The sequence below is a fragment of the Agromyces sp. Marseille-P2726 genome, from assembly GCF_902809835.1.
In the GTDB taxonomy this organism is placed as follows: domain Bacteria; phylum Actinomycetota; class Actinomycetes; order Actinomycetales; family Microbacteriaceae; genus Agromyces.
This window is the reverse complement of sequence record NZ_CADDWM010000014.1, coordinates 56470-170438: the sequence shown is the minus strand read 5'-3', so window position 1 is coordinate 170438 and position 113969 is coordinate 56470. Positions and strand designations below refer to the sequence as shown.

Annotated in this window: 101 protein-coding genes and 2 pseudogenes (2 of these 103 only partly in view); 58 read left to right on the top strand and 45 right to left on the bottom strand. The window is 69.2% G+C overall.

Annotated features, from left to right (window positions below):
* From HUS56_RS10260 to HUS56_RS10250, 3 genes are all read right to left on the bottom strand, one after another.
* Positions 1 to 111 carry the 5' portion of a hypothetical protein gene (locus HUS56_RS10260; protein WP_173923345.1) on the bottom strand. The gene continues 405 nt to the left of window position 1, outside the view, so the window shows 111 of its 516 coding nt (coding positions 1–111); its start codon is at positions 109 to 111; the stop codon falls past the left edge of the window.
* 423 nt (positions 112 to 534) lie between these two features.
* Complete coding sequence (locus HUS56_RS10255) at positions 535 to 1791, bottom strand: hypothetical protein (RefSeq protein WP_173923344.1); 1257 nt, start codon at positions 1789 to 1791, stop codon at positions 535 to 537.
* A 315-nt stretch (positions 1792 to 2106) separates the two neighbouring features.
* Entirely contained in the window at positions 2107 to 2487 is a 381-nt protein-coding gene (locus HUS56_RS10250; protein WP_173923343.1) for a hypothetical protein, read from the bottom strand.
* A gap of 309 nt (positions 2488 to 2796) precedes the next feature.
* Between HUS56_RS10250 and HUS56_RS17305 the strand changes: the two are divergent.
* The 8 genes and pseudogenes from HUS56_RS17305 to HUS56_RS10210 form a co-directional block, all read left to right on the top strand.
* Positions 2797 to 3159, top strand: a pseudogene (locus tag HUS56_RS17305) (NINE protein); the annotation flags it as partial.
* A 134-nt stretch (positions 3160 to 3293) separates the two neighbouring features.
* Entirely contained in the window at positions 3294 to 4043 is a 750-nt protein-coding gene (locus HUS56_RS17300) for a hypothetical protein (RefSeq protein ID WP_254431440.1), read from the top strand.
* A 51-nt stretch (positions 4044 to 4094) separates the two neighbouring features.
* Positions 4095 to 4670 carry an HNH endonuclease gene (locus HUS56_RS10235; protein ID WP_217423993.1) on the top strand — a complete coding sequence of 192 codons (576 nt, stop codon included), beginning with the start codon at positions 4095 to 4097 and terminating at the stop codon, positions 4668 to 4670.
* A 264-nt stretch (positions 4671 to 4934) separates the two neighbouring features.
* Positions 4935 to 6344, top strand: a complete 1410-nt coding sequence (locus HUS56_RS10230) for a hypothetical protein (RefSeq protein ID WP_173923340.1) — start codon at positions 4935 to 4937, stop codon at positions 6342 to 6344.
* Positions 6341 to 6961: a hypothetical protein gene (locus HUS56_RS10225; protein WP_173923339.1), complete on the top strand. Its 621-nt coding sequence runs from the start codon at positions 6341 to 6343 to the stop codon at positions 6959 to 6961. Before HUS56_RS10230 ends, HUS56_RS10225 begins: the two co-directional genes overlap by 4 nt.
* Positions 6958 to 8094 carry a hypothetical protein gene (locus HUS56_RS10220; protein ID WP_173923338.1) on the top strand — a complete coding sequence of 379 codons (1137 nt, stop codon included), beginning with the start codon at positions 6958 to 6960 and terminating at the stop codon, positions 8092 to 8094. The genes HUS56_RS10225 and HUS56_RS10220 overlap by 4 nt, the downstream gene beginning before the upstream one ends.
* Positions 8095 to 8111: 17 nt before the next feature.
* Complete coding sequence (locus HUS56_RS10215) at positions 8112 to 11198, top strand: helicase-related protein (protein WP_173923337.1); 3087 nt, start codon at positions 8112 to 8114, stop codon at positions 11196 to 11198.
* On the top strand, positions 11195 to 14620 hold the full coding sequence (locus HUS56_RS10210; protein WP_173923336.1) for a type ISP restriction/modification enzyme: 3426 nt from the start codon (positions 11195 to 11197) through the stop codon (positions 14618 to 14620). The genes HUS56_RS10215 and HUS56_RS10210 overlap by 4 nt, the downstream gene beginning before the upstream one ends.
* Here the strand turns inward: HUS56_RS10210 and HUS56_RS10205 are convergent.
* Complete coding sequence (locus HUS56_RS10205) at positions 14600 to 15148, bottom strand: hypothetical protein (RefSeq protein ID WP_173923335.1); 549 nt, start codon at positions 15146 to 15148, stop codon at positions 14600 to 14602. The two genes, HUS56_RS10210 and HUS56_RS10205, sit on opposite strands and share 21 nt — an antisense overlap.
* A gap of 258 nt (positions 15149 to 15406) precedes the next feature.
* Here HUS56_RS10205 and HUS56_RS10200 point away from each other — a divergent pair, with 258 nt between their 5' ends.
* Entirely contained in the window at positions 15407 to 17188 is a 1782-nt protein-coding gene (locus HUS56_RS10200; RefSeq protein WP_173923334.1) for a DUF262 domain-containing protein, read from the top strand.
* A 25-nt stretch (positions 17189 to 17213) separates the two neighbouring features.
* Here the strand turns inward: HUS56_RS10200 and HUS56_RS10195 are convergent, their stop codons facing one another.
* Positions 17214 to 18299 (bottom strand): hypothetical protein, encoded by a 1086-nt coding sequence (locus HUS56_RS10195; RefSeq protein WP_173923333.1) that lies wholly within the window; start codon positions 18297 to 18299, stop codon positions 17214 to 17216.
* A complete protein-coding gene (locus tag HUS56_RS10190; protein WP_217423992.1) occupies positions 18296 to 19606 on the bottom strand; it encodes a DNA cytosine methyltransferase in 1311 nt (436 codons plus the stop codon). Before HUS56_RS10190 ends, HUS56_RS10195 begins: the two co-directional genes overlap by 4 nt.
* 367 nt (positions 19607 to 19973) lie before the next feature.
* Here HUS56_RS10190 and HUS56_RS10185 point away from each other — a divergent pair, with 367 nt between their 5' ends.
* Complete coding sequence (locus HUS56_RS10185) at positions 19974 to 20453, top strand: very short patch repair endonuclease (protein WP_371808304.1); 480 nt, start codon at positions 19974 to 19976, stop codon at positions 20451 to 20453.
* Positions 20454 to 20942: 489 nt separating this feature from the next.
* On the opposite strand, the gene HUS56_RS10180 is transcribed toward HUS56_RS10185, so the two are convergent.
* Positions 20943 to 22091 (bottom strand): hypothetical protein, encoded by a 1149-nt coding sequence (locus tag HUS56_RS10180; protein ID WP_254431395.1) that lies wholly within the window; start codon positions 22089 to 22091, stop codon positions 20943 to 20945.
* Here HUS56_RS10180 and HUS56_RS17295 point away from each other — a divergent pair.
* Positions 22080 to 22340 (top strand): hypothetical protein, encoded by a 261-nt coding sequence (locus HUS56_RS17295; protein WP_254431394.1) that lies wholly within the window; start codon positions 22080 to 22082, stop codon positions 22338 to 22340. The two genes, HUS56_RS10180 and HUS56_RS17295, sit on opposite strands and share 12 nt — an antisense overlap.
* Before the next feature lie 53 nt (positions 22341 to 22393).
* On the opposite strand, the gene HUS56_RS10175 is transcribed toward HUS56_RS17295, so the two are convergent.
* The 3 genes from HUS56_RS10175 to HUS56_RS10165 form a co-directional block, all read right to left on the bottom strand.
* A complete protein-coding gene (locus tag HUS56_RS10175; protein WP_173923331.1) occupies positions 22394 to 22873 on the bottom strand; it encodes a hypothetical protein in 480 nt (159 codons plus the stop codon).
* Complete coding sequence (locus tag HUS56_RS10170) at positions 22849 to 23676, bottom strand: hypothetical protein (protein WP_173923330.1); 828 nt, start codon at positions 23674 to 23676, stop codon at positions 22849 to 22851. Before HUS56_RS10170 ends, HUS56_RS10175 begins: the two co-directional genes overlap by 25 nt.
* 139 nt (positions 23677 to 23815) lie before the next feature.
* Positions 23816 to 24247, bottom strand: a complete 432-nt coding sequence (locus HUS56_RS10165) for a DUF1761 domain-containing protein (RefSeq protein ID WP_173923329.1) — start codon at positions 24245 to 24247, stop codon at positions 23816 to 23818.
* A gap of 203 nt (positions 24248 to 24450) precedes the next feature.
* Here HUS56_RS10165 and HUS56_RS10160 point away from each other — a divergent pair, with 203 nt between their 5' ends.
* Positions 24451 to 25701: a DUF2510 domain-containing protein gene (locus HUS56_RS10160; RefSeq protein WP_173923328.1), complete on the top strand. Its 1251-nt coding sequence runs from the start codon at positions 24451 to 24453 to the stop codon at positions 25699 to 25701.
* Positions 25702 to 25733: 32 nt separating this feature from the next.
* Here the strand turns inward: HUS56_RS10160 and HUS56_RS10155 are convergent, their stop codons facing one another.
* From HUS56_RS10155 to HUS56_RS10140, 4 genes are all read right to left on the bottom strand, one after another.
* Entirely contained in the window at positions 25734 to 27209 is a 1476-nt protein-coding gene (locus HUS56_RS10155) for a trypsin-like peptidase domain-containing protein (RefSeq protein ID WP_173923327.1), read from the bottom strand.
* A gap of 215 nt (positions 27210 to 27424) precedes the next feature.
* Positions 27425 to 28534, bottom strand: coding sequence for a LacI family DNA-binding transcriptional regulator (locus HUS56_RS10150; protein WP_173923326.1), 1110 nt, complete (start codon positions 28532 to 28534; stop codon positions 27425 to 27427).
* A gap of 35 nt (positions 28535 to 28569) precedes the next feature.
* On the bottom strand, positions 28570 to 29460 hold the full coding sequence (locus tag HUS56_RS10145; RefSeq protein ID WP_173923325.1) for a PfkB family carbohydrate kinase: 891 nt from the start codon (positions 29458 to 29460) through the stop codon (positions 28570 to 28572).
* Positions 29461 to 29532: 72 nt separating this feature from the next.
* A complete protein-coding gene (locus HUS56_RS10140) occupies positions 29533 to 30552 on the bottom strand; it encodes an SIS domain-containing protein (RefSeq protein WP_254431393.1) in 1020 nt (339 codons plus the stop codon).
* A 251-nt stretch (positions 30553 to 30803) separates the two neighbouring features.
* Here HUS56_RS10140 and HUS56_RS10135 point away from each other — a divergent pair, with 251 nt between their 5' ends.
* From HUS56_RS10135 to manA, 7 genes are all read left to right on the top strand, one after another.
* Positions 30804 to 32123, top strand: coding sequence for an ABC transporter substrate-binding protein (locus tag HUS56_RS10135; protein WP_173923324.1), 1320 nt, complete (start codon positions 30804 to 30806; stop codon positions 32121 to 32123).
* Positions 32101 to 33069, top strand: coding sequence for a carbohydrate ABC transporter permease (locus HUS56_RS10130; protein WP_173923323.1), 969 nt, complete (start codon positions 32101 to 32103; stop codon positions 33067 to 33069). Before HUS56_RS10135 ends, HUS56_RS10130 begins: the two co-directional genes overlap by 23 nt.
* Positions 33063 to 33899, top strand: a complete 837-nt coding sequence (locus HUS56_RS10125) for a carbohydrate ABC transporter permease (protein WP_173923322.1) — start codon at positions 33063 to 33065, stop codon at positions 33897 to 33899. The genes HUS56_RS10130 and HUS56_RS10125 overlap by 7 nt, the downstream gene beginning before the upstream one ends.
* A complete protein-coding gene (locus HUS56_RS10120) occupies positions 33896 to 34741 on the top strand; it encodes a sugar phosphate isomerase/epimerase (RefSeq protein WP_173923321.1) in 846 nt (281 codons plus the stop codon). The genes HUS56_RS10125 and HUS56_RS10120 overlap by 4 nt, the downstream gene beginning before the upstream one ends.
* Positions 34742 to 34825: 84 nt before the next feature.
* The gene (locus HUS56_RS10115; protein ID WP_173923320.1) at positions 34826 to 35839 is read left to right on the top strand and encodes an SIS domain-containing protein; all 1014 of its coding nucleotides are present in this window, start codon (positions 34826 to 34828) and stop codon (positions 35837 to 35839) included.
* A gap of 14 nt (positions 35840 to 35853) precedes the next feature.
* Positions 35854 to 36696, top strand: a complete 843-nt coding sequence (locus tag HUS56_RS10110) for a PfkB family carbohydrate kinase (RefSeq protein WP_173923319.1) — start codon at positions 35854 to 35856, stop codon at positions 36694 to 36696.
* Between the two features lie 68 nt (positions 36697 to 36764).
* Positions 36765 to 37976, top strand: coding sequence for a mannose-6-phosphate isomerase, class I (gene manA, locus HUS56_RS10105; protein WP_173923318.1), 1212 nt, complete (start codon positions 36765 to 36767; stop codon positions 37974 to 37976).
* Between the two features lie 93 nt (positions 37977 to 38069).
* Here manA and HUS56_RS10100 read toward each other — a convergent pair whose 3' ends face one another.
* From HUS56_RS10100 to HUS56_RS10080, 5 genes are all read right to left on the bottom strand, one after another.
* A complete protein-coding gene (locus HUS56_RS10100) occupies positions 38070 to 39245 on the bottom strand; it encodes an FAD-binding oxidoreductase (RefSeq protein WP_173923317.1) in 1176 nt (391 codons plus the stop codon).
* 61 nt (positions 39246 to 39306) lie between these two features.
* A complete protein-coding gene (locus HUS56_RS10095) occupies positions 39307 to 40383 on the bottom strand; it encodes a Gfo/Idh/MocA family oxidoreductase (RefSeq protein WP_173923315.1) in 1077 nt (358 codons plus the stop codon).
* On the bottom strand, positions 40383 to 41153 hold the full coding sequence (locus HUS56_RS10090) for an amino acid ABC transporter ATP-binding protein (RefSeq protein WP_173923313.1): 771 nt from the start codon (positions 41151 to 41153) through the stop codon (positions 40383 to 40385). Before HUS56_RS10090 ends, HUS56_RS10095 begins: the two co-directional genes overlap by 1 nt.
* Positions 41150 to 41938 (bottom strand): amino acid ABC transporter permease, encoded by a 789-nt coding sequence (locus HUS56_RS10085; RefSeq protein WP_173923311.1) that lies wholly within the window; start codon positions 41936 to 41938, stop codon positions 41150 to 41152. The genes HUS56_RS10090 and HUS56_RS10085 overlap by 4 nt, the downstream gene beginning before the upstream one ends.
* Before the next feature lie 71 nt (positions 41939 to 42009).
* Positions 42010 to 42900 (bottom strand): ABC transporter substrate-binding protein, encoded by an 891-nt coding sequence (locus HUS56_RS10080; RefSeq protein ID WP_173923310.1) that lies wholly within the window; start codon positions 42898 to 42900, stop codon positions 42010 to 42012.
* Between the two features lie 251 nt (positions 42901 to 43151).
* On the opposite strand from HUS56_RS10080, the gene HUS56_RS10075 reads away from it, so the two are divergent.
* The 3 genes from HUS56_RS10075 to HUS56_RS17155 all read left to right on the top strand — a co-directional run bounded on the left by HUS56_RS10075 (position 43152) and on the right by HUS56_RS17155 (position 46069).
* Complete coding sequence (locus HUS56_RS10075; RefSeq protein ID WP_254431392.1) at positions 43152 to 44183, top strand: LacI family DNA-binding transcriptional regulator; 1032 nt, start codon at positions 43152 to 43154, stop codon at positions 44181 to 44183.
* A 66-nt stretch (positions 44184 to 44249) separates the two neighbouring features.
* Positions 44250 to 44804, top strand: a complete 555-nt coding sequence (locus HUS56_RS10070; RefSeq protein ID WP_173923306.1) for an RNA polymerase sigma factor — start codon at positions 44250 to 44252, stop codon at positions 44802 to 44804.
* Complete coding sequence (locus HUS56_RS17155; RefSeq protein WP_217423991.1) at positions 44801 to 46069, top strand: hypothetical protein; 1269 nt, start codon at positions 44801 to 44803, stop codon at positions 46067 to 46069. Before HUS56_RS10070 ends, HUS56_RS17155 begins: the two co-directional genes overlap by 4 nt.
* 148 nt (positions 46070 to 46217) lie before the next feature.
* Here HUS56_RS17155 and HUS56_RS10060 read toward each other — a convergent pair whose 3' ends face one another.
* Positions 46218 to 47585 carry an MFS transporter gene (locus tag HUS56_RS10060; RefSeq protein WP_173923304.1) on the bottom strand — a complete coding sequence of 456 codons (1368 nt, stop codon included), beginning with the start codon at positions 47583 to 47585 and terminating at the stop codon, positions 46218 to 46220.
* A 388-nt stretch (positions 47586 to 47973) separates the two neighbouring features.
* Here HUS56_RS10060 and HUS56_RS10055 point away from each other — a divergent pair, with 388 nt between their 5' ends.
* Complete coding sequence (locus HUS56_RS10055; protein ID WP_173923302.1) at positions 47974 to 49044, top strand: pentapeptide repeat-containing protein; 1071 nt, start codon at positions 47974 to 47976, stop codon at positions 49042 to 49044.
* On the opposite strand, the gene HUS56_RS17490 is transcribed toward HUS56_RS10055, so the two are convergent.
* Positions 48971 to 49258, bottom strand: a complete 288-nt coding sequence (locus HUS56_RS17490) for a pyridoxamine 5'-phosphate oxidase family protein (RefSeq protein WP_371808308.1) — start codon at positions 49256 to 49258, stop codon at positions 48971 to 48973. The genes HUS56_RS10055 and HUS56_RS17490 overlap by 74 nt on opposite strands.
* Positions 49259 to 49528: 270 nt before the next feature.
* Here HUS56_RS17490 and HUS56_RS10045 point away from each other — a divergent pair, with 270 nt between their 5' ends.
* Positions 49529 to 49816 (top strand): hypothetical protein, encoded by a 288-nt coding sequence (locus tag HUS56_RS10045; protein ID WP_173923300.1) that lies wholly within the window; start codon positions 49529 to 49531, stop codon positions 49814 to 49816.
* A 29-nt stretch (positions 49817 to 49845) separates the two neighbouring features.
* Here HUS56_RS10045 and HUS56_RS10040 read toward each other — a convergent pair whose 3' ends face one another.
* A complete protein-coding gene (locus HUS56_RS10040; RefSeq protein ID WP_173923299.1) occupies positions 49846 to 50412 on the bottom strand; it encodes an alpha-ketoglutarate-dependent dioxygenase AlkB in 567 nt (188 codons plus the stop codon).
* 162 nt (positions 50413 to 50574) lie between these two features.
* On the opposite strand from HUS56_RS10040, the gene HUS56_RS10035 reads away from it, so the two are divergent.
* On the top strand, positions 50575 to 50787 hold the full coding sequence (locus HUS56_RS10035; protein ID WP_173923297.1) for a hypothetical protein: 213 nt from the start codon (positions 50575 to 50577) through the stop codon (positions 50785 to 50787).
* Between the two features lie 42 nt (positions 50788 to 50829).
* Here the strand turns inward: HUS56_RS10035 and HUS56_RS17150 are convergent, their stop codons facing one another.
* Entirely contained in the window at positions 50830 to 51963 is a 1134-nt protein-coding gene (locus tag HUS56_RS17150) for a hypothetical protein (RefSeq protein ID WP_217423990.1), read from the bottom strand.
* 239 nt (positions 51964 to 52202) lie between these two features.
* Between HUS56_RS17150 and HUS56_RS10025 the strand changes: the two genes are divergently transcribed.
* Positions 52203 to 52649 carry a hypothetical protein gene (locus tag HUS56_RS10025; protein WP_173923286.1) on the top strand — a complete coding sequence of 149 codons (447 nt, stop codon included), beginning with the start codon at positions 52203 to 52205 and terminating at the stop codon, positions 52647 to 52649.
* Between the two features lie 42 nt (positions 52650 to 52691).
* Here HUS56_RS10025 and HUS56_RS10020 read toward each other — a convergent pair whose 3' ends face one another.
* Positions 52692 to 54056 carry a hypothetical protein gene (locus tag HUS56_RS10020; protein ID WP_173923285.1) on the bottom strand — a complete coding sequence of 455 codons (1365 nt, stop codon included), beginning with the start codon at positions 54054 to 54056 and terminating at the stop codon, positions 52692 to 52694.
* Between the two features lie 228 nt (positions 54057 to 54284).
* On the bottom strand, positions 54285 to 55019 hold the full coding sequence (locus HUS56_RS10015) for a M23 family metallopeptidase (RefSeq protein ID WP_173923284.1): 735 nt from the start codon (positions 55017 to 55019) through the stop codon (positions 54285 to 54287).
* 206 nt (positions 55020 to 55225) lie between these two features.
* Here HUS56_RS10015 and HUS56_RS10010 point away from each other — a divergent pair, with 206 nt between their 5' ends.
* Positions 55226 to 56347 carry an epoxide hydrolase family protein gene (locus tag HUS56_RS10010; protein WP_173923282.1) on the top strand — a complete coding sequence of 374 codons (1122 nt, stop codon included), beginning with the start codon at positions 55226 to 55228 and terminating at the stop codon, positions 56345 to 56347.
* On the opposite strand, the gene HUS56_RS10005 is transcribed toward HUS56_RS10010, so the two are convergent.
* The 3 genes from HUS56_RS10005 to HUS56_RS09995 are packed head-to-tail and all read right to left on the bottom strand — an operon-like array spanning position 56344 to position 59801.
* Positions 56344 to 56853, bottom strand: coding sequence for a metallophosphoesterase (locus HUS56_RS10005; protein ID WP_173923280.1), 510 nt, complete (start codon positions 56851 to 56853; stop codon positions 56344 to 56346). The genes HUS56_RS10010 and HUS56_RS10005 overlap by 4 nt on opposite strands.
* A 10-nt stretch (positions 56854 to 56863) precedes the next feature.
* Complete coding sequence (locus HUS56_RS10000; RefSeq protein ID WP_173923279.1) at positions 56864 to 58489, bottom strand: cytochrome b N-terminal domain-containing protein; 1626 nt, start codon at positions 58487 to 58489, stop codon at positions 56864 to 56866.
* Positions 58479 to 59801, bottom strand: coding sequence for an NAD(P)/FAD-dependent oxidoreductase (locus tag HUS56_RS09995; protein WP_173923277.1), 1323 nt, complete (start codon positions 59799 to 59801; stop codon positions 58479 to 58481). Before HUS56_RS09995 ends, HUS56_RS10000 begins: the two co-directional genes overlap by 11 nt.
* A gap of 130 nt (positions 59802 to 59931) precedes the next feature.
* Here HUS56_RS09995 and HUS56_RS09990 point away from each other — a divergent pair, with 130 nt between their 5' ends.
* Genes HUS56_RS09990 through HUS56_RS09980 form a run of 3 tightly spaced genes read left to right on the top strand, consistent with a single transcriptional unit; the run spans position 59932 to position 62035 of the window.
* Positions 59932 to 60807, top strand: coding sequence for an RNA polymerase sigma-70 factor (locus HUS56_RS09990; protein ID WP_173923276.1), 876 nt, complete (start codon positions 59932 to 59934; stop codon positions 60805 to 60807).
* A complete protein-coding gene (locus HUS56_RS09985) occupies positions 60797 to 61222 on the top strand; it encodes a hypothetical protein (RefSeq protein ID WP_173923274.1) in 426 nt (141 codons plus the stop codon). The genes HUS56_RS09990 and HUS56_RS09985 overlap by 11 nt, the downstream gene beginning before the upstream one ends.
* Positions 61223 to 61273: 51 nt before the next feature.
* Positions 61274 to 62035: an SDR family oxidoreductase gene (locus HUS56_RS09980; protein WP_173923273.1), complete on the top strand. Its 762-nt coding sequence runs from the start codon at positions 61274 to 61276 to the stop codon at positions 62033 to 62035.
* A gap of 115 nt (positions 62036 to 62150) precedes the next feature.
* Here HUS56_RS09980 and HUS56_RS09975 read toward each other — a convergent pair whose 3' ends face one another.
* Together HUS56_RS09975 and HUS56_RS09970 are read right to left on the bottom strand one after the other, a co-directional pair.
* Positions 62151 to 63557, bottom strand: a complete 1407-nt coding sequence (locus tag HUS56_RS09975; protein WP_173923271.1) for an HNH endonuclease signature motif containing protein — start codon at positions 63555 to 63557, stop codon at positions 62151 to 62153.
* 112 nt (positions 63558 to 63669) lie between these two features.
* Positions 63670 to 64644, bottom strand: coding sequence for a DMT family transporter (locus HUS56_RS09970; protein ID WP_173923269.1), 975 nt, complete (start codon positions 64642 to 64644; stop codon positions 63670 to 63672).
* A gap of 85 nt (positions 64645 to 64729) precedes the next feature.
* Here HUS56_RS09970 and HUS56_RS09965 point away from each other — a divergent pair, with 85 nt between their 5' ends.
* Entirely contained in the window at positions 64730 to 65251 is a 522-nt protein-coding gene (locus HUS56_RS09965) for a GNAT family N-acetyltransferase (protein ID WP_173923268.1), read from the top strand.
* On the opposite strand, the gene HUS56_RS09960 is transcribed toward HUS56_RS09965, so the two are convergent.
* On the bottom strand, positions 65235 to 66491 hold the full coding sequence (locus HUS56_RS09960; protein WP_217423989.1) for an alpha/beta fold hydrolase: 1257 nt from the start codon (positions 66489 to 66491) through the stop codon (positions 65235 to 65237). The two genes, HUS56_RS09965 and HUS56_RS09960, sit on opposite strands and share 17 nt — an antisense overlap.
* Positions 66492 to 66726: 235 nt before the next feature.
* Here HUS56_RS09960 and HUS56_RS09955 point away from each other — a divergent pair, with 235 nt between their 5' ends.
* Positions 66727 to 68523 carry an acyl-CoA dehydrogenase gene (locus HUS56_RS09955; protein ID WP_173923265.1) on the top strand — a complete coding sequence of 599 codons (1797 nt, stop codon included), beginning with the start codon at positions 66727 to 66729 and terminating at the stop codon, positions 68521 to 68523.
* A gap of 86 nt (positions 68524 to 68609) precedes the next feature.
* On the opposite strand, the gene HUS56_RS09950 is transcribed toward HUS56_RS09955, so the two are convergent.
* Positions 68610 to 69164 (bottom strand): dihydrofolate reductase family protein, encoded by a 555-nt coding sequence (locus HUS56_RS09950; protein WP_173923264.1) that lies wholly within the window; start codon positions 69162 to 69164, stop codon positions 68610 to 68612.
* A gap of 165 nt (positions 69165 to 69329) precedes the next feature.
* Between HUS56_RS09950 and HUS56_RS09945 the strand changes: the two genes are divergently transcribed.
* The 5 genes from HUS56_RS09945 (at position 69330) to HUS56_RS09925 (ending at position 74181) form a co-directional block, all read left to right on the top strand.
* The gene (locus tag HUS56_RS09945) at positions 69330 to 70952 is read left to right on the top strand and encodes a LuxR C-terminal-related transcriptional regulator (protein WP_173923263.1); all 1623 of its coding nucleotides are present in this window, start codon (positions 69330 to 69332) and stop codon (positions 70950 to 70952) included.
* A 222-nt stretch (positions 70953 to 71174) separates the two neighbouring features.
* The gene (locus HUS56_RS09940; protein ID WP_173923262.1) at positions 71175 to 72284 is read left to right on the top strand and encodes an NAD(P)/FAD-dependent oxidoreductase; all 1110 of its coding nucleotides are present in this window, start codon (positions 71175 to 71177) and stop codon (positions 72282 to 72284) included.
* 48 nt (positions 72285 to 72332) lie between these two features.
* Positions 72333 to 73376 (top strand): aldehyde reductase, encoded by a 1044-nt coding sequence (locus tag HUS56_RS09935; protein WP_173923260.1) that lies wholly within the window; start codon positions 72333 to 72335, stop codon positions 73374 to 73376.
* A 94-nt stretch (positions 73377 to 73470) separates the two neighbouring features.
* Positions 73471 to 73728: a hypothetical protein gene (locus HUS56_RS09930; protein WP_173923259.1), complete on the top strand. Its 258-nt coding sequence runs from the start codon at positions 73471 to 73473 to the stop codon at positions 73726 to 73728.
* A gap of 48 nt (positions 73729 to 73776) precedes the next feature.
* Positions 73777 to 74181: a hypothetical protein gene (locus HUS56_RS09925; RefSeq protein ID WP_173923258.1), complete on the top strand. Its 405-nt coding sequence runs from the start codon at positions 73777 to 73779 to the stop codon at positions 74179 to 74181.
* Between the two features lie 70 nt (positions 74182 to 74251).
* Here the strand turns inward: HUS56_RS09925 and HUS56_RS09920 are convergent, their stop codons facing one another.
* Complete coding sequence (locus tag HUS56_RS09920) at positions 74252 to 74740, bottom strand: nucleoside deaminase (RefSeq protein ID WP_173923257.1); 489 nt, start codon at positions 74738 to 74740, stop codon at positions 74252 to 74254.
* Positions 74741 to 74997: 257 nt separating this feature from the next.
* On the opposite strand from HUS56_RS09920, the gene HUS56_RS09915 reads away from it, so the two are divergent.
* The 3 genes from HUS56_RS09915 (at position 74998) to HUS56_RS09905 (ending at position 77352) form a co-directional block, all read left to right on the top strand.
* Complete coding sequence (locus HUS56_RS09915) at positions 74998 to 75420, top strand: nuclear transport factor 2 family protein (RefSeq protein WP_173923256.1); 423 nt, start codon at positions 74998 to 75000, stop codon at positions 75418 to 75420.
* Positions 75421 to 75604: 184 nt separating this feature from the next.
* The gene (locus HUS56_RS09910; RefSeq protein WP_254431391.1) at positions 75605 to 76711 is read left to right on the top strand and encodes a nitronate monooxygenase family protein; all 1107 of its coding nucleotides are present in this window, start codon (positions 75605 to 75607) and stop codon (positions 76709 to 76711) included.
* A complete protein-coding gene (locus HUS56_RS09905) occupies positions 76708 to 77352 on the top strand; it encodes a flavin reductase family protein (protein WP_217423988.1) in 645 nt (214 codons plus the stop codon). The genes HUS56_RS09910 and HUS56_RS09905 overlap by 4 nt, the downstream gene beginning before the upstream one ends.
* A gap of 39 nt (positions 77353 to 77391) precedes the next feature.
* On the opposite strand, the gene HUS56_RS09900 is transcribed toward HUS56_RS09905, so the two are convergent.
* From HUS56_RS09900 to HUS56_RS09890, 3 genes are all read right to left on the bottom strand, one after another.
* A complete protein-coding gene (locus HUS56_RS09900; protein ID WP_173923255.1) occupies positions 77392 to 78333 on the bottom strand; it encodes a DUF885 family protein in 942 nt (313 codons plus the stop codon).
* Between the two features lie 45 nt (positions 78334 to 78378).
* On the bottom strand, positions 78379 to 79077 hold the full coding sequence (locus HUS56_RS09895) for a hypothetical protein (protein WP_173923254.1): 699 nt from the start codon (positions 79075 to 79077) through the stop codon (positions 78379 to 78381).
* Between the two features lie 249 nt (positions 79078 to 79326).
* Complete coding sequence (locus HUS56_RS09890; RefSeq protein ID WP_173923253.1) at positions 79327 to 79770, bottom strand: Hsp20/alpha crystallin family protein; 444 nt, start codon at positions 79768 to 79770, stop codon at positions 79327 to 79329.
* A gap of 164 nt (positions 79771 to 79934) precedes the next feature.
* Between HUS56_RS09890 and HUS56_RS09885 the strand changes: the two genes are divergently transcribed.
* The 6 genes from HUS56_RS09885 to HUS56_RS09860 all read left to right on the top strand — a co-directional run bounded on the left by HUS56_RS09885 (position 79935) and on the right by HUS56_RS09860 (position 88732).
* Positions 79935 to 80585: an NAD(P)H-binding protein gene (locus tag HUS56_RS09885; RefSeq protein WP_173923252.1), complete on the top strand. Its 651-nt coding sequence runs from the start codon at positions 79935 to 79937 to the stop codon at positions 80583 to 80585.
* A 91-nt stretch (positions 80586 to 80676) separates the two neighbouring features.
* A complete protein-coding gene (locus HUS56_RS09880) occupies positions 80677 to 81705 on the top strand; it encodes an aromatic acid exporter family protein (protein WP_173923251.1) in 1029 nt (342 codons plus the stop codon).
* Positions 81706 to 81756: 51 nt separating this feature from the next.
* Entirely contained in the window at positions 81757 to 85179 is a 3423-nt protein-coding gene (locus HUS56_RS09875; protein ID WP_173923250.1) for an aminotransferase class III-fold pyridoxal phosphate-dependent enzyme, read from the top strand.
* A 96-nt stretch (positions 85180 to 85275) separates the two neighbouring features.
* Positions 85276 to 86349 carry a DUF2207 domain-containing protein gene (locus HUS56_RS09870; RefSeq protein WP_173923249.1) on the top strand — a complete coding sequence of 358 codons (1074 nt, stop codon included), beginning with the start codon at positions 85276 to 85278 and terminating at the stop codon, positions 86347 to 86349.
* A complete protein-coding gene (locus HUS56_RS09865; protein WP_254431390.1) occupies positions 86346 to 87029 on the top strand; it encodes an alpha/beta family hydrolase in 684 nt (227 codons plus the stop codon). The genes HUS56_RS09870 and HUS56_RS09865 overlap by 4 nt, the downstream gene beginning before the upstream one ends.
* A gap of 41 nt (positions 87030 to 87070) precedes the next feature.
* Positions 87071 to 88732 (top strand): molybdopterin-dependent oxidoreductase, encoded by a 1662-nt coding sequence (locus HUS56_RS09860; RefSeq protein WP_173923248.1) that lies wholly within the window; start codon positions 87071 to 87073, stop codon positions 88730 to 88732.
* A gap of 63 nt (positions 88733 to 88795) precedes the next feature.
* On the opposite strand, the gene HUS56_RS09855 is transcribed toward HUS56_RS09860, so the two are convergent.
* Positions 88796 to 90778, bottom strand: coding sequence for an amidase (locus HUS56_RS09855; RefSeq protein ID WP_254431389.1), 1983 nt, complete (start codon positions 90776 to 90778; stop codon positions 88796 to 88798).
* The gene (locus HUS56_RS09850; protein WP_173923247.1) at positions 90775 to 91809 is read right to left on the bottom strand and encodes an agmatine/peptidylarginine deiminase; all 1035 of its coding nucleotides are present in this window, start codon (positions 91807 to 91809) and stop codon (positions 90775 to 90777) included. Before HUS56_RS09850 ends, HUS56_RS09855 begins: the two co-directional genes overlap by 4 nt.
* Positions 91810 to 91993: 184 nt before the next feature.
* Here HUS56_RS09850 and HUS56_RS09845 point away from each other — a divergent pair, with 184 nt between their 5' ends.
* Positions 91994 to 95557, top strand: coding sequence for a bifunctional RecB family nuclease/DEAD/DEAH box helicase (locus tag HUS56_RS09845; protein WP_173923246.1), 3564 nt, complete (start codon positions 91994 to 91996; stop codon positions 95555 to 95557).
* 185 nt (positions 95558 to 95742) lie between these two features.
* Here the strand turns inward: HUS56_RS09845 and HUS56_RS09840 are convergent, their stop codons facing one another.
* Positions 95743 to 96177 carry a YdeI/OmpD-associated family protein gene (locus HUS56_RS09840; protein WP_173923245.1) on the bottom strand — a complete coding sequence of 145 codons (435 nt, stop codon included), beginning with the start codon at positions 96175 to 96177 and terminating at the stop codon, positions 95743 to 95745.
* Between the two features lie 69 nt (positions 96178 to 96246).
* On the opposite strand from HUS56_RS09840, the gene HUS56_RS09835 reads away from it, so the two are divergent.
* Positions 96247 to 96525, top strand: coding sequence for a glutaredoxin family protein (locus tag HUS56_RS09835; protein ID WP_173923244.1), 279 nt, complete (start codon positions 96247 to 96249; stop codon positions 96523 to 96525).
* Positions 96526 to 96559: 34 nt separating this feature from the next.
* On the opposite strand, the gene HUS56_RS09830 is transcribed toward HUS56_RS09835, so the two are convergent.
* Positions 96560 to 97558 carry an LLM class F420-dependent oxidoreductase gene (locus HUS56_RS09830; protein WP_173923243.1) on the bottom strand — a complete coding sequence of 333 codons (999 nt, stop codon included), beginning with the start codon at positions 97556 to 97558 and terminating at the stop codon, positions 96560 to 96562.
* 68 nt (positions 97559 to 97626) lie between these two features.
* On the opposite strand from HUS56_RS09830, the gene HUS56_RS09825 reads away from it, so the two are divergent.
* Positions 97627 to 98031, top strand: a complete 405-nt coding sequence (locus HUS56_RS09825) for a hypothetical protein (RefSeq protein ID WP_173923242.1) — start codon at positions 97627 to 97629, stop codon at positions 98029 to 98031.
* A gap of 14 nt (positions 98032 to 98045) precedes the next feature.
* Here the strand turns inward: HUS56_RS09825 and HUS56_RS09820 are convergent, their stop codons facing one another.
* Positions 98046 to 99230 (bottom strand): hypothetical protein, encoded by a 1185-nt coding sequence (locus HUS56_RS09820; protein WP_173923241.1) that lies wholly within the window; start codon positions 99228 to 99230, stop codon positions 98046 to 98048.
* Positions 99231 to 99310: 80 nt separating this feature from the next.
* Entirely contained in the window at positions 99311 to 100786 is a 1476-nt protein-coding gene (locus HUS56_RS09815; RefSeq protein WP_254431388.1) for an FAD-binding oxidoreductase, read from the bottom strand.
* 223 nt (positions 100787 to 101009) lie between these two features.
* Here HUS56_RS09815 and HUS56_RS17290 point away from each other — a divergent pair.
* Both HUS56_RS17290 and HUS56_RS09805 read left to right on the top strand, forming a co-directional pair.
* Positions 101010 to 101759, top strand: a pseudogene (locus HUS56_RS17290) (MsnO8 family LLM class oxidoreductase); the annotation flags it as partial.
* Positions 101760 to 102138: 379 nt separating this feature from the next.
* Positions 102139 to 103086: an FKBP-type peptidyl-prolyl cis-trans isomerase gene (locus HUS56_RS09805; RefSeq protein WP_254431387.1), complete on the top strand. Its 948-nt coding sequence runs from the start codon at positions 102139 to 102141 to the stop codon at positions 103084 to 103086.
* An 80-nt stretch (positions 103087 to 103166) separates the two neighbouring features.
* On the opposite strand, the gene HUS56_RS09800 is transcribed toward HUS56_RS09805, so the two are convergent.
* Positions 103167 to 104021 (bottom strand): energy-coupling factor transporter transmembrane protein EcfT, encoded by an 855-nt coding sequence (locus HUS56_RS09800; protein WP_173923238.1) that lies wholly within the window; start codon positions 104019 to 104021, stop codon positions 103167 to 103169.
* A complete protein-coding gene (locus HUS56_RS09795) occupies positions 104018 to 105742 on the bottom strand; it encodes an ABC transporter ATP-binding protein (protein ID WP_173923237.1) in 1725 nt (574 codons plus the stop codon). The genes HUS56_RS09800 and HUS56_RS09795 overlap by 4 nt, the downstream gene beginning before the upstream one ends.
* A gap of 269 nt (positions 105743 to 106011) precedes the next feature.
* Here HUS56_RS09795 and HUS56_RS09790 point away from each other — a divergent pair, with 269 nt between their 5' ends.
* A complete protein-coding gene (locus HUS56_RS09790) occupies positions 106012 to 106428 on the top strand; it encodes a transferase (RefSeq protein WP_173923236.1) in 417 nt (138 codons plus the stop codon).
* A gap of 49 nt (positions 106429 to 106477) precedes the next feature.
* Here HUS56_RS09790 and HUS56_RS09785 read toward each other — a convergent pair whose 3' ends face one another.
* Positions 106478 to 106783 carry a hypothetical protein gene (locus tag HUS56_RS09785; RefSeq protein ID WP_217423987.1) on the bottom strand — a complete coding sequence of 102 codons (306 nt, stop codon included), beginning with the start codon at positions 106781 to 106783 and terminating at the stop codon, positions 106478 to 106480.
* A gap of 44 nt (positions 106784 to 106827) precedes the next feature.
* Here HUS56_RS09785 and HUS56_RS09780 point away from each other — a divergent pair, with 44 nt between their 5' ends.
* The 6 genes from HUS56_RS09780 to HUS56_RS09755 all read left to right on the top strand — a co-directional run.
* Positions 106828 to 107400 carry a hypothetical protein gene (locus tag HUS56_RS09780; protein WP_173923234.1) on the top strand — a complete coding sequence of 191 codons (573 nt, stop codon included), beginning with the start codon at positions 106828 to 106830 and terminating at the stop codon, positions 107398 to 107400.
* A gap of 175 nt (positions 107401 to 107575) precedes the next feature.
* Complete coding sequence (locus HUS56_RS09775; protein WP_173923233.1) at positions 107576 to 108772, top strand: ABC transporter substrate-binding protein; 1197 nt, start codon at positions 107576 to 107578, stop codon at positions 108770 to 108772.
* 10 nt (positions 108773 to 108782) lie between these two features.
* Complete coding sequence (locus tag HUS56_RS09770; RefSeq protein ID WP_173923232.1) at positions 108783 to 109652, top strand: branched-chain amino acid ABC transporter permease; 870 nt, start codon at positions 108783 to 108785, stop codon at positions 109650 to 109652.
* A 1-nt stretch (position 109653) separates the two neighbouring features.
* Entirely contained in the window at positions 109654 to 111696 is a 2043-nt protein-coding gene (locus HUS56_RS09765) for an ATP-binding cassette domain-containing protein (RefSeq protein ID WP_173923231.1), read from the top strand.
* Positions 111693 to 112397, top strand: coding sequence for an ABC transporter ATP-binding protein (locus HUS56_RS09760; RefSeq protein ID WP_173923230.1), 705 nt, complete (start codon positions 111693 to 111695; stop codon positions 112395 to 112397). The genes HUS56_RS09765 and HUS56_RS09760 overlap by 4 nt, the downstream gene beginning before the upstream one ends.
* Positions 112398 to 112513: 116 nt before the next feature.
* Positions 112514 to 113969: the 5' end (the start) of a Na+/H+ antiporter subunit A gene (locus HUS56_RS09755; RefSeq protein WP_173923229.1), read on the top strand. The gene runs 1622 nt beyond the window's last position; the window shows 1456 of its 3078 coding nt (coding positions 1–1456); its start codon is at positions 112514 to 112516; the stop codon falls past the right edge of the window.

Sequence of the window (113969 nt, the reverse complement as noted above, 5' to 3'; positions counted from 1 at the left end):
GGCCGCGCGGCTCGCCCACTCCCGGTCGGCGTCCGACCACAGCACGCGCTCGCGGTCAGCCGTCTCTACGGCGCGCCCCGCGGTCGTGTCGAGGGCGGCCGACTCGTCCATATGTTGGGGAGTATATGCCGCGGTGGTCATCCGCACAGCGTGCCTGCTAGCATCGCCACGAATCCACGCTTACAGCGTTCCGCGGGTCCGGACCATAAGGTCGCGGGCTCAGGTGACGGGCAGGCATAGAACTGCAGCGCACTCTCTTTCTCACGATCCGAGAGGGGTGCGCTGATGCGACCCGAATGCACGAAGGTCCGATTCCCAACCCGATGGGCCGCGCTGCGCGCCGGCAGCAAGCTCAACGCCTCGGGTCGGCATTTGCGGGCCGCATATCCGTGCGCAGTCTGCGGTGATCAGGTCTGGCACCTCACATCGCAGCGCCCGAGAGGTTTCGCAGTGCCCACCTGTTGAGGCTGGGCTCTCACGCGCGGGCATTCGATCGATCCGGCCGAGCGCCCGGCGTGCGGAGGACTTGAACTCTTACGCGGCGACCGCCGGGAACACCTTCAGCGATCCATCGCTGCTTCGCTCGATCTCGATCGCGACGTCGGTCAGAACGGTTCGGTTGTCGATCCCGTCTCCCAACGCGTGTAGGCCATAGACGGCCTTCAAGAGCTTGTCGACCTCGCGGGGCGTGAACGCGGGGCGAATACCGCCGTGCCGCTTCAGTTCGAGCGAAGACAGGCGAAGAAGGACGGTGCGGATCCGCGCTTCGAGCTCGTCGACCTGCCGCTCGTCGTCCCGCAGTGCCCCTACGAACCGCGTGAAGGGGTTGCCCGACTCGTCGAGTTGCGCGTGTTCGACCGCTTCCAGCACCAGCACGCGGCGCTTCAGGGCGATGGCCAGTCGCGCGAGTTCGACGTGCGCTCGGAATTCGCCTCCATCCTCGTTGACGCCCGGGAACGATTTTGTGAGAGCCGCGATCTCCACGGGGCCGTCGGGGAGCGACGCCAATCCTTCCTCCCACTTCGAAAGCCGGGTCTTCGTGTCCGAGATCGCCTTGCTGATGGCGAACGATGCCGAATCCAGTCCGAGCGAGTGTCCGATCTTGCCCTTATCGAGCAGAATCGACGTCGCCTTGTCGATTGCGTCGCGGCACGCGTCGAGTTCGCTACGCTCGCGCGCGAGGTTGTTGTCGTGCAGTTGTTCGAGCAGTCGGGTGATGTGCTCGATCGCCTTCTGTCGCTGCCGGTCGGCGTACGCGCTGACGCCGACTGCCACAGCCATCAGGACGAGCGGCGCGGCCACGGTGATCGCGCCCCCCGTCGCGACGGCCACGCCGGCTGTCGCGGCGGAGCCCGTTGCGGCGCCTGCGACGGCGGCCTTGCCGGCGACAGGAACGAAGGTTGCCTTCGCCACGATGCCAGTGGAATCGCGCAGAGCTGAGTACACCCCTCCCGCGACGGCCGTCGAAGTCATCGGCTTCACGAGTCCTTGGCCAACCTGAGCCGCGACTTTCGCCGGCACAACCATTCGGTACAGCACCTCACCGGTGGCGCCGAGGTTCAAGTTGGCCGGCGCCGTCCTCGCCGTCTGCGTGACGAGTTGCGACAACTGCTGGGCGAGCGGACTCGTCGCGTGGAGGACGATGCCACCGGCTCTGTCTCGCTTCGCCGGCATCGGATGCGCCTCCAGCGTGGCAAGCGGGATGTCGGCGAACGCGGCGAGCGCCGTGCGCAGCTCGTCTAGCCGCCCTGCGCTCATGCCTTCGTCGCCGATCAGGCTCGGCACGTTCATAGGCTCGGTGGCGATAGTCCACACTGGGACGGCTGGCTGGTGATCCAAGGGTTGGCTCCTGGCGGATAGGGGAGAGCACGTGGGCGCCCACCGTCGGGTTGTTCGGTGATTCAGTATGACCGCTCGAATCGACGGATAAAGCCGCGATTACCTTTCCCCGTGCCGCGGGATCTCATTGGTGTTCGAAAACGCCCTGAATGAACGGATCCTGGTCGAGCTGGGCCACCCATACCGGCCTGCGACGATGGTGCAGTATCCATGAGGATGCTCTCCTCACCTGGATGCAGTCATGCCCCCGTTCTGGGCGGATAGTCCTCACCGCACCAGGAACTCAGCCCCGCGAAAGAGCGGCCCATCCCGCCGTCGTACGCGCCGGTCGCGGAACTTGGCGTGAGCCTCATCAAGCCCATGAATACGACGCCGCAGCACCGTCAGCAGCGCGGCCACGCGGCGCCGCTGGGGCGCATCGAGAGCGCCGTGTGCTTCGAGCGATCCCGCACGGTCGGCGACCGACCGCAGTCGCGTCACGGTGTCCCGACGCCACGTCTGATAAGCATCATCCGGGCGCGCGGCGAGCCGCTCGAAGCGGTCGTCGATGATCGCGAGCCGAAGCTCGAGCGCTTGGACGTCGGCGAGGAACTGCGGGCGATCGATGTGGTCCACGGGGATGCCCGCCGCGCGAAGCTGCGCGTCCATCCGTGCACTGAGAGGCGAGTCCGAGCCCATGTCGGTGCTCCTTGCTGACTCCAGCCGTAGCCGAAGATTCCGACGGTATGGAGTGCCACTGACATCCGCTCGATCGAGCCGCCGAGTAGGCGTGTGCCCGGTTGTGGGGCGGATGCCGCGGCATCCGCTGATCAGAATCGATTTGCGCACCCCGGCAACACTGGCTCAGCGCGATCGCGACGGCGCTACGTCGGTCGCCTTCAGTAACGTCGGTCGGCTGTCGACCTGACGGCGGCGTCGCGCATTCGCGGCGCCCACCCACAGCGAACGGACGCGATCATGAGCGACACCACGAACACCCCAGAGGGCGGCAATCCGAACGCCGCCGCACCCGCCGGCTGGTACCCCGACGGCACCGGCGGACAGCGGTACTGGGACGGCAACGACTGGACCGAGCACAGGGCACCCGGAGCGGATGCCACGGGTGCCACTGGGCACGTCACCCACAACGCCGGCGACGCGGCATCCGTCACCACCACCGCGGCACCCACTGCGACCGCGACGCTCGCCGACCCGGCAGCCGTCGCCGCGCCCTCGACCGCTGATCCGACCCCGCGAAAGTCGTTCATCGCGACCTGGCTATTCGCGCTCCTCCTCGGCGTCTTCGGGGTCGACCGGTTCTACCTCGGCAAGATCGGCACGGCGCTCGCGAAGCTGTTCACCCTGGGCGGGCTCGGCGTGTGGGTGCTCGTCGACCTGGTCCTCGTGCTCGCCGGAGCGCAGCGTGACAAGCTCGGCCGCCCGCTCGAGGGCTACGCCAGGTACCGCACGATGGCGTGGATCGTCACCGGCGTCGTGCTCGTCGTCTCGCTCATCGTGAACGGTGTCGGAGCGGCGATCGAGCAGTCGAGTCCGCCACGACCGAGCCCGTCGCCGGCGCGGCATCCGCTGCTGACGACGAGAGCGAAGCGGACGCCGCATCCGCGCCGGAACCGGAAGAACCCGCCGCGCCCGCCATTCAGGAGCTCGCCGTCGTCGAGACGGCCTTCGGGAAGGACATCGACTCCGACACGTGGTGGTACGCCGTGGTGCTCGAGAACCCGAACGCCGACTACGTCTTCCCGTCAGCGGGCATCACCGTGGAGGCGGTGGACGCGAACGGCGTCATCCTCGACTCGGGAATCGACTACACGACGATCCTCCAGGGTCGCACCGTGGTGGTCGGCGACTTCTTCGGGATCGGCTCCGGCACGATCGCCAAGCTCGACGTCCGCGGTCCGACGAGCGCCGCGGCAACCTCCTCTCCGGCCGCGGAGACGGGGTCGTTCAGCGTCTCCGAGCTCGCGACCGCCGCGGAGTACGGATGGATGGATGTGACCGGCAAGGTCACCTCGACCTTCAGCGAGGACCAGGACCTTGTGACCGTCTCGGTGATCGCCCGGGATGCTGCGGGGAAGATCGTCGGCGGCGACTTCACGTTCATCGATCGCTTGCCGGCCGGCGGTACGGCGCAGTTCGAGTCGTCGTTGTGGAACGTCGAGAACCTGCCCGGGGATGTGCGTTTCGAGGCGTTCGCTTCGCTGTAGGGACCGCGGGGCGGGCGACCCCTTGGTGGTCGCCCGCCATATGCTCATCGAGTGACCCATCCCGTCGTGTTCCGATTCGCTATGCCCAAGCCGGTTCGCATTACCGGGCGCTCTTCGAGCATCACAAATTCATTCGTGAACGGGATCATTCCGGTCATTCCTCCGACGAACGAACAAGTCGATGAGGCGCTATTCATCCTCGGCATGGCGGACTCGGTGACGTGCGCATATTGTGGCGACACGGCCACCGAATGGGACCACCTTCGCCCTCTTGTGGTCGGGAAGAAGCCGACTGGTTACATCTCCGAGATACACAACCTCGTCCCGTCTTGCGGCAAATGCAATCAGAGCAAGGGCAACAAGCCATGGCGTGAGTGGATGTTCAGCTCGGCCCGGCTGTCGCCTGCAACGCGGGGGATCGCCCGCCTGCAGGATCGGGCAGACCGCCTTACCGCGTACGAGCAGTGGCAGACTCCCACACGAGTCGACTTCGCAGCGGTGGTCGGTGAGGAGCTGTGGGAGCAGCACTGGCGAAATCACGCGGGGATCCTCCTTGCAATGAGGGATGCGGAGGCGACCGTGGAGTTGATTCGCGAGCGTGTCGCGAACGCAAGTCTGCGCGCGTAGCCCGATATGCACCGAGGGGCCCGAGATGATCAGGCGCACGACCGCCAAGTGGTCGAGTGTGAGCACAATCCATGGCTCCTGAGGGTATGCCCCATTCGGGGGTATTGATGAACCACCCTCTCACTGAGATTCTGTTCTACTGCCTTCCGGACGGAACGCAGGAAATGGAATCCCGGAAGGGCTTCCGGTCGAAGTGGCGTCGCGTGCGGCAAGCATGTCTTCGCACATCCACCGGAGGTCCTCCTTGGCACAAAGGAGGATCTTATGGAACACACGCAGGCCGACGACTCGGTCATCATCAAGTTCGAACAGCCCGCAGAGCAGACGATCCGCGGGATCACTCGCATATCGGGTTTCGTCAAGGCGCGGAACTTTGTCCCGATCATCGACGCACTAGATCTCGAGGCGAATCCGCGGTCGTCCAAGGTCGGGCCTGTGACCGCTGCGATCCGCGAGTCGATCATCGACACGCCGGACGAGTTCCCGTTCAAGACCAAGGGAATCCTGCTCGGGGCCGCCGATTACGAACGGCTTGAACGCGGACGTTTCCGCGTCGTCTTCGCGGATACCGAAACCGAGGGAATCCTCGACGGCGGCCACAACACCCTGGCCATCGGTCTCCACGTTCTCGGCATGACCGGGATCCCGGAGGCGCAGCTCCGCAAGGTGAAGCTGTGGGCTGACTTCCGCGACCTGTGGAATGAGAACCGCGGTGTCGTAGCCTCCACTCGCAGCGCTGCCTCGGAGCCCCGGAAAGACCACGCCACCGACGACCTCGACTTCCTGATCCCGGTCGAGCTGATCGTGCCGGAGGATGTCGACGACCCTGGGATCGTTGAGGCGTTTTCGGCGTCGCTCCTCGAAATCTGCGCGGCTCGGAACAACAACGTCCAGCTGAAGGCCGAAGCGAAGGCGAATCAGCACGGCTACTACGACGACCTGAGGGCGCTGCTTCCCGCGGAACTTGCAGGCAGAGTGGAATGGAAGACGAACGACGGCGGCGCGATCAAGGTCGCGGACCTTCTGGCGCTTGCGTGGATCCCGCTCGGACTGCTCGATCCGATGCCGAGGGACGAAGACGGCCGCACAGTCGAACCACCGCTGCCGCAGAACATCTACCGCAGCAAGGGGGATTGCGTGACGAGGTTCGAGCGGCTCATGAGTTCCGCAGACGTCACCGGCGAGATCCCCGGGGTGTATCGACGGGAGCTCTCGAGTCGGCAGGTGAAGAGCGCCCTCGAGATCGCCTCGGAGATGCCCGCCCTCTACGACCACATCTACGCGACCTTCCCCAAGATCTATAACGAGCAGGGCGGTAAGTACGGCCGCATCATCGCCGTCGCCAAGCTCAACGCCGGCAAGCGCAGCAAGGTCACGAAGTACTTCGGCGCGAAGGTCGACTACAACAGTCCGGAGGGGTTCATCGTGCCCCTCGTGTACGGGCTCAAGGCCCTGATGGAGACGACCGACGAGGGTACTGTCCGCTGGCGGACGCCGCCCTATCCCTTCCTGGAACGGAGCCTTCCCGCCGTCGTGAAGCAGTTCAAGCTGCTACTCGCCCCCCTCCAGTACGACCCGCAGAAGGTCGGCAAGGCGCCGGAGACCTACGAACTGGCATACAACGCATTCGAGACCGAGTACCTTCGTCTCGTGTCCAAGGAGGCCCACCGATGACGAAGCCGGACACGGCGGGCGATGACCTCGACTTCAACGTCGGCCTCGTAGCGGTCACCCTCTTCGCGGAGGAGCTCGAGCACGAAGGAGTCCCGACGAGCGCGGGCCGCGGTGGAGAGCCGGCGGTCGGGAGGATGAGGTACGCGGAGTTCTCGACGCCCGACGGGCTCGCCATGCGTGCAGGATTCATCCGATGGCCCGACGGGTCGGCCGATGTGCAGCCGCTGGATTTCTTGGCGGGACCTGACGCCTACCGCCGCCTTGAGGGCGCGGGTCGCCTGACGCTGTCCGACTCGGGCGCGGGTTCACTCGTCGGTTTGCTTCGGGCGATGAAGTTCTCTGCCGGCCGCCAGTACCAGACCCTGGCTTCGGTCGGATGGCCCGAACTGGACGCGCTCGCCGGATCGGACGGTGCGGAGCTCCTGCGCTCGCATGGCGCGATGCGCGTCGGAAGCTACGTCGAGCTGAAGCCCGAAGCGAAGCGGTTCCGGGACGATCCGGCCTTCGAGATCGACGAAGACGGCGCCGAGGCCGTGTTCACGGCGTTCGCGATCACGCGCGTAGCCGCGATCCAGCAGTCGTTCGGCAAGCGTGGCGTGCAAGTGCTGCACGCATGACGCCGGTGATCATCGAGTACCCGGATCGCGACACGTACGGGGATGTCATGAAGGGCTACTTCTCGCTCATGCGCGGGTTCGGCCTCGAACTGGCACACCGGGCGGACGAGCAGCTGATCCCCGAGTTCGGCCCTGGCTGGTTCGGCCACTGGGTGAGGGTCTTGAAAACCCGCGGGAAGGCCAAGGGCCGCGTCGCCCTCAACGACCCTAGCTTTTTCCTCGGCGAGCTGGTCTGGACGACCGACTCGCCCCTTCGGCTCGTCTTCCCCTTTCATGAGCACCGGTTCGGCCTGGCGAAGAGGATCCTCGACACCCGCAACACCTGGCTGCATTTCAGCGCGGACCCTACTCTGAGTCAGCTCGAGGAGGCCGCGAATCTGGTGCGCCGATTCGGCGAGGGTACGGGACTGCAGATCTCGGTTCCCGCGGCAAGGCTCATCAAGCGCATCACCCGAATCCGCACCGGCCAGCACGTTCCTCCCGCATACGGTCGAGCCCCCATCGCGCCGATGGCGCAGGCTGATCCAGATGTCGCCGCTGAACTTTCCCCGCGCGATGTCCCGAACGATGACGCAGAAGCCGCGATCGAGCTCGCCCCGGTCGCCGGGAGTCGGCCCCCGATCGGCGGTCGTTGGATCGGCGAAGTTCCCCAGCGAAAGCTGCGAGTCACGAAGACCCGGGACGTCATCGATCTCGCCACTGGGCGCACGGTCCGCGACGAAGTCGAGGGCGATCTTCGCGAGAAGGTCCGTCAGTGGACGAGCCCGTCACCGCTCGGCGACCTGTCCGTCGCCGAAGACGGGGCAGTCGTCGGCTTCGTGGCCGGGGTCGCACGTCTGCTCGGCTACACAGGCGTCGACCCCGAGAACGAGGAAGCGCGCGGCTTCCTGTTGCCGCACTTCTATGACTTCGTGGGCGGGCACCTCGTCGACCTCGACTCGGGCATCCGGCTTGCCGACGCGGCGGCCGATTCAGCGCCCGCGGTGGATTCCGCGCTGGAAGGCATCGCCCACGAAGGCGGCACCATCCGATTGACGACCTTCGGCGATCTCATCTACCTCGACGACCAGGGCCTGCGCCGTGTCGCCACGGTCACCCCGTCGGGCTGGTTTCCCGGGCACTTCGATCTTTGAGACAAGGAAGGACAGCGATGGCAACGCCTGACAGCTTCATCGTCGACAACACCTCTGAAGAATGGAAGGCGCTCCAGTACGTCCGCGAATGGTGTGATCTGAGCGAGTCGATCGATATCGCGACCGGTCACTTCGAGATCGGGGCCTTCCTCGAGCTCGATGGGGCATGGCAGAAGGTCGATCGCATCCGGTTGCTGATCGGCGGTGAGACCAGCCGGACGACGGCCGACGCGATCGCGGCGGCGCTCGACGAGTCGATCGTCGTCGAGCGCCGGACCGGCGATGCGTTCCTCACGGGGATCGAGGCGGTCGTCAACGCTATTCGCTCCGGGAAGATCGAAGTGCGGGTCTACAAGCCCAAGAAATTCCACGCGAAGGCGTACATCACTCACGGACGACACCGCGTGGTCGGTTCAGCCGCTCTCGTCGGCTCGTCGAACTTCACCCGCCCGGGCCTGACCAGGAACGTCGAGCTCAACGTGCGCTTCCAGGGTCCGGAAGTCGTCGAGCTTCAGGAGTGGTACGAAGAGCACTGGAATCAGGCCGCGCCGGTCAACCCGCGCCTGCTTACGGTCCTCGAGCACAACGTCCGCACCTTCTCGCCGTTCGAGGTCTATGCGAAGGCGCTGCACGCGCTCACAGCGAACGCCGAAACGAGCGACTCGAGTTGGGAGGAGTCGGAGTCGACCATCTATCCGATGCTCGCGCCCTACCAGCGCGAAGCGTTCCACTCGCTGGTGGAGATGGCAAGGCAGTGGAACGGCGGTTTCGTCACCGACGGAGTAGGTCTGGGCAAGACTTTCGTCGGCCTGATGCTCACCGAGTACTACGCGGTGCGGCAGCGTAAGAACGTCCTCATCATGGCGACCAAGACCGGCCAGGACGCAGTGTGGAACCCGGAGATCAAGGAGAAGCTGCCCGACCTTTACGGGGGGCAGTTCTCGAACGTAATCGTCAAGGCGCATACAGACCTGACGACGAAAGCCGGCGCCGAGGAGATCGAACACCTGGCCAAGCGAGCGGACGTCGTCATCATCGACGAGGCGCACAACTTCCGGAACCACGGCAAGTCGCCGACCGAGGAGAATCCTTGGGGCTCACGGTGGTGGCGCATGCACACGATCTGCGAAGGCAAGACGGTGTTCCTGCTCACCGCGACGCCGATCAACAATTCGCTCTTCGACCTGGTCCACCAGGCGGAACTGTTCACCGGCGAGAACTCCGACGCGTACTTCGCGAGCATCGGCGTCAATAGCCTGCGGAAGTACGTGGCCTCGCTGGAAAAGCCGTTCAAGCACACCGTTCCGGACCACGCCGCGATCGACGCGTTGATGGCGGAGGACAAGCTGTTCCAGTCGATCATCCATCAGAACAGTCGCCGCTATGCGATCGAAAGCGCGAAGGTCGTCGGCGGCGCCGAGGTGGTGTTCCCCGAAACTCAGGTGCCGCGTGTCGTACCATACGAGTTCGGGCTGCTGTACACGCCGCTCTTCGCCGAGATCCAAGTCGCCTTCAGCCGCGCGAATCCGCTGTTCGTACTGCCGATGTATTACCCGCTGGCATTCTCGACGGATCCGCTGGTCGATCCGCTCGCAGAGAACAGGCAAAGACAAGTCGTCGCCCTGATCCGCACGATCTTCCTGAAGCGCTTCGAATCGAGCTTTGCAGCATTCGCGGGGTCATGCCTGGATCTGTCGGCGAAGATTCTCCACTGGCTCGACGTCAACGTGAAAGCCGATCCTGCAAGTGAGCAACGCCTGCTCGAGTGGCGGGCGGGGAACGAGACCACGCTGCAGGCGATCCACGATACGTACCGTCCAGCTCTCGACGAGGTTTGGCATGAAGAGGATCTCACCGAAGAGGCGCTCGAGGAGCTGGACTACAACCTGGTCGGCGGCGCATATCGGCTGGGCGAGATGATCGACGCCGCCTTCGAGGACCTGGATCAGCTCACACGGTTCATGAACCTCGTCCTCGCCGGTGCCGGCCTCGACGAGAAGTACGCGAAGCTCCGAACTTTGCTCATGGGGCCGCAGAAGTCGGAGAAACACGGCCTGGATGCCTCCGTCTTCACCGACGAGTTCCGCACTCAGCAAGTCATCGTGTTCACCGAGTTCGCCGACACGGCCCGCTATCTGGAAACTCGGCTCAAAGAGGACGGGCTCACCGATGTCGACCGCATCGACGGGACGCGGGGAAACGATCGTTACGCGATGATTAAGCGCTTCGCCCCCTTCTATAACAAGGTGGGCGCGTCCGAGCGGAAGGATCTCACCCCGCTACGCGTGCTGATCTCCACCGACGTGCTCAGCGAAGGCGTAAACCTGCAGGACGGCACGTTGCTGGTGAACTACGACATCCACTGGAATCCGGTGCGTCTGATGCAGCGTATCGGCCGCGTGGACCGCCGCATGAACCCGGCGATCGAAGCGGCGTTGGTGAAGGAGCGCCCCGCCGCGAGGAAGTCACGCGGGCACATTCAGATCCGGAACTTCCTTCCCCCGGACGAGATCGAGAGCCTGATCAGGCTCCACAACCGGGTGAACGGCAAGACCCTGATGATCTCGAAGACGCTCGGAATCCCAGGCGGAAAGCTCCTCGACGAATCCGACATGTTCGACGACGTGAAGGTGTTCCAGGCGTTCAAGGATGAGTACGTCGGGGACATCGCGCCGATCGAACAGCTCAGGCTCAAGTGGCTCGAGCTCACTCAAGCCGATCCGAGCCTTGCTGGGCTTGTCGAACGGCTACCGGACGGGATCTCGACCGCGAAGGGCGGCAACCCGAAGGGAATCTTCGTATGCCGCAGAGTGCCGGTCCTGTCCAAGGCGTCCGAGCACGCTGAGGCGGAGTGGAGCATGGAACTCGGTCGAGTCGAGTGGGCGCTCAAGACCGGAGCGGACGTCGTACGAGGCCTGTTGCTCATCGATGCGGCGATCAGCGCAGAGCCCGAGGAGCCCGCCGTCGGCTTCAGCCCCCGAGCCGAGCTCCTCGCCTCTCTCCGCGAGTTCGAGCGAGACGAGACCAAACAGCTCCGCAAAGAGACTCAGCTTCCGCTCGATGCCCCTGCTCCTGAGACCGTCTGCTGGATGGAGATCCGATGACCCCGAACGAAGCCCATATGCAGCGACTGATCAAGGCTGCGCCTAGATCCACCGGGGACCTCCTGGCCTTTCTTAACGAGGGGCTGGACTGGCCGCTGTACGACGCGGCCCTGGAGCCGGAAGAGCTGCTTCTCGACTGGAAACCCGAAGAACTTCATCTCGACCCGAGCCAGGTGGCGAAACTGGCTGGGATCTCGCAGATTCCGCCCTTGACCGCCAAGCAGGAGTTCGGCGCGTTCCTCTTGCGCTTCGAAGGCGGGCAGCTCCCCATCGGAGCGATCCGCCGACTCGTTCAGCGGCTGGTGACCAGTAAGCGGGGTGCTTCAGGAGGCAAGCTTCCGACATGGGATCTCGGAGATCTGCTCTTCTTCTGCCTCTCCGACGGCCATGAGCCGGCCGTCCACGTGGTGAACTTCCGAGAGGCGGACGGCAAACGAGTCCTTCGGGTCCTCTCGTGGACCGGTAACCCGACTGAGACCCGCCTCAGTCTCCTCGTCCAGCGCGCCCTCACCGAGCTGAAGTGGACCGACGAGCGAGGACCTCGGCTGGTCGTCGAACCGGGTGCGACGAACAGCTTCGCCGGCTACCGAGAAGGCCTGCGAAGCGCGAAGACGCTCTCCCGGCGGATGGCGGAGGTAGCCCAAGATGTCCGCGACGAGGTGAAGGCGCTCCTCGCCGTGGAGACCGACAGCGGACCGATGCGGTCGCTGTATCGAGACGTCCAGGAGCGGCTGATCGGAGACATCTCGGCCGCGCGTTTCGCGGACGTCTACGCCCAGACAATGGTCTACGGGCTGCTGACCGCGCGAATCGCCCACCCGGAGCGGTTCAAGGCGGAACGATCGCTCGCGGTCATCAGTTTCGACAACGAGTTCCTCGACGCGATCTACTCTCGCTTCCGCGACGAGGCGGACGGCGTCATCGACGTTGACGAACTCGGGCTCGCCGATCTCGCAGAACAGCTCGCGAAGACCGACGTGGACGAACTCCTCGCCGACTTCGGCGCGGACAACCAGCGCGACGACCCGGTCGTCTACTTCTACGAGGAGTTCCTCGCCCAGTACGACCCTCAGCAGCGCAAGGATCTTGGCGCCTTCTACACCCCGAAGCCCGTCGTCCGATACATCGTGAAGACCGTCGACGACGCGCTCAAGTCCTTCGGCCTCCCGCTCGGCGTCGCCGACCCAACGACATGGGCTGACTACGTCAAAGCGCATCCCGATATCCAGATTCCTGCGAACGTGAAGCCCGAGAGCACGGTCGTCTCGATGTTCGACCCGGCGAACGGCACGGGGACGTTCCTGGTCGAATGGCTTGAGCAGGCGAAGTGGAATGTAGGAGAGGCCGGGCTGACAACGGCGCTCCACCACGCATCCGCACTCGAAATCTCGCTCGCCTCCTACGCAGTTAGCCATCTCAAGGTGTCCCTCGACCTTCCCGGCGAGTTGCGCGACAAGGAAAGGCTTCCGATCTTCCTGGGGGACACGCTCGGCCCCCGTCGAGTCGCCCGACTTACCGGCATGGACGACCCGGTAGGCATCGAGGGCGTGCTGGCGAATGAGGTCAAGTACGACCGTCACCACAACGTGATAATCGGAAACCCTCCCTATGACCGGGTGGAGAGCACCGGCAGCGGAGGCTTCATCACTGCCCCTAGGCCCGGTGGCCACAGATCGCTCTTCGACGACATCTTCGACGACGCGAAACAGCACGTCATTTTCAGTGCACACGCAAGCCTCTACAACCTCTACGTGTACTTCTGGCGCTGGGCCATCTGGAAAGCCTTCGAGGAGAACGACGGGCCAGCCGTCGTATCAATGATCACAGCATCCTCATGGCTCAACGGGCCCGGCTTCCTTGGCCTCCGGCGTTTGGCTCGCGAGGTAGCCGACGAGATCTTCGTGCTCGACTTGCATGGGGACAATAAGGGAGCTCGCAAGGACGAGAATGTCTTCGACATTGAGTCACCAGTCGCAATCGTGACTCTTGTTCGCCAGGGAGCACTAGATCGTTCTGTCCCAGGTCGAGTGCACTACGCATCGAAATGGGGCACCCGCGTAGAAAAGCTCAAGTTGCTCGACGACTTGGTGGCAGGCGGTTCGAGTCTGGCTTGGACAGAGGCGAGTGCCGATTGGCACGCACCGTTTGTCCCCACGACTGGCGGGGAAGAATGGAATGCTCATCCAGCATTGCCCGCCCTGCTACCACTCCAGCAGCCCGGAATGATGATCACCCGACCCTGGCCGGTAGCACCTGATCGAGCGCCCCTTGCCTCACGCTGGAAGGCGTTAGTGGCCACCGCCGTACCCGACGAACGGGAAGAAGCGTATGGCACCTCGTCTACCGGACGGCAAATCACAACCAAGGTTTCCGGAATGACACGGATCATTGAACTGAAGACAGGCGATAAGCCCGAGCCCATCGTGCCGACCGGGCTTCGATCATTCGATCGCCAGTGGATAATCCACGATCCGCGCCTCATCGCCCTCGAGCGACCGGCGCTTTGGGCTTCGCTTTCCGCGAGGCAAGTCTTCCTAACTACTATGACCTCAAGTCGGCTCGGATACGGTCCAGCTGGGACAGTCACTACCGCCGTCCCGGACAAACATCACTTCCGCGGTTCATTCGGCGGCAAAGATGTCATCCCTCTCTACCGCGACGCCGCCGGTACGCCGAACGTCGATCCGAGTTTGCTCGAACGCCTCAGGAAACATCTCGACGACCGCGGGTCAACCACGCGGAATGTCACGGCCGAGCGCCTGTTCGCATACGTCTTCGGCGTGCTCGCCGGCACGGACTACACCGTTCGTTTTCGGGAGGGCTTGGAGACCCCGGGACCTCGGGTGCCGCTATCCGCCAACCCCTCGCTGTTCGACGCAATGGCCGAACATGGCGAGTACCTGCTCTGGCTGCAGACGTTCGCTCAACGGTTTGCAAAGGGTAAGGGCAGCCTACCGATTTCAGGGATTCGCTGGAAGTCGAAGCCTACGCGCCTGCCCGAGGACAGCAAGGACATCTCGTACGATGCAGCTGCGCAACAGCTTCGAGTCGCCGACGGGGTGCTCTCTGGAGTTCCGCCAGAGGTATTCGTGTTCGAGGTGAGCGGCATGGCCGTCATTCCGAAATGGCTGGGCTATCGCATGACCAAACCGGCCGGTCGTGCCGCATCGAGCGCATCCCCGCTCGACAAGATTCGCCCGGAGAACTGGTCAGCAGCATGGAGCGACGAGCTCATCGAGATTGTCGCAGTACTCCGCGAAACCCTCTCGATTCTCCCAACCGGCGTCGAGTTGCTCGATCAGATCTTGGACGGACCACTGATCCGCGCTAATGATCTCCCTGAACCGCCAGCTTGGATGCGTCAGCCGCCGAAAGCGAGGGTGGACGACGGCGCGCTCTTCTCAGGGGACGATTTGAGATAGCGCCCCCACCGCAGATTCGGAGCTCGACGATGATTGCGTCATTTCCGTCCATGGATGCAACGCAGGATCACGGACAAATGCAACGCGGATGAGCAGCGAACGCAGCGGACCGGTCGCCCCGCCCCTGAGCACCAGCGGCCGCACGAGCAGCCAGAGGTACACGACCAGGTTCCACACGACGAGCGCGAACACGGGCGGGGCGAGCAGGTTGATGCTCGACCCGCCGCCGATGCGGTCGATGAGCAGGCCGAACAGGAACGCCCCGATCACGGTCACGACGCCCACCCACGGCCGCCATCGGATGCCGCGCACCGTGCGCGTCACGGCCGGCTGGCGGGTCCCGATCCGCTCGAGCACGAGCGGCGCCCGCCGCCCGAGGAACTCCTCCGCGCTCGCCCGCTCTCCCACGATCGTCGCGGCCGCGCGGCTCGCCCACTCGCGGTCGGCATCCGACCAGAGCACGCGGTCGCGGTCAGCCGTTTCGACGGCGCGCGCCGCGGTCCTGTCGAGGGCGGCCGACTCGTCCATATCGCGGAGTCTATGCGGCGGATACGCTGTCCGACGCCGGTCGGACGTTCTGCGCGGCCCGCGATCTCGGCCGTCGGTTCGCGAGCCAAGAAGTATGCTCTGGCTCGCGGCTTCGACGTAGGTTGTCGCGAACCTGACGGCACATACACCGGCTGCGCCAATGCGGTGACGAGCTCAGGACCATGCAAGGTGACGAAGCTGCGTTGACGAGGTCGTTCCGGGCCCCCAACCGGGTTCCAAATGCATTAGATTCGCCCTATGCCAGACCAGCGATACGACGCGAACCGCCAAACCATCGGCACGTTGCTAAGTACCACGAGCCCCCGCATCCAGGTTCCCGACTGGCAGCGTTCGTACTCTTGGGGGTCGGACGAAATCGAATCATTCTGGATGGATCTTGTTGCCTTCGATGCGATGTATCCAGAGAAGAATATCGTCGGCGAAGAATATTTCCTTGGTTCGACGGTGCTCGTCACGGGTGGCGCTACGAATCTTATCCTTGACGGCCAGCAGCGGCTCGCAACGGCGACAATACTTCTGTCCGTGCTTCGTGATGAAAGGCGCGGATATAAGGCTGATGCTGCGACCAGACTCCAGAACAAGTACATCGCCGACTTCGATGATGCGACTGAGATGTCGACGCCAGTCCTGACACTTAACGCGTACGACCGCGAGTTCTTCAGGGCAGAGGTACAGGACGAACGAAACGTTGACCAGCCTCGCCCAGCTCCGAGGCTGAAGTCTCATGGTCTCATCAGAAAGGCTCGCGACTTCTTCTTGGAAAAGGTGCGTGCGGTTGGAGCTGAGGAAGGCGGTGGCGAAGCCGCATTCGAACGCAATCTCCGCCTTGGTCGTGTGACCTGTGACCACATGTCGGTCGTGGTCGTGAGCTCCACCGATGAGGACAACGCCGCGGCGGTCTTTGAGACTCTCAACGACCGCGGGATTGGATTGTCGACACCTGATCTACTCAGGAATCTCTTGATGAGACGCGCTGCCAACGATGACGTTCGGCAACGCATCGTCGCTGCTTGGCAGATTGTGTTGGGAATTGCTGATGAAGCCAATGTCGACGACTTCCTGCGGCACTTCTGGGTCAGCCGATACGGAGATGTAAAGGCTCGAAAGCTCTATCGAGAGATCAAGGACACGGTCCTGACTGAAAACCTTGATCCGCTTCAGTTGTCTCTTGACCTGGCCGACGCTGCCCCCATATATCGCGACATCGCCCGCGGTCAAGACGCGGACCCGGCTGTACGGAAGCAGCTCGAAGCGATGAAAGCTCTGGGAGCAAAAGTGCTCTACCCTGCAATGCTCTCCGCATATTCGGCCAGAGGCGACGACATCGGAGCGCTGCGTGAATTCAGCTCAGCTCTAGTAACGACGTTCGTCCGTTACAACGTCATCGGCGGTCGGGAGAGCACACTTCTCGAATCAACGATCTACGAGGCCGCGGCGCATCTGAGAAGTTCAGGCGACTTCGCAGCTGCGGTCGACGCGCTCCGCGCGCTCGCGCCCGACGGTAGCGAATTTATTTCACGCTTCAAGCGAGCAAGTGTAAGCAGAATTGCAACGGCACGATATCTATTGCTCGAAATCGAACACGCCAAGCGCGCAACTGGAGAGATGTCCGTTGAGGCTCCAGACAAGGTTCACGTTGAGCACATCTATCCGCAGACTCCATCCGACGCTAAGTGGGCAAATCACGCCCAAATCATTAACCGGTTGGGCAACCTGACATTGCTCGGCAAACGATTCAACACATCCATCAAGAACGCCGGCTTTGCACAGAAAAAGGTCGATGCCTACGAGTCCTCAGACATCATCATGACGAGCGAATTGTTGGGATACGAGACCTGGGGTCCTGCGGAAATCGATGCCAGGCAAGAGGAGTTGAGCCGGTGGGTCTTCGACGTGTGGTCCTTCCCGGGCGAGCCACGGCCGGAGAGTACTGAGGTCGAGGCCGATGAGGTCGCTCAGCTCGCCAACCTTTCGGACGACGCGCAATACCTTGACGAACTTCCCGATGTCCCCGAGTGATCCGACTAGGAGCAGAAGGCTTCTCCTAATACAGCGAGGAAATCCAATCCGCCAACCCCACCAGTCGGCCGGATGAGATGTGCGCTCGCGCCCTTGCGATTCCGCGGCTATCTGTTCGTCCTTGAGATAGTCCAACGCTGTAAGCCGCCAAGGGGCCGGCCGGGTTCACGTGGACCACTTCCGTGAACATCTCAGCATTCTGCCTTCGGTTCTCACACGCCGCTGCCAATCGGGCTGGATCGAACTCGTTTGTGACGAGGACATACGCGAAATCTTCCCCGCTTGATTCGAGATGGGCATAGGCTTCGAAATCCGTCGCGAACTGTTCCTCCCGATCGCTACGAATGCTCCACTTGCAGCTGACTAGGGTCCGTCGACCATCCGATCGACGCACAAGGGCGAGATCAACCCGCTTCGTCTTATCACCACCTCGAGGCGGGTTGAATCCCGGAAGCTCGTGCAGCGCCGGCCGCAGCAGGATGTCATAGGCGCGGTTCAGCGACGGGATACGGAAGAGTACCTCGGCGAGGGTGTCCTCGAACCCTTCCCCGACAAGATTCTTGCGTTTGTTTTCGCTCGCGAGATAGGTCTGCACCTTCATCGATAGGTTCTTCGCAAACCCAGCGGGCGCCGTCATACCGAGATCATCGAGCACCGCGTGCTCAATCATGTTCTCGAGCTCGGGATCTTCTCCGGGTAAGGGCATGTCATCATGCGCAAAGGGAGCGCGCTGAGCGTTCGCTTTCTGAGCCAGAAGAGCGCTCTGTGACTCCCGGGCTCTCGTCAAGTCCTGGACCGCTGAGGTGAAGAGCCAGTCCACGCCTTCTGACAACTTGGCTGGTGTAGTTCCTAGCTCCGCGCTGAGCCAACGATGAAACTGTAGCGAGCGCGCATACCACGGCCTTCCCGGCTGGCACTTGTCGCTCTCGTAACAGTGGGCCAGTCCGATTGTGCGATCGACCCACATCAACAGGCGATAAACGTGCTGCCAAGCCGACGCGGCAGTTACCGGCTCAATCGCAATGTCGTCGAAGTAGATGGCCAACAATCGGGCCCGGTTCTCGGCGCCGAACGCCCGCTCTGAGGCGACTGCCCCGACGCCAACCGTCACGCCGACGCGCCACTCAGAGCGGGAGCGATGATCGAATGAAGTTGGGCGCCAATCGCACGAGCAAGCAGCGGTGGAACGGCGTTCCCGATCTGCCGGTAGCGACTGTGCGTCGCTCCATTGGGGACTCGGCCAGCTATGTCGCCCTGACGGGAGTCGGTCGTGACGACGAAGTCATCAGGAAAAGACTGCAGGCGACAGAACTCTCTAACGCTCAGGGCTCGTGCATTGTGATAGTGATAGACCGCGTCAGCCTTTGTATTCAACGTCCACGCCCAGAGATCGGGGTGAAGCCGCCGATATGCGTAGTAGTGCTTTCGGGCCAACCGATCAGAGTCAGTGCTTGGTCCCCATTTCTGCCCGGTGAGATACCGTGCCCGCAGCTCGTCGGGGAGATCTCGGTGGTTTCCCCCGGCCGGAATGCCGTTCAATCTCATTGTCGTGTCTACATTCATGCGCGGGACGCCCAAGTTGCGTACGACTCCAGACACCCGCATGCTTCGCTGATAGGCCGAGCGGACGGCTCCAAGATCGCGAGAGTCAAGCGCGTCTTTTCGGTGACCTGCCTCTAGGAAGCTCAAATCGCCGATTGCCTGCTCCGCGGAAACAATCCCTACATCACTCGGGTCTTGAAGTCGGTGGAGCAACTCTTCCGCGATGACGTCCGTTCTCAGACCTAGCCGATAACCCCGACGCCGCTCTGAGTCGGGCAAAAGGGTAAGTGCAGCGCTAGCGCCTGACCCTTCGACCTCTGGCGGCTCGACGCCCAGGTCTCGATGAATCCCAATGAATATGAGCCTCTTTCGCGTCTGTGGGACCCCGAAATCAGCTGCGTCAACGAGTCTAGCGACCACTCTGTACTGTCCACGCTGGCTCAAGTCGTGGAGTACCTGCTCCTTGACGCCCATCTGGGACATACCCTGAACGTTCTCCATCAGGAATGCTCGCGGCTCAATGCGGCCCACAACGTGAACGAACTCACGATAGAGCGAATTCCTGGGATCATCGATTAGTCGCGAGTGATTCCTGACCTGCGAGAACGCCTGACAAGGTGGTCCTCCGACGACGACATCAGCGCTGGCGCCAATCTCGACAATCTGACGTTTGACCTCTGCCTGCCGAATGTCGCCGGTGATGGTTGTCGCTTCGGGGAAATTGAGCGAGAACGTGGCCATGGCATCAGGGTCATTATCAGAGCCCGCGAGCACTCTGTACCCCGCACTGCGGAGGCCAACAGAAAGCCCACCGGCGCCAGCAAACAGATCAACCACCCGCGGGGCGGGTGTCGTTGTACCTTCGTCCAGTTCCAAGCTCGCCATCCTTGAAGCATGCCAGCATCCACTGACTCGAGAGGGATGGCACCGCGAGCGTCGCGAGACAGCCTCCCAGAATCCCTGGAGGCCGGAGCGAAACACGCTGCTCGTTGACGACGCTGGGTCGGTCAGCCCGACGAAGACTCTGGATCCGCGAGTACGTGTCTCGTGCCACGGCATTCGAGGAGAGGCGGGACGCTGAGATCGACTGCACGGGCACCATCGTGGATCTCATAGCAAATGGCCACCACCCCTAGCGTCGGCTCTAATCCAGCACTGCCACCGGCTCTCGGGCAGGCAATCCGTCCCCAATGCGCCGCGGCGCTTGGGTCCACAGATCAGTTTGGCAGCGAGTTCGGGCGGAATGGCGGCTGCGCAGAGGAGCGCGCCTATGCTCAGAACCATGGGTAACACGCGTGCAGCGGACTCCTGGGCGTCCTCGCCTGGCCGCCGACGCAACATGCAGGCGATACGGGCGCGAGACACGCAGCCAGAGCTCGCCGTGCGACGAGTCCTCCACAGCCGCGGACTTCGCTTTCGAGTGTCCATCGCACCCGATCCCGACTTGCGGCGGAAGGCGGACATCGTCTTCACGAAGGCCAAAGTGGCCGTCTTCATCGACGGTTGCTTCTGGCACGGCTGCCCCCAACATGGGCGAGTGGCGTTCAAACACAATGTTGACTACTGGCCAAACAAGATCGCCGCGAATATAGCGCGCGACATTGACACCAACATCAAACTGGAAGCTTGCGGCTGGCTCGTGTTGCGGTTCTGGGAGCACGAAGGTGCGGCAGCCGTCGCTGACAAGATCCAAATGACAATCCGCAGTCCCGATAAGCAATGAGTCGACGCGGAAGGCGTCGGAACTCCCCGAGCAGATTCATCGCGGTCAGGTGGCGCCGCGGTATCTGCAGCGAAGTAGTGCCTGTCGGCCCCACCACGCCACCAATGCCGAACGCCCACAGGTTAGCGTCTGCTGCTTGAGGCGGCCGGCTCGACGATCTTGATCACGAACGACACGAGCACCTTGAATGGCCAGGTCAGGAAAATCGGATGCGATGCGAAGTCGGTGTGCCGGGCAGCCACGGCATGCGCACCATGTAGACGAGACCCTCACGCCAGGAACAGGCTGTGGCCGGACTCATCGTGCCGCCGGCCTTCTGTGCGCCGGAGAGTATGCAGCTGTGCGAACTTGGGATGGGGTCGGCCAAAGCGCGATCGGAACGCTGCGCTCGCCTCATCAACCGGCGCTGAGCGTGACGCGTCGGCCAGCGAGAAGTGGGCAACCCGCGTCAGTGCCCGCCCACCCAGGCGTGGACAGAATCCGAGTCGGTCAGTCGAAGATCCCGTCGAGCACGCTCCCGATCACGAGCCCGCCGAGGATGCCGCCCATCATGTCGCCGCCGCCGCCGCGGCGGCCGCCGCCCCAGCCCGGGCCGCCGCCCCAGGGATCCTGCGGGCGGGACGAGTCGATGTCGCGCCGAGCGAGGTGCAGGGCTTCGGCGGCGAGATACGCCACACGGCGGGCCATCGCCATCGCCTGTTCGCGGTGGTCCTCGTCGATCACCGTGGCCGTCGCCGCCGACCGGCCGAGGAAGTGGTCGAGGTCGATCCGGATGCGCTCGGACTCGGCCAGTCGGGTGCGGGCGTCGGCGCCGATCCAGCCGCGGTGGCCAGCGATGACGTCGCGGGCAACGGCCAGCTGGCGGTCGGCGTCGTCGATGGCGTGGCGCACGTGCTCGAGCGGTGGGATCGGGCGCGCCGCCCGCTCGCGAGCAGCGGCGATCGCGGCATCCAACCCTGAATTCGCCTCTCGCAACCGGTCGAGCTGGGTGAACGGGTCGGTGTTGACGCCGGCCGTCGGCAGGGAGGCGAGTGCCGCCTGCAGCTCGTCGACCGCCTGCTCGACGCCGGGCGAGTGCGGCTCCTTGAGCGCGACGACGATGTCGCCGCGGGAGTCCTCGACGATCGCCGCCAGCGTGGACTCGGCCCGTAGCGCCTCGACCTCGAAGTTCTCGACTGCATCCAGCAGGGCCGCCGCTCGTCGCACCGATTCAGCGGATGCTTCGAGCGCAAGATTCGCCTGCTCGCGCTGCCCGGCCTCACGCCGGCGCTCGGCGACACCGGCACTGTGCTCGGCGAATCCGAGCAGCTGCTCGGCCTCTCCGGGGTTGGACTGCACCTGAGCGAGCGCCTCGGGCGAGTAGCGGGCGGCGAGTCGTTCGATGGTGTCGCGGGCCTGCGGGGTGCGGGCGCGCAGCAGTGCGACATCCCCTCGCACGCCGGCGATGATCTCGGGAGCACGCCGTGCGCGGGCGATCTTCTCGGCGAGGGCGGAGGTGCGCTCATCGAGCACGTCCTCGGCCCAGTCGCACAGCTGGACGATGCGGGCGTTGCGGGTGCGCAGCTCCTCGGGGGTGTCGGGGATCTCGTCGTAGTTGAGCTGGTTCAGCCGGAAGGCCTCGCCCAGATGCGTGCGCACCGCAGCGAGTCCCTCGCGAAGGTCGGCGGTCGCGTCGGGACCGAGCTCGGCCTCGGCGAACGCGAGTTCGTCGGTGGTGACGCGGATGCGCTCGTCGGCGGCGACCAGGGCGGTTCCGGCCCGCTTCGCCAGGTCGGCGTCCTGCGCCTGGAGTTGCTGCTCTTCTTCGCGCTTGCTCGACGAGTTCGTGCCGCGTTGCTGCGCTCAACCCGGGACTTCGCACCGTCGCGCTTCCGTTCAACCCGGTGAACTAGGAGGCTGCACGGATCCCGCAGACCCTGATCGCGGCATCCGTGCACTGCCTACGGGATTGAGCCGAGATGCGTGTCGGCGCCGACCCGCTGCTTCAGACCGTTGCGCCGGGATGCCTCGATGTCGCGCCGCGCCAGGCTCACGGTTTCGCTTGCGAGACTCGCGACTCGCTCGGCCATCGTGATCACCTGCGCCCGTCGGTCCAGGTCCAGGTCCATCATCGTGGTCGTCGTCGCCATGTAGCCGCCGAGATAGTGGCGCAGGTCGGCCCGAATCCGCTCGGACTGTGCGAGGCATGTGAACGCCTCGATGCCGATCCGTCCGGGGTGGCGAGCGATGGCATCGCGGGCGACCTCGAGCTCCCGGTCCGCGCGCGTGATCGCACGGCGCACGTGGTCGAGGAGCACGACCGGGCGCGCAGCGCGCTCGCGGGCCGCCGCAATCGCGGCATCCAGCCTCGCCCGTGCCTCGCGCAGCCGGTTCAGGTGGGCGAACGGGTCGATGTTCACACCAACCGGTGGAAGGTCCATGAGCGCCGCCCGCAGCCCGACGATCGCGTCCGCGACGCCATTGGGCTGGGCTCCGTGAGCGCGATCTCGAGATCGCGGCAGGACTCCTCGACCACCGCCGCCAGCATGGTCTCCGCTCGCAGCGCCTCCACCTCGAACGCCTCCACCGCGTCGAGCAGGGCCGCGGCACGACGCACCGAGTCGACGGATGCCGCGAGCGCGACGTTTGCCTGCTCGCGATGTCCACCATCACGACGCCGCTCGGCCACGCGCACGCTCTGCTCGGCGAATCCGAGCAGCTGCTCGGCCTCCGCGGGATTGGACTCCACCGGGGTGAGCGCCGAGCGCGCATAGCGAACGGCCAGCTGATCGATGATGTCGCGGGCCTGCGGGACGCGAGAGCGCAGGTGCTCGACGTCGGCTCGCACGCCGGTGATCACCTCGGGAGCATGGCGGGCTCGAGTGATCACGTCGGCGAGCCTGGCGATGTGCCCGTCGAGCACGCTCTCGGCCTGCTGGCACAGCACGACGATGCGATCATTGCGGGCCTGTACCTCTTGGGAGGTGCCATGGATCGCGTCGCGATTCGCCCGGTTCAATCGGAACGCCTCGCCCAGGAGCCCCCGTGCCGCGAGGATCGCCTCAGCCGAGGCTACGTTCGCTTCGGATCCGAGCTCCGCCTCGGCGAAGGCGAACTCCTCGGCGGCGAGACGGAGGCGTTCGTCGGCGGCGACCAAGGCCGATCCGGCCAGCTTCGCCACATCGGCGTCACGGCCCTCGAGCTCCTGTACACCGCGTCGGTGCCTGACCCAGAACCCGGCCATGGTTCATGATACGTCGCGACTCCGGGCCTGCTGCCGGGAGAGCCCCATTCTCCGACGAAGTAGCACCGCGACTCTAGTTCACGCCCGCTGGCACCTGAGCAGACTCAGCGAATCGCGGTGCTCGAGTCGTGGCATCCGCTCAGGCCGTGCCGGCCGGCGGCCAGACGCCGATGATGATGCCCATGATGACCACCGTCACGAGCTCGTGGGCGATGTTGAGCACGGTCAGCGACGATGGGCGACCCTCGAACACGTCGTGCGTGATGAACCGCGCCGCCGTGAAGCCCGCCCACAGGATCACCGCGGTGAGCAGCGCGCCCCACAGGTAGCTGCCGCCGTAGAAGTGCCACGCGATCGTCGACGCGCCCGCGAGCACCCACGCCGTCACGAAGCTCACGAGCACCGTCACGATGATCGGCATCACGGCACTCGCGCCGGGGCGATCCATGTCGACGTTCGCGAGCTTCGCCCAGCGGGTTCCGAACACGCCTCGCGCGTACCAGACCGAGCCGACGAGCATGCTCGATGCCGTCGCCAACAACACCGCCCAGTAGTTGATCTCGGGGACCATCTCCGCCTCCTCGTCACGACCATCGCCGCCGACCTCTGACCTGCGCAGCGGCGAGCGCGCGCCGCACCGATGCGGCACTGCGCCAAGAGCGTACTCGGATCGCGACGCGCGTGGGCCGCAGCGCGCGGGTGGCGGGGCGGGCCGACTGATCACGATTCGGTCAACGAGTTCCGGCGCGGCATCCGCTCTGTCACCATCGAAGTATGAGCGACCCGACGCGGGCGCCCGCGGGGTGGTACGAAGACGGGTTCGGCGGACGGCGGTACTGGGACGGCGACGCCTGGACGCAGTACGTGGCGCCCGCGGCCGAGACGGCGCCGTTGACGCCGCTCGATCCTGACGCGACGACCACCCACGTGTTGGCGACCGGGGACGACAATCCGACGATCCCGTTCGTGTGGGGGTCGAGGGGCTCGGATGCCGCGAGCTCGGCCTATGGCGACGGCGACGCGGCGCCCACCGCGCCGTACGCGGCATCCGCCCCGACCGCAGCAACCACACCGTACGTGGCCCCGACGATGGCCACCACGCCCCTCACGCCGCCGGCGCCGACCGTGCCGTACGCGGCATCCGCCCCGACTGCAGCGACCACACCATACTCGGCCGTCGGCGCGAACCCGTACGCGGCGCCGGGGACCTACGTCGCACCTCCCCCGGCGGCGCTGCCGGGGCATCCGTTCACCGAGCCTTCGAACCCCGGGCCGAACATCGTGGGCGTCATTGCGCTGCTGCTCGCGATCCTCGGGCTCGTGATCACGTTCATCCCCGCGACGAGCGGGTTCGCGTGGATCCTCGTGCCCGTCGCGTTCGTGCTCTCGATCATCGGGCTGTTCCTTCGCGGCGCGAAGTGGGCGGCGGTCACCGCACTCGTCGTGTCGATCATCGCCGCGATCGTCGGCGTCGTGATGTTCGTCACGTTCCTCATCGGGTCGCTCGGCACGGTGTTCGACGAGATCGACGACACGCTGCCCGACGTGCCGGTGTTCCCGCAGCCGGCGCCCGAGGACCCGGGCGCGCCGCCTGCGCCCGAGCAACCCGAGGGGCAGGTCGAGGGGTCGCTCGCCTTCGGCGACACGATGACCTGGGACGACGGCGTCGCGCTCACCGTGTCAGCGCCCGAGCCGTACACGCCGAGCGATTTCTCCGTCGGCGCAACGCACGCGAGCAACGTCGTGTTCACGCTGACGATCACGAACAACTCGGCGGCGGACCTGCAGCCGCTGCCGCTTCCAACGCTCTCGTCGGGCGATCAGGACGTGAGCCAGATCTTCGATGTCGGCACCGATGTGTTCGGGCCGGGTGACGACGTGGGCTTCCCGCCGGCCGCCACGCTCGCTCCGGGAGAATCGGTGAGCTGGCGGGCCGCCTGGTCGCTCGACGACGCGAGCGCGCTCACGCTCCAGGTGGCGCCGAGCTTGCTCTACCCGAGCGCGACGTTCACGAACGGGCCGTAGCGCCGACGCACGGACGGTCGCTCGAGCTCAGCTCACGCCTCGGGAAGTCGGGTGCCGCAGTTCGAGCAGAAGTGCGCCTGCGCGCTGTTCACCGTTCCGCAGTTCGTGCAGACGACAGTTGGCGCGGCCTGCGTCGCAGGAGCCGCCGCTGGGGCTGGCGGAACCGTCTCTGACGATGGCTCGGACGCAGGTGCCGGCGCAGCAGCGGGAGGCGGTGCCGGCGCAGCCGCGGGTGGAGCCGCAACCGGAGGTGCAGCTGCCGGTGGAGCCGCGGCGGGCGGAGCCGCAGCAGCCGGTGGGGCCGCCACCGGCGGTGCCGCAGCAAACGGCGCAGCGGCGGCAGGCGCCGTCGGCGCAGCCGGACTCGTGGGCTGCACCGGTCCCCCGGGAGCCGCCACCGGACCGGCAGCACCGGGCGCGCCGGCCGCCTGAGGCTGCTGGCGTCGCCGGAGGAGCACGACCACGAGCACGATGGCGCCGGCGAGGACCACCGCTCCGATGATGCCGATCATGACGGGCGTCATCAGGCCCATGACGTCGGTCGCGGCGGCCGCGTCGTCGGACTTCGCGGGCTCTTCGGTCGCATCGGCCTCAACGACTTCGCTCACGGTGAACGGCACGTTGTTGCTCGTGAGGAATGAGTGGAGGTTGTCGGTGTCGGTGATGAAGTTGAAGTTCTGCTCCTCGCCCGTGATCAGGTAGCTGTTCACGCCGTAGACGCTGCCTTGCGGGTCCACCGTCGGGCCGCCCGACATCCCGGGGCTGATGTCGGCGTTGATCTCAGTGCCGGCGACGCCCGATGTGCTCACCTGCTGGCTCGACGCGGTGCCCGACTTGAACGACGCCCGGATGCGTGCGCCGTCGACGACGTTGCTGACCGATCCGGGGAATCCGATCGCCGTCAGCTCCTGGCCCACGGCGGGATTCTCCTCGGCGAGGGCGAGCGGGGGCGTATCCGAGATGCCGGCGACGCGCAGCAGGGCGACATCACCCTCGTCGAACGGCTGGAAGGCCACCACCTGTGCCGTGACCGGATTGCCGGTGATCGGCGCGCCATCGACCTCGTCGGGTTGGATGACCTGCACGGTGCGCTCGACCTCCGAGCCATCCGCCTCGCCCTCGACCGTCCAGGTCGCGTACGCATCGTCGAAGAGCTCTGGCTGGCCGAGCTCCGCGAGCAGCGTCTCGAGCAGCGCGACGCGCCCCTCGTCCGGGTCCACGCAGTGGCCGGCGGTCACGATGTGGCCCTCGTCACTGGCGAACCATCCGGTGCACGAGCCGGATGCCTCCACCTGCTCCCACTCTTCGCCGTCCTCGTAGGGCACCAGGACGTACCCGCTGTACGTCGTGCCCACCAAGAGGATCGACTTCTCGATCTGCTGCTCGACGGTCTCCTCGGCCTGCGAGGGCGTCGAGGCGAACAGAACGGTCGCCGTGGCGCACAGCCCGGCGATGCACAGGGCCAGGGGTCGGCGGATGTCCACCCGGACGACCGGTTCGGCGTTCATGATCATCACCCTTCTCGTACATCGGGTGCGACATCGCCGGATGGCGCCGAGCCCGACACGACCAGGGTGCGGGCACGATTCGGCTTCATCGCCAACTCGATCTCCGGCGGGGCAGCCGGTTTGAACCGAATTATCCTCAGTTCGGTGGCCCCCGGCAGCCCCCAGTAGGCGGGACGTGCTGGACCTGGATCCCGGCCGGCCGCTGTCAGCGATGCCTACGACAACGGCATGTCGCCACTCGGCGGCGCCACCGACGCCCGCTCCATGAGCCGGGTGTCGAGGGTGTGCAGTGAACGCGGCGTCGAACCGCCGTCGACGAGGGTGAGCAGCGTGGCGGCGGCCTGCTCGCCGAGCTCGTGCATCGGCTGCTCGATCATGGTGAGCGGCGGATCCATGACTGCCGCCCACGAGCTGTCGTCGAAGCCAATCAGGCTGATGTCGGCCGGGTAGGCCAGTCCGGCGGCGCGCACGGCGCGCAGCGTGCCGGTCATCGCATCGGTCTCAGAGCAGAACACCGCCGTCGGCCGGTCGGGCAGGGCGAGCATGCGGGCGACCTCGTCGACGGCCCGCGACTCGGTCTTGTCGCCCACCATGACGAGCTCGGGGTCGAAGCGGATGCCGGCGTCGTCGAGCGCGTCGAGGTAGCCGCGCAGGCGCTCGCCGTCGGTCCAGAGGTTCTTCGCGGCCGCGTCGAGCAGGTCGCGGCGCGTCGTGGGCCGGGTGTCGGTCGACGGGCCCCAGACGAAGCCGATGCGCGTGTGTCCGGCCTGTATGAGCGAGTCCACCGCCTCGCGGGCGGCTGCCCGGTTGTCGATGACGACCGCGTCGAGGTCGAGGTGCGACACCTCGCGGTCGACGAGCACTACGGGGATGCCGTGCTCGATCGCGGCGTTGATGTGCGCGACATCCGCTCGCTGAACCGCGGCCGATGCGACGATCACGCCGTCGACGCGCTTGTCGATGAGCACGTTCATCGCGGCGATCTCTTCACCGAGGTCTTCGTGCGTGCTGAGCACGATGGTGTCGAAGCCCCGCTCGCGCGACGTGTCGGAGATACCGCGCACGACGCCGGCGAAGAACGGGTTGCCGATGTCGGCGACGATCACGCCGAGGGTGTGGGTCACACCGGTCGACATGCTGCGGGCGAGCGCGTTCGTCCGGTAGCCGATCTGCTCGGCCGCGGCGAGCACGCGCTCGCGCAGCTCGGGACTCACGTACCCGTACCCGCCGAGGGTGCGTGCGGCGGTCGACCGGCCCACGCCGGCGGCTGCGGCAACCTCGGAGATGGTGGGTGGACTCGAGACCCGCTCGCGTTCAGTCGTCATACCGCCGTGCCGACCTTTCACCCGTGCGCCTCGACTCACCACATGCTAGCCGCGACGAAGCGGCCAGACGCTCGACCGCGGCCGAACGCGCCCTCGACGAAGCATTGCGCGTGCGCGGCATCCGCACCCGCCTCGAGCGCCGCCGTAAGCTGCGACCGCCCGGGGCGCACACCACGCCGCCAGCCCGACCCGAGCAGCGAGACGATGAACCCCGCGAGGAAGGCGTCGCCGCAGCCCATCGTGTCGACGATCGTGGCGGCGCCATCGACGAGCTTGGCGCCGGCCGACACGGTCGCGCGCCCATCGGTCACGATCGCCCCGTCGGTGCCGCGGGTCGCCAGGGCGATGGATGCCCCTCGCGCGATCGCCTCGGCGAGCAGTTCCCGTGTGGCCTCGTCGGACTCGTGCGAGCACGACAGGAGCACGAGGTCGGCAGACGGGCACACCCGATCGAGGTACTCGGGCCTGCGGAACTCGTCTTCGCTCGACAGGTCGTACGAGACGAGGGCCGGGCCACCCGCGACTTTCGCCAGCTCGGGCTCGCTGCGCGAGTAGACGCTCGAGTGCACGAGGTCGAAGCCCGACGCGTACTCGAGCAGGGCCGCGTCGAGCTCCAGCGGCGATCGCACCGTGACGCCGCCGCCGTTCCAACCGAGGAACGTGCGCTCGCCCGCCTCCACCTGCAGCGTCGATACCCCGCTCTCACCCTCGCGCACGACGCTCCGCGACACGTCGACCCCCTCGGCGGCGATCGCGTCGCGCAGGAAGGCCCCGGCCTCGTCGCTGCCGAACACCCCGAGGTATCCGGCGTCGGCACCCAGCCGGCGCGCGAACACCGCGACGTTCACGCAGTTGCCGCCGGGGTAGTCGATTCCCCGGTCGAGGAAGCGGTCGACGATGTTGTCGCCGAAGCCGAGCACGCGCATGGGTTCTCCTGTGAACGATGACGAGGAACGGCCGCCCCGCCCGGCACACGGCCGAGGCGGGGCATCCGCCGATCAGTACTCGACGACGCGGTAGTACCGACGCAGGTCGAGCGAGTGGTTGCGCACCCGCTCGAGGTGCTTCGAGACCCGCCCCATCACCGTGTCGAGCACGAGCGGAGCGAGCAGCCCGCGGAACTCGGGGCTGATGCCCTCGAGCGGGTAGTCCTTCGTGTCGAACACGGTGACGTCGTTCGAGACCTTCTTCACGAAGCGCTCGACACGGTCGGTGAGCGCGCGCGTCTCGTCTTCGCCCTGGAACACGATGACGCTCGTGTCCTGCTCGAGCAGCTCGAGCGAGCCGTGGAAGAACTCGGCACTGTGCACTCGCGTGGTGCGCAGCCACTGCATCTCCTCGAGGATGCACATCGAGTACAGGTAGGTGAAGCCCCACAGGTTTCCGCCGCCGACGAGGAAGTGGTAGTCGGTCTCGGCGTGCGCCTCGGCGAAGTCGGATGCCGCGGGCTCGGCCTGTTCGGCCACGGCGACGAGCACGTCGGGCAGCGCGGCCAGTTCGTCGGCGAACTTCTCGTAGCCCTCGAACTCGCCGCGCGCCGAGAGCAGGCGGGTCATGAACAGGAGCAGCTGCATGTCGAACGGCCAGGTCTTCGGCTCGGAGACGAGGGCGACGTCGACGGCCTGGGCGATCGGGGAGTCGGGGTAGCCCGTGAACCCGACGGTGGTGACGCCCCGGGCCTTGCAGTACTCGATGGCGCGAAGGCTGTCGTCGGTGGTGCCCGAGACCGAGGTGAAGATCGCGACCGAATCGGCGCCGAGGGTGGCGTCGCCCGACTCGATGAGCTCGGCGGCGATGACGCTCCGCACGGGGAGCGTCGAGCGGGTGCGCGCGAGATGCTCGTACGGCCACATCGCCGCATAGGTGCCACCGGCGCCGATCAGGAAGAGGTTCGCGAACCCGTCGGCCTGCAGCCGGTCGACGAGTTCCTCGATGCGGGGCCGGAGCGCGACGGCGCTCGCCGTCTGAGCGCGGAAAGTCGACTCGTCGAAGCCGAGCAGCGTGGTCGTCTCGAGCATGGTGGTCCTTTCGAAGCGGATGTCCGGCGCCGATCTCTGTCTAGGTGGTACCGGTATCAGAACTCGCTCATGCTGACACACGCTGAGTTCACCGTCAACCGGGACAATTTTCTCCAAGGTCTGGTACCGGTATCAGGTTTTGTGTATTGTCGGTCCCCATCGAGCACCCACGTGTCACTGATCCAAAGGCGGGTCCGCCGGAGCTTCCAGCTCCGCTCTGGTCCGGCCTTCGTCCGAGTTGAAGGAAGACCATGCACGCACAGAGATTCACCGCACTCACCGCGCTCGCCGCGGCATCCGCTCTCGTCCTCAGCGGGTGCGCGGGAGGCAACGCCGCCCCCGCGGCCGACATCACGGCCGAGCCCGAGTACTCGGGCACCCTCAGCATCCTCACCAAGTTCGCGGGCGAGCCGCTCGGGCCGTACTTCGAGAACCTGGCCGCCGAGTACGAGGAGCTCCACCCCGAGGTCACCATCGAGCTCATCCAGGAGACCGACCAGAGCGTGAAGGACAAGACCAAGACGCTCACCGCCTCCGGCGCGCTTCCCGACATCTACTTCACGTGGGCCGGCAACTGGGCGCAGAACTTCATCGACGGCGGCCTCGCGGCCGACCTGACCGAGGTGATCGAGCCCGGCACCGAGTGGGGCGACACGTTCGGGGAGGCGTCCCTCAGCGCCTTCCAGGTCGACGGCAAGTACTTCGGCATCCCCCTGTACAACAACGGCAAGTTCATGGGCTACAACACGAAGATCTTCGACGAGGTCGGCATCGAGGTGCCGACCACGTTCGAGGAGCTCATCGAGAGCTGCGCTCCCATCCGCGCCGCCGGCTACGAGCCGATCGCGTTCGGCAACAAGGACGGCTGGCCCGCGCTGCATTACCTGCAGCAGCTGTTCGCGTACAACGTGCCGAGCGACGTGCTGCACGCTGATTTCTCGCCTGCGACCGCCACGCTCGACGACCCCGGCTACGTGACGTCGCTCGAGCAGTTCAAGACGCTCGTCGACGAGTGCACCGACACGGGCACGGGCACGAACGGCGTGCTGTACTCGACCGCGCAGGAGGCGCTCGCCGGCGGCCGCGCCGCCATGTACTACCAGGAGATCCTCGAGTTCGACACGGTCACCGCCGAGGGCAACGTGGTCACCCCCGAGATGTTCGGGATCTTCCCGCTGCCCGTTCCCGAGGGGGCGAAGGGCAACCCCGGTGCCATCGAGGGATCGCCCGAGGGGTACCTCATCAACGCCAAGTCGCCGCAGGCCGCCCTCGCCGTCGACTTCATGAAGTTCGCCACAAGCCTCGAGAACGCCACGGTGCTCTCGTCCCCGCCCTACGGCCAGCCGAGCACCATCGTCGGCGCCGTGACGCCCGAGACCTCGAGCGCCGCCGTGTTCGACGGCATCACGCAGGTCAACGAGGCATCCGAGCTCATCATCTGGCTCGACACCGTAACGGTACCCGAGGTCGCCGACGCGTGGCTCGCCGGCGGGGAGGCGCTCATCAGCGGCGGCTCGACCCCCGAGCAGGTGCTGGAGAGCGTGCGGAATGCTTCTCACTCAGCCGAGTAAGACCGAGGAGGGGGTGACGGCGGCGCTCACCGCCGTCACCCCACCCCCTCGCGCCCCGAGACGGCCCGGCGCCCGGCGCCTGCTCGGCCTCGCGTGGATCCTGCCGGCGGTCGTCGTGCTCGCCGTGTTCGTGTACCTGCCGCTCGTGCAGAACCTCGGGTTCTCGACGCTCGAGTGGGACATCTACAGCGGCAGCCAGGAGTTCATCGGGCTCGACAACTACACCAAGCTCGTCGGCGACCCGATCTTCTGGTCATCGCTGTGGAACAACGTGCTGTACGCGGTGATCTCGCTCGCGTTCCAGGTGTTCGGCGCGATCGTGCTGGCGGCCATCATCGAGGGCATCCGCAACGACCGCTTGCGGCGAAGCCTTCGAGCCGTCTACTTCATCCCGTCGGCCATCTCGCTCACCGTCGCCGGCCTGCTCTTCTACTTCATCTACGAGCCGAATCTCGGCCTCCTCAACTACGTGCTCGACGCGATCGGGCTCGACGCACTGGCACAGCCCTGGCTCGGTCAGGAGAGCACGGCGATGGTCTCGATCATCGTGATGAGCCAGTGGCAGGGCTTCGGCTACTCGACGCTGCTCTTCGCCGTGGCCATCCAGCGCATCCCATCCGAGCTCTACGAGGCCGCCTCGATCGACGGGATCGGCCCGGTGCGCCGGTTCTTCACCATTACGCTCCCGCTCGTGCGTGAGATGACCGGGCTCATGATCATCGTCACGATCTCGGGTGCGTTCCAGGTGTTCAACGAGGTGATGGTCATGACCTCGGGTGGCCCGAACAACTCGACGCAGGTGCTCGGCACGTGGCTCTACCGCAACGGCTTCGTGCGCAACGACTTCGGCTACGCCGCCGCCATCGCGACCGTCATCTTCGTCATCACGCTGACGATCGCGCTGGTGCAGCTCTGGATCAATCGCCGCAGAAGGGTGGAATGGTGACCCGACTCTCCTTCGCGGGCGTCATCGCTCGCGTGTTCATGTGGACGTTCCTGCTGTGCCTCGTGGTCGTGGTGATCTATCCGCTCACGTGGATGGTGCTGAACGGCTTCAAGACCAACGCCGAGCTGTTCGGCAACCCGTTCGCGCTGCCCATGCAGTGGGACTGGGACAACTACGCCGCCGCGTGGAACCGCGGGGTCAGCAACTACCTCACGACGAGCATCCTCGTCACGATCACGTCGACGATCGCGACCGTCTTCATCAGCGCCTGGGCGGCATACGGGCTCACTCGCGTCGACATCCCGCTCAGTCGCACGGCATCCACCGTGATCCTCGGCGGGCTCATGCTCGCACCGACCGTCGCCCTGGTTCCCCTCGTGAAGATGTTCCAGTCGATGGGCCTGTACAACACGTTCTGGGCGCTGCTGATCCTCTACACCGCGTTCCGGATCCCGTTCACGACGTTCCTCATCCGTGCCTACATGATCGACCTGCCCCGCGAGGTCGATGAGGCTGCCGAGGTCGACGGGGCGAGCCGGTGGACGGCGTTCTGGCGCATCATCCTGCCGATGTGCAGGCCGATCATCATCTCGGTGATCATCCTGCACATCCTGTTCGCCTGGAACGAGTACCTCTTCGCCATGGTGTTCACGAGCGGCACCGACATGCAGACGCTGCCGGTCGGACTCACCAGCCTCATGAGCAAGCACGGCACCGACTATCCGGTGGTGTTCGCCGGCATGGTGATCGCCGCGCTGCCGGTCGTCGTGCTCTTCTTCGCGTGCCAGCGCTACTTCATCAAGGGACTCGCCGATGGGATCGGAAAATGACCATCACGATCGACCAGATCACGGGATCGAACTTCTCGTACCAGCACCTGCCGTTCGACCGGTTCCTCGACGACATGGTCGAGCTCGGCCGTGAACGCGTCGAGCTGTGGGGCATCGCGCCGCAGCTGCACGTGCCGCACATGAGCGTCGAGGAGGCGCGCGGCCTGCGCCGACGCATCACCGAACGCGGAATGGCCGTGCACTGCCTGACGCCCGAGCAGGTGATCTACCCGGTGAACGTCGCGTCGCCGTCGCGCTGGCTGCGTGAATCGAGCATCGCCATGTTCCGGCGGGCCGCCGAGCTGTGCGCCGAACTGGAGGCACCCCTGCTGTTCCTCACGCCGGGGCGGGGCTTCGAGAACGAGCCGACGGATGCCGCGTGGCGGCGTTCCGTCGACGGGATCGGCGAGATCGTGGCCTACGCCGCCGCCCTCGGCGTCTCGTGCGTGCTCGAGCCGCTGCAGCGCGTGGAATCCAACCTCGTCAACGACTCGACGACCCTCGCGCGGATGCTCGACGAGATCGCCGCGCCCACCCTCGGCGCCGCCCTCGACACGGTCGCCATGGCCACCGCGGGCGAGACGGTCGACGACTACTTCGCCGCCCTCGGCGGCCGCATCCGTCACGTGCACCTCATCGACGGCAGGCCCAACGGGCACCTCGCGTGGGGCGACGGCGAGCTTCCGCTCGGCCGGTACCTCGATGCGCTCGGCCGACATCGGTACGACGGATGCCTCACCTTCGAGCTCTTCGGCGACGGCAGCTACGCCTTCGACCCGAGGCGCGCCCTCGACCGGTGCTTCGCCGCCGTCGAGCGCGAACTCGCGGCCGCGGCCGCCTGACGCTGTCGCCTCTCGACTGTCGCCGGCCGCTCGGCTCGCCCGGCGCCCCACGAACCTGCACCACCCCACCACGAAAGGACCACCATGCTCAACTTCGACGAGGCGCGCTTCCTCGACATCCAGTCGGGTGCCGTCGCGCTGGCCGAGCCCATCGACGCCTTCATCTCGGAACGCCTCGGCGCAGGTGCGACGAACATCTTCTTCGGCGGCTCCGGAGGCGCCGGCATCCTCGTCGACCCCGCCGTGCGGCTGCTGCAGACGCGGTCGACGTTCCCGACCTTCCACGAGATGCCGGCCGAGCTCGTCGAGACCGGCTCGACGCACCTCGGCCCCGACTCGATCGTGGTGATCCCGTCGCTCTCCGGCACGACGCTCGAGAGCGTGCGCGCGCTCGAGTACGCCCAGGAGCACGGCGCCACCGTGCTCGCGCTCACCGGCCACGCCGACACCCCGCTCGCCGAGGGAGCCGATGTGAACCTCACGGCGTTCGCGGCCGACGACACGTCGAGCGAGTCGTTCGCCGTGCAGTCGCTGCTCATCGCCCTGTCGATCATGCGGGCGCGCGGCGAGTTCGACGGGTACGACGAGGTGCTCGCCCAGCTCGCCGCCCTGCCCGACGCCCTGCTCGGCGTGAAGCGCGGGTTCGAGGAGCGTGCGTCCGAGATCGCCCGGACCATCGCGGCATCCGACTACCACGTGATCACCGGCGCGGGCGCGAGCTGGCCCGAGGCGTTCTACTACGGCATGTGCATCCTCGAGGAGATGCAGTGGATCCGCACCCGGCCGGTGCACGCGTCGGACTTCTTCCACGGCACGCTCGAGCTGCTCGAACCTGGTGTCAGCGTGATCGCGCTGAAGGGTGAGGACGCCGGTCGAGCGCTGGTCGAGCGCGTCGAGGCGTTCGTGCCCCGCATCACCGAGACGCTCACCGTCATCGACACCGCGGAGTTCGAGCTGCTCGGGTTCTCGCCCGAGGTGCGTGCGCTGCTCGCGCCGGCCCTGCTGGCCACGGCGCTCGAGCGGGTGAGCGCCCACCTCGAGGTGCTTCGCGACCACCCGCTCACCACGCGTCGGTACTACCGGCAGCTGCAGTACTGAGAAGGAGGCGCTCGGTGGGCGGCACGTCCGGGTTCACCGTCGCCACGGTCGGCGACAACACGATCGACCGGTACGTCGGCGACGAATCGGCGCTCTACGCGGGCGGCAACGCCTACAACGTCGCCGCGCAGCTCGCCGGTCACGGCCGGTCGGCCGCCTACTTCGGCGCCGTCGGCGACGACGCGAACGGCCGCACGATCGCCCGGGGACTGCAACGCGCCGGCGTCGACCCCGTGGGCCTCGTCACGATGACGGGGTCCACGGCCGTCACGACGATCCGCGTCGATGACGGGGAGCGGGTGTTCGAGAGCGAGGAGTTCGGCGTCACCACGGAGTACTTCCCGAGCGACGAGCACCTCGAGCTGCTCGCGGCATCCGCCTGGGTGCACCTCGGCATGATCCCTCGGGCCGACGAGCTCCGGCGCCGGCTCGCCGAATTCGCGGTTCGTGGACCCGGGACACCGGTGCGACCGATCGTCAGCCAGGACTGCGCGGTCGCGCAGGGATTCACGGCGCTGGATGTCGCGTTCGGGTCGGTCGGCGAGCACGGCGATGCCCGCACGTGGGCCCTTGATGCGTTGGCCCGCGGTGCGGCATCCGTCGTCGTCACGCGTGGCGCGGCCGGATCGATCGCCACCGACGGTGACGGCTGGTTCGAACAGGACGCAATCACGACCGACGTCGTCGACACGACCGGCGCAGGGGACGCCTTCATCGGAGGGTGCATCGCGGCGCGAGTCGAGGGGCGCGACTGGCCTGCAGCGCTCGAGCGCGGCGCCTCGTGGGCCGCGGAGGCGTGCCGCCATCGAGGCGGGTGGCCGAACGCCCTGGTGAGTGGCAGCGGCGTGGCGCTGTGACCGATCGGCTTCGGTCGGCCGGCGAGATAGCCTCGATGGATGCCCGCTTCGGGCGATGGGAGACATGCATGCACAAGCTCGCCGGCGTACCGAGGGAGTACGACTGGGGTTCGACCACCCACATCCAAGACGTGCTCGGCGTGCCGGCCGACGGCCGGCCGCTCGCCGAGTTCTGGTTCGGCGCGCACCCGACGGGTCCGTCGCCCCTGCTCCCCGCCGGCGATGACGCCGCAACGCTCGAAGAGCTCATCGCTGCGGATCCCGTGGGTGCGTTGGGCGAGAGGGTGACCCGCGAGTTCGACCAGCGGCTCCCGTTCCTCATGAAGTTCCTGGCCCCCGGCCAGGCCGTCTCGCTGCAGGTGCATCCCAGCCCCGAGAACGCCGTGGCCGGGTTCAACCGCGAGGAGGCGGCTGGGATCCCGATCGACGCGTTCCACCGCAGCTTCAAGGACACCAACCACAAGCCCGAGATGGTCTTCGCGATCACCGACTTCGAGGGGCTCGTGGGCTTCCGACCGCTCGAAGAGATCGTCGCACTGCTCGGCCGCTACGACCACCCGATACTGCAATGGTGCCATCGAGAACTCGCGGCAGAGCCCACCCCCGCGGGTCTGCGCGAGTGCCTCCGAGCGCTGGTCGAGCTCGGGACGTCCGATGTCGAGGCGATCGTCGACGAGGCCCGCACATCGGCGGCCGAGGGCCGCTCGGGTGCGGCCGCGCATGCCACGGTGGTCGAGCTCGCGGCGACCTACCCGGGCGACGCCGGTGCCGTGGCATCCCTCATGCTGAATCGCATCGCGTTCGCGGCGGGTGAGTGCGTGTTCGTGTCGTCGGGCACCCCGCACGCGTACCTAAGGGGTCTCGCGGTCGAGATCATGGCCAACTCCGACAACGTGTTCCGCGCGGGGCTCACGTCGAAGTACGTCGACGTCGAGGGACTGCTCGACAACGTGGCGTTCTCGGTGGTTCCGGTCGATCTGCTCGAGGGCGAGGAAACGGCGGCGGGGGTTCGCGTCCTCCGACCCGACGCGCGCGAGTTCCAGCTCACGTCGGTCACGATCGAGGGAGCTGAGCGGGTGGAGGTCTCGGGCTCGGGCCCGCGCATCGCGGTGTGCGTCGAGGGGCGGGTGCAGGTGCGAGCCGCTGGTGGGGATGAGGCGGTCGAGCTCGAACTCGCACCCGGCGAAGCCGTGTTCGCCGGCGACACCGACGGCGACCTGCGCATGCTGGGTACGGGCGACGTGGTGATGGCCAGCGTTCCGATGGCACGGCGCCACTGACGCGTGAAAGCGGCCACCAGCCGACGACCCGCATGACGAAGCGGATGCCGCGTCCCCCGATGACGCCGCATCCGCCCGTGCCGTTCCGACTCGCTACCGCTGCGGCACCGGAGCCCAGGCACCGGTCGGCACGGTCTCCGGCGCGGTGTCGGCGCCGAAGCGGTCGAGACGGAAGGTCCGAAGCACCGGCGACGGCGAGCCGGTGAGGATCTCCTCGGCGAGCAGCTCGCCGAGGATCAGCCCGAGCGTCGCGCCGGAATGGGTGAACAGCGTGAAGAGGTTGCCGATCGAGGGCACCGCTCCGACGACCGGATCGCCGTCACCGGGGATCGGCTTGAGCCCGGCGCCGACCCGCTGCGCGGTCAGCCGGGGGTTGCCGGCAAGCACCTTCGACGCTTCGTCGAGCAGGCCCTGCACCGACTCCTCGGGGACAGTGAGCGAGCCGTCGTCGCCGACGACGATCGACTTCTCAGCCCAGTCGGCGTCGAGCACGAGCCGCCCGTCGGGCGTCGGCCGAACGGCGACGCGCGGTGTGTTCAGCACGGTCTTCACCTCGACGTCGACGGGATCGGTGAACAACACGAAGGCAGCGGGTGTGGCATCCGGAACCATCACTCCCAGCGCGGCGAGGTGAGCTGGCACCGCCGCGCCGGTCGCGAGCACGACCCGGTCGGCCGGCAGTCGCTTCCCGTCGCCGAGGATCACCCCGGTGGCCTCACCGTCCTGCACGTCGACGCGAGCGTCGCCGGCGTGTTCGACGACGCGCGCCCCATGGGCCACCGCCTCGTCGACCAGCGCCGCAATGAGGTCCGGCAGGCTGACCCAGCCCTCGCCGGGGTTGAAGATCGCGCCCTCGTCGGCCAGGGCGTCGGGGTCCACGTCGGGGGCGATCTCGGCGACGTCGGCGCGGTCGACCCAGATCGCGTCGTAGCCGCCGGCGCGCTCGAACGCGAACGTCGTGCCGAAGGTCTCCCCTTGGGCCGCCCATTTCATGGCGCCATCGAAGCGCAGGTACTCGCGGCTTTCGGGGTGACGCACGCTCCAGGTGCGGTAGCGGTCGAGCCCGAGCAGGCGCAGGTAGTGGTATTCGGCGGAGCGATCGCCAGAGGAGTTGAGCCAGGCGATCGAGCGACCGGATGCCCCGTCGCCGAGCGAGCCGGCGGTGACGAGGGTCACCTGTGCTCCGCCGCGTGCGAGGTGCGCCGCGGTCGACGCGCCGAGGATGCCCCCGCCGATCACGGCGACGTGGGTGGGCTGGGTGATGCTCATGTGAAGTGGTTCTCTTTCTCTGTCGTGCAGTGGTGCGGGAATCGAAGATGGTGAGCGGCGGTCAAGAGGGCACCCGGTCCGATACGGCGAGCGCTCGCTCGATGATCTCGAGCACGTCGACGGCATCCGACGGGTCGACGGGCATCGGCCCACCGTCGCGGATCGCCCCGGCGAGCAGGCGATAGAACTCGCCGTAGTCGCCTCGCTCGGTCGGCAGCGGGGCGGTGTGGCCGTCGATGCCGACCACCCCCCAGCGGGCCTCGGGCGTCTCCCCGAACCCGGGATCGGTCGGCTGTGCGCCCGCGAGGAGCGACGGCTCCTGCACGTCGAGCCCCCAGCTGGTGTACCCGGCGGTCGAGCCCAACACGCGGAATCGCGGGCCGAACTGCGGCGCGACCGCGTTCATCCAGAGGTGCGACGTGACGCCCGACCGGTGCTGCAGCGCGAGGAAGACATCGTCATCCGCCGCGGTGTCGGTTCTCCTGCGAGCGACCTCGGTGTAGAGGTCGTCGACCGGACCGAACAGCTGCACCGCCTGGTCGATGAGGTGCGTGCCCAGGTCGTAGAGGATGCCGCCGCCCTCGGCGGTGGTCGCCTCGGTCTTCCACGAGGCGCCCGGCTCGGGCTTCCACCACTCGAACCGTGATTCGAAGCGACGGACGTCACCGAGCGTGCCCTCCTCGATGAGCTTCCGCACCGTTCGGAAGTCGCCGTCCCAACGTCGGTTCTGGAACACCGTGAGCCGCCGGCCGAGGCGCTCGGCCTTGGCGATCAGCTCGCGACCCTCGTCGGCGGTCACCGCGAACGGCTTGTCGACGACCACGTCGAGCCCCGCTTCGAGCGCGGCATCCGTCAACGCTGCGTGCGTGCCGCTCGGCGAGCCGATGACCACGAGATCGAGTCGGCCGGCGTCCGCGAAGAGCTCCTCGGGCGTGTCCACGACCCGAGCGCCCGGATGCCGCGTCTCAGCCGCCGCGCGACGGCCCGGGTCGCGCGTCACGATGGCGTCGAGCGAGAAGTCGGCGTCGGCGGCGAGGAAGGGGGCGTGGAAGATCCGGCCCGACGTGCCGAAGCCGATCACGGCCGTGCGGATCGGCCCGGCGCCGGAACTTGAGCGCCGTGCTGCGGCATCCGTCATCAGAGCACCTCCGACAGGAATCGCTGCAGCCGCGAACTCTGCGGCCGGTCGAAGAGATCGGCCGGCTTGCCCGACTCGAGGACCCGGCCTTCGTCCATGAAGACGACCTGGTCGGCCACCTTGCGCGCGAAGCCCATCTCGTGCGTGACCACGAGCATCGTCATGCCCCGTTGCGCGAGGCCGGCCATGAGGTTCAGCACGCCCTTCACGAGCTCGGGGTCGAGCGCGCTCGTGGCCTCGTCGAACAGCATGACCTCCGGTTCCATCGCGAGCGCCCTGGCGATCGCGACGCGCTGCTGCTGCCCACCCGAGAGGTCGCGGGGGCGATGGTCGGCGCGCTCCGCCAAGCCGACCTCGGCGAGCCGCTCGCGTGCGATTCGCAGCGATTCCGCCTTGGAGAGGCCCTTCACGTTGCGCAGCGCGAGCGCCACGTTCTGCTCGGCCGTGTGGTCGGGGAACAGGTTGAAGTGCTGGAAGACAAGGCCGATGCGTCTGCGCACCGAGTCGGGCTTCTGTGTCAGCACGCTCTCGCCGGCGAGTCGCACGTCTCCCGACTTCGGCTCGTGCAGCCGGTTCACGCCACGAAGCAGCGTCGACTTGCCCGAACCCGACGGCCCGATGACGCAGGTCGTGGTGCCGGGCGGCACGGTGAGACTCACTTCCCGGAGGACCTCGACGTCGCCGTAGGCCATGGTGAGGTCGATGAGCTCGAGGCTCGAGCCCTCATAGAAGTGGCCGTCGGTCACGGGCACGGGTGAGGTGTAGGTCATGAGTTCTCTCCGTAGGTGAGCGTCGGAGTGGGGTTCTGCTCTTCGACCTCGTCGAGGCCGGACTTCGGCGGCACGGCCTTGCGCCGCCCGGTGCGGAACCGGTTGTCGAAGTAGTTGACGAGGTGTGTCAGCGGCACGGTGATGACGAGGTAGAACAGGCCCGCCATGACGAGTGGCGACAGGTTGCCCGTCAGCACCGCGGCATCCTGACCGACACGGAACAGTTCGCGCTCCGAGACCAGCAGGCCGAGGAAGTACACGAGGCTGGAGTCCTTCACGATGGCGATGAACTGGTTCACGAGGGCGGGAAGCACTCGCCGAACCCCCTGGGGCACGACCACGAGCCGCATCGCCTTGCCGTAGCTCATTCCGAGCGCCCGGCACGCCTCGAGCTGGCCGCGGTCGACGCTCTGGATGCCGGCACGGAAGATCTCGCCCATGTACGCGCTGGCGATCAGGCTGAGCGCGAGGATCCCGAGCGGATACGGCGAGGGGCCGAAGATGTCCTGGCTGAACCGCGCGAACCCCTGGCCGATGAGCAGGATCGTGAGGATCGCGGGCAGGCCGCGGAAGATGTCGGTGTAGATGCGGGCAGGAATGCGTAGCCAGCGCGAGGGCGAGATGCCCATGATCGCGACGATCATGCCGAGCACGAGACCGATCACGGTCGCCCAGATCGAGATGATGAGGGTGTTCACGAGGCCGACGCCGAGCAGTTGTGGGAACACCTGCCACATGGCTTCGAAATCGAAGAACGTCTTGATGATGTTGTCGAGCCAGTCCATGGTTCGCTTTCGTTCAGGGGAACGGTGGGGCGGTGCGGGGAGGCGGGCAGCCGCCCCGCACCGCGGTCCGGCTACTGCGCCGGCGCCTCGGACTCGGCCGGCGTGCCGGTCTGCTCGGCCTTCGGAAGGTACTGGTCGGGCATCGGCGAGCCCGGGAACCACTTCTGGTAGAGCTCCTTCCAAGTGCCGTCCTCCATGGCGGCGAGGAGCGCCTCGTCGAGTGCGGCCTTGAACTCGGTGTTGCCCTTCGCGATGGCGAATCCGGCCGGAGCGTCGAACGAGGGAATGTCGATCGCGTTCTCGAGGCCGTACTGCGCTGCGTACTCCTTGGCCGCCTCGTAGTCGAGGAAGTGGGCGTCGACGCTGCCCGAGTTCACCGCGGAGATCGCCGCGTTGTTGTCGGGGAAGCGCACGAGCTCGGTCTCAGTGAAGTTCTTCACGGCGAAGGCCTCCTGAAGGGTGCCCTGCACCACGCCGAGCCGCTTGCCCGCGAGGTCGTCCTCGTCGGCGATCCCCGCCTCGGGGTTCGCCATGACGGTCAGGTACCCGGCGAGGTAGCCCTCCGAGAAGTCGACGGTCTGCTTGCGCTCGTCGGTGATGCCGATGGCGGCGACGCCGACATCGAACTGGCCGTTGGCGACTGCGGCGAGCAGGCCCGAGAAGTCCTGGCCGGTGAACACCACGTCGTCGATGCCGATGCGCTCGGCGACATCCGTGAAGAGTTCGACGTCGAATCCGGTGAACTCGCCGCTCTCGTCGGTGAAGGTGTAGGGCTTCGCGTCGCCGAGGCTCGCGACTCGGATCTGACCCGGGGTGATCAGGTTGTACGGGTTCTCGTCGCCGCCGGCGCCGGCGTCGGTGCTGGCGGAGCCCCCCGACGAGGCGCAGGCCGCGAGGGCGAGGGCTGCGGATGCCGCAACGGCGGCGATCGCCGCACGGCGGATGGTGGTGCGAATGGTCACGATGTTCCTCTCGTGTGCTGTGGATCGTGATTCGGTTGCGAAGTCTCGCTTCCGCTGATCCGCCGATTCGCTGGTCCCTCGTCGGATGCTGCGGTGTCGCTGTTGCTGAGACCGGTCTCAATCCGGTATGTTGAGACCGGTCTCAGTTCGCTTTCTGGGACAGTACGCGACCATCACCGCCGCGTCAACCCATGACATGAATTTTTCTCGGAGGTCTTGTGAGCGGCGACAACGGACGACGTGAAGTGACGGTGAGCGACGTCGCCACCACCGCCGGAGTGTCGAAGGCGACCGCGGCGCGTGCCCTCGGCGACTATGGCGCCGTGAGCGCCGCCGTGCGAGATCGCGTGCTCGCGGCGGCAGAGCAACTCGGCTACCGGCCGAACGCCCTGGCGAAGACGATGAGCACCGGGCGATCGAACACCTTGGGCATCGTGATCGGCGACATCGAGAACCCGTTCTTCGCGCAGGCCACGCGGGGCGCCGCCGATGTGGCGAATGCGGCCGGATTCGATCTCATCCTCTCGAACTCCGACGAAGATGCCGAGATCGAGGCGAACGCCATCGGCGTGCAGCTCGCGAAACGGGTCGACGGGCTGCTCGTCGCGCCCGCGTCATCCGTGCGCATCGACAACCTCCGCACGATCATCGACGCCGGCCGCCCGCTCGTGCTGTTCGACCGCGCCGCACCCGAACTTCAGGTCGACACGGTCATCGCGGCGAATCGGAAAGGCGCCCGGGATCTCACCTCCCTGCTTCTCGCCGCAGGTCATCGGCGCATCGCGTTCATTTCGTCGATCGCGCACGACGGCCCCTTCCGTCGCGCCGACTCGCTGACGTCGTCGTCGGTCGACGAACGTGTGCGAGGCTTCGTCGAGACGCTCGAGGCAGCAGGAGTTCCGGAACCCGAACGGTTCGTGCACCTGAACGCACGCATCGAGGGTGTCGAGCAGCTGGCTCGACGCCTACTCGAAGGAGATGCCGCGGTGACCGCCATCGTCGCGTCCGACAGCCTCATCGCACTGGGCGTCTTCCGCGCCGCGCGCGCCCTCGACCTGCGCATCCCTGACGACCTGTCGCTCGTGGCGTTCGACGACGCCGACTGGACCGGTGTCACGACCCCCGGCGTCACCGTGATGGCGCAGCCGATCCACGAGATCGGCGCTGAGGCGGCGAGGCTCCTGATCCGCCGCATCCGTGGCGACGGCGGGCCGCCGGTGACGAGCGTGTTGGAGCAACGCTTGATCGCGCGCGACTCGGTGGCGCCACCGCGCGCTGTCTGAGCTCATCGACCCGGACCCTGTGACCTTTGCGGTTCTCGCGACATCTCTAAGGTAAGGGAGGTGCGCGTGGACGAGAGCGAAGGGTCCGACGCCGATCTGTTGAAACGGGTGGCGGGCGGAGATCAACGGGCGCTGGCGGTCGTGTTCGACCGGTATGCGCCGGCGGTGACGAGATATGCGTGGGCGATCGCGGCGAGCCGGATGGACGTCGAGGAGATCGTGCAGGACACCTTCGTGACGATGTGGCGGCGAGCCGGCGAGGTCACGATCGCCGAGACATCCCTGCTGCCCTGGTTGCTGGTCACCTGCCGCAACCTGGGCCGGAACGCGGCCCGCAAGTCGGCGAGGCATGAAGCCGACGAGCTCGACGAGACGTCGACGAACCGGGCCGACGCGGTGCGTGACCATCACGACGCCGAGTCGGCACGCGACGACCTGCGCTGGGTGCTCGACGAGATCGAGCGACTCGATCCGATCGACCGACGGGTGTGCGAGCTGTGCCTGATCGAGGGCATGCCGTACGCCGAAGCCGCGGAGCACCTCGGCCTGAGCGTCGGTGCGGTGAAGCAACGCGTGTCCCGGAGCCGGGCCCGATTGAAGAAGGCGGTGACACTTCGATGAGATCCGAACCACCCACAGGCGACGACCTGACGCGCATGCTCGTGTCGATGAAGCGCAACGTGCTCAAGCAGGCCGCGAGCGAGCCGGCATCCGCCAAGCGCTCGACGCGCACCGACCGCATCGTCGGCGGCGTGCTCGGCGCGGCACTGCTCGTGGGCGTCGCTGTCGGAGCAGCCTTCGTCTTCGGAGTCGGCCCGATCGGGCAGTACTCGATGGACCCGGCGTCCACGCCGACGCCGACCATCACCCCGAGCCCGACGCCGACGCCGAGCCCGACCCCGACGCCGCCCCCCACCGAGGATCCGGTGGCCACTGGAACGCCGGAGTCGCGCTACGGACTCGCGTGCGAAACGCTGGTCGACCCCTCGCTGGCGTCGAATCTCTTCACCACGGATGTCGCGCCGGCCGACCCCATCGTCACCGCATCCGGTATCGGCATCGCGATCCCGAGGGTCACGTCGATCCTCTCGGTCGGCGGAACCGCGTGCGAGTGGTCGAACGGAGCTCCCGAGAACCACCAGTACGGCACGAATCCCGACTACGTGGGGGTCACCGTCATGGTCGTGCCGCGGCCCACCGCGGGCTGGAGCGAACGCGCCGCGCAGTATGGACTGCCCGACGAGCGCAACCAGTGCGACCCGGCAGCGGTGCTCGATGCGTTCGCGCTCTGCGAGGGATCCGCGGCCGTCGGCGACGCGTGGGTGGTCGTGTCGGCGTTCGGCGGAGCGGGCACGATGGATGCATCCCAGTGGCAGCCGTTCTTCGACGCCATCATCGCCGCCGTGAGTGCGGCAGGCCCCGCCGCGCCCCCCGCTGCCGTCGAGCACGCGGGCACGCCGCCGGCGGAGGATTGCGAGGCGATTCTGCCGCTCGACACTGTTCGGTCCATCACCGGCACGCCCGAACCCGAACTGCGCCGAAGCGGTGGCGGCGGCTGGAGTGCGTGGGCGGAGGCCCGGGAGACCGCCGGCAACACCGGATGCATGTGGACCGTCCTCGACGCCGACCTCGCGGCCGGCGTGGACTGGGTGACCGACGGCCGCTGGGCGTTCGAGCGGATGCTGCAGGCCGGCACGACGGCGCCGGTGGAGGTGGCCGGGCTCAGTGCCGGCGACGCGGCGGTGATCCGATGCTCGTCCGCCCCGTATGGGGACAGCTGCGCAGTGGATCTGCGGATCGGCACGGACTGGTACAACGTCACGGGCGCCGACCGCGACACCGCGATCGCCCTCGCTGAGGCGGTGGTGGCACAGCTCGGACCCTGACACCGCCGACGCTCACTCGGCGCTCACGCAGAGCTCACTCGCCAGGTGCGGGTGAGCTCTGCGGCGTTCGTCTCGGGTGGATGCCGGGGGCAGTGCGCCGCATACGACGTGGCGCGGATCTGAGTCCGCGCCATGTCTGGTGGTCGTGTCAGGCCGCGGCGGCGGCCAAGGCGTCGGCCGGCGCGAGCGGCGCGTCCGCGGCGTCCGCGTCATCGGGCTCGAAGGTTTCGACCTCCTCGCCCGCGTCGAGCGGGTTCGCGATCTCGTCGCGGGTCATCCGCGCGGCCACGATCGCGACAATCGAGATCACCAGCGGCGCAACACCCGCGATGAGGAACACGACCGGCAGCCCCAGCGACTCCCCCGCCGGACCCGCGACGGCCATCGACACGGGCATGAACGCCAGCGACACGAAGAAGTCGAGACTCGAGACCCGGCCGAGCATCTCGGCCGGCACCCGGCGCTGGAGCAGCGTGCCCCAGATCACGACGCCGCCGTTGAACGCCGCGCCGACCAGGAAGGCCGCGATCGCCATCACCCAGATCTGATCGGTCAGCCCGAAGACCGCGAGCGGGAGGCATCCGAACGCCCAGAGCAGGTTCATCACGGTGAGGTAGCGGCGCGGCATCCGGAGCGACGCGATGATCGCGGAACCGACCGCACCACCGATGCCGAACGCGGCCAGGATGAGCGCGTGGTCTTCGGGTCCGCCGGCGGCACGGTCCTTGATCACGAACGGCACGAGCACCTCGAACGGCCCCATGATCAGCAGGATCAGCAGCGACGCGAACGTCAGCGTGCCGAGCAGCCACGGCGTGCGAACCATGTAGCTGAACCCGTCGCGCACATCCACGAGCAGGGCCACGGCCGGATGCCGCGATCCGGCGTCGTTCGCGTTCGCGAGCTCGGGGCGCTCGCCCCGCATCGGCACCTCGGGCACCTTCAGGATGAACACCGCGGCGGCGACACTGGTGAGTGCGGCGACGGCGAGTGCCGCGCCCGGCGATGAGATCGCGATGAGCGCGCTCGCGAGCGCCGGTCCGCCGGCCTGCATGAGCACCGGACGTGCCATGCCCTCGAAGCCGTTCGCGGCCATGAGCTCGTCTTCTGGCAGCACGCTCGGCAGCAGCGCCGAGTACGCCGGGTAGTACAGCCCGGCCATGATCCCGCCGACGAGCGCGACCACGGCCAGCTGCCACGCGGCGAGCGAGCCCGTGAGCGAGAGCAGCGCGACGATGCCGACGCTGGCGGCCCGCACGACCTCGACGACGAGCAGGATGCGCCGCTGCGACATCCGGTCGGCGAGCGCACCGCCGAGCAGGGTGGTCAGCAGCATCCCGACCGCGGAGGCACCGGCGACGAGCGAGAGTTCGGCCGCCCCGCCGCCGATCGCGACGATCTGCCAGACGAGCGCGACCATCCAGATGCCGGCGCCGACCATCGACGCCACGAGCGCCGCGGCCAGCCGGCGGTAGGCCGGGTTGCGAAGGGGCCGGAGGGCCCGCGGTGTTGACATGATGTCGTCTCCTGAAATGTTCGCCGTCGCGTCAGCTTCGGTTCGTGCACGAAGCGGATGCCTCGAACGGATGCTTCTACTCATGCGTCGAACCGGGCGCGACGAAATCGACACCTCGCGAGAAATGATCCGAAAGGTTCAGCACCACCGAGGGGGATGACTCGTGTCGAAACGTGACCAGTTCGGGGCGTGTCGACCGTGTTCCAGCCCGAGTAGCGTCGAGGACACGCCTCTCGATGAGAGAGCGAGCCGAGGCATCAGAGCTCGAACTTTTTCATCACTCGTCGGTCCAGGTCTTCCATCGAGCTCAGCGAAGTCGACGTTCAACCCTCTCCTCCCAGGTTCCGCCGCCAGCTTGCGGGAAACGGCTCAGGTCTGGAGTATCGGGATGTCCGCCGAGGAAACGAATGCGACTTCTGGCACGGGGAAGGATTCCCGCCCTTCCGCGGTGAGCGAGCAGGCTCAAGACGGTACCGAAGCCACCGCACCCCGCACCGACTTCAGCACTACCGACCTGGTGAGCACCACTTCAGGCAGAGCCAACAATGACGAGTCCAAGGCGAAGAAGCGTCGAAGTCGCCTCTTCGTGGACATTGCCATCGCGGTGGGAAGTGGGATCGTGTCCGGCGCGATTGTTGGGTTCATGATTTTCGCCTTCCAGTACAACGTCGAAGAAGAACGCATGACGCGCGAGCAGATTCGAGAAGACGAACGCCAAGCCGTGGCGATTCGGCTCGAGAACCTGCGTTTCGTGCGGGCGCTGTCATCTGACGTGATCCTGGATCGTCCATTTCGCGGGCTGGATCTCCGCGGAATGGAATTGAGTGGACTCAATCTCGCGGGAGCGGACCTCCAGGGAGCGGACCTCACCCAAGCGACCATCACTGCGACGAACCTTGTCGGGGCGAATCTGAGCGGTGCCAACCTCACGGACGCGAGCCTGACCTTCAGCGACCTGACCGGTGCCCAGCTGCTCAACGTCAACATCGAGGGGGCCCGCTTCGACAGCGTCGACCTCTCCGGCGCGTGGCTCGATGTGACCGAGATCTACGATGAAGCACCGGCGGTGGTCTCGGAGCCCGCAGCGAGCTGGGAGGGCGTGGACCTCATCGGGGCCACGGTTGGCTTCATCGACTTCTCCAACATGAGTTACGTGCACGGGAGCTCCATTAGCGCTGCGGAGTTTCGGGGCGTCGACCTCTCGGGCGTCTCGATCGACAACGAGCCGATGTCCGACTCGGGTGGGGTGGAGAATGTCTGGTTCTGTGCCGATGGAACTCAGCTGCCCGCTGATTTCGACGCATCGTACGTCACGGACGACCCCAATCGTTGTGTGGAGCCTCGGAACCGGATCAGTGCGATCGTCGATATGTATCTGGGCGGACTCATCTCCGAGCAGGATCTTCTCCAAACCCCGATGATCGAAGAAGGCATGTTCGAGCGTTTCGTAATTGGGTGACGCACGAAACACCGCTTGGGCAGCTCAACCCCCGCACGAACGCCGAAAGGCCATCGATGCTCCACACGAACTCACGCAGGTCTCGCTCGGCGAACCAGACCGGCGTCGCCCACGGGCGCCCGGTCGCGTCGGCGGTCGCGAGGGTCAGGTACTCGTTCGCCTCGATCACGTGGCGCGCGGCATCCGTGGATGACTCATTCTCGTGAGTGGCCATGCTCATGGCTACCACCCATCAGCCGTGGCGCGACTCGGGTCGAGCGGCGCGCGAGCGTTGCGTCTGGCTCGTGTCGGTCTCGCCTCATGTGAGGCGACCTTGACATGAGCGGAAGGGAGACCAAGTTCCGGGGGCGGTCGCGATGCGGTGACCGTCGCCACCCCGCTACGGCTCGCTCGCCCGACCGCATCAGCCTGTCAACCCCGCGCGACACCGCCGCGCCGCTGCGACGCTGGAGAGCGAGCAGCAGACCACGACGGAAGGACGATCATGAGCGACGAACGCAGACCGGACCGCGACGACGTCGAGAGCGCCGGAATTCCGACCGATACCCGAAGCGACGGCGGAGTCGGCAGCGTCGGTGGCGTGTCGGGCGTCGGTCTCGTCGGCACGGACTTCGGGATCGCTGGCAACGTTCCCGAACCGCCCGGCGTCGATGAGGAACCGGTCATGATCGAAGACGCCGACGACCCCGATGCGATGGCGCACCGCGGCGAGTCGGGCGACGACTCGATCTCGCCCAGCGGGGTCGGCCCTGAGGTACGGCCGCCGAGCTGACACCACCAGGGCGCGGCGACCGAGGCGGCTTAGCTCCGTTCCGCCAGCTGGCGGAACGTGACCGACCACCGCTCCTCGCGGACCGCGCGGATCGAGTGCTGCCACGCCCACCGGGCGGCTCCGGCGAGCACGTACGCCGACCTGGGCAGGAGCGGCTGTTCGAAGACGCGACGCTCACCGCCGGCCGCGGTGCGCTGGAAGCGCATGACGCAGCTCGAGGCGAGTGACACGCCGACCACGATGCGCCCGAACGTCGGCACGTCCCGGTGCCAACTGATCGTCGCGCCGGGCGGGTAGAGGGTGACGAGCGCTTCCTCGAAGCTCTCGGAAGGCGCACCGCCGAGTTCCGCAGCGCGGTCGCGCAGCTCGAGCAGGTACTCGGGGATCGGGTCGACCTCGGTGGTGCCGCGGGTGTCGAAGTCGTATCCCACGCCGAAGGCGCGGGTGAGCCGGCGCGACGGCACACCGTGCAGCACAAGGGGCGACATCTCGAGCTGCGAGAACCGCCCGAGCAGGGCGGACTCCTCGTCGGGCGAGATGAGACCGTCGCGGTACAAGAGTCCCGAGGGCCGCTCGACCACTCCGCGCATCGCCATGGTCACCAGTATGGGCCGGGTACGGCCGTCGGCGGGCCGGGGTTGCGACCGGTGACCCGATGAGGCAGCGAGGCGGCATCGCGGCATCCGCCTGTCAACCGCCTGCCGCGTCGGCTCGGGGCGTGCGACCGTGGCACGACGACCGAATGGAAGGAACGCATCGTGACCGACATCGGAACCGGCTTCGTCGACCCGGGCGACAACAAGGACGCCGATCGCAAGGACATCCCCATGACGCAGGTGCAGGACGACGAGGTCGCCCGGCACAGCACGACCGCAGACGACGCGCCCGCGGGCGAGGGCGTGGGAATCGGCGGCGAACCGACGCGGCTTCCCCGTGACGACGAGGACGAAACCGCGAACGACGTCGGCTGAGACCGGGGCACCACCGAGGAGGCCGCCGGCCGCGGCATCCGATCAGTCCACGCTGAGCGCGATGCGCGCCAGGCGGTACTTCTCCACGAGGCGCAACTGGGTGTCGTAGTCGAGACGGCGCAGGCGCCAGCGAGCGGTGTTGTCGTCGATGTCGGCGAGCTTGACGCGGCGAGCGATGGGGTCACGGCGGATCCGCTCGTAGTACTCCTCGACCGTGATGTCGGCGGTGCGCGTCAGCAGCTGCACGACGTCGAGCACCTCGGGCAGCACGCCGGCTTCGAAGAGCTCCTGCGGCGTGACCGGCGAGTCTTCGAGCACGTCGTGCAGCCACGCCGCCGCCGCCTCGACGGGCTCGGTCGCGGCGTCGAACCGCTCGGCGATGCGACCCGGGTGATCGATGTACGGCGCGCCGCTGCGGTCGTGCTGGCCGCGATGCGCCATGAACGCGATCCCCTTCGCGAGCGCCACCTGCGCGATCGCCTCGTCGGGCGACATCGCCGGGTGCGGCACGGATGCCGCCGCATCGTCGCGCTCGAACGTCACCGTCGACGCCATCATCGCCTCGAACTCCTCGGTCACGGGGTCCACCTCCACCTCTGCTTCGCGTTCATCCGCCTCGTCCTCCTGCCGCTCGTGCTCGGCCTCCGACCCTGCGTCGGCCTCGACGTCGACGCGGTGCTCTGCGTCAGTCGTCGTCTCGGCGGCCACCTCGGCGAGCGGATCCCGCCCGCGAACCGGGCGCACGAACTGCAGCTCGACCTCCAGCTCACCGAGCTCGCGTTCATCGAGCTCGAGCATCGAGCGCGCCCCGCTCTCGCGGCGCTCCTCGAACGAGTGCTCATCGACCTCGCCGAAGCGCTCACCGTCACGGGTCGAGAAGTACCGCCGACGATCGCCGTCGGTCACCGCGACGATCACCGAGTCGTAGTCGCCGCTCGGCTCCACGCAGCTGAGGAAGTACCGGCGACGATCGGGCAGCGGATGCCGCGGCACCTCGATCTCGGGAACCTCGACGCGCCGCCCGTGCGCCCCGACCTGCGCGCTCGCGGCCTCCGCCTCCGCATGCCCGACCTGCGCGTCTTCGGCCGGTTCACGGCCGACCCGATCCTCGTCGCGGTCGACGTCCGCCGCGGGCGCGCCGTACGCCGACACCTGATCGTCATCGGGGGCGTGCAAACCGGCTCCAGGGGGCGGGCGGTCCGGCGGACCGGTGGGGTCGTCGAGCGTGCTGGTTCGGATGCCAAGGGCGCGCACCCGTGGGTCCGATGCTACGTCGTGGGGAGCGCGGAGGTGAACGCGCACTCCGGCATGGCGAACTTCGCGAGCGTTGCCGCGTCGAAGGGCGAGGAGTAGATTCCGCCCCGACTGGGTATGCCGACTGGCAGTGGCGCATTCGCGTCGAGGAGGGAATCGAAGTGGCTGAGCACGAGACCGGCTTGGAACCGACGATCGAGATCACCGAGGGCGATTACCCCGAGATCATGCGGGTCATGACGTCCGACGGCGAGGTCGACGCCTACCTCGACAGCGTCGGCATCGGGCAGGACACATTCGCCGACGACGCAGGCGGCGCGTCGTGCGCCGACGAGCGGGCCGCACTCGGCGGCTCACTGCTCTACGTGGTCGAGGTCGGCGAGGTGACCGACGCGACCGAATCCGAGGGCGCCCTCAACCTGGCAGCGTCGGCTGCCGCCTCGCTGATGGCCTCGCTCATCGAGGTGAGCAACGAGGGACTCCGGCTGGCCGAGTGCCTGGATTCGACGCATCCGGATGCCGGGACTCGACTCCGCGAGACGTTCGAGCTGCTCGGCCTCGACATCGACCGCCTCCGGCGCGCCGTCGAGGAGCGGTCCGCAGGCTGACCCCAGGCAACTGCGCCCACCCGGCCTCGGAACCGAGTGCGGTCAGTCGAACATGCCGTCGAAGATGCTGCCGATGACGAGGCCGCCGAGGATGCCGCCCATGACGTCGCCCGCACCGCTGCGCCGGCCGCCGCCCCAACCGGGGCCGCCCCAGCCCGGGTCGCCCCACTGACCGGGATGCTGCGGCCGCGAGACGTCGATGTCGCGCTGGGCGAGCTGCAGCGCCTCGCCCGCGAGGTACGCGACGCGCCGCGCCATGGCCATCGCCTGTTCGCGGTGGTCCTCATCGATGGCGGTCGCGGCCGCCGCCGACCCGCCGAGGTACCGGTCGAGGTCGACGCGGATACGCTCGGACTCGGCCAGTCGCGTGCGCGCGTCGGCGCCGATCCAGCCGCGGTGCCCGGCGATGACGTCGCGGGCGACGGCGAGCTGGCGGTCGGCGTCGTCGATCGCGTGGCGCACGTGCTCGAGCGGCGGGATGGGCCGCGCCGCGCGCTCGCGAGCTTCGGCGATCGCGGCATCCAGCCCCGCGTTCGCCTCGCGCAGCCGGCTCAGCTGCGTGAACGGGTCGGTGTTGACGCCGGCAGCCGGGAGCGCGGCGAGGGCGGACTGCAGCTCGGCGATCGCCTTGGAGACTCCGGGGGAGGGCGGCTCCTTGAGCGCGACAACGAGGTCGTCGCGGGAGTCCTCGACGATCGCCGCCAACGTGGACTCCGCCCGGAGCGCCTCGACCTCGAAGGTCTCCACCGCATCGAGCAGGGTCGCCGCCCGGCGCACCGACTCCGTGGCGGCCTCGAGCGCCAGGTTCGCCTGCTCGCGCTGCCCGGCCTCGCGCCGGCGCTCGGCGACACCGGCGCTGTGTTCGGCGAACCCGAGCAGCTGATCGGCCTCGGCGGGGTTCGCCTCGACCTGGGCCAGCGCCTCGGGCGCGTAGCGGGCTGCGAGGCGTTCGACGGTCTCGCGCGCCTGGGGAATGCGGGAACGGAGGCGCGCGGCATCCGACCGGACCCCGGCGATGATCTGGGGCGCGCGCCGTGCCCGCGCGATCCGGTCGGCGAGCGCCGCGGTCCGCTCGTCGAGCACGTCTTCGGCCCATTCGCACAGCTGCACGATGCGTCCATTGCGCTCGCGCAGTTCGTCGGGGGTGTCTGGGATCTCGTCGTGGTTGAGCTGGTTCAGCCGAAAGGCCTCGCCGAGGTGCTGGCGCACGGCGGTGAGTGCGACCCGCAACTCCTGCGTCGCCTCGTGGCCGAGCTCCGCCTCGGCGAACACGAGCTCGTCGGCGGTCACACGGATGCGCTCGTCGGCCGCGACCAGCGCGGTGCCGGCCCGCTTCGCCAGATCGAGGTCCTGGGCTTGGAGCTCCTGCTGCTGTTCACGTTTGCGCTTGCCCCAGAATCCGGCCATGCCTTCGATCCTATGGGCGCTGCTGGGAGAGTGCTGCGGGGTGAACGGGTCGGGCGTCTCGATACGCGGCGCCTTCGGCGGCGCTACTCGACGACCGAGGGCGTGGGCGTCTCGATACGCGTCGCCTTCGGCGGCGCTACTCGACGACCGAGGGCGTGGGCGTCTCGATACGCGTCGCCTCCGGCGGCGCTACTCGACGACCGAGAGCAAGCGTCTCGATAGGCGGCGCTACTCGACGACCGAGCGGATGCGCTCCCGCCGACCCGGGATTCCGTCCCTTACCGGCACCCAGGCGCCGTCGCGCTCCACCTCGTAGGCGCCGAACGCGCACGGGATGCCGCGGGCCGTCATCGGATCGAGCGCGTCCATGAGCTGGAAATGCAGGTGGGGGCTCGTCGAGTTGCCGGTGTGGCCGACCCGGCCGAGGACGTCGCCGGATGCCACGCGCTGACCCTCGGCGACCGCAACCGAGCCCGGCGCCAGGTGCACGAACGCGCCGAACACCTCGCGTTCAGGCGCTCGGGCGCCGGCTGCGCCGCCGCCGATGCCGCCGGTCGCCCGCAGGATCACGTGGTTGCCCAGGATCTCGGGCAGCCGCTCGGGCGTGAACGTCGCGGCGTTCCTGACCATGCGCGCCGCCTCTCGCGCCGGGTGGATCCACTCGCGCTCGGGCACGCCGTCGAGCGCACGCACGACCTCTCCGTCGAAGGGCGCGTGCACCGGCGCTCCCCACGCGTAGGCGTCGCGCGTGCGGCTGCCGGCGATCAGCTGCCGCGCCGACGAGCCAGCCGTGAAGTGCACTCCGCCACGTGCATCGACCTTGATGAAGTCGTACGCGTACCGCTGCCCGAGCATGTCGGTGCCATGGCTCGGGACGCGATGCGCGGGCGTGGTCACCGCCATCCATCGCTCCCCTCGCAGCGGGAACTCGACCACGACGGGGGTGCGAAGCGCGTCATCCATCGCAGGCGAGGTTACCGAGCGAGATCGGGTGTCGCGACCTGTTCGGACACGCATGCCGGGATCGAGACTCCTGAAGACAAGGACGACGGTGGCGAGCAGGAACAACGTCCTTGTTTTCAGGAGTTGCTCCGGGATGATCGCCACGCGCGCAGCATCGCGAAGACACCCGGGGAGCGGTGTCGGCGGCACCCCGTAGTGTCGCCGTCATGACCGGCATCCGACCCTTCGAACTCCACGTCGACGACGAGGTGCTCGACGACCTGCACGCCCGCCTCGCCCGCGCGCGACTCCTTCCCGATTCGCCGCGCAAGCCGCGGTCGGGCATGACGGCCGGATATCTGCGCGAGCTCATCGACTCATGGCTCGACTGGGACTGGCGCGCCCGCGAAGACTGGCTCAACCGGCATCCGCAGTTCATCGCCCGGGTCGACGACGCCGACGTGCACTTCGTGCACCTGCGATCGGAGCGAGCGGATGCCCCGGCCCTGCTCGTCATGCACGGATGGCCGCACACGTTCGCGCTGCAACTCGACTTCGCCGACCGGCTGCCCGACTTCGACGTCGTCGTCGCGAGCCTGCCCGGGTTCGCGTTCTCGTCGCCCTACGACGAGGGCGCAATGACCGAGAAGCGACTCGCGGCCACCTTGCACGCGCTCATGACCGACGTGCTCGACTATCAGCGGTACGTCACCTACGGCGAAGACGTCACGGCGAACGTCAGCGACCTCATCGCGGCGCGGTACCCCGAGCACGTCGCGGGCATCGTCGCGACGCACGCGCACTTCCCCACCGGCAGCGAACGCGAGCTGCTGACGGATGCCGCGGAGCGCGCGTTCTTCGACGACCTCTCGGCCCGGCACGGCTCCGACGGAGCGTACGGGCACGTGCAGGCCACCCGGCCCGACACGCTCGCGGCGGCGCTGAACGACTCGCCGGCCGGGCTGCTCGCGTGGATCGCCGAGAAGCTCGTCGAGTGGAGCGACACCCCGCCCGGCGATCCGCGCGCGGTGGAGCGCCGCATCTCGCGCGGCCGCATCCTCACCGAGGCGATGATCTACTGGGTCACCCAGACGATCGGGTCATCGTTCCGCCCGTACTACGAGGGCGCCGACCAACCCGACCCGATTCCGCCGACCTCGGTGCCCGCGGCGGTCTTCATCCAGCGGCACGAGGGCGACTACCCCGAGTCGATCGCGCGGCGGCACTACCTCGACCTACGAGTCTTCGACCGACTCGAGCAGGGCGGGCACTTCGCCGCGGCCGAGGTGCCCGACCGGCTGGCGTCGCTGGTGCGGGAGTTCGTGACCACCGAGGTCGTGCCGGCCTAGACGCCGCGCTCGACCGGCACCAGCGTCACGTCGCGAAGCACGCCGTCGTCGGCGACGGCGGTCATGATCGTGCAGACCGGTTGGCGACGTCGGTCGGTCGGCGACCCGGGGTTCAGCAGTCGGATGCCGCGAGGCGTCACGGTGTCCCAGGGGATGTGACTGTGCCCGAATACGAGCACGTCGAGACCGTCGTACGCGGCATCCATGCGGGCCTCGCGGCCCGCCGCAGGGCCGGTCTCATGGACGACGCCGACTCGCAGCGCGTCGACCTCGACCCGCGCGAACTCGCCCAGGCGCGCGTGCAGTTCGGTGCCGTCGTTGTTGCCGGCGACACCGACGAGTCGCGCGGCACGTGCGTCGAGCGCGTCGAGGGTCGCGGCATCCACCCAGTCGCCCGCATGGATCACGAGGTCGGCGGCGTCGACCGCGCGCCACACGGCCTCGGGCAGGCGCCGCGCTCGCGCGGGCACGTGCGTGTCGGAGATGAGGAGCAGCCGGGTCGCCACCGCTCCATCATCACCCGTGCATCGCCGGCTCACGCTCCCCCGACTCGTGCGGCGCGGCGATCCCGTGCCGAGGCGGCTCGACCCGGTCCTCGAGCAGGAACCTCGAGAGGCGCACCCGCAGGCGCTCGGCGAGCGTCAGCCTGCCGAGTTCGTCGGGCCGCAGCACGAGGGGCCGGTAGTCGGATGCGTCGGCGAGCCGCCACCGCTCGGACTCGCCGAGCGGGCGATGCACCTCGACGTACTCTCCCCCGGGCAGGCGCACGATGCGCCCGGTCTCGTAGCCATGCAGCAGCACCTCGCGGTCCTTGCGGCGCAGGCCGAGGCAGACTCGCCGCGCGATGACGAATCCGAGGGCCGGCCCGACCACGAGCAGCACCTGGAGCGCGACGATGACGTGCTCGAACGCGAGCCCGAAGTGCGTCGCGATGAGGTCGGCGCTTCCGGCGATCCACAGCACGCCGTAGAAGACGATCCCGGCGACGCCGATGCCGGTTCTCGAGGGCATGTTGCGCGGTCGGTCGAGCAGGTGGTGCTCCCGATGGTCGCCCGTGATCCACTCCTCGACGAACGGGTAGACCACCACTGCCACGAGGAAGAGCGTCACGACCGCGAGCGGAACGAGGATCGCGAGCGTCCAGGTGCGGTCGAGCCAGACCACCTCCCACCCCGGCGGCACGAGCCGAAGGGCGCCGTCGAGGAAGCCCGTGTACCAGTCGGGCTGGCTGCCCGCACCGGCGTCACCCGGCGCGGCGGGGCCGTAGAGCCAGATCGGGTTCACCGTCACGGTCGCCGAGATGAGCACGACGAGTGCCGTCACGATCGCGAACAGCCCGCCCGCCCGTACAGCAGCCTTGGGTAGCACGGGAACGCCGACGACGTTCTGCTCGGTGCGTCCAGGGCCGGGGAACTGCGCCGGCCCGTGCCGCCACCCGGCGAACGCTCGCAGGGCGACGAGCGCGATGAGCACTGCCGGTACCACTGCGACATGCAGTGGATAGAGGTGCTCGATGATCTGGCCGGGGAACTCCCCACCGAAGAGGAGGACTTTCAGCCAGGTTCCGACGACCGGGATGCCGAGCGTGATGCCCTCCGTGATGCGCAGTCCGGTGCCCGAGAGCATGTCATCGGGAAGCGCGTAGCCGCTCCATCCGCCTGCGAGGGCCACGATCCAGATGAGGAAGAGCAGCACCCACATGGCGCGACGAGGACGCCGGAAGCCCCCCGTGAAGAAGGTCGTGAGGAGCTGCATGATGATCGACGCCGGCAGCAGCAGACCCGACCAGTGGTGCGCCTGGCGGAGGAGCAGGCCACCCGGGACGTCGAAGGTGAGCCGCATGGTGGAGTCGAAGGCCTTCGAGACCTCGGCACCGTGCAGCGGCGCATAGCTGCCCGTGTACGTGGTCAGGCCACTCGATGGCGTGTAGAAGAACATCAACAGGAGGCCCGTGACGGTCACGACGGTGAGGAGGGCCACCGTGACGATTCCGAAGAGGTTCGTCCAGTGGTTCGGCACCGTTCGCCGACGCAACGTGTCCCTGACGTCGGAGACGCGGCGACCGAACACGGTCGTGTTCAGCACTCGGGCGGCGAGCCGCTCGCTCGTCGAGCGGCGAGGAGGGCGGCGGTCAACGGGCATGGGGAACACCTCCGGCGACGAACGCGCCACGCGGATCCTGCACCGAGAGGAGCGAGACGATGTCGCGCCCCAGGAGCGCGGCGGTCAGCCACACCGCGAGCACGCGGATCTTGCGCTCCCACGTGGGGATCGCCAGCACGTGATATCCGCGGTGCATGAGCCAGGCGAGCGGCCCCTTCACGACGAGGCCCTGGTACTGGAAGATCCCGCGCCCGAGTCCGAGCGTGGCGACGACGCCGAGGGAGTCGTGCCGGTAGTCGCGGGTGGGCTGGCCGTGGAGGCTCGCGGCGATGTTCGCCGCCAACCGCTTGCCCTGCCGCACGGCGTGCTGCGCGTTCGGCACCGTGAGGGCGCCGGGAACGGGCGAGGCGAGATCGGGCACCGCGGCGTTGTCGCCAGCCGCCCACGCGTCGGGCACGGGCTCCTCGGGGGTGCCCACGCGGAGGTCGGGGCGCACGATGAGCCGGCCGCGTTCATCGGTGGGCAGATCGGTGTGCTTGGCGATCACCGGGTGCGCAGCATTTCCGGCCGTCCAGACGATCAGGTTGGCGTCGAACACCACGCCGTTCGAGAGCTCGACCCTGCCGTCCACCGCCGAGACCACCCTCGCGTCGAGATGCACGTGGGCACCCCGCGACCGGAGCGACTCGACGACCCATCGGCCGGGCTCATCCGTCACCTCGGGGAGGATGCGATGATTCGCCTCCACGAGGTGGAACGACAGCTCGGAGAAGCGGATCTCGGGGTAGGACTTCAGCAGGGCCGTTGCGAGCGAGAGCAGCTCGCCGAACCCCTCGACCCCCGAGAACCCGCCGCCGACGAAGGCGAAGGTGAGCAGCTTGCGCCGCTCGGGGCCGGGCTCGAGCACCGAGGCACGGTCGAAGGCGGTGAGCACGCGGTCGCGAATCGCGACGGCCTCCTCGACGTGCTTCATGCCGATCGCGACCTCGTCGGCACCGGGGATCGGAAGCGTCCGTGTCACCGCACCCGCGGTCACCACGATCACGTCGTAGTCGACCGTGAAGTCGGGGCCGTCGGCCGGCCGTACCGTCACCGTTCGGTCGGCGTGGCGGACCATCGTGGCCCCGCCCGCGATGATCCGCGTGCGACGGAGGTGGGAACGCAGCGAGATCGCCGCATGCCGCGCCTCGACCGATCCAGCGGCCACCTCGGGGAGGAACGGCTGGTAGGTCATGTACGGCCGTGGGTCGATGATGACGAGCTCGGCCTCGTCGGGCCTGAGCCGCTTCTCGAGCTTCCACGCCGTGTAGAAACCGGCGTATCCCCCGCCGACGATCACGATCCTGCGCATCTGCAGCTCCTCGATTCATTCCTTCACCCGTTAAGACCGCGCAGGGCTTCGATTTGTGACATCCACGCCTCTGTCACGACTTGAACCTCGACACGGTCGGAGCTTGCAGACCCAGTGACAGGATGACCGTATGGACGCGAACCTCGACGATGCGCTCGACGTGTTCCAGGGCGTTCGCCGGCGCCTCTTCGGCATTGCCTACCGGATGCTCGGGAGCGCGACGGAGGCCGAGGACGTCGTGCAGGACACTTGGCTGCGCTGGCAGCGCACGGATCGAAGCGTTGTGGTCGACCCTCCGGCGTTCCTCGCCACGACGGCGACCCGCTTGGCCATCAACGCGCTCCAATCGGCCCGCGCCCGTCGCGAGACGTACGTCGGCCCCTGGCTGCCGGAGCCGGTCGACACGAGCGCCGATCCGACCCTTGGCGCCGAGCGCGCTGAGGGACTCGGGTTCGCGGTGCTCACGATGCTCGAGAAGCTCACCCCGACCGAACGCGCGGCCTACGTGCTGCACGAGGCGTTCGTCTATCCGTATTCGCAGATCGCCGAGATCATCCGGACCTCCGAGGCGGCGGCGCGCCAGCTCGTGAGCCGCGCACGCAAGCATCTCGCCGAGGACCGCCGTCGCGAGGTGTCATCCGAGGAGCAGCGGCGCCTCCTCACGGCGTTCGTGGGGGCGGCACGCACGGGCGACCTCGACCAGCTCGAGCGGCTCTTCGCCGAGGATGTCGTCTCCTACTCCGACGGTGGCGGCGTGGTCCGTGCCTCACGGATCCCCGTGCACGGTCGAACCGTGGTCGCGAAGTTCGTCCGCGCCTTCCACCTCCGATTCTGGGAGGGTGTGCGCGCCGAGGAGGCGACCATCAACGGCCAACCGTCGGTGGTGCTCTCTCGCGATGGAACGGTGTTCGCGGTGCTCACCGTCGTCGCATCCATCCGGGGCATCGACCAGGTGCTCTGGATGATGAACCCCCACAAGCTCGGCGCCGTGAGCCGTGCAGCGTGAAGCAGTCGTCGCCCGCCTCCTCCGCGGTCTTGTCGGCGGCGACGACCTGACGCTGGCGGGCGTGCTGCATCCGTCTGCGCGCATGCTGCTCGACACCGGCGACGGCGTGGGCGGCGACATCCACGGTCGCGCCGACGTCATCCGGGGGCTGAGATCACTGCTGTCAAGACATGCGGATGCCGCACCGCAGACGGCACACGTGAACGGAAGCACGGGGCTGGTACTCCGTCGGCACGATGGGGCGGTGGTCGTGGTGGTATGTCTCGACCTGGATGCCGCCGGCGCCATCAGGACGGTCTGGGTGACGGCCGACGCGAGCAGGCTTCGTCACTGGAACCGTCGCCAAGACGACGGCCCCGACCGACGGGGTTCGCCGATGCCGTCACAGAACGGCCCGCCGCCCGGTCGAAGCTGACGACGGGCGCGAACCGCACCCGTTCGGAACCCTGAACTCGAAGGAACGCTCATGAAGATCGTCGTCATCGGAGGCACGGGCCTCATCGGATCCAAGCTCGTCGCGAAACTCGGCGACCACGGGCACGAAGCCCTCGCTGCCGCGCCGAACACCGGCGTCAACACCCTCACCGGCGATGGGGTCGCCGAGGCGCTCGCCGGTGCCGACGTCGTCGTGGATGTCTCGAACTCGCCCTCGTTCGACGAGCAGGCGGTGCTGGACTTCTTCACGACGTCGACCGCGAACCTGCTGGATGCCGCGAAGGCCGCCGGAGTCCGCCATTACGTCGCCCTCTCGGTCGTCGGCACCGAGCGCCTGGCCGAGAGCCCGTACTTCCGGGGGAAGATCGCGCAGGAGCGCCTCATCCGCGATGGCGGAGTGCCCTACTCGATCGTGCATGCGACCCAGTTCTTCGAGTTCGTGAAGAGCATCGCCGACGCCGCGACGGTCGACGGCGAGGTGCGGCTCTCGCACGCCGGCATCCGGCCCATGGCTGCCGATGACGTCGCCTCCGCGGTCGAGCGCGTCGCCCTCGCCGAGCCGATCAACGGCGTCGTCGAGGTGGCCGGGCCCGAGCAGTGGAGCCTCGACGACCTCGTGCGCACGGGCCTGGAGTTCCGCGGCGACGACCGGCCGGTGGTCGCCGACCCCGAATCGCGGTACTTCGGCGCGATCCTCGAGCCCGACACGTTGCTTCCCGGCCCCGAAGCCGAGCTCGCCGAGACACGTTTCGAGGACTGGCTTCCGGCCAACCCGCTCCCGAAGGGACGCTGACACCAGTTTCCGGGTCGTCCCGCACCTCTTCCCGGGCGGGCGCGTTTCAATCTCGGACAAGCGCGCATCTCTCCCGGACACCCGGCATCAGGCTCGTTCCGCAATCTGCCAGCCCTCACGCCGCGGGGTCGGATCTTCGTCGCTCGAGTTGGTCGGCGAGTCGCGTGGGTGATTTCGTGGCGGGGCGCCATGCGCCGCCGGGGTCGAGCCATCTCGGGGCGCGGATCTGGGGTGCGCCTCGGATCATGCGGATGCCCCACCCCGAGGTGTCGATGGTGCGGTGATGGAACCAGCAGACGAGCACGCCGTTGTCGGGGTGGGTGGGGCCGCCGTCGGCGTCGGGGATCACGTGGTGGATCTCGCACCAGGACGCCGGTACCGAGCAGCCGGGGATGAGGCAGCCGCCGTCGCGGACCGTGATCGCGCGACGCTGCGCGGGCGTGAAGCACCGCTCCTGCGCCCCGAGTTCGACGATTTTGCCCTGGTCGTCGAGCACGACGCGTTGGGTGCCGCCGGTGCAGATCAGGTGCCGCACCGCCCGCATCGAGATCGGGAGGCCGACGCCGTCGGCGTGCCCGGCCCCGCGACCGGCGTGCAGGTCGGCCGCGCGCACGCTGACCAGCACGGTCGGTGCGGCTCCGCCGATGGTGGGATGCTCGCCCGAGCGGGCGGCGGTGTCGACGATCGCAGCGAACACGTCGTGCCGTTGCTGATCGGAGCTGCGCTGCTCGCCCGAGGCGGCGAAGTGGGCGACCTCCTCGTCGGTCATGAACCCGGTGCCCGACCGTGGTGAGAGGTGCGCGTCGAACAACCGGGTGAGTTTTGCGGCCACCTCGGGCATCAGCTCGCCCCGGACCGCAATGAGGCCGTCACGGGCCCGACCGAGTCGGATGCCGCGGCGGCGCATCGCGCGCTCGTCATCGGGTTCGGTGCCGTCTTGGTCGAGGAACACCGCCCACGCCTGCGCTTGGATGCGCAGCTCATCGGCGGTGCACCGCACGGTCGCCGCCTCGCCGGTGCCGGTGGCGGCGGCCACGAGTTCGTGCTCGGCGGCAGCGAACGTCACCGGGTCGGCCACCCGCCGGGACCGGTCGAGTTCGCGCACGATCGTGCCCGCGGCATCCGCCCCCAGCTCGCCGGCGGCGAGCGCCGCCGCGACACCCGGGAACTCGGCCTCGAGCGGCTCACCGGTAAAGGACACGCGGGCCCGGCTCGCCGACCCCAGCGTGATGCGCCGCCGCGCCTCGACCCCCGACACCTGCGTCACCCGTTCGACCAGCTCGGAAGCGGAGCGGCACCCGCGCCGCGTCGACAGCCGCTGATCACCCAGCTCGACCCGAGACCGCTCGGCCACCTCACCGGCGATCGCCGCACGTTGCGCGTCGACCACTCGGCCCACCGCCTCGACCGCGGCCGTCACGGCGAGCAGGTCATCGTCGGACCACCGAGCCGGCTCGTCGAACCCGACCACCCCGGCAAGCGCGGAACGGAGCCGCTCCAGCGCTTCGGGGATGCCGGTCATGAGTCCATCATCGCGCGACCCACCGACATTCAAAGGCGGTCGAAATGGCCGATCAGCCTGTGAATATTCCCGGATTCAGCCGATCTGTTGAGGACATGTGCCGCCGAGGAGACTATGGGTTCCGATCCGCCGGAACCGACGCGGGCTCAGCGGCCGCGGTCGCCTCAGGCCCGGGCGCCAACTCCTCCGCGCACGCAGCCTCTGGCCCCTCCGCCGCAACGGCGACGACACGGCGACGCCGCGTCACCAGGTACGACCCGAGCAGCACGAGCGCGAAGCCCACGATCGTCCACACGGTGACCCGCTCGCCGAGCACCAGCACGCCAGCGACGATGGCGACGGCCGGGTTGACGTAAGTGATCGCCGTCGCCTTCACGGGCCCGATCTCGGACACGAGCGCGACCATGAGCAGGAACGCGAGCGCGCTGCAGACCACCGCCAGCACGACGATCGACCACACCACCACGTCGGACGGCCACGCGGTCGGCCACGCGCCGGTGAACAGCACGAACGGCACGTACACGACGGCTGTGGCGGCCAAGGACACGGCCACGACACCGACGCCCGGGAGGTCGGACATCCACCGCGCGAGGATCGCCGGTCCGAGTGCGTACCCGACCACGACGATGCCCACCTCGGCAACCGCGATGAGGTCGGACCCGGCCACATCGAGGCCCACGAGGGCGGCGACGCCGAGCATGCCCAACACGATGCCGAGCCAGTTCAGGCGTGTGAGGCGCTCGGGCCGACCCATGATGAAGGCGATCGCCACGCCGACCAGCGGCACCGTGGCGAGCAGCAGCCCGGCCGTCGAGCTCGGCAGCCGCTGCTCGGCCGAGCTGAGGAAGTACCACGGGATGATGATCTCGACCACGGTGTACGCGAGCATCGGCTTCCATCGGCGCACCACGGGCGCCACCTCGCGCCGGAAGAACGCCAGCGGCAGCAGCAGGAGTGCCGCGAGCCCGGCCCGCCCGAGAACCACCATGGCCGGCTCCAGCTCGCCGACCGCCACCTTGATGAAGAGGTAGGGGATGCCCCACGCGATGCCGAGCGCGGCGAACAGGATCAGGCCACGTCGTGTCACCTGTACATTCTCGTGGGTGCCGCCGACATCGAACGACGAGTGGCTGCCGCATGACCCCGAAATCCTGCCGTGCAAGGATCACCCCATGACCACGACCTCGCTCGAGCCAGCCGAGGCGCTCCCCACCGGCGTCACCCTTCGACGCCCCACCGAGCACGACCACGGCGCGGTGGTCGGCGTCATCGTCGACTGGTGGAGCCTGCCCGGCACATCGCACCTGCCGCTGCTGCTCCCCCGCCTGTTCTTCCAGCACTTCTCCGACACGAGCTTCATCGCGACGGATGCGGCGGGGCTGGCAGGATTCCTCATCGGGTTCCGCTCCGCGTCGCAACCGGGGGTCGCGTATATCCACTTCGTCGGCGTCCGTCCCGACCTGCGGAAGGCCGGCCTCGCGCGCGCCCTCTACGAGACGTTCTTCGCGGAGTCGAGAGCGGCCGGATGCCACCGCGTCGACGCGATCACGGGCCCCGGCAACCACGGATCGCAGGCGTTCCATGCGGCGATGGGCTTCGAGACATCCGGAGACGCCGAGATCGACGGCGTGCTCGCCTGGCGCGACTACGACGGCCCCGGCGAGCACCGGGTCGCCTTCACCCGCCGGCTCTGAGGAACTCGCGAATCGCCGGCAGCACCGCGTCGGGCTCCTCCAGCAGCGCATGGCCGGCATCGGCGACATCCGTCACCCGTGCCTGCGGGAGCTCGCGCGCGTAGTCGTCGGCGATGCCGGCGTCGAGATAATCGCACTTCCCGCGGAGAATCAGCACCGGATGCCGCGCCAGGCGGTCGATCGTCTCGGTCGTCACACCGCTCGCGTATCCGCGGGTCTCACCGGGGCCGTGGTTCGCGTAGTGACCGAGTCGCACAGGTGCATCGGGGACCGCGTGCCCGTCGCAGACCAGTCCGGGCGCAGCTGCCCGGTAGAGATCGAGGTACCGCGCGTCCGCCTCCTGGTCGGGCATGAACTCGTGCGCGAGCTCGGGGCTCACGACGGTCATCGCGTAGCCGAACAGGTTTCGTGGCGTGAGCGCCAGGGCGTAGAGGCCTAACCGCTGAACCAGGGGCAGCCGGCTCTGCGGCGATCCAGGCGTCAGGGGCTGGCCGTCCCACGGAATGGCGCCCGGCGACAGGAATACGAGCCGATCGACCCGGTCGGGGTGCGCGACCGCGTAGGCGAGCGCGACCTGGGCGCCCCAGGAGTAGCCGAGCAACGTGATGCGCGGTGCTCCCGTGGAGTCGATCACCGCCCCGAGATCGGCAACGGCACGCTCGAACGTGTACCCCGAGGGATGGTCGAGGCGCGCCGAATCGCCGGTCCCGATCTGGTCGTACGCGATCACCTGGCGATCGATCGCGAGGCGCTCGAGCACGTCCTGCTCGTGCCGCGTCCACGGGACCCCTGGGCCTCCATGCACGGCGACGATCGGGACCGGGCCCTCGGGCCCGACCGAGCGAATCGCGAGATATGTCCCATCGGCCAGCTCCAGGGCGCCCTCCGGCGGCGTCGCGGTGACGGGTGCGGTGGGCATCACCACAACGAGGCTCAGCGCCGCGGCCACCACGAACGCGATCGCCGCCCGGATCGAACGCTTGCCGAGATCGCGGCGCTTGCGAACGAGCGTCCACGCCCACGCCCACACCAGCACGAGGATCGCGGACATGCCCAGTCCGACTGCGATCGCGACCGGCGGCGTCGACGCGAACGTGCCGGCGACCACCACGAGAGCGATCTGCAGCGCAGCGAGGACCAACACGATCAGCACGCGACGCACCCAGATCCCGACCACGCGCGCCACCCTCGGCGGACGGCTCGACGATGCCGGCGACGGATGCTCCGCAGAAGTCGTCATCCCGGTGTCGTGCGACATGCTTCCATGTTGCGTCGGGCGCCGTTCCGAATGATCCCCCGGGCGAGCGAATCCGGTCGCTCACGAAGGTGAGAATCGAGGTGAGAACGCAGCCCCGCGGCATCCGGAACCCTCGAATTGTGGGATGGCACAAACGCGCGCGGCCCGAGCCCGGGACGCCTTCGTAGAACCCGCAAGAACGCTGCTGACGCAAGATTTCCCGGGTTAGGCTGCACGAATGAGCGAATTCCGTCCGCCCGTCGCAGACCTCACCTTCGCCCTCGAACACGTCGTGGGCTACGACCAGGTGGCAGACCTTCCGGGCTTCGAACATGCCGACATCGACACGGTCACCGAGATCCTGTCCGAGGCCGGCGACTTCATGGCCGAGGTCGTCGCCCCCACCAACCGCGCCGGCGATCTCGAGGGCGCCAAGCTGAACGCAGATGGCACCGTGACGACCCCCACGGGCTTCGCCGAGGCGTACGCCGCCTATGTCGAGGCCGGCTGGGGCTCGGTCCCGCTTCCCGAGGAGTACGGAGGCGGCAGTTTCCCGCGCACCATCGGCCTCGCACTGCAGGAGCTCATGATGGAGGCCAACATGGCCTTCTCGCTCGCGCCGCTCCTCACCCAGGGCGCGATCGAGGCGCTCCTCAACTACGGCTCCGACGAGCAGAAGCAGCAGTGGCTGCCGAAGATGGTCAGCGGCGAGTGGGCGGGCACGATGAACCTCACCGAGCCGCAGGCCGGCTCCGATGTCGGCGCGCTCACCACGAAGGCCGTCAAGCGCCCCGACGGAACGTACGGCATCACCGGGCAGAAGATCTTCATCACGTTCGGCGACCACGACCTCAGCGAGCAGATCGTGCACCTGGTGCTCGCCCGCACCCCCGACGCGCCCGCCGGCACCAAGGGGATCTCGATCTTCATCGTGCCGAAGTTCCTCGTGAACGACGACGGCTCGCTCGGCGAGCGCAACGGCGTGCACACGGTGGGCGTCGAGCACAAGATGGGCATCCACGGATCGCCCACCTGCGTGCTGTCGTACGAGGATGCCACGGGGTACCTCGTCGGCGAGGAGAACCTGGGCATGCGCATCATGTTCGTCATGATGAACAGCGCCCGCCTGTCGGTGGGCACGCAGGGTCTCGCCGTCGCCGAGCGCGCCTACCAGCAGTCGCTCGACTACGCGAAGGAGCGCCTCCAGGGCCGTGCGATCGGTGCAACCGAGACCTCGCCGATCATCGACTTCCCCGACGTGCGCCGCATGCTCATGACGCAGAAGGCGTACATCGCGGCCATGCGTCGCCTGATGCTGCTGAACGCCGTGAACGTCGACATCTCGACCCACCACCCCGACGCGGCCACCCGCACGCGCGCCGACGAGATCGCGGGGCTGCTCACCCCCATCTGCAAGGCGTTCGGCACCGACCTCGGCAACGAGCTCACGTCGCTGGCCCTGCAGATCCACGGCGGCATGGGGTACATCGAAGAGACCGGCGTCGCCCAGCATTACCGCGACGTGCGCATCGCCGCGATCTACGAGGGCACGAACGGCATCCAGGCCGCCGACCTCATCGGCCGCAAGCTGCCCGTCCGCGACGGCGCCTCCTTCCTCGAGTTCATCGCCTCGATGCGCGAGCTCGACGTCGAACTGGCCGCCGCGGGCGATGAGTTCGCCTCGATCCGCGCGCAGCTCAACGCGCAGCTCGACACGCTGGAGCAGACCACCATGTGGATGCTCCGCACCAGCGCGACCGACCCGAACTCGGCGCTCAGCGGCTCCGTGCCGTACCTGCGCATCTGGGGCCTCGTGCTCGGCGGCTGGCTCATGGCGAAGTCGGCGCTGGCCGCCCGCGGGCAGGAGGCCGACGGGGTCGCCGAGGCCCAGCTGCCGCTCGCCAGGTTCTACGCCGAGCAGCTGCTGCCGCAGGCGGCGGGTCTCGTCAGTGCCGCCACGGCCGGATCCCGCGACCTCTTCGCGCTCGACGCCGACGCGCTGGCAGACCGCGCGCCGAGCCGGGCGCGAGTCTGACGACGGGCCGAATCACGATCGAGCTGAGTCCGACGAACGACTGAACGGATGCCGCGAGCGCGAGCCGCGGCATCCGTTCAGTGCGTTCAGCGTTCGACGTCGAAGACGTTCTTCACGACGCCGTTCGAGTACGCCTCATGCTCGACGAGCTTCAGCTTTCCCTGCTCGCGGCCGTTGAACAGGCGCTTGCCCTCGCCGAGCGCGACCGGGAAGACGAGCAGGTGGTAGCGGTCGACGAGACCGGCCTCGGCGAGGCCCTGCGCGAGCGTCGGGCTGGCGTGCACGAGGATGGTGCCCTCGCCGTCGCCCTGCTTGAGCTCGGCGACCTCGTCGAGCGAGCGCAGCACGGTCGTGTTGCTCCACTCGGGGTCGGTGAGGGTCGACGACACGACGTACTTCGGCATCGCGTTGTACTCGACGAATTCGTCCATCTTCGGCCAGACCGGCGCGAACTCGTCGTAGCTGACGCGACCGAGGAGCATCGCGCCCGCCTCCTCCTGTTCGCGGCCCTTGATCTCGTACGCCTCCTCGACGAACGGCACCTCCTTGAAGGTCCAGCCGGCGCGCGGGTGATCACCGCCGCCTGGCGAGTCGACGATGCCGTCGAGCGTGATGAACTCCGTGACGATGAGGGTGCGCATGGGGTGCTCCTGTCTGTTCGGTTCGTGCGAGTGTCCGCCTTCAACAATGGCGTCGAACCGGATGCCGCGCGATCGACATCGGGCACGAATTCGTGGCAGGGCGCGTCCGTGTCGGGCCGTGACGCGCGCCTTGTGACCCGTGCGGCACGGGCGGATACTGGCGGCATGCGCACGCAGAGCCTCGTGACGCAGACCGACTGGACGGCCCGATACGACGACCTCGCCGCCCGCCGCGATGCGCTCTCGGCCGCCGAACTCGACGAGCTCGGGCTGGCCGCATGGTTCATCGGGCGCGAATCCGACTCCGAGCAGGCGTGGAGCGACGCGCATCGCGCCTACCTCGATCTCGGGGACTCGGATGCCGCGATCCAGTGCGTGTTCTGGCTCGGCTTCTCGCTCGGCGAGCACGGGCAGATGGTGAAGGCGGCCGCGTGGATGTCGCGGCTGTTCGAACTGTGCGAGGTGCACCCGAGCGCTCGCAGCCAGGTGCTGGCGGTCGTCTGCGAGTCGTTCGCCGCCTACCTCGCCGGCCGCCTCAGCGACTCCGCCGACCGCAACGAGCAGGCCATCGTGCTCGCCCGCGACCTCGGCGACACCGACCTCGAGGCGCTCGCGACCATGGGACTCGGACGTGCCCTGCTCATGACGGGCCACCTCGCCGAGGGCTTCGCCTGCATGGACCGCCTCATGCTCGCCATCTCCTCGGGCGGTGTGAGCGCTCGCGTCGCCGGCCCGGCGTACTGCGCCGTCATTGCCAGCTGCCTCGACCGATGGGACCTCGACCGCGCGCGAGTGTGGACGCGAGATCTCAGCGACTGGTGCGATGCGCAGCGGGGGCTCGACCCGTTCCGCGGCGAGTGCTCGGTGAACCGCGCCAGGGTGCTGCGACTCGGAGGCGAGTGGGGTGAGGCGACCACCACCCTCGTGGAGGTGGTCGATCACGAGCGACGTCACGAGGCCCTCGAGAACGCGTTCTATTCGCTCGGCGACCTGCACCGACTCGCCGGGCACGCGGCCGAGGCCGAGTCCGCGTACCGCCGGGCCGCCGAACTGGGTCGCGAGGTCCAGCCCGGGCTGGCCCTGCTGCGCCGCGATGCGGGGCGCCGCGGCGCCGCTCGTGCCGGCATCGCCCGGGCCCTGGAGGCGTCGCCGTCGCCGGGCGTGCGAGCCGAGTTGCTGACCGCACGGGTCGACCTCGAGACGGAACGCGGCGACATCGAGGTCGACGTCGACGTGGCCCGGAACGCGGTCGCCGAACTGCGAGCGCTCGCCGACGAGATCGGCACCGAGTACCTCCGTGCCCTCGCGGACCGCGCGTCGGCACTCGTGCTCATCGCCACGGACGCCGCCGACGAAGCGCTTCCCCTGCTGCGCGCTTCGTGGGCCGCGTGGCGCCGGCTCGAGGCGCCGTACGAGGCGGCGATCACCCGCATGCACCTGGGTCGCGCCGCCCGAGCACTCGGCGACGAGGACGCGGCACAGCTCGAGTTCGATGCGGCGCGCACCGTGTTGACCGACCTCGGCGCGATTCCCGATCTCGCCCGCCTCGAACGCCTCGCGGCCGGACCCGAACCAGCACGATCCGACGGCGGGCTGAGTCGCCGGGAACTCGAGGTGCTGCAGCTCATCGCGCGCGGCTCGTCGAACCGCGAGATCGCACGTGACCTGTTCCTGAGCGAGCGCACCGTCGCGAGGCACGTGAGCAACATCCTGACCAAGCTCGGCCTCGCCAACCGCACCGCGGCGGCGAACTTCGCGTTCGAGCACGGGCTCGTCGCGACGAGCTGAGGCCGTTCGTGATCGAGTAGAGTCCGGCGGAGCCGGGCGCGGGGGGAGATCGGGCGCGGGGGGTCTCGATACGCGTCGCTGCGCGGCGCTACTCGACCACCGAGGAAGTCGCTGCGCGGCGCTACTCGACCACCAATTGGTCATTTCTGCCGAGTCGGCCGCGCCGCGGCATCCGTAGCGTCCTGCGCATCATCACTCGCAGTCCGACCTTCGGAGGCCATCATGCACACCACCGTTCTCGACACCGCCGTCATCGGCGCCGGCGCCGCCGGACTCGCGGCGGGACACCGCCTCGCCGAGCGGGGCGACCGCTTCGAGCTGTTCGACGACCACGCGCGCGTGGGCGACTCCTGGCGTGAGCGCTACCGTTCGCTGCGCCTGTTCACGCCCCGACCGTTCATCAGCCTGCCGGGCCTGCCGATCGAGATCGGCCGATTCGGCTACCCGACCGGCGCCGAACTCGCCGACTACCTCGAGCGCTATGCACGGCACTCCGCACTGCCGATCCGCCTGTCGACCCGCGTCGTGCGGCTCAGCCGGGCGGGCGCGGCATCCGACGGGCGATTCCGGCTCGAGCTCTCTGACGGCGACGACGTGTTCGCCGATCGCGTCATCGTGACGACCGGCGCACACCGTGTCCCGATCGTGCCCGCGATCGCGTCGCAGCTCGACCCCGCCATCCGCCAATTGCACTCGATCGACTATCGCGGCCCCGAGCAGTTCGCCGACGGACCGGTGCTCGTGGTCGGTGCTGCCAACTCGGGCACGGATGTCGCACTCGACGCCGCGCGGGCGGGGCACACCGTCACCCTCGCCGGCCGTCACCCGGGCCACGTGCCGGTCGACATCGACCGCCCGATGGGCAACCTCATGGCCGGCGTGATCCTCAGCCGCCGCTTGCGCCTCACCGTCGACACGCCGAAGGGCCGCGCGGCCCGCGAGGCGAGTCGCGGTCACGGGCTCATGGTCATCCGCAACGGGCCAACGGTGCTCGAGCGCGCCGGGGTCTCGCGTGCCGCACGCATCGAGCGTGTCGAAGCCGGGCGTCCGGTCACCGACGACGGCACCGCGATCGACGCCGCCACGGTGGTCTGGTGCACGGGCTCGCGTCCCGACCTCTCGTGGATCGACATCGACGGCGTCGTCGACGACGACGGTTTCCCGATCGAGCACCTGGGCCTCGCGACCGGATGCCGCGGACTCGCGTTCGTGGGCATGCCGTTCCAGCACTCGGCGGTATCGGTGGCACTCACGGGCATCGCTCACGACGCCGCCGACGTGGTCGACACGCTGGCCGCGGCATCCGTCACCGCCCGGGAGGTCGCCGTGTAGTCCACCCTCGGTGACTGCTGCGGAGTAGCATCCCGCACGGGAGGCCATGTGAGCGGGGAACTCGTGCTCGTGACCGGCGGCTCCGGATTCATCGGGGCGCACTGCATCGTCGCGCTGCTGCGCGAGGGGTACCGGGTGCGCACCACCGTCCGCTCGCCGACTCGCGCCGACGCCGTTCGGGCGATGGTGCGGGTCGGCGGCGCAGACCCCGCGGGTGTCGAGTTCGCGACGGCCGACCTGATGCGCGACGGGGGATGGCGCGAGGCCGCCGACGGTGCGAGGTTCGTGCTGCACGTGGCATCCCCATTTCCGGTGCGCCAACCGAAGGACGAGGACGAGCTCATCGCGCCGGCCCGCGAGGGCGCCCTGCGGGTGCTGCGGGCGTCACGCGATGCGGGCGTCGAGCGCGTCGTGCTCACCTCGTCGTTCGCCGCGATCGGCTACCGCGACGATGCCGGCCGGCCGTTCACCGAAGCGGACTGGACCGACCTCTCGAAGCCCGACCTCACCGCGTACGTGAAGTCGAAGACGATCGCTGAACGCGACGCGTGGGCGTTCGTTGCACGCGAGGGCGCCGAACGCGACGGAGCGCCGCTCGAACTCGCGACGGTCAACCCCGTGCCGGTCTTCGGTCCCGCGCTCGGCCCCGAGGTCTCCACGTCGGTCGAGCTGCTGCGCCGGCTGCTCGACGGCCGCGTGCCGGCGGTCCCCAACGGCACGACGACGGGCGTCGACGTGCGCGACGTCGCCGACCTGCACGTGCTCGCGATGCGGCATCCGGATGCCGCGGGCGAGCGCTTCCTCACGATTGCCGGCGACCCGATCACCTTCCCCGACCTCGCGCGGCTGCTGCGCGACCGGCTCGGCCATGACGCCCGCCGCGTGACCACCCGAGTGCTGCCCGACTGGCTCGTGCGGGTCGGCGCCCGGTTCAGCACCGAGCTCCGCGCCGTCGCACCGCAGCTCGACCGCCGGCAGGGCGCGTCGCACGAGAAGGCCACCCGGATGCTCGGGTGGAATCCACGTTCGACCGAGGATGCGATCGTCGCATCGGGGCGGAGCCTCATCGAGCTGGGCCTCGTCCGGCGCTGAGCTCGGCGCTGTCAACCCCGCGCCTGCCGCGGCCGTTCGTGTGATCGTGAGAAGGGCGGGTCTGCCAACGGATGCCACGACGAGAGGAGCGGCGATGAGCGACACCTCGAACACCACCTCGAACGGCCCCGACGACGGCACGAAGAAGTCGGGCGGCCTGGGATCCGAGGGCACGATCCCGAACGAACCGGGCAGCGTCGGCGTGGGGGCCGGCGAGGCGACGACGTTCGAGCCCGAGGAGGACCCCGACGCGGCTGCACGGCGCGACCCCGAGGCGGCAGGCGGCCCGACGTTGTCGGACTTCGGCCAGGGTGACGGCACGAGCACGAACGACGCCGACGCGTCGAGCTGAGCACGGCTCGCGGCATCCGCCCGCACGGCCGGGCCCTACCATCGGAGCATGAGCGAGCCGACGAATCCGTGGTGGCGGGGAGACGAGGGGATCGGCGGCATCGGGTTCGCCCGGTTCTTCGCCTGGGCGGGGCTCGTCATCGCCGTGGGCGCGCTCGTCTTCGCGCTGGTCGCGCCGATCGCGGGGAATGCCCTGCGCACGGTGTGGATCACCGGATTCGCGGCCGCCGGCATGTGGGTCGCCTTCCTTGCGATGCCCCGGTATCGTGCCGAGGGCGTACGACGATCACCCGTGGTCACCGCCGCGATGGTCGTGGGAGGGCTCACCATCGCGATCATGATCTACGCATTCATCGTGATCGTGGCCGCCTCGGGCGGCATCGACCTCCCCGCGCCCGACTACTGGACCGGCGAAGTCGATCGAAGCCCGGCTCCCGACGGCGTCACGACCTGACCCCGCGTCCGGTGCGCCGATGCCGGCGCCGTGCGCCGTGTGCGCGCGCGGCTCGTCCTCGGCGGCAGGCTCAGATCCAGAATCCGTCGTGCACGTCGACCGCCTCGGGCAACTCGACGGGGCCGGCGACGACCACCCGACGGCCCCCGCGCGCGAACACCTCGCGACACGGGAGTCGCATCGTGGGCACACCCTCCTGTTCGGCGACGATCGCCGCGAGCCCCTGCTCCGAGAGGGCGAAGACGACGCGGCCGATCCCGCTCCAGTAGATGGCGCCCGCGCACATGGCGCACGGCTCCGTGCTCGTGTAGAGGGTGCTCGTCGCGAGCTCCTCGGGGCTGAGTTGCAGCGCCGCCAGACGAACGACATTCGTCTCGGCGTGGCCGGTCGGATCGCGCCCGGTCACGACCGAGTTCAGCCCCTCGACCGTACGGCCGGCGGTGGTCACGACGAGCGAGCCGAAGGGATGGTCCCCGCGGTCACGAGCGCTGCCCGCCAGAAGGATGCAGTGCGCCAGCCACTCGAGGTCGGCACTCGTCACTTCGGTCTCGTCGTCCACGACACCCCCGTCCGTCGTCTCGATTCTCGTCGCCGTTGCGCCGTCGCGCACCCGGAAGCACCTTCTCGTTCGCGAAAGGGGTGCCGAAGTGCCGGGCGATCGAGAAGCGGAACGTCACTCGAGGCCGACGCGCACGGAGTCCTGCGCGCGGGGCTGCAACCGCGGTGGAGCGCGGGCGTGCCCCTCGATTTCGCACGTCGTCGGCGGTAGCGTCGCTCGCGACGGAGTCCACCCCCCTACCTCGAGAGGACACCGAGATGGATGACCCGACGCGCATCGCGAAGCACGTCGCCGACGCCTACATGGCGTCGGCAGCCGCCCTCGACCTCGACGGGTTCATGTCGCTCTACGATCCCGGCGCGAGGGTCTTCGACCTGTGGACCACCTGGTCGTACGACGGCAGCACCGAGTGGCGCCGCGCCGTCGAGGCGTGGTTCGAGTCGGTGGGCCCAGAACAGGTCGTGGTCACCTTCGATGACGTGCGCGCGGTCGGATCGGGCGACGTCATCGTCGCGCATGGATTCATCGGGTACGCAGCGACGGCCGACGGCGTGCCCCAGCGGGCGATGACGAACCGCCTCACCTGGGTGCTCATCCGGCACGGGCACGACTGGCGGATCGTGCACGAGCACACGTCGGCGCCGATCGACGATTCGAACGAGGTGATCCTCGAGCGATGAGGCGGATGCCGCAAGCAGGGGTCGGTGCGTCACAGTGACCGCATCGACCCCCGAATGGGACGAGGATGAACTGCCAGGCGACGCCGTCTGCTGGATCGCCAGCGTCTGCGACGAATGCGGCGCGCTGATCGAGGGCGAGGGACCGTGCTGGAGGTGCGGAACCCCGCGGAACAGGGAGTAAGACGTGTCGGAGCATGACGTGGCGGAACGATTGACGACGGCGCTCGGCATCCGACATCCGATCGTGCTCGGCCCGTTCGGCGGTCTCTCGTCGGTCGAGCTGACGGCGGCCGTCAGCGAGCTCGGCGGACTCGGCTCCTACGGGCTGTACGGTTACGACGCCGCCCGGATCGCCGAGACCGCCACGGAGTTGCGCGCCGCAACCCGCCGACCGTTCGCGCTCAATCTCTGGCTGCCGCTGGAGATGGACGGCGAGGGTTTCGATACGCGTCGCCCCACGGGCGGCGCCACTCGACCACCGGCCAAGCCGGCCAGCTTCGACGATGCCGTCTCGGCACTGCGGGGGTTCTTCGAGGAGCTCGACCTGCCGGTGCCCACGCCGCCGGAACGCTACCTGCCCTCGTTCGACGAGCAGTGGTCGGCCGTGCTCCAGGCGCAACCCGCCGTGGCGAGCTTCGTCTTCGGGGTGCCGCCCGCCGAGGTCGTGGCGAGCGCTCGTGAACGCGGCATCCTGCTCGTCGGAACCGCCACGTCGGTCGACGAGGCCATCGCCCTGCAGGCGGGCGGCGTCGACGCGATCGTCGCCACCGGGCTCGAGGCGGCCGGTCACCGGGTGTCGTTCCTGCGGCCGGCCGAGTCCGCGCTCGTCGGCTCCATCTCGCTCATTCCACAGGTCGTCGACGCGGTCGACGTTCCCGTGATCGCCGGTGGCGGCATCGCCGACCGTCGTGGCGTCGCCGCCGCCTTCGCGCTCGGTGCGAGCGCGGTGCAAGTGGGCACGGCATTCCTGCGCACCCGGCAGTCCGCTGCGAACGACGCCCACCGCAACGCCATCGCCTCGACGCCCGCACACGACACCGTGCTCACCCGCGCGATGAGCGGACGCCTGTCGAGAGGCGCGGCGAACCGTGCGGTGCGGTCGATCGAGCAGGGCGGCGCCATTGCGCCGTTCCCGGTGCAGAACTGGCTGACGGGGCGATTCCGTATCGAAGCCGGTCGCCGCAACCTCGGCGAGCTCCAGTCGCTCTGGCTCGGGCAGTCGGCTCCCCTCGCCGTGCACGACGAGGCATCCGACGTCTTCGCCGAGCTCGTCGCCGGAGTGCCCGCGTGAGCCCCGGCGCAGACCGCGACGCCGACCGCGTGCGCGACGCCGATCCGACCCACGTCGTGATCCGGCCGAAGGTGCTCTACGTGGGCACGCCCGTCTTCCTCGTGACGACGGTGAACGCCGACGGCACGTTCAACCTGGCACCCGCGTCGTCGTACTGGGCGCTCGGGCAGATGCTCGTGCTCGGCCTCGAAACCGACGGCCTGAGTTCGCAGAACGTGCTCGAGCGTCCCGAACTCACGGTGAGCTTTCCGCATCCCGAGCTGTGGCCGGCCGTGGAGCGACTCGCCGAGGTCACGGGTCGCCACCCCGTGCCTCCCGCCAAGGCGCGAGCGTACCGGCACGCCTCCGACAAGCTCGAGGTCTCGGGCCTCAGCTTCCAGGCGTCCGACCTCGTCGCGCCACCGCGAGTGCGAGAGTGCCGGCTCCAGTTCGAGGCCGAGGTGCGGCGTGCGACCCGGGGCCTCGGGGAGTACCTCATGGTCGAGGCCGAGGTCGTGCGCGTGCACGCCGACCCCGCGATCGTGGTGCCCGGCACCGACCACGTGGACCCGCGGTCGTGGCATCCGACGATCTACAGCTTCCGGCACTACTTCGGCATCGGCGCCGAGGTCGGCTGGCGCAGCACGAGCGACACGGCCTGACTCGCCGGCAGCCGCCGGCCGCGGGAGGACTCCGAGGCCTCAGGCGAGCACCGCCTGCCACCACGGGCCGGCCGCGTCGAGCGCGTCCACGTCTGAGCGGTCGCCCAGCAGCTCCCACCGTTGCAGCGACATCGGCACATTCCCGTTGCGCCACACGTGATCGTGGAAGTCGCGGACCGAGAACGGGGCACCGGATGTCGCGGCCGCGGTCGCGGCATCCGAGAACAATCGCTGCACCTCCTGCTTGCCGACGTGGTACGACATCGCGAGGCCCGGCGTCGCCACGTAGTACGACGTCTCCTCCGACGCGGTCTCGGCATCCATGGGCACGGACTCGACGAAGAAGTCGACCGCTTGGGAACGACTGAAGACGCCGGTCGCGAGGTTCACGTCGACGATCACGCGCAGGGCGCGCAGCCGCATGAAGTTGTGCACGATCGCCCGGGAGTGCGGCGCGTCGGCGAAGAGCCCGGCCGTGAGTGCGAGCTCTTCGTTGTAGTGCGCGATGCCCTCGTTCGCGACCGAGTCGATGAAGTGACGCCGCATCGGGTTCGGATGCGCCCACGACAGGGCGAGCTGCTGGCTGTGCACGCCCTCGTGGATGATGCCGAGCCGCGGGTCGCGGGCGTTCGCCGCGTCGAAGTACGGCAGGTCGGGGCCCGGCACCGGCACGTAGTGCGTCGAGTCCTCGTCGCGTCGGCGGATGCTCGTGAGGTCGTCGTTCACGCCGAGGAACGCGAGCGGCTCGAGGTAGGCGGGCGTCGGTGCGAACCGGTAGTGGCGCAGCGATTCGGGCTGGCTGAGCAGGTCGGATGCCTCGAAGAACTCGCGCACCTCGGCCTCGCGAACGAACTCCACGCCGATCTGTGCGACGGCGTCGACGGCGCGCGGCAGGTCGGGCACGCCGTGGGCACGGGCGGTCGCGCGGGTCACCGCCTCGCCGACGACGGCACGGTGGTGGTCTTGGAGGGCGGCGCGCACGAGCTCCTCGGGCTCGGCGGTGACGAGCGCGACATGGCGGAGGTATCAGACGAAAGCGTCGCGTCCGACGACGACGTCGGGACCGAGGCGGTCGGCGGATGCCGCGAGCCACCCCCGGAACCGCTCGAGCGCGTCGCTCGCGTCGGGCTGCGCCGCGGCGAGTGCGGCGGCGGTCGCGGCATCCGTCAGCGGGGCGACCTGCGCGACCGAGCGCACGAGCCGCCCCGAGATGCCGTCGAGATCGGCCGCGGCCACCCGGGCGAGCGTCGCGACGCCCCCGTGCTCGAGATTGGCGACCGCCTGATCGACCGCCGCGGGCACGGCCTCGAGCACGCGGACGAGCTCGGCCTGGCGCCGCGCGTCGAACGGGGGCGGCGGCAGCAGCAGATCGTACCACGGACCGATGACCTGCGAGGTGAGGAAGACGGCGTCGCGCTCGTGGTTGCGAAGCACGTCGAGCTCCCAGTGCACGCGCGCCATCGCTGCACCGAGCAGCCGGTGGTCGACCTGCGCCTCGATGGGCAGGGCGGAGAGGCCGCTCGCGCCGCCGATCGCGCGCCAGCGCGCGGCGAACTCACCGAGCGCCACGCGGAACTGCTCGACCGACGTGCGATCGAAGCGAGGCAGCCAACCCGCCGGACGCTCGACGCGCGGGATGTCGTCGGACGTGCGGAACGAGGTGGCATCGCGCCACTCCCAGAACACCGTGCCGAGTCGGTCGAGATCGTTCGAGAGCGACGTCATGCGCACCACGGTAGCGCCGGCCTCCGACGCCGTCGGCACGGGCCGTTCGATACCGTTGGCGGACGCGTCTCGAGATCCGCATCCCTGCTGATCGAGGAGCGCCCGCCGGAGGCGGACGCGTCTCGAGATCCGCATCCCTGCTGATCGAGGAGCGCCCGCCGGAGGCGGATGCGACTCGAGATCCGCATCTCGACAACGCGACGGAGCCCGCCCCGCCGAGTGGCGGTGCGGGCTCGGATCGGAAGGGCGTCAGCTCGACGCGCCGCTGGTGACCTGAGGGTTCTCGGACTTGGCCGCGACGGTCTGCACCTCGACCTTGCGGGGCTTCGCCTTCTCGCTCACGGGGATGACCACGCTCAGCACGCCGTTCTCGTAGTGCGCGCTGATGGCCGCCGTGTCGAGACCCTCGCCGAGGGTGAGCTGGCGAAGGAACGAACCGCTCGGCCGCTCGTGTGCCAGCCACTGCACATCCTCATTCGAGCGCAGCGTGCGCTCGGCGCGGATGGTGAGCAGCTGCCCGTCGACATCGACGTCGACCGAGCCCGGGTCGACGCCCGGCAGGTCAGCCGAGAGCACGTAGTGGTCACCGTCTCGGTGCAGGTCGATCGGCATCACCCGAGGCCCCTGCCTCGAGTCGAGCATGCCCGCAGCGAGGCGGTCGAGCTCACGGAACGGATCCCAGTACATGGCCATGGCTTCTCCTTCCTCTTGGCCGTCTTCGGCCTTTCGCTCTGAGAGTTGAGTCTGTCTGACTCAACTACCCCCAGATTAGCACTCTCAAGGGGAGAGTGCCAAGTGTGATCTGTCCCATTTCTCCGGCCCTTGCGCCTTCCGGAACGGCCGCGTTGACTGGATCGATGCGTATCGTCATCGCCGGAGGCCACGGCAAGATCGCCCTCATCCTCGAACGGATGCTCGCCGAGGCCGGCCACGAGCCGGTCGCCATCATCCGCAATCCCGACCACCGCAGCGACGTCGACGCAACGGGCGCGGTCGCCGTCGTCCTCGATCTCGAGGAGGCATCCGTCGACGAGGTCGGCCAGGTGCTGAAGAACGCGGATGCCGCGGTCTTCGCGGCCGGGGCCGGACCGGGCAGCGGTGCGGCTCGCAAGTTCACCGTCGATCGCGACGCCGCGATCCTGCTCGCGGACGCGGCGGAGGCGGCGGGGGCGCCGCGCCTGGTCGTCATCTCCGCGATGAATGCCGACCGGTTCGACCCGGCATCCGACGACGTCTTCCAGCAGTACCTGCGGGCCAAGAGCGAAGCGGATGCCTCGGTGCGCGGCCGCGACCTCGACTGGACGATCGTGCGGCCCGGGTCGCTGACGAACGACGAGGGCACCCGACGCATCCGGGCGGCCGAATCCGTGCCGTATGGGCGCATTCCCCGAGCGGACGTCGCGGCCACGATCGCGGCCCTGCTCGAGACGGGCGCTGCGAGCCGGGTGCAGTTCGATCTCGTGTCGGGTGATGACACGATCGAGGAGGCACTCACGAGTCTCGGCTGAGGGTCTCGGCCCGTGGCCGCCCGAGCCGGGCGCGCTCCTGGGCCCCGCAGCCGTCGCTCCTCCACCACGGGTCCGCGATTAGCCTTGGCGCATGAGGATCACCTCGACGTTCCGCGCCGCGAAGCGAGCGCCGATCCTCCAGGTGCTGAAGTCCGCCGTGGCAACCGCGGCCGCCTGGCTCGTGGCGAGCCTCGTCGCCCAGGGCCAACCCCCGGTGTTCGCGGCCATCGCGGCGCTGCTCGTGGTGCAGCCGAGCGTCAACCAGTCGCTCGCCAAGGCGATCGAGCGATCGATCGGCGTGATCCTCGGGGTGCTGATCGCCACGGCGATCTCGCTGCCGCTCGGCCAGAGCACGTGGGTCATCCTCCTCGCGATCCTCGTCGCCATGCTCGTCGCATGGGCGCTGAAGATGACCGCGGGCACGGCGAACCAGGTCGCCATCAGCGCGATGCTGGTGCTCGCCCTCGGCGCCTCCTCCCCCGAGTACGCACTCTCCCGCGTGGTCGAGACGCTCATCGGCGCTGCGATCGGCATCATCGTGAACGCCCTCATCGTGCCCCCGGTGGCGGTCGCGCCGGCTCGCGACAAGCTCGCCCTGCTCGGCGGAGAGCTCGCGGCATCCCTCGATCGCCTCGCCGACGCGCTCGAGCGGAAGCAGCGCCCAGCGGACATCGAGAGCCTGCTCATCGAGGTCCGGCTGTTGCGGCCGATGCGGGATGCCGCCGACAGCGCGATCGCGGAAGGCGAGGAGTCCCTCACCCTGAACCCGAGGAGATCGGCGCATCGCGATGAGCTCGCGGCACTGCGCGACCTGCTCGGGCAGCTGAGCCCGATCGTGACGCAGGTGATCGGCATGACGAGGGCGTTCGCCGATCACTACGACGACACCCTCGCGGCCGAGCCGACGGTGCGCGCGATCGCCGAGCAGTTGCGACGCGCCGCCCACGACGTGCGACTCGCCGTTCGGGTCGCCGACCCCGAACCCGAGCCGTTGACCTCGGAGACGCCGGCCCTCACCTCGGCCCTCGTCGTGAAGCCGCCCGCGTCGGGCCACTGGATCCTCGTGGGGTCGCTCATGGAGGACCTGCGCCGAATCCGCGAGGAGCTCGGCGCCGGCTGATCGGCGCATCGGCCGCAGCGCTGGCTAGGGTCGACAAGGAGAGGGGCGCGGATGTCGCAACAGCACGAAGCGGGCGTTCGGGGGTTCGACTTCTTCGGAGCCGGAGAGCTGCCGGCGCCGAACCTGCCCGACGACGAGGTCGCGTCGATCATGCGCGAGCACTGGGGGGTCGACGCCGAACTCTCGCCCCTCGGCAGCCAGCAGGACCAGAACTTCCTGGCGATGGTCGACGGCTCCGTCGCCGGCGTGGTCAAGATCACGAACCCCGCATTCACGGCCGCGGAACTCGCCGCACAGGAGGAGGCCGCCGCCCGCGTCGCCGAAAGCGCGCCCGCACTGCGAGTCGCGACCACGACGACGGATGCCGCGGGACTTCCCCGGTCGATCGTCGCCGCCACCAGCGTTGGCTCGCTCCGCATCCGCATGATCGAGCACCTCGACGGCGGCACGCTCACGGGCGGTGCGTACCTCTCTCCCGCGACGGTCGCGCGGATGGGTGAGCTCGCCGCGCGCACGAGCCTCGCCCTCGCGGACTTCGACCATGAGGGACTCGACCGAGTGCTGCAGTGGGATCCGCGCCACGCGGACCGTGTCGTGGAGCTCCTCGCCCCGCAGCATCCCGACCCCGTCAGGCGCAAGCAGGTCGAGGATGCCGCGACCGCCGTCTGGGCCCGACTCGCCACCGTGGCATCCGCCCTGCCGCTGCAGGCCGTGCACCTCGACCTGACCGACGACAACGTCGTGTGCACCACCGCCCGCGGCATCCGGATCCCCGACGGGATCATCGACTTCGGCGACGTGACCCGCAGCTGGGCCGTGGGCGAGCTCACCATCACGGTCTCGTCGGTGCTCCACCACGCCGGAGCCGAACCCGTGTCGGTCATCCCTGCGATCAGGGCGTTCCACGCGCTTCGACCGCTGTCGGCTGAGGAGGTCGTCGCGATCTGGCCGATCGTCGTGCTGCGGGCGGCGGTGCTCGTCGTGAGCGGCGAGCACCAGCTGCGGGTCGACGGCGGCGAGAACGCGTACGCCGCGAGGGGCATCGAACGCGAGTGGCGCATCTTCGAGCAGGCCGTGTCGGTGCCCACCGAGGTGATGACGGGCGTGATCGCCGACGCCCTCGGCATCGCCCCCGCTGGTCGAGTAGGGCCCGGCGAAGCCGCCACCGGTGGTCGAGTAGGGCCCGGCGAAGCCGCCACCGGTGGTCGAGTAGGGCCCGGCGAAGCCCCCACCGGTGGTCGAGTAGGGCCCGGCGAAGCCGGACCCGAATCGAGACCCGACGCACAAGCGTCTCGATACGCGTCGCCTCCGGCGTCGCTACTCGACGAACGGGTCACCGCCGGACCCGTATCGAGACCCGACGCACAAGCGTCTCGATACGCGTCGCCTCCGGCGTCGCTACTCGACGAACGGGTCACCGCCGAACCCGAATCGAGACCCGACGCACAAGCGTCTCGATACGCGTCGCCTCCGGCGGCGCTACTCGACGAGCGGGTCACCGTTGGACCCGTATCGAGACCCGACGCAGAAGCGTCTCGATACACGTCGCCTCCGGCGTCGCTACTCGACGAACGGGTCACCGCCCGCGCGGTGCGACTCGACGTCTCCATCACGTCCGACGACGTCGACGCCGGCGCCTGGCTCGACCCGGGCCTCGAGGAGCGGCTCGCGCTCGCAGCACTCGACGCCGGGGCATCCGTCGCCTGGCTCGATCGAGGCACGCCGCGCCTCTCGGCGAGCCGCACCCTCGCAACGGAGTCGCCCGCGACCGTCCCGACGGGTGTCGACGTCTGGTTCGCGGAGCCGCAGCACCTCGCCGCACCCGACGGCGTGGGGCTCGTGATCGAGGCCGCCGACGGTGCCACGATCATCGACGGGCACATGCTCGCGCGCACCCGTCACCGGATCCGCATCGAGGTGACCCGAGGGCTGAGGGTGCCGCACCTCGTGCGTCCCGAGTACGCGGCGGGGTGGCTCGGGGTCTCGATGAATCCTGCGGGGCTCTTGGGTCTCGATACGCGTCCGGCTTCGCCGGGCGCTACTCGACCACCGGAGGCGGCTTCGCCGGGCGCTACTCGACCACCGGGGGCGGCTACGCCGGGCGCTACTCGACCACCGGGGGCGGCTACGCCGGTCACTACTCGACCACCGGGGGCGGCTTCGCCGGGCGCTACTCGACCGCCGCGGGCGGATGCTGCGGCGCTCATCGACCGGCGCGGGCGCGCCTTCGCCGAGGTTCAGGAGCACTACTACGAGGCACCGCCGCGCATCGAGCGGGGCTGGCGCGAGCACCTCGTGGACACCGACGGGCGCACGTACCTCGACATGGTGAACAACGTGACGCCGCTCGGTCACGGGCATCCGCGGCTCGCCGCGGCCGTCGCGAAGCAGCTGCGCGCCCTCAACACCAACTCCCGCTTCAACTACGGCGCCGTCGTCGAGTTCTCGGAGCGACTCGCCGCACTGCTCCCCGACCCGCTCGGCACCGTCTTCCTCGTCAACTCGGGCTCCGAGGCGACGGATCTCGCCATCCGCATCGCGCTCGCCGCGACCCGGCGCCGCGACGTCGTGTCGATCCTCGAGGCATACCACGGGTGGACCTCCGCCTCCGACGCCGTGTCGACGTCGATCGCCGACAACCCGAACGCCCTCACGTCCCGCCCCGAGTGGGTGCATGTCGTCGACCCGCCGAACCCGTTCCGCGGGCGGCATCGGGGCACGGATGCCGCGCGCTACGCGCCCGAGGCTGCCGATCGCATCCGTGAGCTCGCGGCATCCGGCACGCCGCCCGCGGCCTTCATCGCCGAGACGTTCTTCGGCAACGCCGGCGGCATCCCGCTGCCCGACGGATACCTGGCCGAGGTGTACGCGGCCGTGCGCGAGGCGGGCGGGCTCGCGATCGCCGACGAGGTGCAGGCGGGATACGGGCGCCTCGGCGAGTGGTTCTGGGGCTTCGAGCAGCAGGGCGTCGTGCCCGACATCGTCGCCGTGGCGAAGGCCGCCGGCAACGGGTATCCCCTCGGTGCCGTCGTCACGACGCGCGAGATCGCGGCGCGCTTCCGCACGCAGGGCTCCTTCTTCTCGTCCACGGGCGGGAGCCCGGCGTCGAGTGCGGCGGGCCTCGCAGTGCTCGATGCGTTCCGCGAGGAGCGGCTGCAGCAGAGCGCCGCCGAGGGCGGTGCGCACCTGAAGGGCCGGCTCGCTCGGCTCGCCCCGCGGCATCCGCTCATCGGAGCCGTGCACGGGCTCGGCCTCTACCTCGGCGTCGAGTTCGTGCGCGACCGCGAGACGCTCGAGCCCGCCCCCGAGGAGCCCGGCGCCATCTGCGCCCGCCTGCTCGAGCTCGGCGTCGTCATGCACCCCCCCGGCGACCACCGGAACGTGCTCAAGGTGAAACCGCCGCTGTGCATCGACCGCGCCTCGGCGGACTTCTTCGTCGACACGCTCGATCGGGTGCTCACCGAGGGGTGGTGAAGGCGCGGAACGGATGCCGCGGCGACTGTTCCCCCTCTCGAGGCCCGTTGTCAACAGCCTGACACGGGCAGTTCCGACCTCCCTAGACTGAGGGCCGTGCTCACCGCCGCCATCGTGCTCGCCGTCGTGCCTGCGTTCATCATCCTCGGGCTCGGGATCACCGCCCGGGGGTTCGCGGCCCGTCGGGTGATCCCGTCCGTCGTGCACGACGCACCCGAGAAGGGGTCGACGATCCTGCGTGACGCGGTGCTCGTCGATGCCGACCGGCGGGCGGCATCCGCGGCCCTCATCGACCTCGCGGTGAAGCGCAAGGTACGCCTGAGCAGCGACGGCTCGAGGCGCGATCCGATCCGGGTCGAGCTGGTGCCGGGCGCCGTGCTGACCACCGATGAGCTCGCCCTTCTCGAAGCGCTGTTCTCGCCCGAGCGCGCACCCGGCCGGGCGCGGCGGTTCAGCGTCGACGGTCGTGCCCTCACCGGGCGGCTGCGCACGCTCGTCCAGCACACCGAGGATGCGCTCGCGCGCGAGGGACTCGTCGACGAGCGTCGCGTCACCTGGCCGAGCGTCACGCTCATGGTGCTCGCGTACCTCGGAATGTTCGTCGAGGCGTTGCTGATCGTCTTCACGCTGTTCGCCGCGGACTGGCCCGCCCTCATCGCCACGCTGCTCGCGCTGGCCGCGACCGTCGCGGCGATCCTCGTGACCCCCTCGTCGTGGCGTCGCTTCCTCCCGCCCGCGCGCCCGAGGCGCGAGCACCTCGAGGGCTTGCGCCAGTACCTGTCACTCGCCGCGGGCGACCGGCTGCACGTGCTCGAGTCGGCGTCCGACACGGGGCCCACGTCAGTGGATGCGGCGGTGGATCTGGATGTGCACACCGAGGCATCCGCCCTCGTCGCCCGCTTCCACCTGCATGAGCGGCTCCTGCCGTACGCCGTGCTCTTCGGGCTGGAGCGGGAGTGGCTGGTCCAACTCCAGCGCGAGCGGGCGACGCTTCGAGCGCGCGGATTCGACGTGGCGGGCGACGACGGCCACGTCACGGCGACCGTCGCGCGGGCCCTCGAATCGGCCGGAGCCGCGCGCGAGCTTCCCGCCGCCGTCGGCGACCTGGTCGACGCCGACGGCGACGTGCTCGACGGCGTGGACGGTTCCTTCGAAGTGTTCAGTTCGTGACCGACGAGCAGCAGATCACGATCGACGCTGACGGCACACCGGTGTCGGGCGTCTACGGCCGGCCGGCGGATGCCGCGGGCACGGTCATTGTGGCGCATGGCGCCGGCGCGGGCATGGAGCATCCGTTCATGTCGGGATTCACCAGGGCGATGCACCGCCTCGGGTACGCCACGCTGCGCTTCAACTTCCCGTACCGCGAGGCACGGCGGCGCTTTCCCGCCCGTCCGCCCGTCGCGATCGCGACGTGGCGTGCGGCGCTGGCCGCCGCCGCCGAACGGGCCGGCAGTCGCACCGAGCCGCTCTGGGCCGGGGGCAAGTCGTTCGGCGGGCGCATGGCGTCGATGGCCGTCGCCGAGGGCATGCCCGCCGCCGGACTGGTGTTCCTCGGCTACCCGTTGCACCCGCCTGGTCGGCCCGACAAGTCACGCGACGAGCACCTGCCCGGCATCACGGTGCCGATGCTGTTCCTGCAGGGACGCAACGACCCGTTCGCGATCCCCAACGAGCAGCTCGATGAGGTCGTGCGCCGGATCGGATCGAACGCGACGATCGAGTGGATCGAGAACGCCAACCACTCGTTCGAGGTGAAGGGCGTGAAGCGGTCGGCTTCCGAGGTCGGCGCGGGGCTCGCGCCCCGTGTGGCGGCATTCATCGGCTCGCCCGCGTCGAACACGGACTGAATCCCGAGCACGAGCGCAGCCCCCGAGCGTACGCTGTGCCCATGCCCCAGACGAGGCATCGGCGACGCGGGTGGGTGCTGCCTGCGGCGGCGGGTGTGGCATCCGTCGTCTTCGGGGCCGGCATCGGCGAACTGGCCGCTGCCATCCTCGCGCCGCCGTCGAGCCCGTTCGTCGTCGTCGGATCGCTGCTCATCGACCTGGCGCCGCCCTGGGCGAAGGATGCCGCGATCGCCCTCTTCGGCACGGCCGACAAGGCTGCGCTGCTCGTCGGCATCGCCCTCGTGCTCATCGCGGTCGCCGGTGCCGCGGGGGTCCTGGAGGATCGGTGGCCACCGTTCGGGCAGGTGCTCATCGGTGCGCTCGGCGTCGTGGGAGTCGTCGCCGCGCTGACGCGGGCCAATGCGACGATGCTTGCGTTCGCTCCCCCGGCGATCGCCGCGATCGCCGGGGTGCTCGCGCTGCAGGTGCTCGTTCGGCGGTTGCGGGTCAGGGAGGGGGGGCGGGTTGCGGATGCCCCGGGGGCGTCGGGTCGACCGGGTGCGGCGACCTCTCCTCGACCGGCGGAGGGCGGTGCGGCGACCTCTCCTCGACCGGCGGAGGGGGGTGCGGCGACCTCTCCTCGACCGGCGGAAGGGGGGATCGACCGGCGTCGCTTCCTCGGCTGGGCAGGCGGAGCCGCTGCGATCGGAGCGCTCGCCGCCTTGGGGGGTTACGCGATGCAGGCGGGCTCTCGCGCCGTCACGGCGATCCGCGAGACGATCACGCTGCCTCGCCCGACGAACACCGCGACGATCCCTGCGGGAGCCCAGCTCGACGTCGACGGCATCACGCCGCTCTTCACGCCGAACGCCCGGTTCTACCGCATCGACACGGCGCTCGCGGCACCGGCGGTGGATCCGTCGAGCTGGAGCCTGCGCATTCACGGCATGGTCGAGCGCGAGGTGACGATCGCCTGGGAGGAGTTGCTCGCCCTTCCGCTCGAGGAGAGCACGACGACGCTCGCATGCGTCTCGAACGAGGTGGGCGGCGGCCTGATCGGCAACGCCGTGTGGCTCGGCTATCCCATCCGTGAGCTGCTGCGGCGCGCGCGGCCCGGCGCCGACGCCGACATGGTGCTCTCACGCAGCGTCGACGGGTTCACCGCATCGACCCCGCTCAGCGTGCTCGAGGACGACCGCAACGCGATCCTCGCCGTCGGCATGAATGGCGAGCCGCTGCCCGCGGAGCACGGGTTCCCGGTGCGCATGGTGGTACCCGGCCTGTACGGTTACGTCTCGGCGACGAAGTGGGTGGTCGACCTCGAGGTGACCCGGTTCGATGCGGCGACCGCCTACTGGACCGACCGGGGGTGGAGCGCGCGGGGTCCCGTCAAGCTGTCATCGCGCATCGACGTGCCCCGCGTCGGACAGGCGCTCGCGTCAGGCCCGATCACCGTCGCGGGCGTCGCCTGGCATCAGCACGTCGGCATCTCGGCCGTCGACGTGCAGGTCGACGACGGACCCTGGCAGCCGGCCGAACTTGCGACCGCGATCTCGACGGACACGTGGGTGCAGTGGCGCTACGAATGGGATGCCGCGAGGGGGAACCACACCATCCGCGTGCGCGCGACCGGAGCCGACGGCGAGGTGCAGACCTCGAAGCGACAGGGCGTCGTGCCCGACGGCGCCACCGGCCTGCACGAGCGCTCGGTCTCCGTCTCGTGACCCCGGCCCGCGCGAGTGAGCCGGAAGGGCCGAGCGAGATGACGTCGGCATGGAGGGGTCCGGTCAGAGCGGCGGCGTGCGCGGAGGCGAGGTCCGGCGCGATCCGGTCGCCTCGAAGGCCGCGGCCAGGGCGAGCAGGGCCGTGTCATCGTAGGCGCGTCCGGCGAAGGTGAGGCCCACCGGCATCCCGATGTCGCTCATGGTGCCCATCGGCACCGTGACGGTCGGGATGCCGAGGTGGCGCGGCACGAGATTGCCATTCGCGACCCACACGCCGTTTCGCCAACCGAGGTCGGCGGATGCCTCGTTCACGTCCATGTCGGCCGGGCCGACGTCGGCGACCGCCGGGAACACGACCGCGTCGAGGCCGAGTTCGTCCATCCAATGCTCGAGGTCGATGCGCCGGGTCTCCTCGAGGCCACGCAGGCCCGACTCGAGCTCGGGCATGGCGTCGAGGCCGGCGCCGGGGTTGGCTCGGACCCACGCGGGATACTCCGCGATGTCGTCGTCGAAGCCCGTGTAGCGGTCGGGCAGCGCGGCCTCGGGAGGCGGGAAGATCCGCGCACCATCGACGTCGGCCAAGCTATGCAGCGCCGGATCGCCGTTCGCGTCGAGGAAGTCGTTCCACGCCCACGCCGACAGGTCGAGGATCTCGCGTCGGAGGAACTCGGGCGACACGAGCCCCCGCGTCGCGATGGTGGGCGCACCGACGCGGTCGCCCTCGTAGTTCGACACGACCGGGAAGTCGACCTCGACGACCTCGGCGCCGGCGGCCTCGAGATCGCGACGCGCGGCCTCCCAGAGCTCGATGACGGATGCCCGTGTGTCGATGCGCTGCCCGGTCGGGCCTCCGATCCCGGGGGTGCGCCCGGGCTCCGCCGTTCCCGCGTCGGGGTCGGCGTTGATGTACATGCGCGGCACCCCGAAGCGCCTGCCCGCGAGCCTCGAGCGCGCTGCCGCGGCATCCTTCACCTGAAGCGTCCGATACGAACCGGGGCGGACCACGGATGCCGGGGGGATGTGGATCCACGGCTGCACGCGCCAGAAGTCGCCGCGCACCTCGCGGTCGTCGGCCACGATCACGTCGAGCACCTCGAGCAGGTCGGCCATGGTGCGCGTGTGCGGCACGACGACGTCCATCGTGGGCACGAGGGGCCAGTTGCCCCGCACCGAAATGACGCCCCTCGAGGGGGTGTACGCGCAGAGCGCGTTGTTGGAGGCGGGCGCGCGGCCCGACGACCACGTCTCCTCGCCGAGGCCGAACGCGGCGAACGACGCGGCCGGCGCCGTGCCCGAGCCGTTCGATGAGCCCGAGCCGAAGGCTGCCGGGAGGGAGTCGGGGGTGTACGGGCTCTCGGCGCGTCCGTAGAGTCCGCGCTGCATGCCGCCGTTCGCCATCGGCGGCATGTTCGTGAGGCCGATGAGCACGACCCCGGCCGCACGGAGCCGCTCGATCGTGAACGCGTCGCGCTGGGCGACGAGGTGCTCGAACGCGGGGCTTCCGGCCGCGGCGGTGAGGCCGCGAACGAGGTAACTGTCCTTGGCGGTGTACGGGATCCCATCGAGCGGCCCGCGCGCTTCGCCACGGGCTCGGCGCTCGTCGGACGCCCGCGCGTCGGCGCGTGCGTCGGGGTTCATCACGACCACGGAGTTCAGCGCGGTGGGCGTGCCGGGGCGGTCGTACGCCTCGATGCGGGCCAGGTAGGCCTCGACAAGGTAGACGGATGTCGCGGCACCCGACTCGAGCGCCGACCGCAGCTCGGCGATCGACGCCTCGACGACGTCGAACCCGCCTGCACCACGCGGGGGCCGAGTGGGCCGCGCAGCAGCCCTTTCGAGACGTGTGGCGGGGTCTCGATACGCGTCGCCTCCGGCGGCGCTACTCGACCACCGGGCGTCGCCTGTGGCGGGGTCTCGATACGCGTCGCCTCCGGCGGCGCTACTCGACCACCGGGCGTCGCCTGTGGCGGGGTCTCGATACGCGTCGCCTGCGGCGGCGCTACTCGACCACCGGGCGGCGCTACTCGACCACCGGGCGTCGCTCATCGCTCCACCGCCGGCTGCTGCTGCGTGATGCAGTGGATGCCGCCGCCCCGGGCGAGGATCGGCCGGGCGTCGACGGTCACGACCCGTCGCCCCGGGTAGGCGGCTGCGAGCAGGTCGCGAGCCGCGGCATCCGCCCGCTCGTCGCCGTAGCCGCAGGCGATGACGCCGCCGTTCACCACGAGGTGATTCACGTAGTTCCAGTCGACGAAGCCCTCGTCGTCGCGCAACTGCGCCGGAGCGGGCAGGTCGATGATCTCGAAGCGGCGGCCTGCGGCATCCGTCGCCTCGGACAGCACCGCGCGCAGCTCGCGCATCACCTCGTGATCGGGATGCTCGGGGTTCGACTGAGCGTGCAGCAGCAGCACGCCGGGCGAAGAGATCGTCGCGACCATGTCAACGTGGCCGCGGGTGCCGAGCTCCTCGTAGTCGCGTGTGAGTCCGCGGGGCAGCCAGACGACGTGCGTCGCCCCGATCGTACGCGCGAGCTCCGCCTCGATGCGCGCCTTGTCGGCGTACGGGTTGCGTCCGGGGTCGAGCTGCACGGTCTCGGTGACGAGCACCGTGCCATCGCCGTCGACGTGGATCGCGCCGCCCTCGTTCACGAGCATCGACGAGACGAGCTCAGCGCCGGCGGCCTCCGTGACGTACCGACCGATCTCGCGATCCTTCGCCCACGTCGACCAGGCCGGTGCGCCCCACCCGTTGAAGATCCAGTCGACGCCGCCGAGTACGCCCGGGCGCTCGTCGTCGACCACGAACGTCGGTCCCATGTCGCGCATCCAGAAGTCGTCGAGCGGCGCCTCGAGCTGCTCGATGTCGGCGCTCAGCATGCGGCGCGCGCGATCGCGCTCGACCGGGTCGACGACCATCGTGACCGGCTCGAACTCGGCGACGGCGTGCGCCACGGCCGTCCAGGCGGCGCATGCCTCGTCGGCCGCCGCGGGGTCGTCGCCGAGCGTGAGCCCCGGGCGCGGGAACGCCATCCACGTGCGCTCGTGCGGGGCGGTCTCTGCGGGCATGCGCCAGGCCATGCGGGCTCCTCGTCGTCTGGGGGTCGGATGCCGCGGCATCCGTCTCTCATCATGGCCCGCGGATGCCGCGTCGGCATCATCTGCGACCGACGAACGACCCCGGGGCGTGGGCGCGACCGACGACGGCGGCGGATGTCGGCGGCGGCGGCTACGGTGAAAACCGGGAACGACGAAGGGATGCCGAATGTACCTGGTCGACGGCACCGTCGTCACGAGCGCGAGCGACCTCAAGAAGGCGTCCGAGTGCGAGTTCGCGTTCCTGCGCGCGCTCGACGCGAAGCTCGGGCGCATCGACCCGGTACCCGATCCCGAAGACGTGATGCTCGAGCGGGCCGGTCGCATGGGCGACGAACACGAGCACCGGGTGCTCGAGGCGTATCGCGCCCGGTTCGGGCCGGGCGTGGTCGAGATCGCGCGTCCCGACGTGCGCGACGCGGCCGCCGTCGCGGCGGCGGTCGACGCGACCCGGGCGGCGTTCGAGGCCGGTGCGCCCGTCGTGTTCCAGGCGACCTTCGCCGACGACGGCTTCATCGGCTTCGCCGACTTCATCGTGCGCCGACCCGACGGCCGCTACCTCGTGCAAGACTCCAAGCTCGCCCGGCGCGCGCGCGTCACGGCGCTCCTCCAGCTCGCTGCGTACGCCGAGCAGCTCGAGCGCACGGGCGTGCCGTGCGCCGACACCGTCGAGCTGCTGCTCGGCGACGGCACCGTCAGCGAGCACCGACTCGACGACATCGCCCCCGTGTACCGGCTGCGACGCGCGCGGCTCGAGCAGATCGTCGCCGAGCGGCTGTCCGAAGACGGGCCGGTCGCGTGGGGTGACCCGCGCTACGCCCTCGACGGGCGGTGTCCCACCTGCGACCTCGAGGTGCAGGCGCACCGCGACGTGCTCCTCGTCGCCGGACTCCGCGTCACCCAGCGCGCGGCCCTCTTCGACGCGGGCATCACGACGATCGACGAGCTCGCGGCATCCGATGGCCCGGTGTCCGGCATCCTCGACGGCACGATCGAGAACCACCGCATCCAGGCACGGCTGCAACTCGAGGCCGAGGCGGCCGAGGCCGCGGCCGATGCCTCCGGCGAGCGCTTCCCCGACGATCCACCGCTTCCGCCGCCGGTGGTCGTGCGCGACGCGGCGTCGCTCGCGGCGATCCCGCACCCCGATCCCGGTGACCTCTTCTTCGACTTCGAGGGCGACCCCCTCTACACCGAGGGCGCAGCCACCGACTGGGGTCTCGACTACCTGTTCGGCATGATCGACACCGACGAGCGCTACACCCCGCTGTGGGCGCACAGCTTCGCCGAAGAGCGGGTGGCGCTCGAGCGTTTCCTCGAGCTCGTCGCGGCGCGCCGTGCGGCCCATCCCGACATGCACATCTACCACTACGCGAGCTACGAGCGCACGCACCTGCTGACGATCGCCGCCCGCCACGGCGTCGGTGAGGCCGAGGTCGACCAGCTGCTGGCCGACGGCGTGCTCGTCGACCTCTACCCGATCGTGAAGCGGGCCGTGCGCGTGGGCAGCCGGTCGTACTCGATCAAGAAGCTCGAACCGCTCTACATGGGCACCGAGCTGCGCGAGGCCGACGTGAAGTCGGGCGGCGACTCGATCCTCGAGTACGTTCGCGCGCGCGAGCTGCTCGCGACGGGTGAGCTCGACCCGGCGACGGGCCTCGCCGGCGCCGAAGCGGCGCAGTACGTGCTCGACGACCTGGCCGACTACAACCGCTACGACTGCGTCTCGACGTTGCGACTTCGCGACTGGTTGCTGGGTCTCGCACGCGATGCCGGCGTCGAGCCCGTGCCCGAGTCCCTCCTCGTCGAGGCCGCGAAGTCCGAGGGCAAGATCTACGAGCGATCGCCGCTCGCGGTCGTGCTCCACGGCCTCGCCGGCCCGCCCGACGATCCCGAGCGCGACGCCGACCACACTGCCCTCGCCCTCGCGGCCGCCGCCATCGACTATCACGACCGCGAGGCGAAGACCTTCTGGTGGTCGCACTTCTTCCGTGTCGAGCAGCCCGTCGAGGCCTGGGAGGACCACCGCGACGTGCTCGTCGTCGACCCCGCGATCTCGCACGTCGAGCAGCGCTGGTATCGCGAGGAGCCGCAGCGCAGCGACCGCCGGCACGTGCGACTGCGCGGGCGCGTCGCTCCAGGCTCGAAGTTCAGTGTCGGCGCAGAGCTGTTCGTGCTCTACGACTCCCCTGCGCCGTTCCCGCGCTTCGGACTCAGACCCGGCTCGCGCACGCCGAACTCGGTACGGGTGCTCGAGGTGCTCGACGACGGGCTCGTCATTGAAGAGCGCTCCGTCGCCGGAGCGACCTGGTCGGAGCTGCCCATGGCCGTCGTTCCCGGCGCACCCCCGAGCGCCGGCCGACAGCAGGGCGCCATCGCCGAGTGGGCGCAGGAGCTCGCGGGCCTCTACCCGTTCGCGTGGCCGAAGAACCCGTCGGTCGACATCCTGCGTCGAACCCCGCCTCGCACCCGAGGCACCGGGCTCGCCCCGCTCGCCGATCACGACTACGTGCCGTCCGTCATCGCGTCGCTGCGCGCCCTCGACGACTCGTACCTCGCCGTGCAGGGCCCGCCAGGCACGGGCAAGACCTACGTCGCCTCGCACGTGATCACCGAGCTCGTGTCGAAGCACCGGTGGAAGATCGGGGTCGTCGCCCAGTCGCACGCGGTGGTCGAGAACGTGCTCGACGCCACGATCCGCGCGGGCCTCGCGCCCGACCTCGTGGCCAAGGCGCCGAAAGACCCGCGCCAGCCGGGCAACCACGCGTACACGACCATCACGAAAGACGGCGTCGCCGGGTTCGCAGCCGAACACGCGGCATCCGGATTCGTCGTCGGCGGCACCGCCTGGGACTTCGCGAACGCCGACCGCGTGCCCCGCGGCTCGCTCGACCTGCTCGTCATCGACGAGGCGGGGCAGTTCTCGCTCGCGTCGACCATCGCCGCGTCGGTCGCGGCGCGCAACCTGCTCCTGCTCGGCGACCCGCAGCAGCTGCCGCAGGTGAGTCAGGGCAACCATCCCGAGCCGGTCGACGCCTCCGCCCTCGGGTGGGTGGCCGACGGCCACGACGTGCTGCCTCCCGAGTACGGGTACTTCCTCGCCGAGAGCCGGCGCATGCATCCCGCGGTCGCCGAACCGGTCTCGCACCTCTCGTACGACGGCGAGCTGCACTCGCACGAGGTGGCGTCGCTGCGCCGCCTCGACGGCGTCCCGCCGGGGCTCGTGCCGATCCCCGTCGAGCACGTCGGCAATGCCACCGCCTCGCCCGAAGAGGCGCTCGTCGTCGTCGACCTCGTGCGCGGCCTGCTCGGGCGCACGTGGGTCGACGCCACGGATGCCGCATCCGCACCGCGCGCACTCAGCCAACGCGACCTCATCGTGGTCACCCCGTACAACGCGCAGCTCACCGAGGTCCGCTCGTCGCTCGACGCCGCGGGCTACCGCGACGTGCCCGTCGGCACGGTCGACAAGTTCCAGGGCCAGGAGGCGGCGGTGGCCGTCGTGTCGCTGGCGGCGTCATCGGCGGCGGCCGCGCCGCGCGGCGTGGAGTTCCTGCTCCTGAAGAACCGGCTGAACGTGGCCATCTCGCGCGCCAAGTGGGCGGCCTACCTCGTGTACTCGCCCGGACTCCTCGACACGCTGCCGCGCACGCCCGACGGCGTCGCGCAGCTCAGCGCATTCATCCGCCTCGTGGGTGCCGACACGCCGGCGCGCGCCATGCTGTCGGCCTGAGTGCGCCGCGCCGCGCTCGGGCCCACGCAGGCGCACACACCACGCGAGGGCGGTGCGAGGCCGCGGATACAGGGCGCAGACGCGAGAACCGGTGGGTCGGCCCTGTCCTCGCTGTCGCCGCGGCGTGTCGCCCTGCTTTCTCGAGCTGAGGGTGACTCGTCGCCGCGGCCGTCCCCGGGTCGGCGTCACCCCGACAGCGACTCGACCGCCTTCGAAATGCGGCGCTGCCGAGTCTCGGGCGCCTTCGCCGACTCGACCGCGGTGACGTGGGCCTTCTTGTGGCTCGGCGGAAGCTTCTCCCAGGCCGCCCGGGCACCGGGCGCCGCGTCGAGCGCCGCCGCCAGGTCGTCGGGCACCTCCACCGTGCGCGGCTCGCTGTCCACCTCCAGTTCGACCACGATCGGGTCGCCGCCCTGGATTCCGGTGGCCGCGCGCTTGTCGGAACTGAACGGGATCAGGAACCTCCCACCCATGACCGCGACGGTGCTGCGGTACTCGAACCCGTTCACCGTGACCTTCACGGGCGGCTTCTTCCCGGCGCCGAGCGCCTCGATCACCTCGGGCGGCACCTCGATGCCGGTGTTGTTGCCCGACAGGAACATCGTCGTCTCGAACCGCATGGGCCCGAGTCTGCCATCAGGCGGCCAAGCTGGGAACGACGATCAGATTCCATGCATATCTTTGGAGTCATGACCTTCCCTGCGAATCCCGACCTGAACCCTGCCCGCATCACGATGTACGGCGCCGACTGGTGCAGCGACTGCCGCCGCTCGAAGGCGCTGCTCGACCGTCGCGGCGTCGACTACGAGTACGTCGACCTCGAGGCGATCCCCGACGCCGCCGACCGGGCGAAGGCCATCAGCGGGCGTACCCAGATCCCCGTGGTCGTCTTCCCCGACGGCACGCACTTCACCGAGCCGACCGACGCCGAGCTCGCCGCGAAGCTCGACGAGGAGCTCGCCGCGTAGCTCGAGCCGAGCGCGCCGGAAGCAGGCGCCGTGTTCACCGGAGCGCCGGCATGACCTCCGACGCGAAGAGCTCCAGCCCCGACCGGTCGTACGCGGCCTCGGGAAAGTAGTGGATCGCGTACGAGAGCCCGAGCCCCCGACGTTCCGCGAGCTTCGCCACGACCTCCGAGGGCGTCCCGACCAGGGCGTTGGGCGCGTGCAGGTCGGCCAGGTAGCGGGCCATCTTCTCGGGGCCGAGGTACGGCGAGAGGCGCGCCTCGAGGCGATCGAGTCGCGCAGCGACATCCGCGGCATCCGACCCGATCACGGTGTTGAAGTTGCTGGAGCGGGTGATCTCGTCGAAGTCCCTGCCGAGCTTCTCGCAGTGCCCGCGGAGCACGTCGCTCTTGTGCGCGAACTCGTCGGGAGTGCCGGTGAAGTTCGTGTACGACGCGTACGTCGCGGCGATCTTGAGCGTGACCTGCTCACCGCCCCCGGCCACCCACATCGGGACGCCGTCGGCCTGCAGCGGTCTGGGCTGCACGATCGCGCCGTCGACCTGGTAGTACCTGCCGTCGAGGGTGGCGGACCCGGTGGTCCACGCCTGCCGCATGATCTCGACGCCCTCGCGCAGCCGGCCGAGTCGCTCGGCGACGGGTGGGAAGCCGTATCCGTAGGCCCGCCACTCGTGCTCGTACCAGCCGCCGCCGATGCCCATCTCGAGTCGCCCGCCCGAGATCACGTCGACCGTCGCGGCGACCTTGGCGAGGTACGCCGGGTTGCGGTAGCTCATGCACGTGCACATCTGGCCGATCCGCACGCGTGACGTCGACGCCGCGTACGCCGCCATGAGGGCCCACGCCTCGTGCGCGCCCTCGGACCGCGACACCACCGGCACCGTGTGGAAGTGGTCGTAGACCCAGATCGACTCCCAGCCGGAATCGGGCGAATCGGCGTAGGCGGCCAGCGAGTGCATCGCGTCCCAGTGGTCGGCGGGCTCGATGCCCACGAGGTCATGACGCCAGCCCTGGGGAACGAACATTCCGAATCGCATTCCCCCAGCCTCGCATCTCAGCGCCAGCACTGACGACAGCGCGAGATCGGCCCAATAGCGTCGGTGAGATGGATGCCCCGATGCACTGCGATTTCTCCGCCCGGGATTTCACGGCGACCACGGTCGAGACGTCCGAGGGCCGGCTCGTCCACGTGATCGGCTCGGGCCTGTGTCCGACCGGTGGCTGGGAGCTTCGGCTCGCCGCGGCGAATCCCGGCGTCGTTCCGCACCCCGGAAGCCTCTGGCTCGAGCTCCGCGAGACCCCGCCCCGTCGTCGCGTGGTGCGCGAGCGCACGCGAACGACGGTCGAGGCGATCATCGAGGACTCGGAGGTCTCCGAGATCGTGATCCGCTTCGGGTGGCGCGATCCGATCGTCGTGCCGGTGCGGGCAACTGCGCGCCGCGTCCGCGGTGCCCACCAGGGGTCGAAGCGATCGGATGCCGCGGGGCGCGCCGTCGCGGCATCCATCTAAACCGATCCCGATCGTCAGGCGAGCGCGTACCGAAGCTCGGCCATCGCGGGCGCCGACCACACGTCACCATCGAGATCGTCGCTGCGGACCGTGACGACCTTGCCGCCCTTCGAGATGACGAGGAGCGCGAGCTGCGGGAGCACGTCGCCGGCCTGCGTCCCGTCCTGCAGTTCCTCGCCCTCGCCGTTGCCCATGGCGAACTGCACGGCTCCGGTCTCCTGGTCGAGCGTGCCGTTCACCGACCTCGTGAAGTCGAACCAGAGCGTCTCGACGGCACCCTCGGCCGCGAGCCGGGCGATCGCGGCCAGATCGCGCTCGACACGACCGGCGCTGCCTTCGACGAGGCCGTGGATCGCCTGCTTGGCCTCGGAGATGTTCAGGCTCGCCAGCTCGCGTCGCACGGCCTCGTCGAGCTCTGCCGCCCCGAGACGATCGGGGGCGCCCTGCACCGGCACGAGTCGGCGACCGTTGCGGGCACGATCGATGAACTGGCTCAGCATCGGCTCGGCGGCGAACACGATGAGCGGTACGCGCTCATCGGGGTCGTGCGTCAGGAGCTCCTGGCGGACGGCATCGGCGACCCGCTTGGCGTAGATGTCGAGGGTCGTGGAACGGCGGTCCTCCTCGCTCATGCCGCGGTCGCCGTGTCCGCTGCCGCGGCGCTGCCCGAGCTCGCCGGGCTCGCGATTGGATGCCTCGTCGGCGCTCTTGGGCAGGTTGGGGTCGACCGGCATCTGCACGGCACGGTCGGTCGGTGTCGCGTGCCACAGCGACCACTCGTTCGACGAGATGGCGACGGCGAACGCCTCCTGGTCCTGGCTCGGTGCACGAAGCAGCTGCCCGAGGGTGAAGTGCGAGCCGACGTGCACCGCGTCGTCGAGCTGGTTCGGGAGCACGAACACCTCGCTGAAACCCGGTGAGACGAAGATCGCGAGCGAGCGGGCGAGGCCCGCCCAGAGCTCCGCGTCGCCGAGGATCGCGTCTCGTTCCTCGCGGAGCCGGTCGATCTCAGCGGCGGTTGCTCCCGATGATCTCACGCGCTCGATCGCCTCGTCGAAGGCGCTCTTGACGGCGACCTCGGCGCGTTCGCGTTCGGTCACGACCGGCGAAGTCGAGGCGTAGATGCTGATGGCCGGGGCGTGCGGGCCGGCCAGCGTGGCGAAGTCGGCGGTCGTGGGCAGCTCGTAGTGGACCGACATTGGTACCTCCCCGGTTTCCCGCGACGTTGGGTGTCGCTCGTCCCAGCCTATGAAGGCCCGGTCACGAACGACACCCCTCGTCAGCGGCGAACGGGGTGGTTGGAACGGATGACGCCCGTGGGATCCACGGCGTTCTTCACTGCGCGCAGGCGGTGCACGCGCTCGCCGAAGATGCGCTCGGCAGGCCGCTCGTGCTCGGCGAAGTTGAGGTAATCGACCTCCGCACGCCAGGGCTCGACACCGGAGAGCAGCCGCCCGAGGGATGCCGCGATGGCATCCTCCATGCCGGGCACCGCGATCGCGACGCCGTAGACGAGGTACTGCGCGTCGAATCCGGCGACCGCGCCCGGCTCGGGCGTGTCCTCTTCGGCAGCCGTTGCATACGCGACCTGCGGATCGAGCGCGCCCCCGAGGTGGCGGATCTCGGCAGAGAGGAGCGCACTGCCCGATTCGGGACCCACGGCCGCGACGAACGCCCGCACCGCGGCGGGCGAGAGCTCGCGCAGCGACATGCCGTCGCCGGCGCCCGGCACGGGTGCGGGCGGGTCCATATGCAGTTGGAGCAGCTCCGCAACCGGTTGCGGATGCACCGAGTCCATCGCGGGGTGAAGTGCGCGCAGCGGCGCGAGCAGCTGATCGGCACGCTCGGGCGATTCCTGGAGCACGGCCTCCACGACGACGAACGACGCTCCCGACAGGAACGGGGGCAGCTCGGGCAGCGGCGGGAATCGGAGCACGCGTCCGACGGAGGTGACGGTGTCGGGCACCGTGGTGGTCCACTCGGCCCAGGCCTGGAGCACCTCCTCGGCCCGCTCGAGCGGGAAGAAGAGCGTGCCGGCTGTGACCTCGGCGATCGGGAACAGGCGGAACTCGAGGGCGGTGACGACTCCGAAGTCTCCCCCGCCGCCGCGGAGGGCCCAGAAGAGCTCGGGGTCGTGGTCGGCGTCGACGCGACGGTGTTCGCCGTCGGCGGTGACGAGTTCGACGGCGAGCACCTGGTTCGCGGCCAGCCCGTGCGAGCGAGCCAGCCAGCTGACGCCGCCGCCGAGCGTGTAGCCGACCACGCCGACGTCGTGCGACGAGCCGGCGAGCGCGGCGAGGCCGTGCGGCGCCGCCGCGGCGACGACGTCGGCCCAGACCGCGCCCGGCTCGACCCGCGCGAGGCGCCGTTCGGCATCGACGTGCACGCCCCGCATCGGGGAGGTGCGCACCAGGATGGCGTCGGCGAGCCCGTTGCGGCCCGCCAGCGGCCCCGCGTTGTGCCCGGTGCCCTGCGGCGCGACGCCGAGTCCGAGGCTCCTCGCGGTTCGGACGGTGCGGACGATGTCGTCGACGCTCTCGGGAAGGACCACGGCGACGGGTCGCTGATCGACGGCGAGGTTCCATGCGGCGCGGGCCTCGTCCCAGTCGGGGTCGGCGGGCATGACGACCCGCCCGTCGATGCGACCGCGGAGCTGTCCGAGGGTCTCTCGCAGCGAGGAGGCAGTCGCCGTGCGCGTTGCGGCACGCGCCCGGGTGTCGTCGACGAAGGTGGTGGAGGGCACAGGAGTGTTCACGGATGAGGTCCTTTCGGGAGGTCGCGTCGCGGGCCCGGACCCTCAATCGAGGCGGACGGCACCGGAACTCCCGGCGGCTCGCACGAACGCGATCTCCATCTCACGACACGCGACCGCCCGTCGCGTCAGGGTGCCCCCTCCGGATGACTCAGGGTTGTCCCGATCCTCCTCCCGAGGTGCATGCCCCGGAATACCCCAGATCGGGCGTCCGTTGCGATGAGGGATGACCACACGACTTCGCCTCTCCGTACTCGACCTCGTTCCCGTCCGAACCGGCCAGACGAGCGCCGGAGCCGTCGCGGCATCCGTTCGCCTGGCGCAGCTCGCCGATCGACTCGGATATACCCGCTACTGGTTCGCCGAGCACCACAACATGCCCGCCGTCGCCTCGACCACCCCGCCGGTGCTCGTCGCAGCGACGGTCGCGCAGACCGAGCGCATCCGCGTGGGCTCCGGCGGCGTCATGCTGCCGAACCATGCGCCGCTCGTCGTCGCCGAGCAGTTCGCCGCCCTCGAGGCGCTCGCACCCGGCCGCATCGACCTCGGCATCGGCCGCGCCCCCGGCCGCGATCCCGTCATCACCCAGCTGCTGCGCATCAGCGGGCCGCCCGCCGACGTCGACCGGTTCCCCGACCACGTCGCCGACATCCTGAGCCTGCTCTCGCCCGACGGTGCGTCGCTGCGGCTCACGAGCGGCCGCGAGTACGGCATCGCCGCGACTCCGGCGGCGACGGATGCTCCCGAACTCTGGCTGCTCGGATCGAGCGACTACTCGGCGAAGCTCGCAGCGCAGCTCGGGCTGCCGTACGTGTTCGCCAACCACTTCTCAGGTGAGGGAATCGAGCGTGCGCTCGAGCTGTATCGCACCGAGTACCGGCCGAGCGAACGGCATCCGGCGCCGATGACGTTCCTCACCGTGAACGCGTCAGTGGCGCCCACCGTCGAGGAGGCCCGTGCTCGAGCACTGCCGCAACCAGAGCGCTCTCGGGCGGCTTCGACGACCGACTCGTCGACGTCGACCGCGTCGACGTGTCCGCCGGGGCCGACGAGTTCGGCGGTCGGCACGGCCGACGCCCCGCCGCCGCTCCCGGCGTCGAGCACGCGTTCGTCGAAGCCGGGGTGCGATCGCGCCACCGCTGCCGTCGAGATCGGCTCCCAGAGCAGCCTGTCGAGATCGCCCGAGGAGTCGCTCGCCCGAGCGAATTCCTCCTCGGAATCAGGTACCGTCGTCGTGTCCCCCATATGCCCATTCTGTCGTCCCTCCGACCTGAAGGTGCGCATTCAGGCAATCGAAAGGCACGCAGGGCACACTTGTGACTTCGCGTTCCACGATCGAATCGAGACCTCCCCGCATGAACCGTGCCCTGCGCCGCGCCGCGCCCATCGCGCTCGCCGCCACCGCCGCCCTCGTCCTCGCCGGCTGCAGCGGGCAGCCCGACGACGCCGCGTCCTCGAAAGCCGCCGACTGCATGGATGTCTCGTCGGGCAGCCTGAGCGACGGCGTCGACGTCGAGGGCGACTTCGCCTCACCGCCAACCGTCACCTTCAGCACGCCGCTCGAGGCCGAGAAGCTCGAGCGCACCGTGCTCATCGAGGGCGAGGGAGAGACGACGCAGGCGGGCGACAACGTGAACGCCATCGTCAGCGCGTACGCGGGCACGAGCGGCGAGCAGGTCTTCTCGCAGCCGGCCACCATCAAGGCCGGCGATGAGCAGGTCTTCGAGGCGTTCCTCGCCGGAGTCGACTGCGTGCCCACGGGTTCACGCACCGTCACGGTCGCGCCGGCGTCGGCGCTCTACGGCGACGCGGGCAACGAGTCGATCGGCATCGGCCCCGGCGAGACGGTCGTCATCGTCGTCGACGTGCAGGAGCCGCTGACGCCGGCCGAGTGGACCGAGGACGTGCCCGAGGTGCAGTTCGGCGCCGACGGCGCGCCCCCCACGGTGACTCTGCCCGCCACCGCGCCTCCGGCCGAGTACCAGCTCAAGGTGCTCGAGGAGGGCGACGGCGACGAGGTCGCGAGCGGCGCCACCGTCACCCTGCACTACCAGGGCACGAGCTGGGACACGGGCGAGGTGTTCGACCAGAGCTACGGCGGCGAGCCCGCCCAGTTCTCGACCGACCAGGTCATCCAGGGCTTCGGCGCCGCGCTCGTCGGCCAGAAGGCGGGCACGAAGCTCATCGTGACGATCCCGCCGCAGTATGCGTACGGCCTCGAGCAGTCCGAGCAGAACACGCTCGGCGGCCAGACGCTCGTGTTCGTGGTCGAGATCCAGGACACGGCGCCCGCCGCGGGCTGAGTCGCGGGTTTCGGGGTCGGCTGCCGCGGCATCCGGCCCCCTGCTCGTCTGCGCTCCCGAGTGCCCCCGACGGCGCCGGGTCAGCGGCTGGCGACTGCCAGGCCCCACCAGAAGACGGCGACGGATGCCGCCCAGAAGAGCACCACGAACACCGTGTCGCGTGCCCGCCAGCGACTGATCACCCGCTCGGTGCGGATGGGGTGCGCGCCGAACGCCCGTGCGTCCATGGCGAGCGCCACCCGCTCGGCATGACGGACGCTGCTCGCGAGCAGCGGGATGGCGTACGAGACCATGCGGCGCAGCGCCGCGACGGGGCCGCGCCCGCGATGCAACCCCCGCACGCGATGCGCGGCACGGATGAGGTCGAGCTCACGCCGGAACCGCGGCACGAACCGCAGCGCCGCCAGGGCGGTGAAGCCGACACGGTAGGGCACGCGCAGGTTCTGCACCAGGGCGCGCACGAGTTCGGGCCCGGTCGTGGTCAGGCCGACCACGAGCGAGAGCAGCAGGATCGCGGCGATCCGCAGCGCGGTGGCGACACCGACCAGGTAGGCGGCGAGCGTGAATCGCCAGTCGCCCACCTCGACGAGCACGACGTCGGCGCCGACGGCGGCGGGGTCGATGCGCGCCCGGTCCACCCACACGCCGAGCGTGAACCCGATGAGGGCGACGCCCGCCGGGGTGCCGATGAGCAGCGCGGCGATGGCACGGCCCGACAGGCGGGCCCCGAGCAGCAGCAGCGCGAGCGCGCCCACGGTGAACAGGAGCGGCGTCAGCACATCGCGCGTGAACAGCAGCGCGATCATCACCGGAAGCGGCGCTGCGAGCTTCGCGATCGGGTTCAGGCGGTGCAGGAAGGGGCGCCGCACCGCGGGTTCGCCCGCAGCCACGAGGTCGGATGCCGCGGGGCGTGCGCCGGTCGTCGTGGCCGTCATGCGGCGGCTCCGCCGGGCGACGGCAGCTGCGACATCCGGGCCACCGCGTGCCACTCGGGGTGGCGGGCGAGACTGCGCGTCGCCCTCGCGAGCGGAGGATGACGCAGCCCGCCCGCCTCGATGAGCGGGCCGCCGAGCACCTCGGCCGTCGGCCCCACTCCGAGCAGCCGCCCCTCCTGCATGACCGCGACCCGGTCGGCGTAGTCGGCGACGAGCTGCAGGTCGTGCGTGACCACGAGCACGGTGGTGCCCTCCTCGTTGAGGTCGCGCAGCATCGCGAGCAGCTCCGACGCGCGGGCACGGTCCTGACCGAAGGTCGGTTCGTCGAGCGCGAGCACGGGCGCCCCCGCGACCAGCGCGGTGCCGACCGACAGCCGCCGCTTCTCGCCACCGGAGAGGAGGAACGGATGCCGGTCACGATGCTGCTCCAGACCGAACCGGCGCAGCATCCGATCGACCTCGCCTCGGCGCTCTGGTTCGTCGATCCCCTGGAGTCGGAGGCTGAGCTCGAGTTCGCCGGCGACGGTGTCGGCGACGAACTGGTGCTCCGGGTTCTGGAAGACGAATCCGATCCGCCGCGCCCGTTCGCGCGCGTCCGCACGTGACGGATCCATGCCGAGCACGTCGACGCTGCCGCGCGGCGCGGGAATCACCCCGGCGATCGCCTGCAGGAGCGACGTCTTACCGGCTCCGTTGGTGCCGATGATCGCGAGGAAATCGCCGGATGCCACGTCGAGATCGACCCCGTCGACGACGACGGGTCCGCGGCGCCCACCCCGCTGCACCGACAGGTCGCGCACCGTGATCGCGGCCGCGCTCGCCGCCGATGGCTCCGCGGCAGGGTCGCCGACCGGCGTGGGAAGCTCATCGATCGAGTCGAGGGCCTCGGCGAGCTCTGCGGGCGTGAGCGGGAGCGGGTCGATCGCGACGCCGGCCTCGCGCAGCCGCAGTCCGGCGAGCGTCGAGACGGGCAGCCAGACGCCGAGCTCGAGCAGTTCGGCAGCGCGCTCCTGCAGCACCTGGCGTGCGGGGCCGTCGATCACCAGGCGGCCGGTCGCGTCGAGCACGACCACACGGTCGACGATGTCCACGGCCGAGTCGAGGTTGTGCTCGATGAGCACGATCGCGTGCTCCCGCTCGTTCGCCAGTTCGCGCAGCACCGCGTACACCTCGTCGATGCCGGCCGGGTCGAGGTTGGCGGTCGGCTCGTCGAGCACGAGCACCGGCGCCGCGAGGGGGAGGGCCGCCGCGATCGCGAGGCGCTGGCGACCGCCGCCCGACAGCACGTCGGGGTTGTCGTCGCGCCGGTCCCAGAGCCCGACCAGCTTGAGTGCGCGCTCGGCGCGGCCGAGCACCTCGCCGACGGGGGCGAGGCGATTCTCGGGGCCGAACGCCACTTCGTCGAGCAGCGTGCCGGTCACGACCTGCGCATCGGGGTCCTGGAACACCATGGCCACGGTCTCGCTGAGCTCGGCGACGGGGTGGCGGCGGCTGTCGCGTCCGTCGACCCGGACCGTGCCCTCGAGGTCGGCTGCGATCGCGTGGGGCACGAGCCCGTCGAGGGCGAGTGCCAGGCTCGACTTGCCGCATCCCGACGGGCCGAGCAGCAGCACGACCTCACCGGCCCGGATGTCGAGTGACACGCCGTCGGGTGTCGCGCGACCCGCATCGCGATGGCGGATGCGCACGGCATCGAGCTCGAGCAGCGGAGCGGCGGTCATGGGCGGTCCCGGGTCGGGCCGGCAGGTCGTCGGCGGAGGCGGTGCCGACGGCGTCGGCTTAGGACAGCCTAACTTGCAGGCTCCGCGAAGCGGCGTTCCGACCGAAGCGGCGCCGCCGAGGCCAGGCGCGCCGTGGTCGACGCGGCCGCGGTCGGGGCGACGCCCGAGACGTCACCTGAGTGCCGGCTGAGACCACGGGAATGCGCAGGTCAGCGCGGATGTTGTACATGTGTCCGGACGTGGAGCCACCACGTCGGAAGGAGGAGAACGTGGGCATTACGTACGTCGAGTTCGAAGACGAAGCCGGAGTCCTGCGTCGATACCGCAAGCACGTGAACGGTCGCGGCCTCGTGGCGACCACTGCGAAGGTCGACAAGACGGCATTCGTCGACCCGACGGCCTACGTCGACCCCGGCGCCGAAGTGCAGCGCGGGGCCCAGATCGGCCCCGGCGCATGGGTCGACCGTGACGCCATCGTCGCCGAGCGCGCGGTGGTCGGAGTGAACGTGCACGTCGGCCCTCGGGCCGTCGTCGGCCGCAACGCCGTCCTCGGCGCATACGCCTCGATCGGTGCCGGCGCGCGCGTGCAGAACGGGGCACGAGTGCCCCGCGAGATCGTCGTCGCCGACGGCGACGAGTACCACGCGTCGAGCGAGGACCTGCGCCGGCTCGGGCTCGCGGCCTGACCGAGACGCGATTCACCGGATGCCCCTGGCGGAACCGCTCGGGGCATCGTCATGTCTGCGTGCGACGTCGGAGCCCCGGCGGCTCCTCGCCCGCGGCATCCAGTTCGCCCGCCAGCAGCTCGAGCGTCTGCTCCCGGCCGGGCGCGGCATCCGTCGGCTCCGATTCGTAGGAACCGGCGATGGGCGACACCATCACCTCGTCGACGCCGTGTCGAGCAGCCAGGGTGGCGAGCTCGGCCGCGGCGGTCGCGGCATCGGCGACGATCCATCGCCGCTCCATCGCCGCGATGAGCTCGGCGCTCATCGAGTCGATGGTTGCCGCCTCGGCCTCTTCGACCGTCTCGAGCGGGCGCATCGGCTGATTGGTGCGCAGTCGAGCCATCGAGCGCAGCTGAGCGGATGCCGCAGCTGCACCTGTATGGCGCCGACGTCACCGAGTGGGAGTCCGGCGGCTACGACCTCGTGCAGAGCGTGCTCGGCGTCCACTCCTTCTCGGAGGTCGACGCGGACACCGCGCGGCTCATCGAGCGGGCCCGCCCGGGTGGCCGCGTTGCCGTCACCGTGTGGGCGCGCGGCGCCCTGGACCCGTTACCCGAGCTTCTCGCGGACGCGCTGCACGACGATGCGGCATCCGACGCCGACGCGGCATCCGACACCGAGGCCGCATCCGACGCCGACGCAGCAACCGACACCGAGGCACGGGTCGCCGACACCCCCGGGACGCTCGCCAAGTGGCTCACCGAGCTCGGCCTGGTCGACGTGCGCGCCGAGACCGTGCAGCGTCACCTCGACGTGACCCCCGAGCTCGCGTGGCAGCTCGTGCTCGGCACGCATCTGCGCCGGCTCGTCGAGCAGCTCGACGACGAAGCGCTCGCCGCGGTTCGCGAGCGCTGTCTCGCGGAGGTCGCCCGGCGATCGGTGAGCTCGGTCGACGTGACGACCCTCATCGCGGTGGGCAGGCGCCCCGCCTGAGCAACCCGCGGCGGCGGCGCGCGATTCGGTGTATCGGTTGCATCACGACGCCTTGCGGATGCCTCCTGACGCAACGTATCTTCGAAGGCACCGAAATAGTGACCGAATGGTCGGTCATGAAGTCACACCCCCTCAGCGTCGAGAACCCGAGAGGGCTCAAAGGAGAGTTCACAACATGCACCGTGCGCATCGCCGACTGCTCATTCCCGCCGCGGTCGCGGCGTCCATCGCCCTCGCCTTCACCGGTTGCACCGCCTCGAACTTCGGCGGCGACAATGGTGGCGGCGGCGACGCCACCGAAGAGGGCCCGATCAAGATCGGCGCCGTGCTCGACATCACGGGCGTCGGCGCCAACCTCGGCGTGCCCGAGCAGAACACGCTGAACATGCTCGCCGAGCAGCTCAACGAGGAGGGCGGCATCAACGGCCGTGAGGTCGAGCTGATCATCGAGGACAACCAGTCCACCGAAGACGGCGCCGCCCGCGCCACCACGCAGCTCATCGAGAACGACGAGGTCGACCTCATCATCGGCGCCTCGCGCACCGGCCCCAGCCTGGCCATGCGGCCCCTCGTCGAGGCCGCGCAGGTTCCCACGATCTCCGTCGCCGCGAATGCGGCGATCGTCGACGGGTCGGAGTGGGTGTTCAAGACGGCGCAGAACGACGTCGTCGTGATCGAGCGCATCCTCGACCACGCCGAGGAACAGGGCTACACCAAGGTGGCGCTCGCTCGCGACGCCACCGGGTTCGGCGAGGGCATCGCCGAACTGATCACCGAACTGGGGGCCGAGCGCGGCATCACCCTCACCGCGACCGAGGCGTTCGAGCCCAGCGCGACGGACTTCACCGCGCAGATGACCAACCTCCGCGCGGCCGACGCCGACTTCGTCATCATCTGGGGCATCACGCCGTCGGCCGGCCTGGCCCAGGCGGCCTACGTACAGATCGGCGTCGGCAAGCCCGTGTACCAGTCGCACGGCGTGGCCAACGACGCGTTCTTCGAGGCGGCCGGTGATGCCGCCGAGGGCGTCATCGCCCCGATGGGCCGCCTGCTCGTCGCCGACCAGCTGGGCGACGACGACCCGCAGAAGGAGGTCATCGACCGGTTCATCGCCGACTACACCGAGGCCTACGACACCCCGCCGTCGAGCTTCGCGGGTCACGCCTACGACGCATGGAAGATCGGCGTCGCGGCGATCGAAGAGGCCGGCACCGACCCCGAGGCGCTCCGTGACGCGATCGAGGCGACGAGCGACTTCGTCGGCATCTCGGGCGTCTTCACGATGACCCCCGAGAACCACTCGGGCCTCACCGCCGACGCGCTCATCATGGCGATCGCCGAGGGCGGCCGCTGGAACCTCCTCGAAGAGTGAGCGGCATCCGTTGACCGACTTCCTCCAGCTGACGGCGGCAGGGTTGTCGCAGGGCTCCGTGTACGCCCTGCTCGCCGTCGGCCTCATCGCCACCTACACGGTGCGGCACGTCGTGAACATCGCCCAGGGCGACTACGCGACGCTGGCCGGCCTCGGGAGCATCTCGCTCGTGAGCGCCGGCCTGCCGCTGCCCGTCGCCATCCTCATCGCGCTCGTCACCGTCACGCTCGCGTCGGTGATCATCGAACGGCTCGTGATCTCGCGCGTGAAGAACCTCACGACGCTCGTGTCGATCATCCTGACGCTCGGGGTGTCGACCCTGCTGCAGGCGATCATGCTCCTGACGTGGGGCGCCGAGGCTCGGCGCCTGCCCGCCTTCCCCGGCTCCGACCTGAACCTGGGCGGGGTGAGCATCCGCTCGCAGGAGCTCTGGATGCTCGGGGCGCTGGTGGTGGTCGGGGGCGGCGTGCTGCTCTTCTACGAGAAGACGCGCTGGGGCAAGGCGCTCCGCGCCTCCGCGGAGCAGCCGGTCGCGGCCCGCATCGTCGGCATCTCGCCGGCCGCGGCATCCATCATCGCCTTCGCCATCGCCGGCTTCGTCGGCGCCGCGGCCGGCGTGGTCTCGTCGCCGATCTACCTGTCGATCTGGTCGGGGGGACTCCTGCTCGGGCTCAAGGGGTTCGTGGCGGCGGTGCTCGGCGGGCTGTACTCGTTCCGCGCCGCGATCGTCGGCGCGCTGCTGCTCGGCGTGCTCGAGTCGTACGTCGCGGGCTACGTGGCATCCGGCTGGAAGGATGCGGTCGCGTTCTTCATCCTCATCATCGTGCTCATCATCCGGCCGGCGGGCCTCGTGCTGCGCCCGAATGCGGTAAGGGTCTGACGTGACGCTGCTCGACACCACCGAAGGCGCCATCCGGTCGAAGACCGGCTTCTGGCCGAACAACCGCGCCACCATCATCGGCGTCGCGGTGCTCATCGTGATCATCCTGATCGTGCCGTTCACCGCGAGCTCGTCGATGATGAACATCGCCGTCTTCTCCATGATCTTCGCGTTGCCGGCGATCGGCCTGTCGCTGCTCATGGGACTCGCCGGACAGGTCTCGCTCGGCCAGGCGGCGTTCTTCGCGATCGGCGCCTACACGCACGCGATCCTGCTGCAGAAGTTCGAGATGCCCGGCGTGGTCGCGGCGATCGGCGGGGGCGTCGCGGCCATGCTCGCGGCGCTGCTCGTCGGCCTGCCGATGCTCCGCCCGCGCGGGCACTACCTCGCGCTCGCCACCCTCGGCCTCGGGTTCATCGTCATGATCGCCGTGCGCGAATGGGAGTTCACGGGCCGCACCACGGGCATCTACGGGTTCGGGCGACCCGAGGTCTTCGGCATCCCCATCGACAACAACGGGCTGTTCTTCTGGTTCGTCGCGCCGTTCGTGATCATCGGCCTCGTGCTCGCGCTGAACCTCACCCGGTCGCGAGCCGGCCGTGCGCTCTCGGCGGTCAACGACTCCGAGCTCGCGGCCGAGTCGGTGGGCGTGAACACCTACTCCCTGCGCGTGAAGGTGTTCACCCTGTCGGCCGGGTTCGCGGGGCTCGGCGGCGTGTTCTACGCGTACCAGGTGCAGATCGTGTCGCCGCAGGTCGCGGAGTTCCACGTCTCGGTCGAGCTGCTCCTGATGGTCGTGATCGGCGGGCTCGGGTCGGTATGGGGCGCCATCGCCGGCGCGTTCATCGTCGAGCTCCTGTCCGAGGGCCTGCGCGACCTCATCCCCGCGATCATCCCCGGCGCCACCGGCGAGGTGCAGCTCATCGGCTACGGCATCGTGCTGATCCTCGTGATCCTGTTGCTGCCCGGGGGCCTGGTGCAGGTCGTGCGCACGGTCTGGGCCGCGATTCGTGGCAGGGCCGGTCGGCGAGCGGATGCCGCGGCAGCACGCGCGGCCGCTGCGGCCGACGCGACGGGCGACGTGCCGACCCGCGCGTTCGGCGGATTGAGGGCCCGAGCAGGCGACGCCGACGCCGACGCCGACGCCGACGCGGTGATCGAAGCGGATGCCGCGACGAACGCCGCCCGAACCGCCGACCTCGACGACGTCGCGCTGCCGACCGTGTCGACCCCGGTGCCCGTCGGCGAGCCGATCCTCGAGGTGCGCGGACTCACGAAGCGCTACGGCGGCGTCGTCGCCGTCGACGACGTGACCTTCACGGTGCCCGCCGGCCGGATCATGGGCCTCATCGGGCCGAACGGCGCGGGCAAGACCACGTGCTTCAACATGATCACGGGCGCCATCTCGCCGACCTCCGGAACGGTGTCGTTCCTCGGCGAGGAGATCCAGGGGCGCAAGCCGCACGTCGGTGCGGTGCGCGGCCTCACCCGCACCTTCCAGAACCTGCAGGTGTTCTCGTCGACCGATGTCGAGGGCAACGTCTACATGGGTCGCTACCGCAAGGGCCGCGCGGGCATCCTCCGCGGAATGCTCGGCCTGCAGGGCCGGGAGCAGTACGCCCACGAGCGGGTCGCCCACGACATCCTCGCGGCCATGCGCCTCGGCGACGTCGCGAGCCTTCCCGCTGGTGACCTCCCCTTCGGCCGGCAGCGCATGATGGAGGTCTGCCGGGCGCTCGCCCTCGAGCCGGCGCTGCTGCTCCTCGACGAGCCCATGGCGGGGCTCTCCGGCCATGAGCGGGAGATGCTCGCCGCCCTGCTCCGCCGGCTTCGCGACGCGGGCCTCACGATCGTGCTCGTCGAGCACGACGTGGCCCAGGTGATGGCGCTCGCCGACACCGTCGCGGTGCTCGACGAGGGCGTGCTCATCGCGCACGGCGACCCCGAGTCGGTTCGGAACGACCCCGCGGTCATCGTCGCGTACCTCGGCACCGACGCCGAGGAAGCGAAGGCCGAACTCGAGGAACTGGAGGAGCACGCATGACGCTCAAGGTCGAGTCGCTCGGCGCCGGCTACGGCAAGCTGGCGATCCTCCACGAGGTCAGCCTCGAGGTCGCTGCCGGCGAGATCGTGACGGTCGTCGGCTCGAACGGGGCCGGCAAGACCACGCTGCTGCGGGCGGTGAACGGCATCCTCAAGCCGACCGCCGGCCGCGTGACCCTCGAGGGCACCGACATCACCGGCCGCCCCACCGAGAAGATGGCGTCGCTCGGGCTCACCCACGTTCCCGAGAACCGGCTGTGCTTCCCGACGCTCTCGGTCCGCGACAACCTCGATCTCGGGGCATGGACGCGGCGCGGCAAGGGCGACCTCGACGCCGTGCTCGAGCTGTTCCCCCGCCTCGAGCCGCGGCTGGGCCAGGCGGCCGGAACGCTCTCGGGCGGCGAGCAGCAGATGGTGGCCATCGGTCGAGGCCTCATGGCCGACCCGAAGGCGATCCTGCTCGATGAGCCCTCGATCGGGCTCGCACCGAAGGTCGTCGCCGAGATCATGCGGGTGCTGACGCAGCTTCGCGACCGCGGGCTCGCGGTGCTGCTCGTCGAGCAGAACGTCCGTGCGTCGTTCGGCATCGCCGACCGCGCCGTGGTGATGCAGCGCGGGCGCGTGGTGCTCGAGGGCACACCGGCGGAGCTCGTCGAACTCCCCGAGGTGCGCAACGCCTACCTCGGCGGGGCTGCCGCCTAGCGACTCGGGCTCGATCCGCGTCGGCATCACCGGCGCCCGTCGGCCGACGGCGTTTCGCACTCGGGGGCGCCCGGTAAACTGTTCGGACGGATGACGCGCGAACCCGGGGAGGCTGGATGATCGCCTGCCTCGTCGCCTTCGCGGTGGTCTCGCTCCTCACTCCGTTCGCGACGAGGCTCCTCGGTCGTCGTGTCTTCGCGGTGATCGCCCTGGTGCCCGCCGTCGTCTTCGTCGTGCTCCTCACGTGGCTTCCCGACGTGCTCGCCGACCGGCCGATCGTCGAGTCCGTGCCGTGGATCCCGCAGCTCGACATGGCCATCTCGTTCCGTGTCGATGCGCTCGCGCTGCTCCTCGCGCTCATCGTGACCGGCATCGGCGCCCTCGTGCTGCTGTACTGCATGCACTACTTCGACGACGACGAGCCCGCGCTCGGCCGATTCGCCGCCCTCCTCCTCGCCTTCGCCGGCGTCATGCTGGGGCTGGTCACCGCAGACGACGTGTTCCTGCTGTTCGTCTTCTGGGAGGCGACGAGCGTGCTCTCGTACCTCCTCATCGGGCACTACACGGGTAGGAAGGAGAGCCGCGGTGCCGCCCTGCAGGCGCTCACCGTCACCACGTTCGGCGGCCTCACCATGCTCGTCGGCCTCATCGTGCTCGTCGCCGCCGGCGGCACGTCGTCGCTCGCCGAGCTCATCGCCGACCCCGTCACCGGGGCGGCGGGCGAGTGGGGCATCGCCCTCGTGCTCGTCGGCGCGATCTCGAAAAGCGCCCTCGTACCGTTCCACTTCTGGCTCCCGGCGGCGATGGCGGCGCCCACGCCGGTGTCGGCATACCTGCACGCCGCCGCCATGGTGAAGGCGGGCGTGTACCTCGTCGCGCGACTCGCGCCGGGCTACGCAGACCTGGCGGTGTGGCATCCGATCATCGTCATCCTGGGCGTGCTCACCATGATCGTGGGCGGATGGCGGGCCCTGCGGCAGTACGACCTGAAGCTCCTGCTCGCCTACGGCACGGTCAGCCAGCTCGGCTTCCTCGTGCTCGTCACCGGGTTCGGCACGCGCGACGCCGCCCTCGCGGGGGTCGCGCTCCTCCTCGCGCACGCGCTGTTCAAGGCCGCGCTGTTCCTCATCGTCGGCATCGTCGACCATGCGGCAGGCACTCGCGACTGGCGCAAGCTCTCGGGGCTCGGTCGGCGCATGCCGGTGATCGCGACCTTCGCCATCCTCGCGGCCGCCTCGATGGCGGGTCTGCCGCCGCTGCTCGGGTTCGTCGCGAAGGAGGCCGTGTTCGCCGCCGAGCTCGATGCCATCGCAACCGGCGACGGATGGGCGGTCGCCGCGCTCATCGGCGCGTTCGCGGGTTCGGTGCTCACCGTCGCCTACTCGGTGCGGTTCGTGTGGGGCGCGTTCTTCACGAGGTCCGACGTCCCACCGACCCCCCTGACCACGGTGCCGCGCGCGATCGGCACGGCGCCCGGCGTCCTCGCCGTGGCGAGTCTCGTCGCCGGGTTCGCGCTGACGAGCATCGAACCGCTGCTCGCGGCGTACGCCGACGAACTGCCGGGGCCGAGCG

What these genes read in the sequence shown, in the direction of transcription:
- HUS56_RS10085 (WP_173923311.1), bottom strand. Translation starts at nt 41,938, where the DNA reads ATGGACTGGCTCGACAACATCATCAAGACGTTCTTCGATTTCGAAGCC.
- HUS56_RS09845 (WP_173923246.1), top strand. Translation starts at nt 91,994, where the DNA reads ATGTACCTGGTCGACGGCACCGTCGTCACGAGCGCGAGCGACCTCAAG.
- HUS56_RS17295 (WP_254431394.1), top strand. Translation starts at nt 22,080, where the DNA reads ATGCGTGCGCACCGCAGCGAGTCCCTCGCGAAGGTCGGCGGTCGCGTC.
- HUS56_RS10210 (WP_173923336.1), top strand. Translation starts at nt 11,195, where the DNA reads ATGACCCCGAACGAAGCCCATATGCAGCGACTGATCAAGGCTGCGCCT.
- HUS56_RS10055 (WP_173923302.1), top strand. Translation starts at nt 47,974, where the DNA reads ATGTCCGCCGAGGAAACGAATGCGACTTCTGGCACGGGGAAGGATTCC.
- HUS56_RS10165 (WP_173923329.1), bottom strand. Translation starts at nt 24,247, where the DNA reads ATGGTCCCCGAGATCAACTACTGGGCGGTGTTGTTGGCGACGGCATCG.
- HUS56_RS09950 (WP_173923264.1), bottom strand. Translation starts at nt 69,164, where the DNA reads ATGCGCACCCTCATCGTCACGGAGTTCATCACGCTCGACGGCATCGTC.
- HUS56_RS09940 (WP_173923262.1), top strand. Translation starts at nt 71,175, where the DNA reads ATGCACACCACCGTTCTCGACACCGCCGTCATCGGCGCCGGCGCCGCC.
- HUS56_RS10020 (WP_173923285.1), bottom strand. Translation starts at nt 54,056, where the DNA reads ATGGCCGGATTCTGGGGCAAGCGCAAACGTGAACAGCAGCAGGAGCTC.
- HUS56_RS10170 (WP_173923330.1), bottom strand. Translation starts at nt 23,676, where the DNA reads ATGGCCGGGTTCTGGGTCAGGCACCGACGCGGTGTACAGGAGCTCGAG.
- HUS56_RS09775 (WP_173923233.1), top strand. Translation starts at nt 107,576, where the DNA reads ATGCACCGTGCGCATCGCCGACTGCTCATTCCCGCCGCGGTCGCGGCG.
- HUS56_RS09820 (WP_173923241.1), bottom strand. Translation starts at nt 99,230, where the DNA reads ATGTCGGTCCACTACGAGCTGCCCACGACCGCCGACTTCGCCACGCTG.
- manA (WP_173923318.1), top strand. Translation starts at nt 36,765, where the DNA reads ATGCACAAGCTCGCCGGCGTACCGAGGGAGTACGACTGGGGTTCGACC.
- HUS56_RS09830 (WP_173923243.1), bottom strand. Translation starts at nt 97,558, where the DNA reads ATGCGATTCGGAATGTTCGTTCCCCAGGGCTGGCGTCATGACCTCGTG.
- HUS56_RS10095 (WP_173923315.1), bottom strand. Translation starts at nt 40,383, where the DNA reads ATGACGGATGCCGCAGCACGGCGCTCAAGTTCCGGCGCCGGGCCGATC.
- HUS56_RS09960 (WP_217423989.1), bottom strand. Translation starts at nt 66,491, where the DNA reads ATGACGACTTCTGCGGAGCATCCGTCGCCGGCATCGTCGAGCCGTCCG.
- HUS56_RS09885 (WP_173923252.1), top strand. Translation starts at nt 79,935, where the DNA reads ATGCGTATCGTCATCGCCGGAGGCCACGGCAAGATCGCCCTCATCCTC.
- HUS56_RS09980 (WP_173923273.1), top strand. Translation starts at nt 61,274, where the DNA reads ATGAAGATCGTCGTCATCGGAGGCACGGGCCTCATCGGATCCAAGCTC.
- HUS56_RS09800 (WP_173923238.1), bottom strand. Translation starts at nt 104,021, where the DNA reads ATGACGGCCACGACGACCGGCGCACGCCCCGCGGCATCCGACCTCGTG.
- HUS56_RS09805 (WP_254431387.1), top strand. Translation starts at nt 102,139, where the DNA reads ATGAACCGTGCCCTGCGCCGCGCCGCGCCCATCGCGCTCGCCGCCACC.
- HUS56_RS09760 (WP_173923230.1), top strand. Translation starts at nt 111,693, where the DNA reads ATGACGCTCAAGGTCGAGTCGCTCGGCGCCGGCTACGGCAAGCTGGCG.
- HUS56_RS10230 (WP_173923340.1), top strand. Translation starts at nt 4,935, where the DNA reads ATGGAACACACGCAGGCCGACGACTCGGTCATCATCAAGTTCGAACAG.
- HUS56_RS09975 (WP_173923271.1), bottom strand. Translation starts at nt 63,557, where the DNA reads ATGACCGGCATCCCCGAAGCGCTGGAGCGGCTCCGTTCCGCGCTTGCC.
- HUS56_RS09875 (WP_173923250.1), top strand. Translation starts at nt 81,757, where the DNA reads ATGTCGCAACAGCACGAAGCGGGCGTTCGGGGGTTCGACTTCTTCGGA.
- HUS56_RS10040 (WP_173923299.1), bottom strand. Translation starts at nt 50,412, where the DNA reads ATGGCGATGCGCGGAGTGGTCGAGCGGCCCTCGGGACTCTTGTACCGC.
- HUS56_RS09795 (WP_173923237.1), bottom strand. Translation starts at nt 105,742, where the DNA reads ATGACCGCCGCTCCGCTGCTCGAGCTCGATGCCGTGCGCATCCGCCAT.
- HUS56_RS10145 (WP_173923325.1), bottom strand. Translation starts at nt 29,460, where the DNA reads ATGCGCGTGCTCGGCTTCGGCGACAACATCGTCGACCGCTTCCTCGAC.
- HUS56_RS09915 (WP_173923256.1), top strand. Translation starts at nt 74,998, where the DNA reads ATGGATGACCCGACGCGCATCGCGAAGCACGTCGCCGACGCCTACATG.
- HUS56_RS10100 (WP_173923317.1), bottom strand. Translation starts at nt 39,245, where the DNA reads ATGAGCATCACCCAGCCCACCCACGTCGCCGTGATCGGCGGGGGCATC.
- HUS56_RS09930 (WP_173923259.1), top strand. Translation starts at nt 73,471, where the DNA reads ATGAGCGACACCTCGAACACCACCTCGAACGGCCCCGACGACGGCACG.
- HUS56_RS10120 (WP_173923321.1), top strand. Translation starts at nt 33,896, where the DNA reads ATGACCATCACGATCGACCAGATCACGGGATCGAACTTCTCGTACCAG.
- HUS56_RS10205 (WP_173923335.1), bottom strand. Translation starts at nt 15,148, where the DNA reads ATGGACGAGTCGGCCGCCCTCGACAGGACCGCGGCGCGCGCCGTCGAA.
- HUS56_RS10125 (WP_173923322.1), top strand. Translation starts at nt 33,063, where the DNA reads ATGGTGACCCGACTCTCCTTCGCGGGCGTCATCGCTCGCGTGTTCATG.
- HUS56_RS09860 (WP_173923248.1), top strand. Translation starts at nt 87,071, where the DNA reads ATGCCCCAGACGAGGCATCGGCGACGCGGGTGGGTGCTGCCTGCGGCG.
- HUS56_RS10155 (WP_173923327.1), bottom strand. Translation starts at nt 27,209, where the DNA reads ATGAACGCCGAACCGGTCGTCCGGGTGGACATCCGCCGACCCCTGGCC.
- HUS56_RS09880 (WP_173923251.1), top strand. Translation starts at nt 80,677, where the DNA reads ATGAGGATCACCTCGACGTTCCGCGCCGCGAAGCGAGCGCCGATCCTC.
- HUS56_RS10135 (WP_173923324.1), top strand. Translation starts at nt 30,804, where the DNA reads ATGCACGCACAGAGATTCACCGCACTCACCGCGCTCGCCGCGGCATCC.
- HUS56_RS09990 (WP_173923276.1), top strand. Translation starts at nt 59,932, where the DNA reads ATGGACGCGAACCTCGACGATGCGCTCGACGTGTTCCAGGGCGTTCGC.
- HUS56_RS10175 (WP_173923331.1), bottom strand. Translation starts at nt 22,873, where the DNA reads ATGGACCTTCCACCGGTTGGTGTGAACATCGACCCGTTCGCCCACCTG.
- HUS56_RS09835 (WP_173923244.1), top strand. Translation starts at nt 96,247, where the DNA reads ATGACCTTCCCTGCGAATCCCGACCTGAACCCTGCCCGCATCACGATG.
- HUS56_RS10140 (WP_254431393.1), bottom strand. Translation starts at nt 30,552, where the DNA reads ATGCTCGAGACGACCACGCTGCTCGGCTTCGACGAGTCGACTTTCCGC.
- HUS56_RS10090 (WP_173923313.1), bottom strand. Translation starts at nt 41,153, where the DNA reads ATGACCTACACCTCACCCGTGCCCGTGACCGACGGCCACTTCTATGAG.
- HUS56_RS09855 (WP_254431389.1), bottom strand. Translation starts at nt 90,778, where the DNA reads ATGAGCGACGCCCGGTGGTCGAGTAGCGCCGCCCGGTGGTCGAGTAGC.
- HUS56_RS09785 (WP_217423987.1), bottom strand. Translation starts at nt 106,783, where the DNA reads ATGCGCCCGCTCGAGACGGTCGAAGAGGCCGAGGCGGCAACCATCGAC.
- HUS56_RS17490 (WP_371808308.1), bottom strand. Translation starts at nt 49,258, where the DNA reads ATGGCCACTCACGAGAATGAGTCATCCACGGATGCCGCGCGCCACGTG.
- HUS56_RS10000 (WP_173923279.1), bottom strand. Translation starts at nt 58,489, where the DNA reads ATGCCCGTTGACCGCCGCCCTCCTCGCCGCTCGACGAGCGAGCGGCTC.
- HUS56_RS10215 (WP_173923337.1), top strand. Translation starts at nt 8,112, where the DNA reads ATGGCAACGCCTGACAGCTTCATCGTCGACAACACCTCTGAAGAATGG.
- HUS56_RS10220 (WP_173923338.1), top strand. Translation starts at nt 6,958, where the DNA reads ATGACGCCGGTGATCATCGAGTACCCGGATCGCGACACGTACGGGGAT.
- HUS56_RS09925 (WP_173923258.1), top strand. Translation starts at nt 73,777, where the DNA reads ATGAGCGAGCCGACGAATCCGTGGTGGCGGGGAGACGAGGGGATCGGC.
- HUS56_RS10185 (WP_371808304.1), top strand. Translation starts at nt 19,974, where the DNA reads ATGGCGGCTGCGCAGAGGAGCGCGCCTATGCTCAGAACCATGGGTAAC.
- HUS56_RS09850 (WP_173923247.1), bottom strand. Translation starts at nt 91,809, where the DNA reads ATGGCCTGGCGCATGCCCGCAGAGACCGCCCCGCACGAGCGCACGTGG.
- HUS56_RS10010 (WP_173923282.1), top strand. Translation starts at nt 55,226, where the DNA reads ATGACCGGCATCCGACCCTTCGAACTCCACGTCGACGACGAGGTGCTC.
- HUS56_RS10045 (WP_173923300.1), top strand. Translation starts at nt 49,529, where the DNA reads ATGAGCGACGAACGCAGACCGGACCGCGACGACGTCGAGAGCGCCGGA.
- HUS56_RS09780 (WP_173923234.1), top strand. Translation starts at nt 106,828, where the DNA reads ATGCCGCAGCTGCACCTGTATGGCGCCGACGTCACCGAGTGGGAGTCC.
- HUS56_RS10255 (WP_173923344.1), bottom strand. Translation starts at nt 1,791, where the DNA reads ATGAACGTGCCGAGCCTGATCGGCGACGAAGGCATGAGCGCAGGGCGG.
- HUS56_RS09965 (WP_173923268.1), top strand. Translation starts at nt 64,730, where the DNA reads ATGACCACGACCTCGCTCGAGCCAGCCGAGGCGCTCCCCACCGGCGTC.
- HUS56_RS10115 (WP_173923320.1), top strand. Translation starts at nt 34,826, where the DNA reads ATGCTCAACTTCGACGAGGCGCGCTTCCTCGACATCCAGTCGGGTGCC.
- HUS56_RS09955 (WP_173923265.1), top strand. Translation starts at nt 66,727, where the DNA reads ATGAGCGAATTCCGTCCGCCCGTCGCAGACCTCACCTTCGCCCTCGAA.
- HUS56_RS09890 (WP_173923253.1), bottom strand. Translation starts at nt 79,770, where the DNA reads ATGGCCATGTACTGGGATCCGTTCCGTGAGCTCGACCGCCTCGCTGCG.
- HUS56_RS17155 (WP_217423991.1), top strand. Translation starts at nt 44,801, where the DNA reads ATGAGATCCGAACCACCCACAGGCGACGACCTGACGCGCATGCTCGTG.
- HUS56_RS09840 (WP_173923245.1), bottom strand. Translation starts at nt 96,177, where the DNA reads ATGCGGTTCGAGACGACGATGTTCCTGTCGGGCAACAACACCGGCATC.
- HUS56_RS10130 (WP_173923323.1), top strand. Translation starts at nt 32,101, where the DNA reads ATGCTTCTCACTCAGCCGAGTAAGACCGAGGAGGGGGTGACGGCGGCG.
- HUS56_RS10160 (WP_173923328.1), top strand. Translation starts at nt 24,451, where the DNA reads ATGAGCGACCCGACGCGGGCGCCCGCGGGGTGGTACGAAGACGGGTTC.
- HUS56_RS10150 (WP_173923326.1), bottom strand. Translation starts at nt 28,534, where the DNA reads ATGACGACTGAACGCGAGCGGGTCTCGAGTCCACCCACCATCTCCGAG.
- HUS56_RS09895 (WP_173923254.1), bottom strand. Translation starts at nt 79,077, where the DNA reads ATGACGTCGCTCTCGAACGATCTCGACCGACTCGGCACGGTGTTCTGG.
- HUS56_RS10015 (WP_173923284.1), bottom strand. Translation starts at nt 55,019, where the DNA reads ATGGATGACGCGCTTCGCACCCCCGTCGTGGTCGAGTTCCCGCTGCGA.
- HUS56_RS10225 (WP_173923339.1), top strand. Translation starts at nt 6,341, where the DNA reads ATGACGAAGCCGGACACGGCGGGCGATGACCTCGACTTCAACGTCGGC.
- HUS56_RS09995 (WP_173923277.1), bottom strand. Translation starts at nt 59,801, where the DNA reads ATGCGCAGGATCGTGATCGTCGGCGGGGGATACGCCGGTTTCTACACG.
- HUS56_RS09825 (WP_173923242.1), top strand. Translation starts at nt 97,627, where the DNA reads ATGGATGCCCCGATGCACTGCGATTTCTCCGCCCGGGATTTCACGGCG.
- HUS56_RS09945 (WP_173923263.1), top strand. Translation starts at nt 69,330, where the DNA reads ATGCGCACGCAGAGCCTCGTGACGCAGACCGACTGGACGGCCCGATAC.
- HUS56_RS10250 (WP_173923343.1), bottom strand. Translation starts at nt 2,487, where the DNA reads ATGGACGCGCAGCTTCGCGCGGCGGGCATCCCCGTGGACCACATCGAT.
- HUS56_RS10200 (WP_173923334.1), top strand. Translation starts at nt 15,407, where the DNA reads ATGCCAGACCAGCGATACGACGCGAACCGCCAAACCATCGGCACGTTG.
- HUS56_RS10060 (WP_173923304.1), bottom strand. Translation starts at nt 47,585, where the DNA reads ATGTCAACACCGCGGGCCCTCCGGCCCCTTCGCAACCCGGCCTACCGC.